Here is a 113875-nt window from a genome sequence, read left to right as displayed (position 1 = left end):
GCGGAATCGCCCCTTGGTCTCGAGGGCGACTTTGAACGGGGCAACCAGCCGCCCTTCGGTCAGGTCCTTGAGGATCATCGCGCGGCGGCCCAGTGCGACACCAACCCCCGCAACAGCCGCGTCAATCGCGTGATCCGCATTCGAGAAATGCGCGCCATGACTGGGGGTGAAATCGATTCCAACCGCCCGGAACCACGCGGGCCAGTCGCAGGGTGGGGATAGAAAATTGATGGATTCATCATGGATCAGCGGTGCATCCTTAAGGCTGGTGGGGGTTGCGAACCTCTCGGCCAGTTCTGGTGTCATAACCGGTGTCAGCCACTCTTTTCTGACAGGCACCGAATATAACCCGTCGTCCTGCCCATAGCCAAACCGAATGGCCACATCCACATCGTCACGCTCCAAATCCATATTGCGCAGCGTGGCCGAAAACTTCAGATCGATGTCAGGATGCGCCCGAGCAAAGTCATAAAGACGCGGCGCCAGCCATTTTGCCGTCAAAGCCGGGCCTGCGGTGACCGTAAGGCTGGTGTCGTTCCCTTGCCGCCCCACCGCCCGCCAGGCTGCGTGCAAGGTTGCAAACCCTTCAGCTGCGCCCGGTGCCAGCGCCCGACCGGCCTCGGTCAACTCCACTGCGCGATTCAGGCGACGGAACAAAGGGCGGCCCAAATGCTCCTCAAGCGATTTGATCTGAAATGACAAAGCTGCCGGTGTTACATGCAGTTCTTCGGCCGCTTTTGCAAAAGACATGTGCCGCGCAGCTGCATCAAAGGCGCGCAGGGCAGTCAGGGGAGGTAGGTGTTCGCTCATTTATACATAAGTTTTATTTAACTGAACGTTGTAAAAAGCTCGTTTGTCATGCGGGAACTCAGGTTTCATATTTACCATAAGTCAAATAATACTGATCTGAGAGGAATTCGCAATGATCGAGGTCACAACCAACTCCGCAACTGCCCGCGCCTTTCATCGCGCGCATCTTGAACGGTCCAGAGTGATCAATCGTGCGCTAAGCTGGTTGTTCGGTTCCCGCTGAACACAGCGCGCGTGTTCTTACGGGATAACAGAAGGGCCGGTCCAAAAGGACCGGCCCGTTTTCATTCCAATGCGCCGACATCAGACGAAGAACTGCGCACCATTGGCTGAAATGGTCGAGCCATTGATGAACTGTGAATCTTCTGACGCCAGAAAGGCCACGCAGCGTGCGATTTCTTCTGGTTCCCCCAAGCGACCAGCCGGAATCTGATTGATGATCGATTCACGGACTTTCTCGGGAACGGCCATAACCATTTCCGTGGCGATATAGCCCGGGCAGATTGCATTGGCGGTGATGCCTGCGCGCGCACCTTCTTGTGCCAGCGATTTGACGATGCCCAGGTCGCCCGCTTTGGTCGCTGCATAGTTCACTTGTGCGAACTGACCTTTTTGACCGTTGATCGAGCTGATCACGATCACACGTCCAAATTTACGCTCACGCATGCCGGGCCAAACCGGATGGACGGTGTTGAAAACACCGGTCAGGTTGGTGTCGATGACCTGATGCCACTGCTCAGGGGTCATTTTGTGGAAGGGCGCGTCACGGGTGATGCCTGCGTTGGCGACAACGATATCGATCGGGCCAACCTCGGCTTCGACTTTTTCGATACCGGTCTTCGATTCGTCATAGTCGGCAACGTTCCACTTGTAAGTGGCGATGCCGGTTTCTTCGGTGAATTTCGCTGCGGCTTCGTCGTTCCCCGCATAGGTGGCCGCAACGTTATACCCTTCGGCCTTGAGCGCTTTGGAAATTGCTGCGCCGATGCCGCGAGAGCCGCCGGTTACGAGTGCTGTACGTGCCATTAAAGAATCCTCCAATTTTTATTAGCTTGATAATAGTGTTATTTATTGAGTTGGAATTGCGCAATATTGTTTCGTCATGAGTTTCGGTTTTCCGGGTGGCAATATCGTCGCATCTAAGGGGTAGAAGTCCATTGTAACAAAAAAGGGCGCCCGGTGGACGCCCTTTTCCAACTTGTTATCAAAGCACTTAGTCGCGCTCCACACACAGGGCAACGCCCATGCCGCCACCGATGCAAAGGGTCGCCAGACCTTTTTTGGCGTCGCGACGCTTCATTTCGAACAAAAGCGTATTCAGGACACGGCAGCCCGACGCGCCGATCGGGTGGCCGATGGCAATGGCGCCGCCGTTGACGTTCACAATCGCCGGGTCCCAACCCATGTCCTTGTTCACGGCGCAGGCCTGCGCGGCGAAGGCCTCGTTGGCCTCGACCAGGTCCAGATCGTCAACCGACCAACCGGCTTTCTCCAGCGCTTTGCGCGATGCGTAGATCGGGCCGACGCCCATGATCGACGGGTCCAGACCGGCGGTCGCATAGGATGCGATACGGGCCAGCGGCTCAATCCCGCGCTTCTCAGCGTTTTCGGCCGACATCAGCAGGGTTGCGGCGGCGCCGTCATTCAGACCGGATGCGTTGGCCGCCGTGACCGAGCCGTCCTTGGCAAAGGCGGGGCGCAGTTTGGCCATAGCTTCCATGGTGGCGCCGTGGCGGACGTATTCGTCGCTGTCCATCACGATGTCGCCCTTGCGGGTCTTGATGGTGAAAGGGATGATCTCGTCGGCGAACTTGCCAGCTTTCTGCGCGGCCTCGGCTTTGTTTTGCGACGCGACGGCGAATGCGTCCTGCATGTCGCGGCTGATCTGCCATTTTTCAGCGACGTTTTCGGCGGTCTGACCCATGTGATAGCCATTGAAGGCATCCCACAGACCATCGCGGATCATGGTGTCGATGTACTTCATGTCGCCCATTTTATGACCAGCGCGCAGGGTCGCTGCATGGGGTGAAAGGGTCATGTTCTCTTGCCCACCGGCTGCGACAATATCGGCATCGCCCAGCTGAATGTGCTGTGCGCCCAGCGCCACGGCGCGCAGACCCGAGCCACAGACCTGGTTGATGCCCCAGGCCGCGCTTTCCTGCGGCAGGCCCGCGTTAATGTGCGCCTGACGTGCAGGGTTCTGGCCTTGAGCGGCGGTCAGAACCTGGCCCATGATGGTTTCGCTTACGTCGCCTTTGTCGATTCCGGCGCGTTCGACGACTGCTTCCAGGACAGCAGTGCCCAGATCATGTGCAGGGGTGTTCGCAAACGAACCGCCAAAACTGCCGACGCCTGTGCGTGCGGCGGATGCGATTACTACGTTGGTCATATAATCAGTCCTTTACCGTCATGGTCCTGTGGGAAATCTGACGGCGCAGGTGGTAGAGAGAGGACCCCTCCCGGTACAAGAGCGCCTCGTGATCCCCCGCTCCAGCACTCTCTGCCATAACGTAATGCTGCAATTGCAGCAACGGACAGCTTGTCTCAGCGTCAGGACGGGCGAATTGCCGCGAACGCGTATCGCGCTTAAGTCCCTGTTTTAGAGCTTGTTATCTGCTTCCATGGCGGTGAGACTGAAGGGGCGCCAAACAGGAAGCCCTGCAAGCAATCAACGCCGCTGGCCACGAGAAACTCTGCATCTTGCTGTGTTTCAACCGATTCGGCGGTCACGAGAATTTCGAATTCACGGGCAACGGCGATCAACGCGCGCACCAACGCTTGGTTGTCCGGGTTCTCGCTGATGCCGCGAACGAATTGCCCGTCGATCTTGGCGGCATCGAACAGGAATTCCCGAAAATGGCGAAAGCTGAAGTTGCTGGCGCCGAAATCATCGAGCGCAAAGGCAATGCCACGTTCCTGCAACCGATCCATGAAATCGACGACAAGTTCGGGCACTTGCATCGCAGAGCTTTCTGAGATCTCAAGGATCAGCCGTTCGCCGAGGCTGGAATCTCTTTTCAGAAACTTCTCCAACAGGCGGGACCAGCGGGCATAACCGATCGACCGCGCGGACATGTTAATCGACAGGCGAATGTCTGGATTGCGTACAAGCGTCCGCAATCCCATTTCCAGCGCGATACAATCCAGCTCTCGACCGATTGGCGTATTTTCGACCTGTGGCATGAACTCACGCGCGGGAATAACCCGCCCGGTTTCGTCCAAAACGCGAATGAACCCCTCATAAAAGGCGACGTCATGTGGGGGCTGCGCCTGCATCACAGACTGAAACGCCAATTTGCATTGCTTGTGTTTCACCGCATCCGTGGCCATCTGCAGGGCGGAGCGATCCCGGACCGAGATCGCGGTGTTCAACGGGCTTTCCGACCCTTCAGGAAGATCTGCAAGTTTCTTGTCCCGCATGAGTGCCGGTTCCCCGTGTGTAGCCGAATTAGGGTTCGGATACAGTTTCAGGGCAAACAAGTGAATCTGCGGTTAAGGGGTTTGGAAAAACGTGAAACTCGGCGTCAGCGCGCGGATTGCCAGGCACGGGTCAACGACGTGGCGGCCCCGATGAGGGCGCCCATGACGCCCAGCAGCATCATGACAAATCCCACGGCTACGAATGCCGTCAATGCGCTGGCCATCGCGGCGAGCATTGCCAGAACCAGACCCAGAAGCCCAATAGCGGTTGATACAGTTGTCACGCGGGTCATTTCGGTCTCCGGTCACTCATACTCAAAACATCTAGATGTATATGGAGTATAACCGCCGAATTTCAAGCTCACGAACTTCCCTTACGGCGATGTCAGGCTTGTTCCGCCTGTGTATTGGGCAGGTTCTCGTCAAATTGCTCGAAACCGGGCGTCCCCCGGTCTTCAGGGTGGCGGGTCAGATGCTTTTGTTTGATCTGCTCGGAATTGTCCCTGCTGCCATCGTGGCTATAACCGGGCGGGGCGAAACAATAAGCCAGTCGCTGACGCAAGCTCAGCCCCTGTTGGGTCGCGTCACGCCAGATGCCGACCCATTCGTGAAACGCCACGCGCAGGGGATTGAAGGTGCCGATATTGTGCACCAAGCCATAATCGACGCGGTCGTCTTTTTGCTCGGGTACGAAGGTGCCGAACATCTTGTCCCAGATGATCAGCACGCCAGCATAGTTGCAATCCAGATACCGGGCATTGCGGCCGTGATGGGCGCGGTGATGGCTGGGGGTGTTCATGATGGATTCGAACCAGCGGGGCATCTTGTCGATGGCTTCTGTATGGATCCAGAACTGGTAGATCAGATTCAGGCCACCTACGAACAATACCATCGCCGGGTGGAAACCCAGCAGGATCAGGGGCGCACGCACAACCATCATGAAGGTGAACGTATAGGTCCATGTCTGCCGCAGCGCCGTGGTCAGGTTGTAATGCTGCGAGCTGTGGTGGTTCACATGACTGGCCCAGACCCAGCGGATGCGGTGCCCGAACCGATGTACCCAGTAATAGCGCAGATCATCCAGTACAAAGCACAGAATGATGACCGGGATCGACGTGCCCAGGTTCAGCGGTGTGATTTGCCACAGCCACATAAAAAACGCGTAAGCAATGAAGCCCAGCACAAACCCCGAGGCAATATTACCGGCGCCCATGATTAGGGAGGTCACCGCATCACGGGTTTCATATCGTCCACCCCGGCCTTTAATGGTGATCCACAGGAATTCGGCCAAGATTGCGGCAATAAAAAACGGGACGGCCCATTGAACGGCGTCGGGAAAACTCACGTGATCTGTCATGAAGGCTCCATCAGGTGCTGCCAGTGACGGCGTTCGATTTCGTCGAGGTGAACAACAACGCCGGGCGAGCCAAAGTCGTGAAATTGGAATTCAAACCCGTTCGCATGCTCGATCCAGTCGAAGTCCAACAGATGCCGACCCACGGTATCCGCCCCGAAGGACCACAACAGACCGGCGCCGGTCTCTGTCCGGACCAAGGCGGCATGGCCATCATGCGAGACGGTGACATCGACCACCACATCGTCTGGAAAATGACGCTGCCAATCCCTCCGCGTGATCTCTTGCGTCAAAACGCGCAGACTTGATCGCCCGGTCAGATGCAACAGGAGCGTGATTCCGGCAATCCCTCCGACCACCAAAACCAAGAGTATTTCTAGCGGCATTCCGTCCTCCCCGACGACAGAGTGCAAAGCGGGCAGGATGCTGTCAAAGGTGGCGTGGCGTCAGCCTCGTTCCATCTGTTCCAGAATTTCGTGCTGCACCACGCGGAGCACAAATGGGACAAGGCCCTCAGGACCTGACGTACGGTCTTTGAGATGAATGCAGATATCCGGGCGACGCGAAGCGATGATGCCAACCATCTCTCCACGTACCGTGTCATCCAAGCCAGCACCCATGATCGCGCATGCGATTCGAGGTTCGGTGTCCAGTTGGTGCCGAACCTCGGCCTGATCATGTGCACCCAGCCATTGGATTGGCAGGTGATCCAGTTGCCGTGCCACATCGCCGATTACATTTGGTAGCTTCCCAATCAACAGAACCACTGGTTTCATCGCAGCCTCCCTTCTGTAAGGTCACAAACAGAAACCGGCCCATTCGGGCCGGTTCAAGTGTAACACAAATCAGAAGAAGCCGCGTTCCTAATTGGCAATCGTGTAGACGATGCCGTCGCCTTTGCCTTTGTTTCGAATGAACTCCACCTGAGAGCCGTCAATTTTGACTTTCAGACAATCTTCAGGAAATTTTTTCTGGCCTGCCACGACATTCCGACACCAGAAGCGTTTGTTCCAGACCCAGGCACCAGTGATCTTTACGTTGTTTCGCCCTACGCCTTCAATTTTTCCGTCCTGGGAAATAACCAGCCAGGTATCGCCACTGACAAGTTTTTTACCCGCTACAGCGTCGACAAATTGACTTTGTTTTTTCAGTTCTTTGGCATCAGCGACAGACGTCAGTCCAGTGACAAGCAATGCTGCGGCTGCCAGATTGAAAATGAGTTTCATAAAGTACCCTCCCACTCTTAATGCGCAGGAGGGTAACATGATTCTGTCAGTTTTTCTAAACGCGTTAACTTTCTGCGCCAACGAGCGTCGAAATAATCGCCTTGGCACTGTCCGAGTTCCACTCAGCATCCCCGATCAGGCGGGCGATTTCCTGACCCTCAGGGTTCAGGATGACCGTGATCGGCAACGCGATCACCCCAAATTCCCGAGCAGCAGCCGAGCTTGGGTCCTGGTGCCGGGGCAGATTGGTGATGTCATTCTCTTCAAAGAACTTTTCAATGCCAGCAGGGGTGTTTCGACCGGTTGCCAGGGTTAGAACCTGAAATTTGTCGCCTCCGAATTCCTCCTGCAACTCGGCGATCTGGGGCATTTCCTTGCGGCAGGGTGCGCACCAGGTGGCCCAGAAGTTGAGCAGGACATATTTGCCCGCGTAGTCTTCAAGCGTTCCTGTGCCGCCGTCATCTTCCAGCTGAAACTCGATCGCCTTGGCGGCTTTTGGTTCCTTGTGCAGGATCAGCCGTTTCAGGCTGCCGTCGCGCAGCGGGCCCAGAGTTTCGGCATCGGCAGCCAAAGCCGCGTTTGCACCCAGTGCAAGGGCCATATAAAGGGGGATCAGACGAAATAGGCGCATATCAACTCCGGGTTTTCTTACATGACCGATCAATCTTCGAACCAGATGTGGGGCGGCCGCTTTGCCGCCGGTCCAGACGCGATCATGGAGGCAATCAATGCCTCGATCGGGTTCGATCAGCGGATGGCAGCCCAGGACATCGCAGGCTCGCGCGCCCATGCCGCCATGTTGGCTGCCACAGGCGTTATAACTGATAGTGATGCACAAGCCATTCGGGAAGGGCTGCTCACAGTCTTGTCAGAAATCCAGAACGGGGAATTTCAGTTCTCGACCGCACTGGAAGACATCCACATGAATGTTGAGGCGCGGTTGAAGGAGATCATTGGTGAGCCTGCAGGTCGTTTGCACACAGGACGCAGCCGCAATGATCAGGTTGCGACCGATTTCAAACTCTGGGTGCGCGATCAGCTGGACGCGGCGGAGAGCGGCCTGTTGGCCTTGATCCGCGCGCTTTTGGCGCAGGCCGAGGCGGGCGCTGATTGGGTCATGCCCGGCTTCACCCATCTACAAACCGCGCAGCCGGTGACATGGGGCCACCACATGATGGCCTATGTCGAGATGTTTGGCCGCGACCTGAGCCGCGTCTGTGACGCCCGTGCCCGCATGAACGAATCGCCCTTGGGCGCGGCGGCGCTGGCCGGTACGTCTTTCCCCATCGACCGTCACATGACGGCACAGGCGTTGGGTTTTGACCGACCCGCCGCAAACTCGCTGGATGCCGTCAGTGACCGTGATTTCGCGCTGGAATTCCTGTCTACCGCCTCGATCTGCGCCATGCACCTGTCGCGCTTTGCCGAGGAACTGGTGATCTGGTCTTCGGCCCAATTCCGGTTCGTGACGCTGTCGGATCGGTTTTCGACCGGCTCGTCGATCATGCCGCAAAAGAAAAACCCCGATGCTGCCGAGCTGATCCGCGCCAAGGTGGGCCGGATCTATGGCGCCAACACGGCGCTGATGATGGTGATGAAGGGTCTGCCGCTGGCCTATTCCAAGGACATGCAGGAAGACAAGGAACAGGTCTTTGACGCTGCCGACAACTGGATGCTGGCGCTGGCGGCGATGGAAGGCATGGTCAAGGATATGACTGCCAACCGCGACAGCCTGGCCGCCGCTGCAGGGTCCGGTTTCTCGACCGCGACCGATTTGGCCGACTGGCTGGTGCGGGTGCTGGGCCTGCCGTTCCGCGATGCGCATCACGTAACCGGATCACTGGTTGCCATGGCCGAAGGCAAAGGGTGCGATCTGCCCGATCTGACGCTGGAAGATATGCAAACGGTTCACGCCGATATCACTGATGACGTCTATTCTGTCCTTACCGTCGAAAATTCGGTAAACTCGCGCCAATCCTATGGCGGCACGGCCCCCGATCAGGTCCGCGCCCAGATCAAGCGATGGAAGGCGTTGGTGTGATGCAGATACTACGTGTGGTCCTTCTGATTTCGGCTGGCTTTGTTCTGGCCGGGTGTGGCGCGGATGGCGAGCCGATCCAGCCAACGATGAGCGCCAACGTCGGCGTAGGCAGCAGCGGCACCTTTGTTGGTGGCGGTGTCGGCCTGCGACGCGGCGGTCTGGGTGTCTATCTGGGGCTTTAAGCCCTAAGGCATTTGTATTTCACCTGCAGTGTGCCCATCTGCATTGCACGACCGGCTTTACGCCAAAGTTCAACAAAAGACGAAAAAAATGAAAATTATCGGCCTGATCCTCTCCCTCGCCATTCTTGCGGCCTGCGATCCTTCGTACAAACCACGCCCTGAACCTGCCGCCGAATCCAGCGGTCCGGGGATATCTGTTTCAGGCTACGGCAGGGTCGGCGTTTCAACAACAAACTGAACGATTGCCCCAGCCCGCTCGGAATCCATTGATCCAAGGGGCGTTTTTGGTCTAAGCGCGCAGTCATGGATCACTTTCTCTACCGCGACGGCGCGCTTTACGCCGAGGATGTCCCGATCTCCGAAATCGCTGCTGCGGTCGGAACCCCGTTCTATGTTTACTCGACCGCCACGCTGCTGCGGCATTTCAAGCTGTTTGACGATGCGCTTGAGGGTACGGAGCACCTAGTCTGCTACGCGATGAAAGCGGCCAGCAATCAGGCGATCCTGAAGACGCTGGCGCAAGCCGGCGCGGGAATGGATGTGGTCTCGGCTGGTGAATATCTGCGTGCCAAAGCCGCAGGCGTGCCGGGCGACAAGATCGTATTTTCGGGCGTAGGCAAAACAGCGGATGAGATTCGCACGGCGCTGACCGGCGGTATTCGCCAATTCAACGTCGAGTCCGAGCCCGAGATGGAGGTGATCAACGCCGTTGCGCTAGAGCTAGGCGTTATTGCGCCGATCACAGTGCGGGTGAACCCGGACGTGGACGCCAAGACCCACGCCAAGATCGCAACCGGAAAATCCGAGAACAAGTTCGGTATCCCGATTGCCCGTGCATCTGAAGTGTATGCGCGTGCCGCCAGCTTACCGGGTTTGGAGGTGATCGGAATCGATGTCCACATCGGCTCGCAACTGACCGAGCTGGAGCCGTTTGAGATGGCTTATACCAAGGTTGCGGAATTGGCTGAACGTCTGCGAAGCGAGGGTCACAATATCCGGCGTCTGGATTTGGGCGGCGGGTTAGGTATCCCTTACACCCGCTCAAACGATGCACCCCCACTTCCGGTTGAATATGGTGCTTTAATCAAGAAAACGCTGGGTCATCTGGGCTGCGAGATTGAGATTGAGCCCGGTCGTCTGATCGCGGGCAACGCGGGCCTGATGGTGTCGAAGGTCATTTATGTCAAATCCGGCGAGGACCGCGACTTCCTGATCCTCGATGGTGCGATGAACGACCTGATCCGCCCAGCAATGTATGAGGCACATCATGACATTGTCGCGGTGAACGAGCCAATGCCCGGAGTCGAACAGCGACCCTATGACATCGTTGGGCCAGTCTGCGAATCCGGTGACACATTTGCCAAGGAACGCAATATGCCACCGTTGGAAGCTGGCGATCTGATCGCATTCCGCAGCGCGGGGGCTTATGGCGCTGTGATGTCCAGTGAATACAATACCCGCCCTCTGATCCCCGAAGTTCTGGTCAATGGGGATCAATTTGCAGTTATTCGTGAACGCCCAAGCTTTGACGAAATCATAAACCGCGATACCATACCCTCGTGGCTCTGATGCGATAATCGCACGGGCCCGATCAGGAGGCCCGCCTTGAGCGACAGATCAAACCTGCCTATTCCCCGGCTTTCCCTGTGGCTGACGCATGCCGGGATGCTGGCCGAGCAGGTTTTGCGCGCATTTTGGCCGGTTTTTTCAATTCTGATGGTTGTTGTCGCCGCTTTGATGCTGGGGTTGCAGGACCAATTTCGCGTCGAATTTGTTTGGGGCGTAGGTACGGTTGCCCTGATTGCTTTGATCGTTGCGACCGTTCTGGGCTTCAGGCGATTCCATATCCCATCCCGAACCGACGCCCTCGTGCGGCTGGATGAAACCCTGCCGGGCAGACCGATTCAGGCTCTGATCGACGATCAGGCCATTGGTGCGGCAGATGTGGATTCGGTAGCCCTGTGGCAGGCGCATAAAGCACGTATGGCCCAGCGCGCGGCGCAGGCCGAGGCAGTAAAGCCGGATCTGCGGCTGGCGTCTCGTGATCCATACGCCTTGCGCTATGCTGCGTTGCTGGCGCTGGTGGTTGCGGCATTGTTCGGGTCCTTCTGGCGAATCGGGTCGGTTGCTGAAATGACGCCAGGATCTGCTGTGGCGGGGCAAGGGCCGACCTGGGAAGGCTGGGTGGAACCGCCACGTTACACGGGCCTGCCGACACTTTATCTGGCGGATCAATCCGGACCGGACCTGTCCATTCCTCAAGGCAGCCGCATCACGTTGCGGTTTTATGGAGAGGTGGGTGCCCACAGCCTGACCGAGACGACCTCGGCCACTGGAACAGAGACTGCAACAAACCCGGAGCAGGATTTCGTGACCGACCGCTCTGGTCAGTTGCGCATCGACGGTCCAGCAGGCCGCGATTGGGCCGTGGTTGTCATTGCCGATATGCCGCCACAAATCGGGGTGGCGGATGCGGCCGAGGCCGAAGCAGGCGGTCAGATGAAACTGCCCTTTGCGGCCAGCGATGATTATGGCGTGGTATCCGGCTCGGCCCGGATCGAACTGGATCTGGCGTCCGTTGAACGCCGTTATGGCCTGACGGCTGATCCCGAACCCCGCGAAACGATCGAGGTCGAACTGCCCATGCCAATCACCGGCGATCGGGCCGATTTTACCGAAGACCTGATCGAGGATTTCTCAGAGCATCCTTGGGCGCATCTGCCAGTCAAAATCACGCTGATGGTGCAGGATGCTGCTGATCAGCAATCTGCAACCGAACCTTATCTGACCGCCCTGCCTGCGCGCAGGTTTTTTGACCCGTTGGCTGCTGCCGTGATCGAACAACGGCGCGATCTGCTCTGGTCACGTGGCAATGCCACACGTATCGCCCAGATGTTGCGGGCGGTGTCTCATCGTCCCGAAGACCTTTTCCGTTCCGATACGGCCTATCTGCGTCTGCGTGTCGTGCTGCGGCGATTGGAGGCTTTCGAGGCTTATGGCCTGAAGCGCGCGCAACAGGATGAGATTGCGCAAGCTCTTTGGGATCTGGCGGTTCTGATCGAAGACGGAACACTGGCTGACGCGCTGGAAAGGATGCGCCGTGCGCAGGAAAGACTGACCGAAGCCATGCAAAACGGTGCCAGCGACGAAGAGATCGCCGAACTGATGCAAGAGCTGCGTGAGGCGACGCAGGATTACATGCAGCAGCTTCAGCGCCTGGCGCAGGAAAACGGAGGTGACGAAAACCAGCAGGGTCAGAATGGCGAATCCCTGCAGATGACACAGGACGATCTGCAGCGGATGATGGATCGTATTCAGGAACTGATGGAACAGGGCCGCATGGCCGAGGCGCAGCAGGCGCTGGAAGAGTTCCAGCAGATGATGGAGAACATGCGCGTCACCCAAGGTCAGGGCCAGAACGGGCAATCCGAAGGTCAACAGGCCATGGAAGGTCTTGCCGAAACCCTGCGCGAACAACAGGGGCTCAGCGATCAGGCTTTCCGCGATTTGCAGGAACAATTCAATCCGGGCGCGCAAGCGGGTGAAAGTCAGGGCAACGAAGGTCGCTCGGGCGGGCAAGGCCGCGGCCAAAGCCACGAAGGGCAGGGCGGTCAGGGCCAAGGTTCGGACCAATCTGGTGAAGGCCAGCAGGGTCAGGGTTCGTTGGCGGATCGCCAACAAGCGCTGCGCGACGAGTTGAAACGTCAAGAACAGGGTCTGCCCGGCACTGGCACGCCTGAAGGCGACGACGCGCGCGATGCTTTGGGACGCGCAGGCCGCGCGATGGATGACGCCGAGGAAGCCTTGCGCAGCGACGATCTGGCCGAGGCTATAGACCGCCAGTCCGAAGCAATGGAAGCTTTGCGCGAAGGCATGAGGTCACTGGGTGAGGCGATGGCTCAGAATCAGCAGAACCAGCCCGGGCAAGGCACACAGGAAGGCGACATGCAGGCCGAGAACCGGGATCCGCTGGGCCGGAATCCTGGATCCGCCGGGTCAATCTCGACGGAGGAAAACCTGTTACAGGGCGAAGACGTCTATCGTCGCGCGCGTGAACTGCTGGATGAAATCCGCCGACGTACCGGTGATCCCGACCGGCCAACGATCGAACTGGAATACCTCAAACGATTGCTGGAGCGGTTCTAGGCAATCCTAAGCGTCAATTCTGCGATGCACCCGAACCAGCCTGCGTCTCAAGCCAGACCCGAGCCTGATCCACCAGCGAGACATACGAGTCAAGGACCGGATCGGCTTGCGGTACAGCCTCGCTGATCTGCTGGGCGTTGCCGTAGATCAGGTACAACACCACACCGATAATCAGCATCAAGGCAAAACCGCGTACAAAGCCACCCGATTTCCGGGCGGGTTTTTCGGTATCAGTCGTCGCGTCATCGCTGCGCATGCTGGAGTTAATGGCTTCTACATCCGGCAGCGCATCCTTCTGCCCGGCATCCTCGGCTGTTTCCGAGGCGGCGGGCATTGTTGGTTCAACCTTCGGTTCGGGCGCTGCGTCCAGTGCTAAATCGGGCTGGGTTTCCAGATCACCGCCTTCTTCAGCACGCAACTCAGCTTCGCGCGCGGCTTCTTCCTGCAAGATGCTTGCGACTGCCGGATCTACATTGCCTGTTTTACTTGGCGTGGCTTTTTCGGCATGCGGTTCGGGTTCGGGTTCGGGTTCGGGTTCGGGTTTGGGCTCTGGCGCAGGTTCCTCGGTCGGTTGTTCCTTTTCCTCCGCCTCCGGGGCTTCTTCTTCGGCAGACACCGGTGCAGCTTCTGTTACTTCATCCTCGACAGGTGCCGTTTCGCTTTCAACATCAGTCGGCTCGGCCGTTGCGTCTGCGGGATGTTTGGCCTGAAACCAGGTCTGATCGCAATTTGAACATTGAACATCACGGCCGTCCTCGGGGATGACCTCGTCCGGCACCTCATACTGGGCACTGCAATTCGGACATGTAAGACGCATGCTGCCTCTCCCGGCCTGTCGGTGGCCTTATAGTGGTTTTTTCAGGGATGATATTCCGTTAAGACCCAACAGCAAAGGGCGTTTTCGGTTACATGGGTCAAGTGTCACCAATTCGACCCGGTGCAGGCATTGAAACCGCAACCGCGCTCGGGCAAGAAGGGCGGAAGAAGAACTGGGGACACGCGTGATCGAGCTGGAAAATGTCAGCTACACCTATGGCGATGGTGAACTTCTGAGCAACGTCTCAGTTGAATTGCAGCCGGGTTCGTTCCATTTTCTGACCGGCCCGTCCGGATCAGGTAAGACCACATTGCTCAAGCTGTGCTATGGGGCACTGCTGCCGACTTCAGGGCGGTTGAGTGCATTCGATCAAGATATCTCGACGCTTGATCGTGACCAGATGGCGCTTTTGCGTCGGCGGGTTGGTGTCGTGCATCAGAATTGTCAGTTTCTGGATCACATGACACTGGCAGAAAACGTGGCCCTGCCATTGATGGTGTCAGGGCGGTCTGAATCTTCGGAACATGGCGACCTGACCGAATTGCTAAGCTGGGTGGGGCTTGGCACGCGACTGGATGCGCGCCCGCCGGAATTGTCGGGTGGTGAGCGGCAGCGCGCGGCGCTGGCCCGCGCCGTTATCCTGTCTCCGGATGTGGTGTTGGCCGATGAACCGACCGGAAACGTCGATTGGGAGATGTCTCAACGTTTGCTGCGATTGCTGATCGAGCTCAATCGGATGGGTAAAACCGTGCTGTTTGCCACCCATGACCTCAGCCTGATCCGCGCTGCAAAAAGCCAGATTCAGGCCCGTGTCCTGCGTATTTCTCAGCGCAAGTTACAACTGGCAGGGGCGGATCTATGAGCAAGGGTGACATCCGAAATCTGCTGTCCCGGGATACACGCGCGGACCGCGTTGTGCCGCCAACTGGCTATACCGCACATCTGACCCTGTTTGTCTCCGGCGCGATGGCGTTTTTAGCTGTGTTCGCTTTGGCCCTGTCGCTGGCATCGGGTCGGATCGCGGACCGCTGGGCGACGGAATTGGCCGGGGCCGCAACTTTGCGCATCAACGCGCCGACTGCACAACTAGCGGCCCAAACCGAGGCGGCCCTGACTGTGTTGCGCCAGACACCCGGAGTGGCTTCGGCCCGCGCGCTGACTGGCGATGAGCAGGCTGCACTGCTATCCCCCTGGTTCGGACCGGATCTGCCGCTGGATACCTTGCCCATTCCCCAACTTATCGAAATTGTCGAAGGGGAACCCGGCCTGGATGCCGCTGGTCTGCGCCTGCGGCTGGGAGCCGAAGTGCCCGGGGCGGTTCTGGATGACCATTCCAGATGGCGCGAACCTCTGGTCGACGCGGCGATGTCTTTGCGTCGGCTTGGCTGGGTTTCTATTCTGCTGATCGGCGGCGCGACGGCAGCCATGATCACGTTGGCCGCAAATGCATCGCTGGCTGCGAATGCGCAAATCATCGAAGTGCTCCGGCAGGTAGGGGCGCGTGACCGATTTATTGCCGGGGCCTTTGTGCGGCGTTTCACCTACCGGGCGTTGCTGGGGGCCGCTGTTGGGACGCTGTTGGGAATGACTGGCGTTCTGCTGTTGCCCGAGGCCTCGGATGCCGGTGGGTTCTTGACCGGGGTCGGGTTTCAAGGCGGTGGCTGGGTCTTGCCAGCGCTCATACCGTTGTTGGGTGCGGTGGTTGCTTTTTTTGCCACCTGGACCGCCGCCCGCCGCAAGTTGAAGGAGCTTTCCTGATGTTCATGGCCATTCAATGGGTCCGCTCGCTGATCTTCATGATCGCAATTTACGTCTGGATGCTGATCCTTGGTATCGTGTTTCTGCCTTATGCCCTGTTTGCCAAACGCGGCGCGCTGCAGGCCTGCAAGACCTATGCCCGCAGCACGATGTGGCTGGCGCGGTGGATGGTCGGCATCCGCTGCGAGGTACGCGGATCTGTGCCCGTTGGCGAAGTTGTGGTTGGCGCCAAGCATCAGTCCTTTCTCGACATCATTATGATCTTCAACGCGGTGCCCCACGGCAAATTCATCATGAAGCGAGAGCTGCTGTGGACACCGGTCATTGGCCTGTATGCCCGCCGTCTGGGTTGTATTCCGGTCAACCGCGGCAAGAAGGGTGCGGCAGTGGCCAAGATGGTCAAAGACGTGGCCAACGAGTTTACCGAGCCGGGTCAGCTGGTGATCTACCCACAGGGTACCCGGGTCGCGCCTGGCGTTCGTAAACCTTACAAGGTCGGCACCGCCATTTTGTACGAGGGTCTCGGGTTTCCCTGCGTTCCGGTCGCGACCAATGCGGGCGTTTTTTGGCCCCGCACTGGTATTCTGCGCAAACCCGGGCTTGCGACTGTCGATTTCCTCGATCCGATCGCACCGGGTGTTGCGCGAAATGAATTCATTGAGCGACTGGAAGATGTGATCGAAGCGCGCTCAAACGAATTGATGCGGGAAGTGGGGTTTGATCCGGATGGAGTTCATTGAAGACATAGCCGCGCTGGAGGGACTGTATGGCAATCCCGGTGCCCCTGCCTTGCGCAAGGTAGCGCGTCGCCTGACGCCGCTGTATCGCAAATGGATCATGGCGTCGCGTCTGTGTGTCCTCAGTACCGTCGGCCCGGAAGGCGTGGATGGCAGTCCGCGTGGGGATGATGGGCCGGTCGTGTTGGAACTTGATCCCGGCACGCTGGCTCTTCCGGATTGGCGGGGTAACAATCGTTTGGATTCGCTGCGCAATATCGTCCGGGACTCTCGTGTATCGCTGATGTTCATAGCTCCAGGATCGAACAATGTGGTCCGTTTGAATGGGTCCGCCCGCCTGACAGCAGACGAAGACCTGCGCGCTCGTTTCGAAAAAAATGGCAAATATCCCGCCACCGTCATCGTTATCGAAATCGCTGAGATCTATTCACAATGTGCCCGTGCTCTGATGCGGGCTGGAATGTGGAGCGGTGTTGATGAAGCAGTCAATTTGCCCACGGTAGGCGAGATTCTTGCCGAAATGACCGCCGGCGAGGAAGGCGGCGCACGTTATGATGAAGACTGGGGCGCACGGGCCGAGAAAACGATGTGGTAAAAAGGGGGGCGCTGCCCCCACCGCGGCAAGCCGCGCCTCCCCCGAGATATTTATGGGCCAGATGAACAGGGGATCCTTCGCTTCATCTGGCTGAAAATACCTCGGAGCGCGAGGCAGAGCCTCGCATGAACTGGATTTATTTCGCCCGGAGCTATGAGTGAATTGGCCCGTCGCCACAGGCGAGTGCTGCTTCGCGAACCGCTTCGGAATAGGTCGGGTGGGCGTGGCAAGTCAGCGCCAGATCTTCGGCCGAGGCGCCGAATTCCATCGCCACGCAAACTTCGTGGATCAGATCGCCTGCGGCGGGGCCGATAATATGTGCCCCCAGGATGCGGTCGGTTTCCTTGTCGGCCAGTATCTTCACAAACCCGTCGGCGGCAAAGTTCGCCTTGGCGCGGCCATTGCCCATGAACATGAACTTGCCGACCTTGTAGGCCCGGCCCTGTTCCTTGAGCGTTTCTTCGGTCTCGCCCACAGTGGCAACCTCGGGCCAGGTGTAGATCACGCCCGGAATGACGCCATAGTTCACATGGCCATGTTTGCCTGCCACCTGTTCGGCCGCAGCCATGCCTTCATCTTCGGCCTTGTGCGCCAGCATCGGGCCTTCGGTGACGTCGCCAATGGCATAGATACCCTGCACGTTGGTCTGCCAGTCGGCACCCACCTTGATCTGCCCGCGCGGGGTCATCTCGACGCCCAAGGCATCCAGCCCCAAACCATCCGAGAAGGGCTTGCGGCCCGTCGCAACCAGTACAGTGTCAGCATCGATCACGTGCTCGCTGTCGTCCTTGAGCAGCTTGTAAGAGACCTTGGCCTTGGTCTTGGTGGCTTCGGTCTTTTGCACCGCTGCACCCATGATGAATTTCAGGCCCTGTTTCTTGAGGATGCGCTGGAATGTCTTCTGTACCTCGGGGTCCATGCCCGGAGTGATTTCTTTGAGGAATTCGATCACGGTCACCTCGGCCCCCAAACGGCTATAGACCGAACCCAGTTCCAGCCCGATGACACCAGCACCGATCACGACCATCTTTTTTGGGATCTTGTTCAGCGCCAACGCACCTGTCGAGGTGACGACGATCTTTTCATCGACCTCCACGCCGGGCAGCGACGATGGCTCGGACCCCGATGCGATGATGATGTTCTTGGCGGTATGGACCTCATCTCCCACTTTGACCTGACCGGCGGCAGGGATCGAACCCCAACCTTTCAGCCAGTCGATCTTGTTCTTCTTGAACAGAAATTCGATGCCCTTGGTGTTGCCGTCGATGACCTCTTCCTTGTAGGCCTGCATCTGTTTCCAATCGACCGACGGGCTTTTGCCCTTCAGGCCCATCTTGGCAAAGTTATGCTCGGCCTCGTGCAACTGATGGCTGGCATGCAGCAGCGCCTTGGACGGGATGCACCCCACGTTCAGGCATGTGCCGCCCAGCGTCTCGCCCCCTTCGACCACGGCAGTTTTCAATCCCAGCTGGGCGCAGCGGATGGCGCAGACATAGCCGCCGGGGCCTGCTCCGATTACGATGACGTCATAGTTTGCCATTTGTCAGGTCCTTGTATTTGGCGGGGCTGGCTGCGCGTTCTAGTACGCAATTCATTCCCCATTTGAATAATCCATGCGGTCGGTTGAATCAAAACACGGCCGCCAACAGCATTGCAGTGGTCGCGATCAGTCCGATTAACCAGATCACGGTACGCCAAGGCGTCCAGCCAAAGGCATAGGCCGGGACATACAGTGCCCGCGCGATCAGGTAGATCCACGCGCATGTCGCAGAAAAGCCGTTGGACTGTCCGGAGACGGTGATGACCAAAGAGGCGATGGCAAACAGAACCAGCCCCTCGGTATGGTTGCTCAGCGCGCGATGCAGACGCCCGGACGCACCGGGCTTGTCAAAAGGTGTGTCACGTGGGCCAATTGCATGGCCCAAATCGATCTTGCCGTGCCCCGCAGCCAGATACACTGCGAATTGAACGACCCAAAGCAGGGCTGCCAATGTCAGGACGGTCAGTTCCGCAGTCATCCGATCAGTTTCCTTGATTAGAACTTGCGCCTGCCAGAACAACAGGGCGCAAGTTATGGGCTTAGACTGGCGTCAGCAGTTTTACCTGAATATGTGCGATGCCACCGCGTTCGTGATGCATGGCCAGTTCCTCTGAGTCGAAGAAATTCCGAGCCTTCGCCAGATCCGTGACTTCGAACATCGCGACCGCGTGATCACGTTGATCCGGGTCTTTCCAGATGTGGAGATCGCGGATACCCGCGGCCTCTCGCATCGGCTTGTCCTCGCGGAACACTTTCAGCCAGACGTCGAAGTCGGCGACATCGGCTTGCCAGAGTACATGGGTTGCCATGATTACAGATCCATCAGCAGGCGGCGCGGATCTTCCAACGCCTCTTTTACACGTACAAGGAACGTCACTGCGCCCTTGCCGTCTACGATCCGGTGGTCATACGACAGCGCCAAATACATCATCGGGCGGATTTTGACCTCGCCATTGATGGCCATCGGACGGTCCTGGATTTTGTGCATGCCCAGAATGCCCGATTGCGGTGGGTTCAGGATCGGTGATGACATCAACGAGCCATAGACGCCGCCATTCGAGATGGTGAAGGTGCCGCCCTGCATTTCGGCCATGCTCAGCTTGCCATCACGGGCGCGCTTGCCCTTTTCGGCGATGGCCTTTTCAATGTCAGCGAAGGACATGGCATCGGCATCGCGGATGACCGGCACGACCAGACCCTGCGGCGTACCGGCAGCGACGCCCATATGCACGAAGTTCTTGTAGACGATGTCAGTGCCGTCGATCTCGGCGTTGACCTCGGGCACTTCTTTTAGGGCGTGACAGCAAGCCTTGGTGAAGAAGGACATAAAGCCCAGTTTTACGCCATGCTTCTTTAGGAACAGCTCTTTGTATTCGTTCCGCAGGGCCATCACCTCTGTCATGTCCACCTCGTTAAAGGTGGTCAGGATTGCCGCAGCGTTCTGTGCATCTTTCAGGCGCTTGGCAATGGTCTGACGAAGACGGGTCATACGCACACGCTCTTCGCGTGCCTCATCCTGGGCGGCGACAGGTGCGCGCGGGGCCTGGGCAGCGGGGGAGGGCACAGCCGCCGCAGGCGCTGGAGCCGAAGCCGTTGCAACCGCACGGGCCACGTCTTCTTTCATGATCCGACCATCGCGACCTGTGCCGCTGACCTGACCGGCGGACAGACCAGCCTCGGCCATCGCCTTTTCAGCGGACGGAGCATTTGCCACGTCTTTGCCTGTGGTTGTTGCCGTGCCCGGGGCCGCTGCAACAGCTGCCGGTGCCATAGTTGCGCCTGCTGCCGCGCCCGAGATGACTGCGAGTTTTGCGCTTGCATCCACGGTCGCGCCTTCTGGGGCCACGATTTCTGCAAGTACACCTGCTGCTGGGGCCGGAACCTCAACCGAGACCTTGTCGGTCTCCAACTCACACAGCATCTCGTCCTGCGCGACGCTCTCGCCTACCTGCTTGAACCAGGTTGACACGGTGGCCTCGGTGACCGATTCACCCAGCGTCGGCACCATGACATCAACGCTGCCACCCGAGGCAGCCGGGGCCGCAGCAGGGGCCGGAGCGGCAGCGGGTGCCGGAGCAGGGGCTGTGCCTTCACCGGCGGTGATGGTAGCCAGCAGGGCGTTCACGCCGACGGTCTCGCCTTCGGCGGCAACGATCTCGCCCATTACACCTGCGGAGGGCGAGGGCACTTCAACTGTGACCTTGTCGGTCTCCAGCTCACACAACATTTCATCCACGGCTACGGCATCGCCAGGTTTCTTGAACCAGGTCGCAACCGTGGCTTCGGTGACCGACTCGCCAAGCGTGGGAACACGAACTTCAATCGTCATCGCTTACTTTCCTTCGATGCTCAGCGCTTCGTTCACGAGCGCTTCTTGTTGGGCTTTGTGTTGGCTGGCCAGACCCGTCGCGGGCGAGGCCGAGGTTGCGCGACCGACATAGCGCGGTCGTTTGTTGTCGGCGCCGATGCGAGTCAGCACCCATTCGATATTGGGTTCGATGAAGGACCAGGCACCCTGATTCTTGGGCTCTTCCTGACACCAGATGATCTCGGCCCCTTTGAAACGCTCAAGCTCATTGATCAGCGAGTGCGCGGGGAAGGGGTAATACTGTTCGATCCGCAACAGGTAGACATCGTCGATGCCCCGCGCGTCTCGTTCTTCCAGCAGATCGTAATAAACCTTACCCGAACACATCACCACGCGCTTGATCTTGTCATCTTTCACCAGCGTTGTGTCCGAGTTGCCTTTCTGCGCGTCATCCCACAGCACCCTATGGAAGCTGGACCCGGTGGTGAAATCCTCGGCCGTGCTGATCGCCATCTTGTGGCGCAGCAACGACTTGGGCGTCACCAGAATCAGCGGTTTGCGGAAGGTCCGGTGCAACTGACGGCGCAGGATGTGGAAATAGTTCGCAGGTGTCGTACAGTTCGCTACGATCCAGTTGTCTTGGCCGCACATCTGCAGGAACCGCTCCAATCGCGCGGACGAGTGTTCAGGCCCTTGCCCTTCGAACCCGTGCGGCAGCAGGCAGACCAGACCGGACATCCGCAACCACTTGCTTTCGCCCGAGCTGATGAACTGGTCGAACATGATCTGTGCGCCGTTGGCGAAATCGCCGAACTGCGCTTCCCACAGAGTTAGCGCGTTGGGTTCAGCCAGGGAATAGCCATACTCAAATCCCAACACCGCATATTCGCTGAGCATCGAGTCAATCACATCATAATGCGACTGTCCTGCGCGGATGTTGTTCAGCGGATAATACCGCTCTTCGTTTTCCTGATGGACGAAGCCAGAATGGCGTTGACTGAATGTCCCACGCGTCGCGTCCTGACCCGACAGGCGAACCGGATAACCCTCGGTTAGCAACGAGCCAAACGCCAATGCCTCGCCGGTCGCCCAGTCGAACCCTGTGCCCGAGTCGAACATCTTCTTTTTGTGATCCAGTAGCCGACCCACTGTCTTGTGCAGCGAGATGTCCGCTGGCGCATGCGTCAGGGCCTTTCCTACGTCGGTCAGTGTCTCTGGCGAAATGGCCGTTTCACCACGTACATATTCGTCCTTGTTTTTGTCCAGATGTGACCAGCGACCATCCAGCCAGTCGGCCTTGTTGGGCTTGTAGTCTTTTCCGGCCTCGAACTCATCGTTCAGATGTGCCTGGAAGGCGGCTTTCATATCCTCGATCTCACCTTCGGGGATCAGACCGTCCTTGACCAGCCGCTCGGTATAAAGGCTGAGCGTGGTTTTGTGCGTCTTGATCTTCTTGTACATGATCGGGTTGGTGAACATGGGCTCATCGCCCTCGTTATGACCAAACCGGCGATAGCAGAAGATATCGATGACGACGTCTTTATGGAACTTCTGGCGGAACTCGGTCGCCACCTTGGCCGCATGAACCACGGCCTCGGGGTCATCGCCATTGACGTGGAAAATCGGCGCCTCGACCATCAGGGCGATGTCGGTCGGATAAGGGCTGGACCGGCTGAAATGCGGCGCGGTGGTGAACCCGATCTGATTGTTCACCACAATATGCATCGTACCGCCGGTTCGGTGCCCGCGCAGGCCCGACAGGCCGAAGCCCTCGGCCACGACACCCTGACCAGCAAAGGCCGCGTCTCCGTGCAGCAGAATACCCATGACTCGTGAACGATCGGTGTCATTCATCTGATCTTGCTTGGCACGCACTTTGCCCAGAACCACCGGGTTCACTGCCTCAAGGTGGCTGGGGTTTGCGGTCAATGACAGGTGAACGCTGTTGCCGTTAAACTCACGGTCACTGGACGCGCCGAGGTGGTATTTGACGTCGCCCGAGCCATCCACATCTTCGGGTTTATAGCTGCCACCCTGGAATTCGTTGAAAATGGCACGGTAAGGCTTGGCCATCACGTTGGCCAGAATGTTCAGACGGCCCCGGTGGGGCATACCGATGACAATGTCGCTGACCCCCAGCGCCCCGCCACGCTTAATGATCTGCTCCATCGCCGGGATCAGTGCCTCACCGCCGTCCAGACCGAACCGTTTGGTGCCCATGTATTTCACATGCAGGAATTTTTCGAAGCCTTCGGCCTCGACCATCTTGTTCAGGATCGCCTTGCGGCCTTCCTTGGTGAACTGGATCTCCTTGCCATACCCCTCGATCCGTTCTTTCAGCCACGCGGCCTCTTCGGGATTTGAGATGTGCATGTATTGCAGCGCAAAGGTGCCGCAATAGGTCCGCTTCACGATCTCGACGATCTGGCGCATGCTTGCCATCTGCAGGCCCAGCACATTGTCGATGAAGATTGGCCGATCCATGTCGGCGTCAGTAAAGCCGTATGTCTTCGGGTCCAGCTCGGGGTGGTTGCTGGCCGCGCGCATGCCCAGCGGGTCCAGATCGGCGGCCAGATGACCCCGGATGCGGTAGGCTCGGATGAGCATCAGCGCTCGTAGGCTGTCCAGTACAGCGCGTTTGATCTGACCATCGCTGACTTCAACGCCCTTGTCGGCGGCTTTGTCCTTGATCTTCTGTCCGGCCGCTTTGGCATCGATCTCGGCCCACTCCCCAGTCAACGCGCCGGTCAGATCGTCCGTTGGTACCGGCGGCCAGTCGGTGCGGGCCCAGGATGGCCCTTCGGCCTCCTTCTGCACATCTGGCGTGGCATCTCCCATCGCCTTGAAGAACTCAGCCCAGGCGGCGTCCACTGCGCCGGGGTTCCTGGTGTACTGGGCATAGAGCTGCTCTAAATATTCGGCATTGTGCCCCTGCATAAAGCTGGAGGCATGAAAGGCAGAGTTGGGCGAGTGTTCGGTCATTGGGCTACCTCATATGGGTTGGGACCGTATTGGTTGGGGCCTGGTTGGCTGGGGCGGGTCAGCCACCAGAACACCAGAAGGGGCGACACAAACAGAACAAGAAGTGTCGGAAGAACAATAAGCAGGGTGGCGCGCGTGAACAGAATGTCCAGATTGCCACCATGCTGGAAATGTGAGGCGAGGCCGATGCCAAAGACCAGAACCGCACCAGCGCCAAGGATCAACAGGATCGGCAGCAAGGCATAAAAACCGCTGCGCCCGGTATCATGCATCCGACGCCACGCGACGGCCAAATGCGGGAAGAACACGATCAGGCTGACGATGCTTTGCACCGGCTGGTTTGACGTTGCGGTGACTTGTTTGACTTCATCGGTCTGAGTTGTTGCGACCTGTGTGAAGAACTGCCAATCGATGACCCCGGCGATGATGCTCCAGATCACGATGAACAGAAAAAAGAACCAGTATTCCGGCCGCGAGGCGCGACCCGAAAAGGTGAAGAACTTGGCGAAACAAGTGCGGATGGCGTCGGAGAAGGTCAAATTATTTCGCCCCCTCAGCAGCATCTTGAGGAAAGGGAGCTACAAAAATGTTTGTCGGCATAAGTAAGCCCGGCAAGGCCGCAACCATCTCTTCGCGTTTTGTCTGGTCCGTTTCCGCCGCTGAGTAAGCCTCGATAAATGCATCAACCTCTAGCGAAGCCGTTGCCGCCATGACTTTCGGGTTACGGCTAAGATTAAGCGTGACCAGTCGAGTCTTTGCGCCAAATCCTTTGTCGATCCCGTTGGTACGGGCGGATTGAAGCAACCACGCAGGTCCCGTGAAGGCGCACGAAGATTGTCCTTCTTCAATTCCAATCAATGCGAGACGTACGTTTGAATGTTCAAATGCCAGTTGATTGGGGCCAAGCGCTGAATTTCCCAAAAGCGAAGCCGTCATGAAGGACGCATCTCTGATTGTGTACGGAAGGTCCGCCTCGTCGATTGAAAACGCAATCCGGTTCGACAATACGATCCGCCCGGGTCCTTCATCAAATTCGGTCCAGCCTGCCTCTGCCAGTGCAGCGCGCGCCGCAACCAATGTTTCAATCGGTTCAGAGCACAACTCCAGCGCGACAAAAACCGCTTTTTCACCTTGTTCAGGCGCTTGTGCCGTTGCGAGGGACGCCGTGGACAGGAAACAAATAGCCCAAAGTGAAACCCCGGAACGAGCAATGCGTTCCGGGAAAGCTCGTAGCCTGCAAAAAACAGCAGATATTGCTTTTGCAGGCAGCATCTTACCCAATCGCTTCCAGCACAGCCTCACCCAGCTGCGCCGGGCTTTCGGCCACGACGATACCGGCTGCACGCATGGCTTCGATCTTGTCCTCGGCACCGCCTTTGCCACCGGCGACAATCGCACCCGCGTGGCCCATGCGGCGGCCCGGAGGGGCTGTGCGGCCAGCGATGAAACCAGCGGTCGGCTTAGAACGACCCTTCTTGGCCTCATCCGCCAGGAACTGCGCGGCTTCTTCTTCGGCTGAACCACCGATCTCACCGATCATGATGATCGAGTGGGTCTCGTCATCGGCCAGGAACCACTCCAGCACGTCGATATGTTCGGTGCCTTTGATCGGGTCGCCGCCGATGCCCACGCAGGTGGACTGGCCCAGACCCACGTCCGTAGTCTGCTTAACCGCCTCATAGGTCAGGGTACCGGAACGCGACACAACGCCGACCGAGCCGCGCTTGTGGATGTGGCCGGGCATGATGCCGATCTTGCAGGCGTCGGGCGTGATAACACCGGGACAGTTCGGGCCGATCAGTCGCGAGCCTGAGCCTTCCAGCGCGCGCTTTACCTTCATCATGTCCAGAACCGGGATGCCTTCGGTGATGCAGACGATCACTTCCATCTCGGCATCAATCGCTTCGAGGATCGAGTCGGCCGCAAAAGGCGGCGGCACATAGATCACCGAGGCGTTGGCTTCGGTCACATGCTTGGCCTCGTGGACCGAGTTGAACACGGGCAGGTCAAGATGGGTCATCCCACCCTTGCCGGGGGTCACACCGCCGACCATTTTGGTGCCATAGGCGATGGCCTGTTCGCTGTGGAACGTGCCCTGCGAGCCGGTAAAGCCCTGACAGATCACTTTGGTATTCTCGTCGATGAGGACTGCCATTTTTAGGCCTCCGTATTGATTTGTGTTGGCGCGCCGGGCGTTGTCTTGGCCAGCGCCGCGAGTCTTTTAGTTTTCTGAGTCATCGGCGCGCCGTTTCAGCACGTCAATTATCTGATCTTGAGACCAAATCCCCAAAGACCGCTGATTCCGCCCGGCGGGCGTCTCAAGAAACTCAGGGTCTTGATTGATCTCACCTGTCTCACTTACCGTCTCCAATGGGTCAGGGAAGTTGAACGGCGCGGCGCAGGGGTTGAACCGTTTGAAATCCGCATTGTTGTGAAGACGGGGGTTACGGGGAATGTAATGCCGCGTCATAAGCAAATAGGGTATTTCGCTTGCAACGAAGTTCTCAAAGAAGGCCCACCGCAACCACCATTTCAGGTGGAACAGACAATCCCGACACATCATCAGGTCAGCCTTGGGCAAAGGATCGGACGTTATGTCCAAATGGACGAACTCTCGGCCCGATGCGCCATGCTGTGCCTTCACCTCTTCCAGAACCTGAAGCGAGATATCGCCGCCGATGTAGCGGATGCCGGTCATGTCTACATCTTGCATCCACGTCCAATCGCCACAGGGTGCATCCAGGAATGTCTCGACCTTGTAGTGATCGAAAAGGCGTGGAAGCGCCTCGCGCAATGGTTCGGTGGCTGCAAGCGTCGAGCCGGGACCCGAGCGCGGACCATTTGCGCGCCCAGACCAGCTCTTGCTTTCAAATGCGTTCCTTAAGCCATCGCGCATTGCAGGCCCCTGATTGGTTCCGAGATTGAGGGGATACGGGCGATCAACCCTTAACCGCTTTCACGATCTTCTCGGCACCGTCTTTCAGGTTGTCTGCCGCGATCACGTCCAGGCCAGAGGTGTTGATGATCTCTTTGCCTTTCTCGACATTTGTGCCTTCCAGACGCACGACCAGCGGAACTTGCAGGCCGACCTCTTTCACTGCGGCGACAACGCCCTCGGCGATCACATCACAGCGCATGATGCCGCCGAAGATGTTGACCAGGATGCCTTTGACCTGCGGGTCCGAGGTGATGATCTTGAACGCTTCGGTCACTTTCTCTTTGGTGGCACCGCCGCCCACGTCGAGGAAGTTGGCAGGCTCGGCCCCATACAGCTTGATGATGTCCATCGTCGCCATCGCCAGACCGGCACCGTTCACCATGCAGCCGATCTCACCGTCCAGCGCGATGTAGTTCAGGTCATATTTGCTGGCTTCCAGTTCCTTGGGGTCTTCCTCGGTCGTGTCGCGCAGCTCGGCGATATCTGGGTGGCGGTAGACCGCGTTGCCGTCGAAGCCGACCTTGGCGTCCAGCACCTTGAGGTCGCCCTTGTCCGAGACGATCAGCGGGTTGATCTCCAGCATCTCCATATCCTTCTCGACGAAGGCGGCATACAGCTGGCTCATCAGTTTGACGCATTGCTTGACTTGCGCGCCCTGCAGTCCCAGCGAGAACGCGATGCGGCGACCGTGATAGGGCTGATAGCCAGTTGCCGGGTCTACCGAGAAGGACAGGATTTTCTCAGGCGTCGCTGCGGCAACCTCTTCGATGTCCATACCGCCTTCGGTCGAGCAGACGAACGAGATGCGGCTGGTTTGACGATCCACCAGCAGCGCCAGATACAGTTCACGTTCGATGCCGGAGCCGGCCTCGATATAGATACGGTTGACTTGTTTGCCTGCGGGGCCGGTCTGATGCGTGACCAGCGTGCGGCCCAGCATCTTTTTGGCTTCTTCGGCGGCCTCTTCAACCGACTTGGTCAGACGGACACCGCCTTTTTCACCGGCGTCGGCCTGTTTGAACGAGCCCTTGCCGCGGCCACCCGCGTGAATCTGTGCTTTTACGACCCACAAAGGGCCATCAAGTTCACCGGCTGCGGTTTTGGCTTCCTCGGCGCGCAATACGGCGCGACCGTCGGAAACCGGCGCGCCATAGCTGCGAAGTAAAGCTTTGGCCTGATATTCGTGAATGTTCATCGAAACTGTCCCGTCTGACTACGATTAAACCGTTATAGAGGTGCCTAAGGGGCAAGTTTAAAGGTTTTTTTGACAGGAAGGAGGTTTTTCACGAAGATTTTTATTATTTGTGATCACAGGTTTTTGGGGTGTGATCACATATCGGCGCTCAGTTAGGCTTTGATTCGACTTCTGCTTTGAAACAAGTGAAATTACATTCAAATTCGACGTTTGCGCCAACATGAGTGGTGAAAGCGACTGGAAACCGGCCCGGTCACCTGATCGCTGCATCACATGACCGGACAGTGCCGAGTGAATTCAGATCGAGTGCCCGAAATCAGTGCCTGCAGCATCTGCTTGGACGGCGTCCAATTCGGCTATAGTCAGAATTGGTTTGTTATTGTCACGATGACGCGCCACAAATTTCTTCAGCCGGGCATGATCAGGGATGACTTTGGCCGTTGCGGGCTGCGAAACATCTGCGTCGATGTCCGGGAAAATGGCCCGGATTTCATCCAGAGCTTCTTGCCCAAGCGTTTTGAGGGCTTCATCCCCCAGCAACAGGGTTTCACTGGGGAGCCCGTTTGCAAGCACGACCTCATGACGCTGGCAAAGAAAGTGAACATAAGTCACGCTGTCAGCGTTGATGTCGACACAGACACCTGGGATGTTCAGCAGTTTTACTGCGGGCATCAGAATCTCGTGGCATCCGAACATACGCCCGGCAATGCGTGAGCGCGCCATGACGCGATGTTGTCGTGAAACCCGCAGATCGGTTTTGGGAAAACCAGCGCCCAGCGCCCCTGCGTGAATGATGATCGGGCGAAGGTTGGGGGTCGCATCCAACTGCGCCTTGTTCAACGTGCGGGCATTGATCCAGCGTATGATCTGGGGGCCGTTGTCAAACGTCAGCACTGCGTCGCCGGGTTGCAATGTCTCGACAGCCACCGGCCCATTGGGCGTGTCGATCAGAGTGCCGGCCACGAAACACACAGTGTTGGCCGAGACGTCGACATCGTCGATATAGACCTCTCCGCCGTTTCCGCCAGTTCTGCCCGCGACAACAAAATCCCAGCCGTCCTGGCTGGTATCCGTCCATTCCGTGCCCGGAATTGATCCGCTGGCGGTTTCCGTCCCGAAGCTGACCGTTACGTTTCCCGACGCGTCGACATTGACCGAAAATGTCGCTGCTGCGGGTGAACTCAGATCGTTGACTGACGTTACCCCGATGACCGAGTCGTTCCAGCGAATTTCGATGACATTTCCGGAGTATCCGGCCGTACCCCAGTTGAACGGGGCGAGGCGAACGGACAATCCGGTTGATACACCTTGTTCTTCAGTCGAGCTCAACGAGGATGGATCGCCCAGGTTGAAGGTCAATCCATCGGACTCGCCGTCCCCCCATGGGCCGGGCTGGGTTGTGAAGTCCAACGTCATTTCTGCGGCGAACGAGTTCACCCGTTCCGACCCGGTCAGATTGGCGTTGAGGTCCAGCCGGTTTTCTTCGTTTTGGCCTGAGTAAAAGACAAACTCGTTGTCGCCGTCCCCGGAATTGGGTGAGTTGAATACGCCCAGGCCTGTGCCCGCTGTGCCGTATTCCGTGGCGCCGTTCAGGTTATCCCCATCTCCATCGTCATCAAACGAATTGTTGTAGGTAAAGGTCCCCATGCTCGACACTCCATACTTCACGCAGAAAACACAAACAGTAACGCTTTAGAGAGGCTCTGAAGCTGTTGGTCGTCGTCTACCAAAATTGTGGCAAGATTCTAACGGAAATTGGAAATAACGATTGAAGGTCATGTATTTCCCGGAAATTTGTGCGGATTTGTTAAACCCGAGAACAGACTTTCTTGAGAAATTTACCTCTGAGGACTTGCACAAGTGACCGATGGAGGGCGCACTCGATTTCGGGTGACTTGCATCGTCTTCAGCGCGCTGATCGACTTATCAGCCCATAGGTTGCCTCCTTAGATAAAAAATGCCCCGTCATCACTCTGACGGGGCACAGAACTTCCGGACTTGACGTTCTGATCAGGCCAGCGAGCCGTCAATGCCTTTGCACGCCTCGATCAGGCCTTTCACGGCATTGACCGAGTTGTCGAAACCGACCTGCTCATCTTCGTTCAACTTGATGTCCACAATCCGCTCGACACCACCCGCGCCGATCACGGTCGGAACACCGACATAGAGGCCGTCAACGCCCAGTTCGCCATTGCAATAGGCAGCACAGGGCAGAACGCGTTTCTGGTCTTTCAGAAAGGCTTCGGCCATCTCGATTGCAGAAGTGGCAGGCGCGTAGAAGGCCGAGCCGGTCTTCAGCAGGCCAACGATTTCCGCACCGCCGTCACGGGTGCGCTGAACGATCGCATCCAGTTTGTCCTGCGTGGTCCAGCCCATTTCAACCAGATCGGGCAGCGGGATGCCGGCAACGGTCGAATAGCGTACTGATGGTACCATGGTGTCGCCATGGCCGCCCAGAACGAATGCAGTGACGTCACGCATGGACACGTTGAACTCTTCCGACAGGAAGTGCGCGAATCGAGCCGAGTCCAACACGCCCGCCATACCGCAGACCTTGTTATGCGGCAGGCCCGAAAATTCGCGCAGGGCCCAGACCATCGCGTCCAGCGGGTTGGTGATGCAGATGACAAACGCGTCGGGCGCGTGCGCAGCAATACCTTCGCCAACCGACTTCATGACTTTCAGGTTGATGCCCAGCAGGTCGTCGCGGCTCATCCCCGGTTTACGGGCGACACCGGCGGTTACGATGCACACATCGGCGCCTGCGATATCGGCATAGTCGCTGGAGCCGGACATAGCGGCGTCAAACCCTTCGGACGGGCCGGATTCGGCGATGTCGAGCGCTTTGCCCTGCGGCAACCCGTCTGCGATGTCAAACAGGACAACGTCGCCCAGTTCCTTGATTGCAGCGAGATGAGCGAGCGTGCCGCCGATGTTTCCAGCGCCGATCAGCGCGATCTTGGGTCTGGCCATTTGGAATGTCTCCGGTCGGTATTGAAATCGCGGTTGTGCTAGTCGCTAAATGGATTTCGCGCAAGGGTCCCGCGGCGCGGCATGCAACCGCATACCGATTGCAAAGGGGTGGTTGATTGCGCTAAACGGCCAGTGAGACAAGCCTATTCCGGGACGCCGCATGTTCGAACTGAACCTGATGTTTTTTGCTGTGGCGATCCCGGCCGTGATCTTTGCCGGTATTTCCAAGGGTGGATTTGGCTCGGGTGTGGCCTTTGCATCCTCGTCGATTCTGGCGCTGATTTTGGAACCGGGACAGGCGCTGGCCCTCATGCTACCGATCCTGATGATCATCGACGTCGCGACGCTCGGCCCCTATTGGAAGCGCTGGAGTTGGCCGGATTCCCGTCTGTTGATGCTGGGTGCCATTCCTGGCGTTGCGTTGGGCGCTTGGCTTTACCGCGCCACCGACGACGATGTTCTGCGCCTTTTGATTGGCGGGATATCAGTTGGTTTTGTGCTGTGGCATGTCGCCCAGTCCCGAGGGTGGATACATGGCTTTTCCAAGCGGTTGCCGCCCCAGGCCGGGCTGTTTGCGGGTCTGGTTGCAGGGTTCACAAGTTTTGTAAGCCACGCAGGCGGCCCGCCTGCCGCCGTCTATCTACTGTCACAGCGCCTGTCCAAGACCGAGTTTCAGGCCTCGACCGTTCTGGTGTTCTGGGTGATCAATATCGCCAAGTTCGTGCCTTACGCCTATCTCGGCCTGTTCACGCTGCAAACGGCTATGGCAAATCTGCTGCTGGCCCCGTTTGCGGTCTTTGGTGCGTGGTTGGGTGTTCGGGCGCATTTCATGCTGTCCGAACGTGTGTTCTTTGGCATCGCCTATGTTTTGCTGACCATCACGGGTAGCAAGCTTATCTGGGACGCATTAACCTGACCTCAGGCATCTTCGCCAGCGGGTGGTTGCGTCTCGATGAGTGTTTCATAAGACTGACCCGTCGCCACAAGGCATGTCATTCCATCGGGCAATGTCACCGTGATCGTCCAACTGCCCGTCTGGTCCGATGCGAGCACCTCCATCACGGCTCCGCGTCGCGCAAGGCCAATCCCTTTGCGGGTTTCTCCGAATGTTCCGGCGAGCCTCTCAAGCACATCCGCGCGTGGCGCACAGTTGCGCGTTTGTGCCTGCACGTTCTGGGCAGCCAATGCCATGATCCCCAGCCCCATGGTCATCTTGATAAGTGTCTTTGTCATCGTCGACCCCATTGATTGCTTATGCCTGATACCTTGCTGCCCCGACCCAGAAATCCGGTTAAGGCAACGCACGTTGCGTCGTTCGGATGGATTATGCTGCATTGCGGCGATTTTTGCCTTGAACTTTCCTGAAAAAAATGCCCCATTCCGCGCAATATTATTTCTCAGGGAGAGGCCGATGGACCCGCGTCAACGCCCCTATCGCTCGGTACTTTATATCCCCGGCTCGAAAGAGAGGGCTTTGGACAAGGCGCGTGGATTGCCGGTTGATGCGATCATTTTTGATCTTGAAGATGCTGTGGCCGCTGATGAAAAAGCCAACGCGCGCGAAACCCTCAAGATGGCGTTGGCCACTGGCGGATATGGCGCCCGGGTCAAGATCGTGCGAATCAATGGGTTGGATACCGAATGGGGCCGCGCCGACGCCGAAGCCGTACGCGAGATGGACGCTGACGTGGTCCTGTTGCCCAAGGTGAATTCTGCCGCAGACCTGGATGCGCTGGCTGCGATCACCGGCGATATCCCTATCTGGGCGATGATGGAAACTCCACGCGGTATGCTCAGGGCCGCTGAAATCGCCGCGCATCCGCTGATGTCGGGTTTTGTGATGGGAACCAATGATCTGGCCAAGGAACTGCAAACCCGCTTCCGTCCAGATCGTTTGCCTCTGACGACGTCTCTGGGTCTGTGCCTGCTAGCCGCCAAGGCCGAGGGGCTGATCGCCATCGACGGTGTCTATAACGCTTTCAAGGATGATGAAGGTCTGGCCGCCGAATGCGCGCAAGGCCGTGACATGGGCTTTGACGGCAAAACGCTGATCCACCCGGCTCAGATCGATATCACCAACGCGGCCTATGCGCCGTCGGAAACAGAAATCGATCTTGCCCGCCGCCAGATCACCGCCTTTGAAGAGGTCGAGGTCCAAGGGCAGGGTGTCGCTGTTGTCGACGGCAAAATTGTCGAGAATCTGCACGTTGCAACTGCACGCGAAACTCTGGCAAAAGCGGAGGCAATATTAGCTTTGCAAGCGGGGTAAGCCAGCAATGGGCTTTGTTCTTCTGATTCTGGGTGTGGCGCTTTGGTGGGCCGCACATCTTTTCAAACGCGTCATGCCGGAACAACGCGCGGCGATGGGCAACGCCGGAAAGGGCGCAGTGGCACTGGCGCTGGTCGCGTCGATTCTGCTGATGATCTTTGGTTATCGCATGACCGATTTCATCCATGTTTGGGCGCCCCCATCCTTCATGATCCACATCAACAACCTGCTGGTGCTGATCGCGATCTGGATGATGAGCCCTGCAGGAACCAAGGGCCGGCTGCTCAACAAGGTTCGGCACCCAATGCTGGCGGGATTCAAGACTTGGGCATTTGCACACCTGCTGGTGAACGGAGATCTGGCCTCGATCATCTTGTTTGGCGGTCTGCTGGCGTGGGCTGTTGTCGAGGTGATTGTGATCAACCGCTCTGAACCCGACTGGACCCCTGGCGAGCCGGGAACCTACGGCAAGGATGCGATGTTCTTTGTCGCCTCAATCTTTTTGCTCGGCATTATCGGTTATGTCCACGGGCTGGTCGGTCCGTCGCCATTCCCCTCATAAGGAGCTGACATCATGGCCAAACTCTATCGCCTTCTGACCGAGGAGGATACATCCGCCTTTTGCCACAAGGTCTCGGACGCGCTGGCCAGAGGGTGGGATCTGTATGGCGCACCGTCTTATGCATTTGATGCGGCGAACAACGTGATGCGGTGTGCGCAGGCCGTGACCAAAGAGGTCAAGGACGACTATTCCGCTGACATGAAACTGGGACAGCACTGATGGCAAAAACCAATCCGGGCCGCTTTTTCGAAGACTACTCTGTCGGGCAGGTTCTGCACCATGCAGTGCCACGCACCGTGACGGTCGGCGAGCGGGCGTTGTATCATGCGCTCTACCCGGCGCGTCATGCGCTGTATTCCTCGGACGAGTTCGCCCGGAATTGCGGATTGCCGCAAAGCCCGATTGACGATCTGGCCGCTTTTCATGTGGTTTTTGGCAAGACCGTCCCGGATGTGTCCCTGAACGCCGTGGCCAATCTGGGTTATGCCGAAGGTCGTTGGCTGCTGCCGGTTTATCCGGGCGATACGCTGCGCTCGGAATCCGAGGTGATCGGGCTCAAGCAGAACTCGAACGGTAGGACCGGTGTTGTCTGGGTGCGCACCCGCGGGCTGAACCAGCATGATGAGGTGGTGATCGAATATGTTCGCTGGGTGATGGTGCGGAAATCGGATCCGGACGCACCCGCGCCGGAAACGGTGGTGCCCGAACTGAAGAAGGCACTTGATCCACAGGATCTGACGGTGCCGCAGGGGCTCGAATTCTCAAACTATGACTTTGCCCAATCTGGTGAGACGCATCGGTGGGGTGATTACGAAGTTGGGGAAACCATTGATCACGTTGATGGTGTGACCGTGGAGGAGGCCGAGCACATGCTGGCTACGCGTCTTTGGCAAAACACCGCCAAAGTGCATTTCGACCTGACATTCCGCCCCGAAGGCAGGTTGATCTATGGTGGCCACGTGATCTCGATGGCGCGCACCTTGTCGTTCAACGGCCTCGCGAACGCGCAGATGATCGTGGGTTTGAACGGCGGCGCCCATGCAAACCCGTGCTTTTCAGGCGATACGATCAAGGCCTGGTCCGAGGTTCTCGACAAAGCGGAAACTGATGTTCCGGGCGTTGGTGCAATCCGTTTGCGTCTTGTGGCGACAAAAGGCGGCATACCTTTTGCGTTGCGTAACGAAGACGGAAAGTACCACCCCGACGTGTTGTTGGATCTGGATTACTGGGCTCTGATGCCCATGTGAGCGGATGTCGCAATTCTCTGAGTTTGCGATTACATAGATTTGACCGCAGGTTGCGCGATCCGTGCTAATCTGCGGTCATGATCTCGCTTCGGACCATTGCCACCTGTCTGTGCCTCGCACCGCCTGCCTGGGCCTGCGATCTTGCCTTGGCGCTGGCCGTCGATGTCTCTGGGTCGGTCGATTCCAAGGAATTCCGAATCCAGATGGATGGTCTTGCCGCCGGGTTGCGTGACCCTGTGGTATCAGAGGCGTTGGTGCGGGGGCAGGCTCAATTGATGCTCGTGCAGTGGACTGGGACCTCGCGTCAACGGATCACAGTACCCTGGGCCCGGATCGACAGTTTCGAAGCGTTGGATAGGTTTGCCGGCAAAGTGGCCGCAGACCCCCGGGTTTGGCGCAATTTTTCCACCGCGATTGGTGAGGCGCTGGAAACCACTGTCACCAGTTTCGAGGAGGTCTCTGACTGTAAACGCCAGTTGATCGACATTTCGGGTGACGGCATATCGAATGAAGGCATTGAACCGACGCGGGTACACAGGCTCTTGCGAACTCGTGGCATTACGGTGAATGCGATTGCCATTGAAGAAAGCGAGCCGGATCTGACGGCCTATTTTTTTGAGAACGTGATCGTTGGCGAGGGCGCCTTTGTTGTATCGGCCGCCGGGTTTGACGACTACCCTGAGCGTATCCGAAAAAAACTTCTGCGCGAGGTGACGCAGCAAACTGCAGGGATTAGCCGATGATTTAGGGATTCGTGATCACATTGCTTTTGTGTTGAAAACGCTAACATTGAGCCCGTCGAGCGATTTTTGTGATCACGAGAATATTTTGTGTGATCACATTTGTGCAATATCCATTCTTTTGTATCAAAAATGGGCTTTTTTGCATCTGCAGCACGTGACAGAGTCGCAAAAAATAGTAAAACCTTCGGTAGCCAACCGAAAAGGAGCCAACATGGCCGATGTAAATCGGGGCAATCGCCCACTTTCGCCACACCTGTCGATCTACCGTCCGCAAATGACCGCGGTGTCCTCGATCATGGTGCGGATTACCGGCATCGCAGCGCTACTACTGTCTGTGCTGGTCGTGTGGTGGCTTCTTGCGGCGGCAACATCGGAGACCGCGTTCAACTTCATCGACGGTCTGATGCGCAGCTTTCTGGGTGATCTGGTGATGTTCGGAGGGGCTTGGGCCCTGTTCTATCACATGTTGGGGCGTCTGCGTCACGTAATCTGGGATCTGGGATACTGCCTGAACGTTCAGACGTCCGAGAAGCTGGGCATTGGCATGTTTGTCTTGGCGACGGTTTTGGCGGTTGCCACAGCTTTGGTGGTATAAGGAAGTTGGCTATGCATTATCTCACTGACCGCAAGCGGGCCCAAGGCACCGGGGCTGGACGCCAGGGAACCCATCATCACTGGCAAATGATGGCAAGCTCGACTGGTCTTGTCATTCTGGTGCCGTTGTTTGTCATTACATTCGCCAACGGCTTGGGTGGAACCTATGAAGAGGTGCTTGCGTACTATGGCAGGCCCTTCCCGGCCATCATTACCGCGCTGACCTTGGTTTTCGTAACCATTCACCTGATGCGCGAAACGCAGGTCGCCGTCGAGGATTACGTGCACGGCACCGCCGAGAAACTGACACTCATGGCCGTGGCAGCCTTTGCCTATACGGTGATCGCGGTGGGTCTTTTCGCCCTCGTCAAGCTCGCTCTGTAGTGTGCGGTAAGGATCTAAAACGATGACAACAGCATATGAATATGAAACCCACGAATATGATGTCGTGGTGGTCGGAGCAGGCGGCGCAGGGCTGCGCGCAACGCTGGGTATGGCAGAGCAAGGCCTGCGCACCGCTTGTGTGACCAAGGTCTTCCCGACCCGCTCGCATACAGTTGCAGCACAAGGTGGTATCGCAGCCTCGCTGTCGAACATGGGCCCGGACCATTGGCAGTGGCACATGTACGACACCGTCAAAGGCTCGGACTGGTTGGGCGACACCGATGCAATGGAATACCTCGCACGCGAGGCACCCAAGGCGGTTTATGAACTAGAGCACTACGGTGTCCCCTTCAGTCGAACTGAAGAAGGCAAGATTTATCAGCGCCCGTTTGGGGGTCACACAACCGAGTTTGGCGAGGGCCCTGCTGTGCAGCGCACCTGTGCAGCCGCTGACCGGACAGGCCACGCCATCCTGCACACGCTTTATGGTCAGAGCCTCAAGAACAATGCCGAGTTCTATATCGAATACTTCGCCATCGACCTGATCATGTCCGAGGACGGTCAGTGTCAGGGCGTCGTTTGCTGGAAGCTGGACGATGGTACGATGCATGTGTTCAACGCCAAGATGGTGGTGTTGGCCACGGGCGGTTATGGACGGGCTTACTTCAGCGCGACCTCTGCGCACACATGCACCGGCGACGGTGGCGGAATGGTGGCGCGGGCCGGGCTTGCGCTGCAGGATATGGAGTTCGTGCAGTTCCACCCAACCGGCATCTATGGGTCCGGTTGCCTGATTACTGAAGGCGCACGGGGCGAGGGTGGTTACCTGACCAACGCCGAAGGTGAGCGTTTCATGGAGCGCTACGCACCCCAGTACAAAGATTTGGCGCCGCGCGATTACGTTTCGCGATCGATGACCATGGAAATTCGCGAAGGGCGTGGTCATGGTGATGACGGTGACCACATCCACCTAAACCTGAGCCACTTGCCGGCCGAGGCGCTGGCAGAGCGTTTGCCGGGGATTTCGGAAAGTGCCAAGATTTTTGCGGGTGTTGACGTTACCAAAGAAGCGATTCCCGTTCTGCCGACCGTGCACTACAACATGGGCGGTATCCCGACGAACTATTGGGGCGAAGTTCTGAACCCAACAACAGACAATCCAACTGCCGTTGTTCCCGGTCTGATGGCCGTTGGCGAGGCAGGGTGTGCGTCGGTCCATGGTGCGAACCGTCTGGGTTCGAATTCGCTGATCGACCTCGTAGTCTTCGGTCGCGCGGCGGCAATCCGGGCCGGTAAGGTCGTGGATGCCGAAACATCGAACCCGGTGTTGAATCAGGCGTCAGTAGACAAGGCGTTTGACCGCTTTGACATGGCGCGCAACGCCAGCGGTTCGATCCCGACCGCCGATCTGCGGCTCGAGATGCAAAAGACCATGCAGGCGGATGCCGCCGTGTTCCGGACTGCCAAGACCATGGCTGAAGGCGTCGAAAAGATGACGGCAATCGCGGCCAAGATGGATGATCTCAAAGTCACTGACCGGTCTCTGGTCTGGAACAGTGACCTGATGGAAACGCTGGAGCTGACCAACCTGATGCCCAGTGCCCTTGCTACTATCGTTGGCGCCGAGGCACGCAAGGAATCCCGCGGCGCACACGCGCATGAGGATTTCTCGACCCGCGATGATGAAAACTGGCGGGTTCACACCGTATCCCGAGTCGAGGGGACCTCGGTTGAACTCAGCTACCGCCCGGTCGTCGTTGATCCGCTGAGCACCGAGGAAGAAGGCGGTATCAGCCTCAAGAAAATCGCGCCCAAAGCGCGGACATTCTAGGGGGCGCGGTAAGTAGGCAATGGTGTGCAAACGCCAAATACCCACGGACATCGCGGTGGCCTCTGGCCGGCGGACCCTGTGTTGCGTCTGGTGTCTGCCATGACGGTCGAGATGCTGCAGCCCGCTCCAAGTGATCCCAAGATCATTCTGATCGGATTGAATCGGTGCGCGACGACGTCGTTTCACAAGCTGTTTCAGAACAGCGGAATATCGTCGGTGCATTGGGTGGATGACGGGGACAACAACCTGGCGCATCGCATGGTGACGAATATCGCCATGGGGCGCAAACCGTTGGATGGGTTTGGTGCGGTTCGGGCATTTTCCGATATCGCTTTTACCAATTCGCGTTTCCTGCTGGACGGCTCGCGGTTCTTTCGGGAACTGCACGCCGCATATCCGGATGCCTATTTCATGCTGAACACGCGAAACCGGGATGACTGGATTGCGTCGCGCGCGCGTCATTCCGACGGAAAGTACTTGGAACGGTGCTGCAAGGCCAACGGCCAGACAGCTGACGACGTGAAACGGGGATGGTCGCACCTGTACGACGTGCACCATGCCGAGGTTGAAACTTATTTCGACGGCAATCCCCGGTTCCTGCGCTTTGATATCGACGAGGATTCTCCGCAGATCGTTGCGGATTGGCTCTCGTCAGATTTTGACGTGAACATTGTCCATTGGGGACATTACAACAAAGGGGCGTCCGAGCGCGCCCAGACAGGCTGAATGGCGGCCTTGTGCTGAATGGAGAATTGACATGGTTCAACTGACCCTGCCCAAGAATTCCCGGATCACCACCGGCAAGACCTGGCCCAAGCCAGAAGGCGCCAGCAATGTGCGTAAATTCCAGATTTATCGCTGGAATCCGGATGATGGTCAGAACCCGCGTGTGGACACATATTTCCTCGATATGGACACCTGCGGCCCAATGGTTCTGGACGCGCTGATCAAGATCAAGAATGAGATCGATCCGACCCTGACATTCCGTCGGTCCTGTCGCGAAGGCATCTGTGGCTCTTGCGCGATGAACATCGACGGGATCAATACGCTGGCCTGTATCTATGGCATGGACGAGATCAAGGGAGATGTGAAGATCTATCCGCTGCCGCACATGCCGGTGGTCAAGGATTTGATTCCGGATTTGACCCATTTCTACGCCCAGCACGCCAGCATCATGCCTTGGCTCGAAACCAAGACCAACCGCCCGGCGAAAGAGTGGAAGCAATCCATTGAAGACCGCAAAAAGCTGGATGGCCTTTATGAATGTGTGATGTGCGCCAGCTGCTCGACCTCGTGCCCCAGCTATTGGTGGAACGGTGATCGGTATCTGGGCCCCGCAGCGCTTCTGCATGCCTATCGTTGGATCATCGACAGCCGCGATGAGGCAACAGGTGAGCGTCTGGACGAGCTGGAAGACCCCTTCAAGCTGTATCGCTGCCACACGATCATGAACTGCGCCAAGACCTGTCCCAAAGGTCTGAACCCGGCCAAGGCGATTGCCGAGATCAAAAAAATGATGGTGGACCGCGCAGTTTGATCGATATCTGATTTTGGGCTTGCCGCCTTGCGGCAAGTGCATGCCCAAGTTGCACAAATAGGCGGTGCATCACCTGTGGCACTGGCCTATCCTGTGTTCAGGGAGGAGTGATGAGATTGAATCAGGATCACTCCGATGAATACGAACACATCCAACCAAAAAACAGGCGCTGAAGAGGCGTTGGAGCTGCTTGAACAGGCTTGGGCTTATTATACACCAGAGCCCTTGGAACCAGTAACAGAGCGCGAACCGGAGCTGTTTGAATACGCTAACGCCGCCTGATCAAACTCGGGTGGGCTTGCCAAGTGGCATCAGATTGGGCAATGCAAGGATATGCCCATTCTATTGCTTCTCCTTGCCGCCGGTGTGTTTGCCTATTTTCTGTGGCGCGCGCGATCTTCATCGCTGACCCGGGATTGTCGGTGGCGGCAGCATCGAAAGGAAGGTTTCTGGGTCTGTGCCTTTTGTGGTGCGCAGCAAGAAGGGGCCGAAAGCCCGACCCGGTGTTTGCGCAAGCCAGAAGGTCAATAGAAAACGGGCAGGGTGTGCCCCCGCCCGTTTTATTCTAAGCGGCTCCGGGAAAGGCTGCCTGCAAAGCAATCTCTACCATATCGCCGAAACTGCTTTCGCGGTCGGAGGAGGGTAACGCTTCACCCGTCAGCAAGTGATCTGAAACAGTCAGGACGGCAAGTGCACGGCACTTGTGGCGCGCGGCGAGAATGTAAAGCTCAGCAGCCTCCATCTCGACTCCCAAAATGCCGTGTCGCACCATTTGCTCGTTCAGGTCAGGGCGTTCGTCATAGAAGACATCCGACGAATAGATACCGCCGACATGGGTTGGCGTCCCTTTTGCGGCGGCCGCGGCAGCGGCGGCTTGCAACAGACCCCAATCGGCACAAGGGGCGAAATTCAGTTCTTTCAGGATGCCGCGCGACGGTGTGCTGAGTGTTGTTGACGTCATTGCCAGAATGACATCGCGCACCTTTACGCTGTTCTGCATCCCACCACATGATCCAATACGGATCAGGGTTTTTGCACCGTAATCCCGGATCAGTTCATTGACGTAAATTGAAAGGGACGGCATGCCCATGCCGCTGCCCTGGATTGAAACAGGGTTCCCTTTCCAATTCCCGGTAAACCCAAGCATACCGCGAACGTTATTGACCTGTTTGACATCGCCCAAAAATGTCTCGGCCGCCCATTTTGCCCGATAAGGATCACCGGGCAAAAGTACTGTTTCTGCAATTTCGCCTTTTTCGGCACCAATATGAATTGTCATGTTACGACAAATCCTCGATTAGATTTCCAGATCGGAAATATCCGCGCCCGCTTTCAAGGCGTCATGAATCCATTGTGGTTTGCGACCGCGACCAGTCCAGGTTTGTTCCGGCGCGGCGGGATTGCGGTATTTTGCTTTTGCTTTGGTGCCTTTTGCAGTGCGCGGTGCGTCGCCAGACAATTCGGACAAGGAAAATCCGAATTCCGCCGCCGCTTTTTCAGCGGCTTTCAATGCTTCCTGACGCTCGCGTTTTTCGGCATTCGCCAAGGCCTTTTCGACCCCGTCACGCAATTCCAAAAGGTCTTTGCGTGACATTTTTTCCAGATTGATCCCCATCATTCTTCTCCGTATCAACAGTCATTTCGGTGAGCACAATTGCGCACCGTAATTCCAAACATCGGAACATACTATCCCCAATATTCAGGGAATAGAAACGAGGAATTCATCGGATAAAGTGTATGTTACTCGGCGGCGAGGTTTTTTGGGTCAACTAAAGTTACGATGTCACCCATGATCGCATTAAGCTCGAAGTTTTTTGGGGTATAAATTTTGGATACTCCCATGGATTTCAACTTGATTGCGTCTTCATCCGGGATAATCCCTCCCACGATAACGGGAATATGGGTTAATCCTGCTTTGCGCATACGGACCATGACGTCTTCGACCAGAGGCAGATGGCTGCCTGACAGGATCGACAAGCCAATGACATGGGCGTCGTCCTCGATTGCGGCCGAGACGATTTCCTCGGGCGTCAGCCGGATGCCTTCATAGCTGATATCCATGCCGCAATCCCGCGCGCGGAAGGCGATCTGCTCGGCACCGTTCGAATGACCGTCCAGTCCCGGCTTGCCAACCAGGAATTTTAGGCGGCGGCCCAGCTTGTCGCTGACCGCATCGACCGCAGCACGCAGATCTTCCAATCCTTCGGTCTTGTTTGAAACAGAGCCGGACACGCCGGTCGGGCCGCGATAGGTGCCATAGACTTTGCGCATTTCCTCGGCCCACTCACCCGTGGTCACGCCCGCCTTGGCCGCAGCGATGGACGGCTCCATGACATTGGCGCCAGTTTGCGCTGCTGTACGCAGGGCGGCCAATGCCGCAGTAACCGCAGCGTCATCTCGCGCAGTACGCCACTCGTTCAGGCGGTTGATCTGTTCCTGTTCAACGGCGGGATCAACGACCATGATACCGCCATCCTCTGTCTGCAGCGGCGAAGGTTCGCCCTCGGTCCATTTGTTCACACCGACGACGACGGTCTCGTTACGCTCGATCCGGTTCAGGCGCTCCGCATTTGAATCCACCAGACGGGATTTCATATATTCGATCGAGGCAACAGCGCCGCCCATTGAATCGAGGTTCGCCAGTTCGGCGCGTGCGCCCTCTTTTAGTTCCTCAACCTTGGCGTCTACAGACGGGTTGCCGTCAAACAGGTCACCAAATTCAAGCAGGTCGGTTTCGTAGGCCAGGATCTGTTGCATCCGCATCGACCATTGTTGGTCCCAGGGGCGGGGCAGGCCCAGCGCTTCGTTCCAGGCGGGCAGTTGAACTGCGCGGGCACGGGCCTTTTTCGACAGCGTCACGGCCAGCATTTCAATCAGGATGCGGTAGACGTTGTTTTCAGGCTGCTGTTCGGTCAGACCCAGCGAGTTCACCTGAACGCCATAACGGAAGCGGCGGAACTTGGGATCCTCGACTCCATAGCGTTGTTGCAGAATTTCGCCCCAAAGGTCGACAAAGGCGCGCATTTTGCACATTTCGGTGACAAACCGTATGCCGGCATTCACAAAAAACGAGATCCGACCGCACAGTGCAGGGAAGTCTTCGGCCGGAACACGCGGGCGCAGTTCGTCGAGAACTGCGATGGCAGTGGCCAGGGCATAAGCCAGTTCTTGTTCGGGCGTCGCGCCGGCCTCTTGCAGGTGATAGGAACACACGTTCATCGGGTTCCACTTCGGCACGTTGGTATAGCAGTACTCGGCTACGTCCGCGATCATCTTGAGCGAGGGTTTCGGCGGGCAGACATAAGTGCCACGGCTCAGGTATTCCTTGATCAGATCGTTTTGCACAGTGCCCTGCAGCTTGGACACATCGGCCCCCTGTTCTTCGGCCACGGCAATATAAAGCGCCAGCAACCAAGGGGCCGTGGCGTTGATCGTCATCGAGGTGTTCATCTGCTCTAGCGGAATCTGATCGAACAGAACCCGCATATCCCCCAGATGTCCGACGGGTACCCCGACTTTGCCCACTTCGCCACGCGCCAACGTATGATCGCTGTCATACCCAGTTTGTGTCGGCAAATCGAAAGCCACAGATAGCCCGGTTTGACCTTTGGCCAGATTGCCCCGGTACAGCGCGTTCGAGGCTTTGGCGGTTGAGTGACCGGCATAAGTCCGGATGAGCCAAGGGCGATCTTTCTGCGTCTGCGTCATGAGGTAGCCTCGTGTATCTGCGGGTAACAAAGTTTCGTCTTTGGGTTCTAAAGCGCAATTTTCGGGATAAGTCAATTCGCTGCGTTGCGGCATCCCGTGATTGTTCAGATTGTGGGCCGATGCGAATGATGGCACTGTACGCGCATGACGCAAACCGTGGAACTTCCGATTTGGCTATTTGTGCTGATCGTGGTCTTTGCCATGGTCACTCTGGCATCGCATTTTTTGTTCCCGTCCGTCCGCTGGTTCTTTCGCCGTCGTTTGGAACGGGCCGTCGCCCGCCTGAACAAGCGCCTGCAACGGCCTATCCAGCCCTTCAAGCTGGCGCGTCGGCACGACATGATCCAGCGTCTGATCTATGATCCACAGGTTGGGCATGCAGTGCAGCAACACGCGCGTGAGTCGGGGATGCCCGAGGCTGTCGCCTTTGAACAGGCGCGCCGCTATGCGCGCGAGATTGTCCCGTCATTCTCTGCTGTAGCCTATTTCAGCTTCGCGATCCGCCTGGCGCGGCTGCTGAGCAACACATTCTACGATGTGCGCCTGAGCTATGAAGATGAAGAGGCCGTCAAAGGTATCGACCCAGAGGCTACTGTTGTCTTTGTCATGAACCACCGCAGCAATATGGACTACGTGCTCGTCACCTACCTTGCGGCGCGACAGTCTGCGCTGTCCTACGCCGTGGGGGAATGGGCGCGGGTCTGGCCGCTCAGCCGCCTGATCCGAGCGATGGGAGCCTATTTCATCCGGCGAAAGTCAGGCAGCGAATTATATCGTCAGGTCCTGTCCAGCTACGTGCGTCACGCGACAGAGGCGGGTGTGACGCAGGCAATGTTCCCCGAGGGCGGTTTGAGTCTGACCGGCGCTTTGGGTCGTCCAAAACTGGGGCTGCTCAAATACATCATGGACGGAACCTCGCCGGATGGACGGGATGTGGTCTTTGTGCCGGTAGCGCTGAACTATGATCGGGTGCTTGAGGATACGATCCTGACCCGGGCCGCGCTGGGCACGGAACGGCGGTTCCGAGCTAGAATCGGGGTCATCACGCGATGGGTGTTGAAACAGATCTGGCGACGTCTGATCGGCCGATACAAGCGGTTCGGACTGGCCTCGGTGCGATATGGCAAGCCGATTTCGCTGCAGGATTTCCGCAGTCGCCGCGAGAATGATGACATAACGGATCTGGCGCGAGAGTTGATACAGCGAATAGGTCGGTCAGTTCCCTTGGTGCCCGCTCCGGCGGCGTGTTGGCTGTTGCGGGAAAATGTCTCCATGCCAGAGGATGAGGTTCGAGCGCGGATCGAAGCTATGATGGGGCAGGATGATGCAAATGCAGAGGCCATATCAAGCGCGATTGACCAATTGGTCGAGCGTCGAATCCTGAGCAGGCAAGGGAACACACTTTCCCTTTCTGGGCAGCGCGTCGATCTGCTGAATTATTATGCCGCATCTGTACCACTCATCATGCAACCTGATGATACTGCACCTGCAAAGGGAATTTCTGCACCTGCTGGGTCATAAAATTACAAACTAGCGTCAAAAAAGGTTGCATTATTTCTTAACGGTTAATATCTGATCTTGGGAGCACGCGATTCTGCATCGCGGCAAAGGCATAAAAAAAGGAGGCCAGCATGGCTCTGGACACCGAAAACGGTATCACGTCGTACGAGGCACCCGAAAAAGACCTCTATGAAATGGGTGAGATCCCTCCGATGGGATATGTCCCCAAACAAATGTACGCTTGGGCAATCCGCAAAGAGCGTCACGGCGAGCCGAATACGGCCATGCAGTTGGAAGTCGTCGATGTCCCGCAGCTGGACAGTCACGAAGTGCTGGTTCTCGTTATGGCCGCTGGTGTGAACTACAATGGTGTCTGGGCGTCGCTGGGAAAGCCGATCAGCCCGTTTGATGGTCATGGGCAGCCGTTCCACATTGCCGGTTCGGATGCGTCGGGTATCGTCTGGGCTGTCGGCGATAAGGTCAAGCGCTGGAAAGTGGGCGACGAGGTTGTGATCCACTGCAACCAGGATGACGGTGACGACGAGGCATGTAACGGCGGCGACCCGATGTTTTCGGACTCGCAGCGTATCTGGGGCTATGAGACCCCCGATGGATCATTCGCGCAGTTTACCAACGTTCAGTCACAACAGCTGATGCCGCGTCCCAAGCACCTGACCTGGGAAGAAAGCGCTTGCTACACGCTGACGCTGGCAACCGCGTACCGGATGCTGTTCGGTCATGAGCCGCATGACTTGAAGCCGGGTCAGAACGTTCTGGTCTGGGGCGCATCAGGGGGGCTGGGGTCTTATGCGATCCAGCTGATCAATACGGCTGGCGCCAACGCGATCGGTGTGATCTCGGACGAAAGCAAACGTGACTTTGTTATGGGGCTGGGCGCAAAAGGTGTTCTGAACCGTAAGGATTTCAATTGCTGGGGGCAGCTGCCCACAGTCAACACGCCGGAATACGCTGACTGGTTCAAAGAAGCGCGTAAATTCGGTAAAGCGATCTGGGACATCACCGGCAAGGGTGTGAATGTCGACATGGTGTTCGAGCATCCTGGCGAAAGCACCTTCCCGGTTTCGACCTTTGTGGTCAAAAAGGGCGGTATGGTCGTGATTTGTGCCGGCACCACCGGCTACAATCTGACCTTTGATGTTCGCTATATGTGGATGCACCAGAAGCGCTTGCAGGGGTCGCACTTTGCGCATCTCAAGCAGGCGGCCGCCGCAAACCAGCTGATGGTCGAGCGCCGCCTTGATCCCTGCATGTCCGAGGTCTTTACTTGGAACGATCTGCCCGAGGCGCATATGAAGATGCTGCGGAATGAGCATAAGCCGGGTAACATGTCCGTTCTGGTTCAGGCCCCTCGCACTGGCCTGCGGACGCTGGAAGAGGTTCTGGACGCACGCGATTAACCCGCACGGGTTGTAGACATAAAACACCCGCGAATCGCTCTGGCGGTTCGTGGGTGTTGTGCGTTTTGAATGCACCTTTCAGACTTTCAATGGGTTGTAAAATACCCCCTCGCTGTTTCTGGGGAGTAGAAACCGGTGAATATGCCGAAAAACACCATACATGTTATGGTTGTGTTAACCCTTCGTTAACTGTTTCAGAGAGACCCTGATGGCGCAAAATGAGTGGATATTGGACGTATTGTCGGACCTCAACGCTTTCGCCGTTGCGAATGGGTTGAGCACGTTGGCCGAGCAGCTTGATGACACCAGGTTGATCGCGGCGGCCGAGATCGCGTCCATGAAGGATGAGGCACGGGCGCCCGCGGATGGGAACAGAACTCGATTGGGGTCAGATCCAGCAGGATTTGGAAAACACCAACACGCTTGACGAGCTCAGCGGCGTTGCATTTCGCTTGCGAGCCATGCTTGGGATTGAGCATCTGACGTATCACTGGGTCGATGGGGCCGGCGACCAATATGGATGTACGACCTACTCGGATACTTGGGAAGAAAGGTACCGGGACAAAAACTATCACAGGATCGACCCCGTAATTCTGGGATGCTTCCAACGGTTTCATCCGGTCGATTGGAAATCTCTTGATTGGTCTGGCAAAGTTGCCAAAGCCTTCCTTCAGGATGCGCAAAGTCACGGGATAAGCAATCAGGGTTATTCCATCCCGATCCGTGGTCCAAACGGGCAATTTGCCCTGTTTACCGTCAATCACAGCTGCGACGACGAAACATGGCAGCAGTTTATTTCGACTTACGGGCGCGAGTTGATCCTGATCGCACATTACATCAACCGAAAAGCGCTGGAGTTCGAGAAAGAAAGGCAACCGGAGTCACCGCGCGGACTATCGCCCAGAGAAATTGATGCAATTACCCTTTTGGCGCTGGGCTATAGCCGTGCTCAGGTGGCACATTCCCTGTCAATTTCGGAACATACGTTGCGGGTTTATATTGAAAGCGCGCGTTCCAAATTGGGCGCCCAGAATACGACCCATGCGATCGCAACGGCGCTTAGCCGAGGATTAATAGTCGTTTAAAGACCGCGCGGTTCTCACACCGTAAATTAACCACGTGTCTGTACCCCCTTCGTTCCTGCACAGGACGACAAGGGGAACAAGTCATGTTGCGTTATCTATATGCTGATGAGCTGCATAAATTTCCGGCTTTGGCCGACGGGATGTTTCGGGATCGCGCAGATCAGTTCAAAACCAGATTGGGTTGGGACGTTCACGTTAATGAAAAAGGGGAAGAGCGGGATCAATACGACGATCTGAACCCGCTTTATGTCATCTGGGAGGAACCCGATGGCAGCCATGGTGGGTCGATGCGGATCTTGCCGACGACCGGGCCAGTGATGATCAATGATATCTTTGGTCATTTGACTGGCGGTGACCCGATCCGCAGCCCCCTGATCTGGGAGGTTACGCGGTTCTGTCTGTCCCGCACCGCCAGTCCGCACACTGCGGGTGCCATAATGCTGAGCGCTGGCGAAATGATGGAAGGATTTGGCCTGACCCACATCGCCGGAGTCTTTGATGCACGCATGATTCGGATCTATCGTCTGATTGGATCTTCACCGGTTGTGCTTGGGACCGAGGGGACCGGGCGTGACCAGATTTCGGTCGGGCTGTGGCCCTATTCCGCCGAGGATTGCAATCGCGTGGCCGAAAGGGCGGGCATTCCACGAGAGCTTTCGCGTCTGTGGTTCACAACCGCGTTTGGTCCGACCAAACAGCACCGGTTTGCACTGTCGGCCTGAAGGCGGGAAAACACGAATCCGCATCTGGTGGTGGCTGGCGCGGCCCTGTAGGGTCGCGCCATGTCGTTGCCGAATGTTACCTTCTCAGATGATCAGGCCGCCGCTTTTGACAGCATTGCCGAAATGCTGCGCTCAGCAGGTGTGGACCTGGAAGATGACGCCCTGCTCAAGCTACCCGGGGGCGGAGAATCCGGCGTTATGGCCGTTCTTGGCAAGGCTGGATCGGGTAAGACCCTGTTATTGGCCGAGCTTTACAAGGCATTGGCCGAAACGGGTGTTCAGATCGTATCTGGCGACTATGAAAGCCGTAAGTCGAAGGATAAACGCAGCCTTGCGATATTGGCGCCGACCAACAAGGCAGCCAGTGTCCTGCGACTGCGCGGTGTTCCGGCGACAACCATTCATCGGATCCTCTATACGCCTGTCTACGATCCGGAATATGAGCGCATTGCCGAGTGGTTGGCAGGCAACGACGAGCGACCTGAGGTCGAAGGCCTGACAGACGAGGCGTTGGACCGGGCAGCAGCCTTTTACGCCAACAACAAATCCATCCCGGGTGCGCTGGCGGCTGCAGGTTTGCGCGGATCAGATTTTATTACCGGTTGGAAACGTCGGGACGAGCCGCTGGATATCGGGTTCGTTGACGAGGCGTCGATGTTGGATGACCGGCAATTCGAAGACCTGAAAGAGATATTCCCAACCCTTTTGCTGTTCGGCGATCCGGCGCAGTTGGCTCCGGTCAATCAATCCGGCAGCATGGTGTTCGAAGGGCTGCCCGAGCCGCGAAAGCTGACGCTTCACCGCGTTCACAGGCAAGATGCCGATAACCCAATTCTGGATCTGGCCCATGCGCTGTCCGATCCGGCGGTGGGGTTTGAGGATTTTGAACGGATGATTGAACAAACCGCCCGTCAGGACGACAGGGTGGTTTGGGGGCAGCGGGTCGAGGTCGATCTGATGGCTCGCAGCCCGGTTTTGGTCTGGCGCAACGCAACGCGTATCCGTTTGATACAGGCGTTCCGACAGGTCCATGGCGCCCCCGATACCGAGTTGGTGGAGGGCGAGCCGCTGATCTGCGACGGAATTGAGTTGCCTTTGAAACACCGCAAGAAACGGTTGGATCTTGAGGCGAGGGGGCTGATCAAGGGCGCTCAGGTCATTTATCTGGGGCCGGGGCGTAAGCCGGGGTTTTCCAGATTGCATGTGATGGGCGCCGAAGACCCTCAGGTCAGTGCTGCGTCAATTGTCCAGATCGAAAAACCGGATGAGGAAGAGCCCTTCATTCCTTTTGCCGCGCGGATGGGGGCCACGTTCCTGCATGGTGCTGCGGTGACCATCCATAAGGCGCAGGGATCGCAGTGGGACACTGTTCAGGTCTTTGCACCCGATTTATACGCCGCCGCCCGAATGGGGCGCACCGAGGCGGGACAGCCTTTGTGGAAGCGTCTGGCATATGTTGCCATTACTCGCGCGCAGGAGCGGTTGATCTGGGTGGTGCGCAATCGCTTGTCGAAACCGACTTATCCGCTGCGTGTAGATGACCTGCGAACGGTTCCGGCGGCCTCGTTGACATTGGAGGTGGAAGAGATATGAAATCCATCATCGTGACGGGCGCAAGTTCTGGAATCGGACGCGCCACGGCCGAGTTGTTTTTGGATGAAGGCTGGACCGTGGGACTGCTTGCACGCAGTGAAGGCACGCTGACCGCTATGGCCGCGGCGCACCGGAACGCGATCTCTTTGGTTGCAGATGTAACGGACCCAGTTGCAGTTGCCGATGCGTTCAAATCTTTTACTGATCAAGCGGGTGCGCTGAATGTCCTGTTCAACAACGCAGGTATCTTTGCACCGGGCGGCACGATCGATGAAATCGCGCTGGATGACTGGTATCAAAGCGTCAACGTGAACCTGAACGGCATGTTCCTGAGTGCCCGCGAGGCGTTTCGGATCATGCGCAATCAGACGCCGCAAGGCGGTCGGATCATCAACAATGGATCAATTTCCGCCCATGTTCCGCGTCCGAATTCCGTGCATTACTCGGCAACAAAACATGCCATCACTGGCCTGACTCGCAGCCTGTCACTGGATGGGCGCGCTTTTGGAATTGCTTGCGGACAGATCGACATTGGAAATGCGCGAACGCAGATGATCCAAGATCTAGTCGATGCCGCGATTGCCGGGGGCAACACCCCCGATCCCACCATGGCCGTCGAAGACGCCGCACGGTCCGTCCTGCACATGGCCACATTGCCATCCGAAGCCAATGTCCAGTTCATGACCGTGATGGCCACCACCATGCCCTATATCGGCAGAGGGTGAAGGTTACTTCTCGCGCAACAGGCGGAAGGCCGCGGATGCTCCCCAGCCGGCCGCAATCGCGATGACCAGTGACATCAAACCGTACCAAACGGGTTGTTGCCGGGACATGTTGAACAGGAAACGTTCCAGACCGACCTTGCGAACATCTATTAGGGTTTCGTATTGCGAAATGACTTCGCCGCCACGGGTCAGGAAGATACGCGCAACGTAGTCGCCTTCAGTCAGATCCGAAGGCATGGCGATCGAGGTGCGGAACAAGGTCTGCTCATCCACGGCGACGGTATCTTCGCGGATCGAATACAGGTCTTCATCCTCTCGGATGCGAACAACTGCGTCCGCGAAGTCCTGTGCGCCGCGAATATTCATCGCCGCCCCGACCGAGCGGATGGCGCGTTCGATCGAAATCCGATAGCGCAGGTCTTCGGTATCCGTCAGGATAGCGCCCAGCGGTCCGCTGGTGGCAACGGCATAGAAACTGGGGGCAAGGTCGACCAGAACACTGTCGGTGTTGACCCAAATGCCCAGCTTCCTTTCTTTGCGTCTCACCGTTACAGGCTCGGATGGTCCGGCCAAGGCCACGATGACCTCCAGCGGTGGTCCCGATGGAATGGGGGCTTCGCGCTTGACGGCGCCGAAGATAAGGATTTCCGAACCGTCGAAATTGGCGGTAATGGCAACGCGGTCCTGACTCAGGCCAAGGACAACCTGCTCGTCTGCTGCCGCGGCAGGCATGCACAACAAGCACAAAATCGCGATTAGCGGACGCAACATCATCAGTGCCCCCCGCTTCTGCCAAGCGAATACAGCTCGGTCGGTTCCAGTAGAAGATCAAGCGCCAGCTTGCCGCAGACCACCAGAACCAGTGCGGCCAGCAAGACCCGCAGTTGTTCTGCCGGCATACGGGCGCCGATCACTGTCCCGATCTGCGCGCCGATGACGCCGCCAACCAGCAGCAGAACGGCCAGTACCACGTCAACGGTGTAGTTGGTGGTGGCATGCAGCATCGTTGTAAAGGCGGTCACGAAGATGATCTGAAACAGGGACGTGCCAACAACGACTTTGGTTGGCATACCCAGCAGATAGATCATGGCGGGTACCATGATGAACCCGCCGCCGACCCCCATGATGGCCGACAGGACACCGACGCACAGGCCCACCAGAACCGGTGGAATCACCGAGATATATAGGCCTGATGTGCGAAAGCGCATTTTGAAGGGCAGCGCGTGGATCCAGCCGCGTTGCCGCCGTTTGGCGGGCGCCCCCCCGCCTTTCTTGGCTTTGCGCAGGGCTCTCAGGCTTTCGACAAACATCAGACTCCCAATGACGCCAAGAAAGACCACGTAACACAGCGTGACCAACAGATCGACCTGGCCAAGACTTTTGAGGTAGTTGAACACAACAACACCCAGAGCAGCCCCGACTAATCCACCGACTAGTAGGACGGTGCCCATTCTCAGGTCCACCGTCTTTCGACGGAAATGTGCCAGAACACCTGAGAATGACGATGCCACGATCTGGTTGGCTTCGGTCGCCACGGCAACAGCAGGAGGTATGCCGATGAAAAACAGCAACGGGGTCATCAGGAACCCGCCACCCACACCGAACATGCCGGACAGGACGCCGACCATCCCGCCAAGTCCTAGTAGCAAAAAGGCGTTCACAGAGACTTCGGCTATGGGAAGATATATTTGCATGGCTTCTTCTAGCTGCGCATTGTTGTGCTGCGCAACGTGCTAAGGCTGCGTTCAGCGAGACATTGTGAAAACTGAATGTGTTTTGTGGGCTGGCAATAATCTCCGCATGCTGTTGCGGCCCGCAAGGGGGGATTCGTAGACTCATTTGTCAGAGAACACACACACATACCCTCTTAGAGCGGTTGCGGCATGCAAAATCAACTCTGCATGCCGCCCTGCAGCGAACAGGACTGAACATTGGCCCCGAACTGGACCTATCAGCGCTCTTTCACGTATGGTTCGCCACCCGCACGCGGCGGAATGGCTTTGCCGACGAACCCGGCCAAAATCACCACGGTCAGGATGTAAGGCAGGGCATCCATCACCTGCACCGGAATCACCACGCCACCCAGATCGATGTTCTGGAACCGCAATGCTACGGCTTGCAGAAGACCGAACAACAGGCAGGCCCCCATCGCATGCCACGGGCGCCATTTCGCGAAGATCAACGCGGCCAGTGCGATGAACCCACGACCAGCGGTCATTTCCTTGACGAACCCGGCCTGCAAGGCCGTGGCCAGATAAGCGCCGGCGATACCGCACAGCACGCCACAGATCGCGACGGCTGCGTACCGCAGGCCGACCACCGATACTCCCGCCGTGTCCACTGCCGCAGGGTTTTCACCTACTGCACGCAGGCGCAGACCGAACCGAGTGCGGTACAAAACCCACCATGTCAGGGGAACCATCAGGAACGCGATATAAACCAGTATCGAATGACCCGAGAGCAGTTCGGAGTAGATTGGCCCGATGATTGGCACTGTGCTGATGGCTTCAGCAAAGGGGAACTCGATCGGAGTGAAACGCCCACCGCCAAACAGAGACGGTGTACGCCCGCCTTGCTGAAACCAACTTTGGGCCACAAGGACCGTCATCCCGGCAGCAAGAAAGTTGATGGCAACGCCCGAGATCAGTTGATTGCCCCGGAACGTGATCGAGGCGAGCCCGTGTAAACCGGACAGTGCAAGTGATGAGGCGATACCTGCCAGCAAACCCAGCCACACAGATCCCGTTACAGCTGCAACCGCTGCCGAGAAAAACGCGGCCATCAGCATCTTGCCTTCAAGGCCAATGTCGAAAATGCCCGCACGCTCGGAGTAAAGTCCGGCCAAACAGGCCAGCAACAAAGGGGTTGCCAGACGGATCGTGGAATCGAAAACCTGGATGAGTGTAACGAAAAACTCCATCACTCCACCCCTTTCCGCAGACCCAGGAACAGTTTTTCAAGAGGCATGCGGACCATGTTATCCAACGCCCCTGTAAACAGAATCACCAAAGCCTGAATGACAACAATCAGTTCGCGTGGGATCGATGTCCAAAGCGCCAGCTCTGCCCCGCCCTGATACAGAAACCCGAACAGAATGGCGGCAAGAAACACGCCAAACGGATGCGACCGACCCATCAGTGCAACGGCGATTCCTATGAAACCTGCGCCTTCGGTCGAATTGAGCACCAGCCGTTCCGCTTCGCCCATGACATTGTTGGTGGCCATCAGGCCTGCAAGAGCGCCCGAAATCAGCATTGCAACAATGGTGATCCGAACAGGGGAAATTCCCGCATAAACCGCGCCGGTTTCCGAGTGGCCGTAGGCGCGGATTTCATAACCCAAACGGGTCCGCCAGATCAGTGCCCAGACCACGAAACAGGCAAAGATCGCGACGAGCAACGAGATATTTGCTGGGGCCGCCTTGGAGAAGTTGATCCCAATTGGCGCCAAAAGCTCGTGCAGTGTCGGCAAATGCACCGCTTCAGGAAACCGCGCGGTTGCCGGGTCCATCGATCCTTTGGGCCGCATCACGTTGACCAGCATGTAGTTCAGAAAGGCTGCTGCGATAAAGTTGAACATGATCGTGGTGATCACGATATGGCTGCCGCGCTTGGCCTGCAGATAGGCCGGGATTGCAGCCCAGGCCGCACCGAACAGCATCGAAGCGGCACAGGCCGCCAAAAGTGCGATGCTCCAATGTGGCCAGGGAACATAGAGGCACACCATCGCGACGCCAAGACCGCCAAGCATTGCCTGACCCTCGCCACCGATGTTGAACATTCGTGCATGAAACGCGACGGCTACTGCCAGGCCTGTGAACATGAAGTTGGTCGCATAGTAGAGCGTGTAGCCCCAGCCATAAGTTGATCCCAGCGCACCGGTGATCATCAGGTTGACAGCCTCAACCGGGCTCTCGCCGATGGCGAGGATGACCAGTGCCGACAGAAGTGCGGCCAAAAGCAGACTGATCAATGGGATCAGCACCACATCGGCCCATTTAGGCATTTTTTCCATGTTACGCGGCCTCTCCCGCAACACCGGCCATCAACAGGCCAAGTTCTTTTTCATCTGTTTCCTGCGGCAGGCGCTCGCCCATGATATGTCCATCAAACATCACGGCGATCCGGTCAGAGAGCGAGAAGATCTCTTCCAGTTCGACCGACACCAGCAGGATCGCTTTGCCCTGATCGCGCAGGGCGACGATCTGTTTGTGAATGAACTCGATTGCGCCGATATCCACACCGCGTGTCGGTTGGCCGACCAGCAAAAGGTCTGGGTTGCGCTCGATCTCACGCGCTACGACGATTTTCTGTTGGTTGCCACCCGAGAAGTTCTTGGCTGCCAGCCATCCGTCCGGTGGTCGTACATCGAACTTCTCGATCTTGCGCTCGGTGTCGGCCCGCAGGGCGGCATTGTCCATGAAGATGCCACGTTTGTAGGCCGGATCACGGTGATAGCCGAAGGCCACGTTTTCCCAAGCATGAAAATCCATGATCAGACCTTCGCGTTGGCGGTCTTCGGGCACATGTGCAATATGCTGCGCGCGACGGGCCTGACCATCTGATCCCGACCCGCTGAGCGCCAGAGGCGCGCCGTTCAGTTTGATAGATCCCAGACCAGGACGCATACCACCCAGAACCTCAAGCAATTCCGACTGACCATTCCCGGCCACGCCTGCAATGCCAACTATTTCACCAGCGCGGACGGTCAGGTCGATGCCTTTGACACGCTCGACGCCCGCTTCATCGATGACGCGCAGGCCTTCGATCTCGAGAATAGGTTTGCCCGGTTGTGCAGGCACCTTGTCGACTTGCAGCAGAACTTTTCGGCCCACCATCAACTCGGCCAGTTCCTGCGGGCTGGTCTCGGCTGTTTTGACGGTCGCGGTCATTTGCCCCCGCCGCATGACGGAGACGGTATCCGTAGCCTCCATGATCTCACGCAGCTTGTGGGTGATCAGGATGATTGTCTTGCCTTCCGCCCGCAACCGGTCGAGGATGCGGAAAAGTTGATCCGCTTCCGCCGGGGTCAGAACCCCGGTTGGTTCGTCCAGAATCAGAATTTCGGCCCGGCGGTACAATGCCTTGAGGATTTCCACGCGTTGCTGCGCCCCAACGCCGATTTCGTCGATACGTTTGTCGGGGTCGACGAACAGCTCGTATTCTTCCTCAAGCTCTTTCAGCTCTTTGCGGGCTTTGGCCAGAGATGGCCCCAGCAGCCCGCCATCCTCGGCGCCCAGGACGATGTTCTCAAGAACAGTAAAGTTCTCAACCAATTTGAAATGCTGGAAAACCATGCCGATCCCTGCGGCAATGGCGGCCTGGCTGTCCGGGATGCTGGTCTGCTGACCATTGATCCAGATCTCGCCTTTGTCGGCTTTGTAAAATCCGTAAAGGATACTCATCAGCGTAGACTTGCCTGCACCGTTTTCACCGATGATCCCGTGGATCGTCCCGGGGGCGACGCTGATGGAAATGTCTTTGTTGGCCTGAACCGGCCCAAAGGCTTTGGATATCCCTTTGAGCTCAATGGCGGGGACGGTCATGTCTTGTCCTCAATTGCCGAAAGGACCGCCTTTGCCAGATCGTAAGAGCGCGAAAGACGGTAGAGTGGATGCGGGACGGAGGTTTCTCCGTCCCGCGCGATATCAGAACTGCAGTGCAGGGCAGCTGTCGTTCTCATAGTAGCTGACAACCGAGATGTTGCCGTCGATGATATCCTGGCGCGCTTTGTCAACGGCCGAGCTCATCTCTTCGGTCACCAGTTCAGCGTTGTTGTCATCCATTGCGACGCCGACACCTTCTTGTGCCAGACCCATTGTGAACACGCCGGTTTCCACTTCGTCACCGGCTTTCATTGCGTCATAAACGGCAACGTCCACGCGCTTGAGCATCGAAGTCAGAACTTTGCCCGGATGCAGGTGGTTTTGGTTGCTGTCCACACCGATCGACAGGATGCCTTCGTCAGCAGCAGTTTGCAGAACGCCAACACCAGTGCCGCCCGCAGCCGCATAGACCACGTCAGCGCCCTGGCTGATCTGGGCCTTGGTCAGTTCCGAACCTTTCACCGGGTCGTTCCATGCAGCCGGTGTGGTGCCGGTCATGTTGGCAACCACGTTGATGTCAGGGTTCACTGCCTTCGCACCTTGTGCATAACCACAGCCAAAGTGACGGATCAGCGGAACATCCATGCCGCCGATAAACCCAACAGTGCCGGATTTTGACGCCATCGCCGCCATCATGCCGACAAGGTACGACCCCTCATGCTCGGCAAAGCCGACCTGACGCAGGTTTGGCGCATCAAGCCAAGTCACGTCGATGACGACGAATTTGGTGTCCGGGTAATCCGGGGCAACGGTGCTCAGCGGATCGGCCATACCAAAACCCATGGTGATAATCGGGTTCGCACCTGCTTCGGCAAAACGGCGCAAGGCCTGTTCACGCTGCGCTTCGGATTGAAGCTCGATCTCGCGATAGGACTTTCCTGTCTGGTCTGCCCAACGTTTCGCACCGTTGAAAGCTGCTTCGTTGAATGATTTGTCGAACTTGCCACCCAGGTCAAAGATCAGGGCTGGTTCGGCCAGTGCGGCACCAGCTGTCAGTGCAACCGCAGCAGCCGCGCCCATCAAGGATTTCATCAGGGTCATTTGTTACTCCCGTTGGTTTCGTCGGTTCCGGGCCAAGATAGCCCCGTTTACCCACTCAGAGCGAGCATAACCGTTGTGATGGCGGGAATTAAGGCCGTTTGCAACCGCACGGGTCAACTGATTTTTGACCAAACGGTCCAGAAAATACAAACTTCCCCTAGGGCAGGGTGCACTCCATCAGGATTGCGTCGCAGCTTTTGCCGTTTTTGCGCGCATAGTAGCCTTTGCGCTGACCGCACGGGCGGTATTGGCATCGTTCGTACAGCGCAATGGCGGCCAAGTTGTCCGAGGCGACATCCAGAAAAGCCCGGGTTGCGCCCAAGCCTACGGCTTTGCTGTGCCAATTTTCCATACATTTCACGGCCAGACCCTGCCTTTGAACGGTAGGGTGAGTCGCAAGGGTCAATAACTCCACCTCGCCCGCGATGACCTGGAACAGGGCAAATGACTGAGGGGTGCCGACGTAGTGCACAAAACGGCTATCCAACAGATCTGCAAACTCGGCCGCAGTCCATGGCCGGGACTGCTTGAATGCAGCTGCATGGGTTGATGCCATTTCCTGCGGAGTCATTCGTCCAACAAAGCCGGTGGCACATCGCTTGAAGGGGCGGCATCCGCTGGGCGAACATATAGCGGGGCCGGGGCGTTCTGCCCCGTTGTCCAGCGGCACGCGGTGATCCGGGCGATAGCTTTTGCCTGTAATTCTGGGTCACTACAAAAGAACAGCGGTGCCAGTGCGGCTGCCTCATCCCGCGTTATCAAACGTGGGCCTGCCCCGTCGGTTCCTACATAAACCTGTTCGCGTGGTGCCGGGATGGCCGGAATCTGCCCCGTGGGGGCGATGCTTGCCAGCGCGTCAAAACCCGTGACCCCCACTGCTGGAACGGCGAGGCCCAAAGCAAGGCCGCGTGCAGCGGACACCGAGATACGAATACCGGTGAAATTACCGGGACCGACGCCGACGCCAATCGCATCCAGATCTTTCCAGGCGCAATCAGCCCCGGCCAATACCTCTTCCAGCAAAGGCATGAGCCGTTCGGCCTGACCACGGGACATCGCCTCGGCCCGTGAGGCCACGATTTCATCGTCCCGCAACAAAGCGGCCGCGCAATGCGCGGCCGATGTGTCGAATGCGAGAATCGTTGGGTCAGACGGCAACTGGGCGAACCTCTGTCACTTCTGGAATATAGTGGCGCAGCAGGTTCTCGATGCCCATCTTGAGCGTCAGGGTTGAGGATGGGCAGCCGGCGCATGCGCCCTGCATGTGCAGATAAACAACGCCGCGATCAAACCCGTGGAAGGTAATGTCGCCACCGTCCTGCGCGACTGCAGGCCGGACGCGGCTATCCAGCAGATCTTTGATCTGGTCGACGATATCAGAGTCTTCTCCGGAATGCTCGGCATGGCCCGATGCAGTCGTGGCATCCGCGCCTATCACCGGTTGACCGGACTGATAATGCTCCATCACCGCGCCGAGAATCGCAGGTTTGATGTGATCCCATTGTACGTCTTCGGCTTTGGTCACGGTCACGAAGTCATTGCCAAAGAACACGCCCGTGACACCAGTGACGGCAAAGATGCGTTTGGCCAGCGGTGATTTCTCACCTGCTTCGGCAGACGGGAAGTCTGCCGTTCCAGCCTCAAGCACCGTTTGGCCGGGCAGGAACTTCAATGTGGCCGGGTTCGGGGTGGATTCGGTCTGGATGAACATGGGGCAGCTCCGTTTGAGATGCTTCTGATATGCGGGCAGGCGCGATGGAAGTCAAGATTTGGAACGATTCTAAATTGAAGTGGCGTGAAGTATTGCATCGTCAAGCCGATCATCGCCCCAGAACAACTCTGTACCAACTATGAAACTCGGTGCGCCAAACAGGCCGTTTTCTTTGGCGCGCGCGGTTTGTTCGAACAACGCGTTTTTGATGTCCGGGTCTTGTGCCCGGTCCAACACATCCGAAGGCAATCCCGCAGCGTCAAGGCATCCTCTCAGGACTCCTGACTCCGAAATGTTGCGCCCTTCACCAAACTCGGCAGTGTAGACGGCGCGAACAAATGCAGCCCTTTGTTGTTGGTCCTCAAGGGACAAAGTCACGCGTGCGGCCTGCAAAGAGTTTTGCGGAAACGGCTCAGGTTGTACCAAGGGCAAGCCGCGTTTGGCACAAAGCCGTTCCATATCGCGCCACATGTAGCGCCCTTTGGCGGGATAAAGATTGAAAGGTGATGTCTTCCAGCCCTGTTCCGCAAATATCGGCCCAAGCAGAAAGGGTTGCCACTCGATCACCACACCTTGGGTCGCAGCAACCTTTACGATCCGCATTGCGCTGAGATAGGAATAGGTCGAGGCGAATTCGAACCAGAACTGAACCGTAGTCGCCATGCGTGCGCCTCAGGTGATTTCTTCCAGCTTTTCCTTGCTTAGATCGCCGGGCACGATAGTAATCGGAATCGGCAGGCTGCCTGAATTCCGTGTCAGTTGCGTGACCAGCGGGCCGGGGCCTTTCTTGTCTGTACCAGCACCAAGAACAAGAACGCCGATCTCAGTGTCCGACTGAACATGTTCGATGATTTGCGGCACCGGATCGCCCTCGCGGATGGCGAGTTCGGGTTCGACGCCCTGTTTGTCACGCATCCACTTGGCAAAAACTTCGAAATGCGCGTGGATGCGTTCACGCGCTTCTTCGCGCATGACTTCGGCGACGCCGATCCAATGGTTGAATTCGTCAGGCGGGATTACAGACAGAACTGTGACGCCGCCACCTGTATGCGCGGCGCGCATCGCCGCAAACCGCATTGCGTTCAGGCATTCGCGGCTGTCATCTAGAACAACTAGGAACTTGCGCATGGGTGTCCTCTTTGGTTTCGGGGATCATGCCCGACAGTTTGCGTGCTGGCAACTCGGGGGAATCCCGAGTGTCTGGCTAGCGTTCACTTGCAGCCCACTCCCAATAAAGCGCACGCGCGCGGCGGGCAATGGGGCCGATCTGATACTGTGTGTCATCCAGTGCTGTTACCGGAGTGACCTTGCTCATGTTGCCAGACATGAACACTTCGTCCGCGTCGTGGAAATCCTCAAAGCTCAGGATTGTTTCATGCACAGTCACGCCATCTGCGCGCAGGTTTTTGATGTGGCGCGCGCGGGTGATCCCGGCCAGAAATGTACCGTTGGGGATTGGCGTGAATACTTCGCCATCCTTGACCATAAAGATGTTGGCCGTCGCGGTTTCTGCCACATGCCCCATCGCGTCCGCGACCAGGGCGTTCGAGAACCCTTTAGCCCGTGCCTCTTGCAGCATGCGCGCGTTGTTGGGGTACAGGCATCCAGCCTTGGCATTCACGACTGCGGTTTCCAATACAGGGCGTCGGAATCGAGTGGTCGTCAAGGTGACCGAGGCGGTTTCGGGAGCCATCGGGATTTCTTCGAGACAAATCGCGAAGCCGGTGCTGTTTTCCTGAGGCACAATCGCCGTCTGGTCACCGTCGATTCCCCAGTACATCGGGCGGATATAGACCGCTGATTCTGGGCTATAGGCCTGCAGCCCGTCGCGGATCAGGTCAACCATCTGCTCTGGCGTCATCGTTGGCGTCAGCATCAGCGCCTCGGCCGACCGGTTCACGCGGACGCAATGCGCATGAAGATCAGGGGCCATGCCTTCGAAATACCGCGCACCGTCAAAGACCGAAGATCCCAGCCACGACCCGTGGTCTGCAGCCCGCATGATGGGCGCATCCCCATCGTGCCACTGGCCTTCGAAATAGGTCCGGATATTCTTGCCGGTTGCCATGACGTCCTCCTCTGCTTCCGGCAGACCCTAGGAGGGCGCCGGGCAGAGGTCCAGCGGATTGTCGCGGGTCTCAGACCTGTTTCGCGCCGACCATCCCTACGATTTCGTAGGTCTGTTGCAGGATCGGTGTGGCAATCGCCCGCGCCTTCTCTGCACCACGGGCTAGAATCCGGTCGATCTCGGCCTCTTCTCCCATCAGTCGCGCCATTTCGGTTGAGATCGGAGACAACTTGGAAACGGCCAGATCGGCCAGCATCGGCTTGAATTCACCAAATTGCTTACCGCCGACCTCGGCCAGAACCTGTTCGGCGGATTGGTCGCTGAGAGCCGCATAGATGTTCACCAGATTGCGGGCTTCGGGCCGATCTTCCAGACCATCCGTTTCCGATGGCAGCGCCTCTGGGTCCGTCTTGGCCTTGCGGATCTTTTTCGAGATCGTATCGGCATCGTCGGTCATGTTGATCCGGCTCATGTCAGACGGGTCTGACTTTGACATTTTCTTGGATCCATCCCGCAAGCTCATCACACGGGCTGCAACCCCTTGGATAACCGGTTCGGTCAAGGGAAAGAAATCAACCCCAAAGTCGTGATTAAACTTGGTTGCGATGTCGCGGGTCAGTTCCAGATGCTGTTTTTGATCGTCACCCACTGGCACGTGGGTTGCGTGATAAATCAAGATGTCAGCAGCCATTAGCGCCGGATAGGCGAACAATCCCAGTGAAGCATTCTGTGCGTTTTTACCGGCCTTGTCCTTGAACTGAGTCATCCGCTGCATCCAACCCATGCGCGCGACGCAATTGAAGATCCATGCCAGTTGCGCATGTTCAGGCACCTGACTTTGATTGAACAGGATGGACTTGTCAGGATCCAGACCGGACGCGATGTAGCCTGCGCAGAGCTCCCGCGTTGCTTTGCGCAGCTCACTTGGATCTTGCCAGACTGTGATCGCGTGAAGATCAACCATGCAATAGATGGTTTCGTAGTCTGCACCCTGCATGCCAACCCAGTTCCGAAGTGCACCGAGATAGTTGCCAAGGTGTAGATTGCCCGAAGGCTGCGCACCGGAAAACACGCGCGGCGTGAATTGGGTCTCGGTCATCGAAGGGAACTCCCGTCTGGAAAAATCAGCCCTCGTCGCTTACCCATGAGGCACAGGGACGTCAACAGCCGGGAAAGGCCAACCCAATGAGCAGTGAGCATTACACACCACCCGTGAACCCTCTGCCGCCGGTCGTGGTGGCGCTGGTCCTGTTCATTATGGGGATCGAGCTGGCGTTCATGCTGGGTTCGCGCGGGCTGGTAGGCGGGCCGTCGGCCATCGGGTGGCGACTGGATGCCATCCAGCAATATGCGTTTTCGGCCGAAATCTTTGACTGGATGGTGCAGAACGGCCGCTGGCCGTTCGAACATGTCATCCGTTTTGTAACCTATCCATTTGTGTCGGCCAATTTCACACAGGCGATCTTTGTCTGCGTGTTCGTGTTGGCGATGGGTAAGATGGTGGCCGAGGTGTTTGGCGGCTTTTCGATGCTGTTGATCTTTGTTCTGTCTGGTATCGGTGGCGCATTGATTTATGCGGTGCCATTGGACCCAAGCTATCCGCTGATCGGGGGCTTCCCCTCAGTCTATGGGCTGATCGGAGCCTTCACATGGTTGCTCTGGCGTAAGTTATCTCTGGTCGGCGAGAATCAGGCTAGGGCGTTCCAATTGATTGCCGTGTTGATGGGCATCCAATTCCTGTTCGGCCTGATATTTGGAGCCAACTGGGACTGGGTGGCAGATCTGGGCGGGTTTGCCACCGGGTTTGGCCTGTCCTTTTTTCTGGCGCCGGGCGGCTGGGCCCGGATCGTCGGGCGAATCCGGCGCGATTGATCGGTTATGACCGACGCAGAGCGCCTTTCAGTTCGGCTATTTTGATGGCCCCGAATATGTGGCCGAGAAAGAAGTATGTGGCCGCAGCAACCTTGATCAGCACAAGCAGGGCCAGATATCGCCAGCCTGGCAGCTCGAGCGTCCAGCCGAATAGATGGATTGCCGCGAACAGAACGACGCCCATGCCCAGCGACGCCGCCACGACCCGCCATGCGCGATGCTTGAACCGGTCGTCAAATCGCGCCTCATCCCCCATGCGCCGAGCCCCAAGGACCAACAGTACCACCATCGCCCACCCTGCAGTCGAGGCGGCAATCGCAGGGGCGATCCAGCCGACCAATGGGTACAGGCCAAACGCCAGACCTGCATTGATGATCATGGCAACCACAGCATAGCGGAACGGAGACTTGGTGTCTTCACGTGCAAAAAACAGAGGCTGAAGCAGCTTTTGCAGCATGAAGGCAGGTAAACCTATGCCATAGACTGCAACGGCCAAAGCGGTCGCAGCAGTGTCTTCGGCGCTGAATTGCCCCCGCTCGAACAAGACCGACACCAACGGGTTGGGAATGATCATGAATGCCACGGTCGAGGGTAGCGTCAGCAGCAGCGTGAACTCTCCGGCACGGGAAAACGCGTTTCGAGCGCCATCTTTGTCGCCTGCACGCAATCGACGTGACAGATCGGGTAACAGCACAATGCCAACGGCGATGCCAACAACGCCCAAGGGCAATTGATACAATCGATCCGCGGCAAACAACCAACTGACCGCTTTTTCGGTTTTTGATGCCACCAATTGTCCTACAACCAGATTGACCTGGGTCACACCCATGGCCAGCGCCGCCGGAACCGCGACACGCACCATACGACGCATCTCGGGCGTCAAACGTGGCCAACCCGGTCGGATGCTGATGCCGGCCCGTTCGGTGGCGACCCAGACCAGCGCCAGCTGCGCGACACCAGCGATCGGGATAACGGTGATGAGCCATCGAATGACGTCGCCACCGGACATTGCGCCCGCGATCAACGCTGTACAGGCGAATATGTTCAGCAAAACCGGTGCCGCCGCCGCTGCTGCAAACCGACCGGTCGCGTTCAGAACACCCGAAAACAGGGCTGCCAGTGACATGAACATGATGTAAGGAAAGACGACATAGCCGTAGTCCACCGCCATATCGAAGCGTTCATCGCCGTAAAACCCCTCGGCCGTGAGCCAGACGAGGCCCGGCATGAACACCATCCCCAACCCGACCAGCGCCAGCACCGCCGCAGCCAGAAGGTTGAAGGCATTCTGCGCGAATCCTTGGGCGTCCTCATCAGCCTCTAACCGCTTGGAAAACATCGGCACAAAAGCGGCGTTGAACGCGCCTTCGGCAAAGAAACGGCGGAACATGTTGGGTAGACGGAAGGCGGCGACAAACGCATCCATCACCGGTCCCGGCCCGATATAGGCTGTCAGAAGGATTTCCCGCGCAAAGCCCAGGATGCGGCTTGCCAACGTCCAGAACCCGACAGTGAACAGGCCGGAAAACAGTCGAATCTGTTTCATGAGGCGGCACGCTTTGCACCTTCGGTGATGGCCGTGCGCAATTTGGTTTCCAGACTGCGCTGCTTGCTTTCGGAATAGTACTTCAGGCCAAACATGTCCTTAACGTAGAACGTGTCCACCACCTGTTCGCCATAGGTCGCGATCACCGCATTGGCGATATAGACGTTGGCTGCAGCCAAGGTTCGGGTCAGATCATACAGAAGACCGGGCCGGTCGCGTGTATCCACCTCGATGATCGTGTAAATCTCGGACCCGTCATTATCAAAGGTGATGTGGGTCGGTACATTGAAGGCGCGTTCGCGTTTCTTGATCTTGTCGCGAGATTTCAGCGCGTCCCGCGCCACCACCTCACCCTTGAGCGTCTTGTGAATCATTTGCGTCAGACGAGGCAGGCGAGAGGCTTCGAACGGGTGGCCTTCGGCGTCCTGAATCCAGAACGCATCGGTCACATAGCCATCCTGGGTGGTATAACTGCGCGCATCCACCACATTCGCCCCAACTAGAGCCAGAGCGCCAGCGATACGCGCAAAGATACCCGGGTGGTCGCCCATGGCGAAACAGGCGCGGGTGGCATCACGGTCTTCGTCCGGATGCAGGCGGACCTCCATTGCGCCGGGATCGCCGCTGTGTTCGAGCGCCCGCAACATTTCCGCAAACTCTATATGAGTCGATAGGTTCAGACCTTGCCAGTAGGGGGCATAATGCCGCCCGGTTTCTGCCTTGAGATCGGTCTTGGACCAGTTCTCCAAAGCGGTCCGGAGCGCCTTTTTGGCTTCTGCCCCGCGATTGGCGCGGTTCAGGTCTTCCATGCCGGTTTCCAGCGCGCGCTTGGTTTCAGCGTGCAGCGCGCGCAGCAAAGTCGCTTTCCAATTGTTCCATGTGTTTGGACCCACGCCGCGAATATCGCAAACAGTCAGCACCGTCAGCAGGTCCAGCCGTTTGACAGTCTGTACCGCCTTGGCAAAATCGCGAACAGTGCGCGGGTCCGAGATGTCGCGTTTTTGGGCCATATCCGACATCAGCAGGTGGTAACGCACAAGCCATTCTACGGTTTCGGAATCCGATTTATTCAACCCCAAGCGTGGCGCTACCTTGCGGGCGATTTGAGCGCCCAGGATCGAGTGGTCCTCGGGCCGACCTTTGGCGATGTCATGCAACAGAAGGGCCACATAAAGCACCTTGCGGTTCACCCCGCCTTCCAGAATCGAGGAGGCCAGAGGCAATGCTTCGATCAATTCGCCGCGTTCGATCTGGGCGAGGTTCACGATGCACTGAATAGTGTGCTCGTCCACCGTATAGCTGTGATACATGTTGAATTGCATCATTGCGACGATGTGCTCGAACTCGGGCAAGAAGGCCGACAATACGCCCAGTTCGTTCATCCGCCGCAGGGCACGTTCTGGATTTCCGTGTTTCAGCATCAGGTCGAGGAAAATACGCCGCGCCTCTTTGTTGTTGCGCATGTCGTCATCAATGAGGCTCAGGTTGGCGGTCACCAACAGCATCGCGTCCGGATGGATCAGCATACCCGTCCGCAGGCCTTCTTCGAAAAGGCGGAGAAGGTTCACCTTGTCGGACAGAAATCTGTCAGGATCCACCACGTCCAGACGACCACGAACGACCCTGTAACCGGGTTTGACCCTTGGGCGGCGGCGGAAAATCCGCTCCAGCAGGGGTGCGCCCTTCATATGCGACGCTTCCAGCTTGGTCAGGAAAATCCGCGTCAACTCACCCACGCGCGTTGCTTCGCGGAAATAGCGCTGCATGAACACTTCGACCGCGCGGCGACCGGCGCGGTCCTTGTATCCCATCCGCGCAGCGACCTCGACCTGCATGTCGAATGTCAGCTGTTCTGTGGCGCGGCCCGTAACCAGATGCAGGTGCGAGCGTACGGCCCAGAGAAACTCTTCGGCTTCGACAAAGGTCTTGAATTCTTCAGGCGTGAACAGGCCCAGCGGGACCAGTTCGGCCACATCTTGAACACCATAGATGTATTTCGCGATCCAATAGAGCGACTGCAGATCGCGCAAGCCACCCTTGCCCTCTTTCACATTGGGCTCGACCATATAGCGCTCACCCTGTTTGTGGTGCCGCGCGTCGCGTTCCTGCAATTTGGCTTCGATAAACTCGCGTTCGGTGCCTTCGAACAGATCTGATTTCAGGCGTTGGTCCAACTCTTCGGCCAGCAATTTGTCTCCGGCCAGATAGCGGTGTTCCAGCATCGCAGTGCGGATGGTGAAGTCCTCGGCGCCAAGCCGCAGGCAATCTTTGATGGTGCGAGACGCGTGGCCGACTTTCAGCCGCAGATCCCACAGGATATAGAGCATGGATTCGATCACGCTCTCCGCCCAGGCGGTGATCTTGTACGGCGTCAGAAACAGCAGGTCGACATCCGAAGACGGTGCCATCTCGCCCCGACCGTATCCGCCGACGGCCAGCACTGCGATCCTTTCCCCTTGCGTCGGCGTCGCCAACGGGTGCAGCCATTCGCTGGCGACCCGCATCGCTGTGCCGACCAGTTGATCTGTCAGATAGGTATAAGTTCTGGTCAATGGGCGCGCGTCAAAGGGACGTGCATCAAAGGCGTCCGCAATTGTCTTGCGTCCCGTTTTCTGGGCGTTTCGCAAAATGCGCACGGTTTCTGCACGCATGGCTGCGTTGTCTGCGCTGTTCTCGAAAGCGCCCGACAGTTGCGCGTTAACACTGGCGCTGTCGAAAATATCCTCGGCTGGGCAGATCAGGGGGCCGCTTGGCGGAGCGATCTGATTGGGCCGATCAGAAACCGGCGCCAGAGAAGCTTTGTGGGGCAGGGTCAATCACAACCACCTGTTTGTTCTGGATCGTGGCAACGGCCAGACCGCGTTCGTTGGTACCGTTCGGGCGCAGACGGAAAATACCGCCAACGCCTTGGAAACCGGCGTTTTGTGTCAGGGCCGCCCCGGTCAGAGCGTTGGATTTGCCTTGGCCTACCAAGGCGCCGATGGCAGCGATCCCATCATAGGCCAAACCGCTGATCGGGTGCGGCGCTTCGCCATAGGTCGCGTTATAGCGCTGCCGGTAGGATTGCGACTTGGACGGATCTGGCAGAGCGAACCAACCACCCTGAACGCCGGGCAATTCCAGTGTTTGCGATGGGATATCCCATCGCGTTAAACCGATGAACTGCGTGGTTGCGGGCGAGACGCCTGCTTCAGGCAGCAACTGGGTATAAAGCGGTAGTGCGCCAGCGGTTGTTGCGGTCAAGAAGATCGAATCCGCACCGGTTGAATCCACCGTTGCCTTGATGGTGGGGACCGAGTTGATGACGCCTTGTTGCGAGCGATCATACCCGACAGTTCCGGCATTTTTGACCCGGCTGTTGCCGAGCGCGTTGGCAATTGCCGCCTGACCCAATTGTCCGGCAGCGTCGTTGCTGTGCACGATAACCGTGCCGCTCTTGCCCTTGCTGCCGGCATAGTTGACCAACCGATTGGCGGTGTTTTCAAATGTCGGACCCAGCACGAAGACATTCCCGCCCGCGATGCTGGTGTTGTTCGAAAAGGACAGGACGTTGACGTTATTGTTCAAAACCGCAAGGCCTGCGGCATTGGCGGCCTGAGCGTAGACCGGCCCGATGATGATTTTGGCCCCGTCTGCCACCGCCTGTTGCGCCACAGCAGAGGCTGTGCCAGCATTGCCTGCCGTATCGTAGACACGCAGATCAATCTGGACGTTTTGCAGATCGGACATTGCCAGCCGTGCTGCATTTTCAAGGCTTTGGGCCAGCGCAGCATCACCTGATCGCGGAACCAGCAAGGCTACGGGCACGGGTTTGGAGGTGTTGATCGAAGGTCCGCCGCCAATGCCCCCCGGTTCGCAGGCGGCCAGAAAAGCCACGGTGGCCAGGGCTATGGCGGATTTCGCCAGCTTGCTTACGGGCTTGCAAACGGTAAACATCTAAATGAAAACTCCCTGATCCGGCGGCTTGAGACGCTGCTGTTCTATTGAGCCGCGATAATAAACGTCACGCTGTGAGGGTCCAGCTTTGAATTTCCAAAAGATCAGATTGGCTGCGGGCCTGTACTTTGTTGCCACTCCGATTGGCACTGCGCGCGACATTACGCTCAGGGCTCTGGATGTTCTGGCTTCGGCCGACATGATCGCGGCCGAGGACACACGCAGCCTGCGCCGTTTGATGGAAATTCACGGCGTACCTTTGGATGGGCGACGGATTCAGGCCTATCACGATCACAGCGGTGCTGGCGCGCGCGGCAAGATCCTTGAGGCGCTAGAGCAGGGCCTGTCGGTCGCCTATGCTTCCGAAGCGGGGATGCCGTTAATCGCGGACCCCGGCTATGACCTTGGGCGACAAGCGGCAGAAGCCGGGCATGCCGTGACCTGTGCGCCCGGACCGTCGGCGGTTTTGGTGGCGCTGACATTGGCAGGCCTGCCCACAGATGCGTTCTTTTTCGCGGGTTTCTTGCCCAACGCATCCGGGGCCCGTCGCACGCGTATCGAGGCGTTGCGCGATATCCCCGGAACGCTTGTGTTCTACGAATCCCCCAAACGTGTCGCGAGCAGCTTGTCGGATATGGCCGATGTTCTAAGCGCTGAGCGGCAGGCTGCACTGTGTCGGGAACTGACCAAGAAATTCGAAGAAGTCAGACGCGGTACGCTGAGAGAGTTGGCCGATGAGTATCAAGGGAAACCGATCAAAGGAGAGGTCGTTTTGCTGGTGGATCGCAGCCATTCGCAAAGCGTTAACGAATCGGACGTAGAAGAGGCATTGATACGAGCTTTGGAAACCCATTCTGTGCGGGACGCGGCGGATTTAGTGTCAGAGATGTACAATCTGCCTCGGCGGCCAATTTACCAGAAAGCTCTGAAGCTGGGAAAGGGATGACATGGTCAAACGGTCAGTGCGCGGTTCGGTGTCCTTTTACGCGGGGCAAGCGGCTGAGTTTCAGGTCGCGTCAGATTATGAGCGACGCGGCTATTCAATCGCGCACCGCCGATGGCGCGGGGCTGGTGGCGAAATCGACCTGATTGCGCGCAATGCAGAGGGGCTGGTTTTCATCGAAGTCAAGAAGAGCACCAGTTTTGAGGTGGCCGCAGCCCGGATTAACCGCCGCCAGACAGAACGTATATGTGCCTCTGCTGCGCAGTTTCTTGAGAATGAGCCGGGCGGGCAACTGACAAACGTTCGCTTCGATGCAGCCCTTGTGGACGGGTCCGGAGCTGTTCAAATTATCGAAAATGCTTTTGGACATACCTGACGCCCATTGAACCCCTCGACTTGCTGGGCCATGTATCTGGCACAAAGTTGAGGGACACGTCATGAAAATCGCCTTTCAAATGGACCCGATCGGGGCTGTAGATATCAACGCCGACAGCTCTTTCCGTCTGGCGGAAGAGGCGCAGGCGCGCGGACATCAACTATTCTTCTACGGGCCCGATCAACTGGCTTATCAGGAAGGTCGGATAACGGCGCGCGGGCATGACATGACGGTGCAGCGCGTTCCGGGTACCCCGGCTGTACTTGGGGCTGAGCGCGAAGTGGATCTGGCAGAATTCGACGTCATCTGGCTACGTCAGGACCCGCCTTTCGACATGCATTACATCACGTCGACGCATTTGCTGGATCGGCTCAAGGGTCAGGCGCTGGTGGTCAACGACCCGTTCTGGGTGCGGAACTACCCCGAAAAGCTGCTGGTTCTGGATTTCCCGGACCTGACCCCGCCGACATCAATTGCGCGAGACTTGCAAACCATTAAGGCGTTCAAGGAAAAGCATGGCGATATTATCCTCAAACCGCTTTATGGCAATGGCGGGGCGGGTGTGTTTCGGCTGGACGCAAACGACCGGAACCTGACCTCGTTGCATGAACTGTTCACCGGATTCTCGCGTGAACCGCTCATTGTACAAAAATTCCTGCCCGATGTGCGGAACGGAGACAAACGCATCATTCTTGTGGATGGCGAGGCTGTCGGCGCGATCAACCGCGTTCCTGCCGAGGGTGAAACGCGGTCGAACATGCACGTTGGGGGGCGCCCCGAAAAGATTGGCCTTACGGATCGAGATATGGAGATTTGCACTGCGATAGGCCCTCTTCTGAAAGAAAAGGGGCAGGTTTTTGTGGGGATCGATGTCATCGGCGATTACCTGACCGAGATCAACGTGACCTCGCCCACTGGTATTCAGGAACTCGAGCGGTTCAATGGCGACAACATCGCAGAAAAGATTTGGCAGGCCATCGAGGCCAAGCTTTAGGCCATGACCTTGGCGCTGATGCGAAAGCTCAGCGCCTCGGCAACATGTGGCCGGCGTATATCTGGCGCGCCTTCCAGATCGGCGATGGTGCGCGCGACCCGCAGAATGCGGTGAAAGGCGCGGGCCGACAGGCCAAACCGGTCCGCCGCTTTCAACAGTAGTTCTTTTCCTTCGGCATCAGGAACCGCGACTTCTTCCAACAACGCGCCTTCAATATCAGCGTTTTGGCGGATTGATGGTGTTTCACTATATCGCGCGGCCTGAATTGCGCTGGCCTGTTCAACCCGAGCCGCGACGGTCGCGGAACTGTCGCCAGAGGGAGGCAGGTCCAGATCGGTAAATGCGACCGGTGGAACCTCGATCCGCAGGTCGAACCTGTCCATCAAAGGACCCGAGATGCGGCCCAGATAATCGTCGCCGCATCCGGGCGCGCGCGAACAGGCCCGCGACGGGTCGGTCAGATACCCGCATTTGCAGGGATTGGCCGCCGCAACCAACATGAATCGGCAGGGGTACTTCACATGCGCATTGGCACGGGCCACTATCACTTCGCCCGTTTCGACAGGTTGGCGTAAGGTTTCCAGAACGGTTCGGGGGAATTCTGGAAATTCGTCCATGAAGAGTACACCGTTATGGGCCAGAGAAATCTCACCAGGTTTGGCCCCTTTGCCGCCTCCGACGATGGCTGCCATCGACGCGGTATGGTGCGGTTCCCGAAATGGGCGCGACCGGTTGATGCCACCTTCATCTAGTAATCCGCACAAAGATTGGATCATCGATGTTTCCAAAGCTTCTATCGGGGTCAGCGGCGGTAAAATGCCGGGCAATCGCGCGGCCAGCATCGATTTTCCAGAACCGGGTGTGCCAATCATAATCAGATGGTGTCGACCTGCTGCGGCGATCTCCAACGCGCGTTTGGCCCGTTCTTGCCCTTTCACGTCGCGCAGATCGCGGGGGCTGGGCGTCAGGTTCACTTCGCCCGGTTGGGCTGCGGGCAGCGGGGACTGACCCGAGAAATGCCGAACAACGTCGCCCAATGACTCCGCTCCGATCACTTGTGTGGCGTCTACCCACGCAGCTTCTGCGCCCGAGGCGCGCGGGCAGAGCAGGATGCGGTTCTCGGCGGCGGCGGTCATCGCGGCGGGTAACGCGCCCACAACAGGTACAAGGGATCCGTCCAGCGAAAGCTCACCTAAAGCGACCGTGCCTTCAGCGGCATCGGCGGGGATAATGTCCAGTGCGGCAAGTAGGGCAACTGCGATGGGCAGATCGAAATGGCTGCCCTCCTTGGGCAAATCGGCTGGGGACAGGTTTATGGTGATCCGCTTGGATGGCAGCGCGATTGCCATGGCGCTAAGAGCGCTGCGGACGCGGTCGCGCGCCTCTGACACCGCTTTGTTGGGCAACCCCACGATGGAAAAGGCAGGTAGCCCGGGCGAGACGGCGCATTGCACCTCGACCGGGCGGGCATCCACCCCCTGAAAGGCAACGGTATGAGCGCGGGCAACCATGGCAGTCCTGTTCTTGGTTAACAGGACGTTGCTGCCATGGTTGCAGTTTAAGAATCGTTAACGCCGCTGACCATGGCTGTGAATTTGGGCCAGGCTTCGGGGTCTGCTGCCGTTTTGTCGCGGCAGAACGGGTTGCAAAAGCCCCAGCGCTGTCCGTCCAAGTCCAGATAATCGCTCACTGGTTTGCCGGAGTATGGACACGCCGCATTGCGTGATGGACCACCTTCGACAGGTTCGGCGTGGGACACTGCTCCGATTGGCCAAGGGGTTGCCGTCAAGTTTTGCGGATAGGGAAACGGGTCATAGTGAACGGTCATTCCCATCGCGCGCCATTGCCGGACAGAGGTATCGGACAGCAGTTCCAGACAATAGGCATAATTGGCTTCGGATACAGGCAGGCCATAACTGATGATCCGGGCGGCCACCGGGGTGTAAAATACATCCGCCAGTGAGTAGGCACCAAACAACGGGCCATCCGTTGCACCAGAGATGCGGCGTGCGTGCGCCCAAAGCGATTCGACACGTGCGATGTCGGACAACGTATCCGCCGATGGGGCGAACCCCTGCCACGCATGGAGCAACTGCATGGCGCATTGGCCGCGCAAGGCGCTGAACCCGGCAACCATCTCGGCACACAGCCACCGTGCCGTTGCCCTTGCGGCCGGGTCTTGTGGCCACAATCCAGCCTCGGGGTGACGTTCGGCCAGGGTCTCGGCCAAGGCGAGGCTTTCACCTACGACCGTGCCTTCGGGCAGGCGCAGGGCGGGAACCAGCCGCGCAGGGGCGAGCGGTTGCATGTCACTGGCCATAGTGCCGGAATACAGCCCGATCATATGGCTTCGATAGGGCAGGCCGAACTTTTCCAGCATCAGCCAACCACGCAGGGACCAACTGGAAAACAAGCGGTCGCCGATGAACAAATCATAAGTCATGACCAGACGATGGCGCAGGTTAGGACATCCGTAAATCAGTGAATTGTGCGCCGCCTGATCACGGGAGGTGATTGATCTTGCCCACCGACCACCTGATGCCGTCATGCGTTACTTCGGTGACGGACAGATTGTCGATCCGGTGCGAGAGTGCCTGTTGCGCATCTAGATCAAGGGCTCTTTGAACCTGGGTCAGGATCACGCCGAAATGTGCCACGACAACCAAATCAGCGCTGGGGTGATTGGACATCAGGGCGTCGATTGTGGAATCCACTCGCGCTCGTACCTCATTCCAGCTCTCACCCTGTGGGGGACGAACGTCGCCGGGATTGTCCCAATACGCAAAGGCAAGATCGGGGTCTTCGGCCTCGATTTCTGCGAAACCGCGCAGTTCCCAGCGGCCAAAGTTGATCTCGCGCAGATCAGGGTGGTGCGGCAGCCGGAGGCGAGGGCCCTGTATCGCCGAGGCCGTGTCAATCGCACGTGAAAGATCCGAGGATACAATGATCGCGTCATGCGGCAGATGGTCTTGCAATCGTGCGATGGCGGCATGATCGCTCAGATCAGCCGGTAAGTCAGACCAGCCAACCATGGTCTTGGCATGGGTTGGACCATGGCGGACCAAGTGTAGCCGCGTCATGGCAACTGCCCCTTCAGAACCAGTGGCAATCCGGCAGTCACCTGAACGACCAGATCCGCCTGTGCGGCCAGCGCAATGTTCAACCGCCCCTGCGCCTCGCGGAAACGGCGGGCCAGGGGGTTTTCGGGGACGATTCCATGACCGACCTCGTTGGATACAATAACGATCTGCGCTGGGCAGGTTCGCAGCGCATCCAGCAAAACAGATTGCGCCTGTTCCAGATCGTTTTCTGCCAGCAGCTGGTTGCTGAGCCACATGGTGGCACAGTCAATCAGACAGATCTGGTTCGGGTTCAGATTAGCCAGAACGGGGGCAAGGTCAAAGGGCGCCTCGATGGTGTCCCAACCTTCACCGCGTTGCGATACATGGCGTTGAACCTTCTGGCCCATCTCATCATCAAACACTTGTGATGTCGCAAGGTAAACGCGGTTTTTCCCTGATGAAACAATCAGTTGTTCGGCGTATGCCGACTTGCCGGACGCCGCCCCACCCAACACAAAGGTTAAATCGGGATACACTGTTCTTACCTTTCAGGTGATCCAACTGGTTTTGCTCTGCGTATCGACCCTAGGTCGGCAAGGCAAGCCCGGCCCGCGCCTGCGAAAAAGGGGAGAGTTTCATGGCACTGGACAACGCGACTGACTTTTCGATGTCCCGGCAAGCGATGAAGGCCGAGTTGCTGGATGCCGAGACTGAATTGCGACTGGCTTACGCCTGGCGGGATGACAGGGACGAAAAGGCTCTGCACCGTCTGATCACTGCCTATATGCGCTTAGCTATCTCGATGGCGGCAAAGTTCAAGCGATACGGCGCGCCGATGAATGATCTGATCCAGGAGGCGGGGCTTGGGCTGATGAAAGCGGCAGACAAGTTCGACCCCGATCGCGGCGTGCGGTTTTCGACCTACGCAGTCTGGTGGATCAAGGCCAGCATTCAGGATTACGTGATGCGCAACTGGTCGATGGTGCGAACGGGGTCCACGTCATCCCAGAAATCGCTTTTCTTCAATATGCGCCGGGTGCAGGCCCGATTGGAACGTGAGGCTGCTACTGACGGTCTGGAACTGGACCGTCATCAGTTGCATCAGAAGATCGCAACCGAGATCGGGGTGCCGTTGCGCGACGTCGAAATGATGGAAGGCCGATTGTCTGGTTCGGATTTTTCGCTCAATGCGGTGCAGTCGGCGGATGAGGACGGTCGCGAATGGATTGATGCGCTTGAGGATGACCGCGAACAGGCGGCCGAAGCGGTAGAACACCGTCACGACACCGAACAGCTGCGCGAGTGGCTGTTGACCGCGATGCAGTCGTTGAATGATCGCGAGCGTTTCATTGTGCGCGAACGCAAACTGCGCGAACCCGCGCGAACGCTTGAAAGTCTGGGTGGTGAGTTGGGCTTGTCGAAGGAACGCGTGCGTCAGCTTGAGGCCGCAGCTTTCGGGAAAATGCGCAAGAACCTTGAAGCTCAGTCGCGCGAGGTGCAACAGTTCATCGCATGAAACACCTTGCGATTCTGGTTTGTGCACTGTCAGTTACGGTCGCCGCGGCGCGTCCGGGCTTAACCCAAGACTTGATCCCCGATGATGTGATTGCATCGATGCAATCCGCCGACGTTGTGATTCTTGGCGAAGTTCATGACAACCCCCGACACCATCAAGTGCAGACCGAAGGGATTGAAGCTGTCAAACCGTCTGCCGTTGTCTGGGAAATGGTGACAGAAGAAGGGGCGCAACGCCTGGCGCAAACGGCAGCATCTGATCCTGAAGAACTTGGCCGAATTCTGCAATGGGCCGAAACAGGCTGGCCACCGCTGAGTATGTATTACCCCGTGTTTGAGGCCTCGGACGCACCGGTCTATGGCGCCATGGTTCCGCGCACCGCAGCACGTGCGGCGATGAAGCGTGGCGCGGCCACGGCGCTGGGTGCAGATGCGGCACGCTTTGGGCTGACGGTGCCATTGTCGCAGGATGATCAGACTGCGCGTGAGGCGGACCAATTTGCCGCTCATTGCAATGCAATCCCTGCCGAGGCTTTACCACAATTGGTTGCCATTCAGCGCCTGCGCGATGCGGTACTGGCGCGGGCGGTGTTACGAGCGATGGAGGAAACAGGTGGACCGGTTGCCGTGATCACCGGCAATGGTCACGCTCGCAAGGATCGCGGCATTCCGACGTTTTTGTCTCGTCTGCAGCCGGGGTTGAAGGTTTATGTGCTGGGTCAGTCTGAGGACGGCATCGTGGATGGCGCGTTCGATGCTGTGATCGACAGCCCCAGTGTTGACCGCGAAGACCCCTGCAAAGCCTTTGAGACGCAGAATTAACCGCTGGAACTACCCGGTGGCCTTGCCTAATGTCAGGACCGACCGGGACGGGAAGGGCTGAGCATGCTGGCATCCAAACGCATTCTGCTGATCATTGGCGGAGGGATCGCGGCCTACAAGTCGCTGGATCTGATCCGGCGGCTGAAGGAACGCGGCGCCTCCGTGACACCGGTTCTGACCCGCGCGGCAGAGGAATTCGTGACACCGCTATCGGTTTCTGCATTGGCGGGAGAGAAGGCTTATCGCGATCTGTTTGATCTGACGGATGAGGCCGAGATGGGTCATATCCAACTGTCCCGCTCTGCAGATCTGATCGTCTTGGCCCCCGCAACGGCAGACCTGATGGGCAAGATGGTGGGTGGGCTGGCCAATGATTTGGCTTCGACATTGTTGATGGCAACCGACACGCCCGTACTGTGCGCCCCGGCGATGAACGTGCGCATGTGGGATCATCCTGCGACTCAGCGCAATCTCAAGCAGTTACAAGCAGACGGCATACGATTTGTCGGTCCGAATGAAGGCGACATGGCCTGCGGAGAATTCGGCCCCGGCCGTATGTCGGAACCATTGGAAATAGTCGCCGCGATTGGGACGCAACTGGCAGATGGACCACTCAGGGGCAAGCGCATTCTGGTCACATCCGGCCCGACGCATGAACCAATTGATCCCGTGCGCTATATCGCCAATCGGTCGTCGGGCGCGCAGGGTGCAGCCGTTGCGCGCGCATTGTCCGCGTTGGGCGCCGAGGTGGTCTTTGTCACCGGCCCCGCTGATGTACCTCCACCCGCAGGAGTGCAGGTTGTTCGCGTTGAAACAGCGCAGCAGATGTCGGATGCGGTGGATGCGGCCCTGCCTGTTGATGCGGGTGTGTTTGCTGCGGCCGTGGCTGACTGGCGGGTGGCCACGGCGTCGGATCGCAAGCTGAAGAAAAGCCATGATGGGTTGCCTTCGTTGGAGTTTTCGGAAAACCCAGACATTCTGAAACGGGTGTCACGCTTGGAAGCAGGTCGTCCCGCGTTAGTTGTCGGATTTGCTGCCGAGACGAACGATGTCGTCGAAAACGCGACTGCCAAGCGGGCGCGTAAAGGGTGCGACTGGATCGTGGCCAATGATGTTAGCCCAAAGACCGGCATCATGGGCGGATCCGAAAATGCGGTGGTTCTGATCTCGGATGATGGGGTCGATGAATGGCCACGCATGGACAAGGATATGGTGGCGGACCGATTGGCGCAGAAAATCGCCGACGCTCTGGCCGATTGACGCAGAACAGTTCAAGATAAGAGGTGCAGTGATGGTATCAATTCGTGTGATCCGCGACGAGGGGGCAGACGCGTCAGTGGCATTGCCTTCTTATGAGACGCCGGGATCAGCCGGGGCGGATGTCCGGGCTAACCTGCCGGATGGCACGCCGATCCTGCTGGAGCCAGGTCAGCGCGCCCTAGTGCCGACTGGCCTCAGAATTGAAATTCCTCAGGGATATGAAGTTCAGGTGCGCCCCCGTTCGGGCCTTGCGTTGAAACACGGGATTACATTGCCCAACACGCCGGGGACAATCGACAGTGATTATCGCGGGCCGCTTGGTGTGATCGTGATGAATGCGGGGCAGGAGTCGTTCGAAGTCACTCACGGCGAACGTATCGCGCAACTGGTGGTCGCGCCTGTCGTGCAGGCGGTGTTTGAAGCGGTTGACGCGCTCGGTGAAACCGAACGCGGGGTCGGTGGCTTTGGCTCGACCGGGCGAGGCTGATGCTGCTGGTTCTGATCCTGGCCGCCGGGTTGTGGGGGATTGGCTATCTGGCAGGCGTGTCCCGCACGGCCCGCATGGTTTCGGTCGGCATGCTGTTGATCGGGGTCATCACTGCGCATCTTATCCTGCCCGACGGAAACCCATTGCGCCAGGCAACGGGTGGTTCTGCGGCGATGTGGCTGATCCTTGCGGGTTTCGCAGCTTTGGTTTTGCTGTATGGCACAGTCCTGAAAGCGCTGCGAAAGCGCGCCATGCCAACCCCAGAGCAGGAGTCCGCGATGCCGTCCGACCGTTTCAGTGAAACTGAACTGGAACGCTATGCCCGTCATATCGTTCTGCGCGAATTGGGTGGCCCGGGACAAAAGAAACTCAAACAAGCCCGTGTACTGGTGATTGGTGCAGGGGGCTTGGGTGCGCCCGCACTGCAGTATCTGGCTGCTGCGGGCGTCGGCACGATCGGTGTGATCGACGATGACGTGGTCGAAAATGCCAACCTGCAGCGACAGGTCATTCATCGCGATGCCGATATCGGTATGCCTAAGATCTTTTCCGCCCAACAGGCGATGGAGGCGCAAAACCCGAATATTAAGGTTTTGCCCTACCAACGCCGTCTCAATGATGAGATTGCGTTGGATCTGTTTGCAGACTTTGATCTGATCCTCGATGGCACCGATAATTTCGACAGCCGTTATTTGGCCAACCGGACTGCAGTCGCTCTGGGTAAACCGCTGATTTCAGGCGCGCTGTCGCAATGGGAAGGACAGCTGAGCGTCTTCGATCCGGCCAATGGCAGCCCGTGTTATCAGTGTATCTTCCCAGAAGCGCCAGCCGACGGGCTGGCCCCTTCTTGTTCCGAGGCCGGGGTGGTCGGGCCATTGCCAGGGGTCGTCGGGTCGATGATGGCGGTTGAGGCGATCAAGATCATAACGGGCGCTGGAATGGCGTTGCGGGGCGAGATGCTGATCTATGATGCGTTGTACGGAGAAAGCCGTAAAATCACTTTGTCCAAGCGTCCCGATTGCCCGATCTGTGCAGAGGCAGGGTCATAGGTCCAATCGCCGCGCGCCTAGGCGCGTGGCCCGGCCCAACCCCGCCAAGGCGCATCTCTGATGCGCGCTGCGGGGGCGGGAGTGCTTCTGTTACCCCAGTGCGCGGTCCAGATCGCCAATCAGGTCTTCGGCATCCTCCAACCCGACCGACAGGCGGAAAATCCCGTCACCGGCATAAGCGCGGTAATCCTCCAACTGTGGGCCTTGCAAGCGGAAGGATGTCTCCATCAGCCCGTCTGTCCCCATCCAGAAGATCAGACTGCGATGATGGCCCAGCGACACCGCATAGTGGATAACCTCCAACCTGTCGATCATCTGTTGGGCCACGCGTTCACCATCTGCCGCATTGCCGACCTGAAACGAGATCATCCCCGACATGTTCGACATTTGCCGCTTGGCGAGGTCTGCCTGCGGGTGCGATGACAAGCCGGGGTAGATAACCTGTGTCACCCGAGGGTCTGCCTCAAGCCATTCCGCTACAGCCATCGCACCGGCCTGATGCGCTTGCATCCGCAGCGGCAAGGTGGTCGCACCGCGTGCGATCAGCCAGGCGTTGAACGGTGACAGTATGCCACCGTGGTGAATTCCGGCCTCGGCCCGCATTTTTGAGATCAACTTGGCGGACCCGGCCACCGCCCCTCCTACCGCATCACCATGACCGCCGATGTATTTCGTGATTGAGTGCATCGTCAGATCGACGCCCAAAGCCACCGCGTCCATTCCAAGAGGCGAGGCGAAAGTGGCGTCGCAGCTCAATAAGGCACCGGCCCGCCGCGCCAGATTGGATATAGCGGCCAGATCAGTCAGGCGGCCGATGGGATTGACCGGCGTTTCGGTGTGAATGAGGCAGGTGTTGGGACGGATCGCGTCTGCCACAGCCGCAGGATCGGACATGTTGACCGCCGAAACTTCTACACCCATCCGAGGCAAGGTTTCACGCGCCAGTTCCGCAACACCTGCATATGACACGTCAGATACGACCAGATGATCCCCAGCGGACAGGAACGTAAAAAAGATTGCCGAGGCAGCGGCCATACCAGATGCGGTAGCCAGGCAGGCCTCGGTCCCTTGCAGGGCGGCAATCTTAGCCTCTAGGCCGGCAACGGTCGGATTGGCCCAGCGGGAATAGGCATAAGGGCTGTCCGGTGTCAGGTCGTGAGCAGAGAAGCCGGACAGGTCCTGAGTGATATAAGTTGAACTCATGTGAATCGGGGGTGCCGAGGCATTGGTCGAGGCATCCGGTGGATCACCTGCATGGATCGCAGTTGTCATGATCCCGGCAGTTCGGTTCGATTTTGTCATATCTTTCCTCCCTCTCGGGTCGAACCTGCGCGGGTCATCAGGCAGGTGCAAGCGGATTTACGACAGAATTTGACGCACCCAGGGCGCTACCTCTGGACCATTGCCCTCGGCCTACCTAGCTTGACGAACAAAGGAGATCTGCATGACCAACCCGATCCTGTCCAACTGGACCACCCCCTTTGAAATCGCCCCGTTTACCGAAATTTCGGATGAGGATTTCACCCCCGCGCTGGATCAGGCGATGGACGCGCATAACGCGCAGATCAACGCGATTGCTGACAATCCAGAACCGCCCACATTCGCCAACACGGTCGAAGCGCTCGAAGCTGCGGGTGAGGACATGGACAAGGTTCTGTCTGTCTTTTTCACCGTTGCAGGGGCTGATAGCAATGCAAAGCGCGAGGAATTGCAACGCGATTTTTCACCAAAATTGTCGACGCACTTCTCGGGGATTTCTTCGAACAAGGCGCTGTTCCAACGGGTGGCCGATCTTTGGGAACGACGCGATGATCTTGGTCTAAGCGACGAACAGGCCCGTGTTCTGATGTTGACGCATCGTGGTTTTGTCCGCGCAGGGGCGGCGCTGCAGGGGGATGAAGATGCCCGGATGCAAGAGATCAAGTCGCGCCTCGCCTCACTGGGCACGTCCTTTACCCAGAACCTTCTGGCGGATGAGCGCGATTGGTATATGGATCTGACCGAAGCTGATTTGCAGGGCCTGCCGGATTTCGTCACCGACGCGGCCCGGGCAGCCGGTCAGGAAAAGGGCACAGACGGTCCGGTTGTCACGCTTTCACGCTCGTTGATTGTGCCTTTCCTGCAATTTTCACCACGCCGTGATCTGCGCGAAAAAGCGTATCGGGCATGGACCGCGCGCGGCGCGAATGGTGCAGAAACCGACAATCGCGGGATTGCGGCGGAAACCCTGATGCTCCGCGAAGAGAGGGCGAAACTGCTGGGTTATGACAGCTTTGCCGCATTTAAGCTGGAAACCGAAATGGCCCGGACCCCGGATCGGGTCCGTGACTTGCTGATGCAGGTCTGGGAGCCCGCCAAGACGCGCGCAGATGCGGACGCTGAAATCCTGACGCAGATGATGCAGGAAGACGGCGTGAACGGTCCGCTTGAAGCGTGGGACTGGCGCTATTATGCAGAGAAGCGGCGCAAGGCCGAGCATGACCTGGATGAGGCAACCCTTAAGCCCTATCTGCAACTCGATCGGATGATTGAAGCATCTTTTTCTTGCGCCACCCGTTTGTTCGGATTGGAGTTCGCCCCGCTGGATGTCCCGCTTTACCACCCGGATTGCCGCGCTTGGGAAGTGACGCGGAACGGGCGTCATGTTGCGGTGTTTATCGGGGACTATTTTGCCCGTGGGTCGAAACGGTCGGGCGCATGGTGCAGCGCGATGCGCGCGCAGGCGAAGTTCCCGAAAGAGGAGGCGCCGATCGTGATTAATGTCTGCAACTTTGCCAAGGGTGACCCGGCGCTGCTGTCTTATGACGACGCGCGCACTTTGTTCCACGAATTCGGCCACGCCCTGCACCAGATGCTGTCCAACGTGACCTACGAAAGCATTTCAGGCACCAGCGTTGCACGTGATTTTGTCGAACTGCCCAGCCAGCTTTATGAACACTGGCTGGAAGTCCCTGAGGTTCTGGCCGAATTCGCCACCCACGCGGAAACCGGCGAACCGATGCCGCAGGAAATGTTGGAAAAAGTTCTGAACGCTGCCAATTTCGATCAGGGTTTTCAAACCGTGGAATATGTCGCTTCAGCTCTGGTCGATCTAGCCTTTCATGATGGCGATGCGCCTGCGGATCCGATGGCGAAACAGGCCGAGGTTCTGGACGGCCTCGGGATGCCCGCAGCGATCGGAATGCGCCACGCGACCCCGCATTTCGCGCATGTGTTTGCAGGCGACGGTTACAGTTCAGGTTACTATAGCTACATGTGGTCCGAGGTGATGGATGCTGACGCCTTCGCCGCCTTTGAAGAGGCCGACGGCGCCTTTGATCCCGAACGCGCCAAGGCGCTGGAGGACAATATCCTGTCCACCGGCGGTTCGCGTGAGGCGGAAGAGCTTTATCTGGCCTTCCGTGGCCGGTTGCCCGGGGTCGAAGCGCTGCTTAAAGGCCGTGGCCTGATCGCGGCTTGACCAAGACGGACCATCAGTACCCCAACTGGCGGTCCACCAGATGCACAAACGGTTCACCCGCTTCGCCGCGTCGGATGTTTTCACAGATGACCTGCGCGGCAGTGACCGGGCGGGTTTCCGAGGCGATATGCGGCGTGACGGTCACGTTGGGATGCGCCCAATAAGGATGTTCCGGGGGCAACGGCTCCACGCGGAACACATCCAGCGTAGCGTGACCGACCTGACCTGAGTTCAATGCCTGCAGGAGTGCGTCGTCGTCAATCAACGGTCCACGGCCGGGGTTGATGATCCTCGCACCTTTTGGAAGCAAAGCCAGTGTTTCGGTGTTCATCGTGTTTTCCGTGGCCGGAGTGTCGGGCAGCAGCAATACGGCGATTTCTGCCTGCGAGAGTGCTGTCTTCAATCCGTCGATCCCGTGCAGACAAGTAACTCCGGCGATCTGTTTCGGGGTTCGGCTCCAGCCAATGACGCGGAAATTCAGCGCGGCCAGGGCCTCGGCTGTGGCTTGTCCCAATATGCCCAGACCCAGCACACAGACGCAGCGCTCAGTCGCCAGAGGCGGCGCTTCGGGTGTCCAGACACCGTCCTGAACGGTGATGTGTTCGTCCATTCCCAGATGATAGCGCAGCGTATGCGCCACGACCCACTCGGTCATGCCCTGAGACAGCCCGTGATCCACCATCCGTGCCAACGGAACGGTGAGGGTTTCATTGTCTGCGATACTCTCTACCCCGGCCCAAAGGCTAAGCACCGCCTTTAGCCGTGTATACGGCGAGAAATCCAGCAATCCTCCATTCGGGGCGTAAACGACGTAATCCACCTGGTCGGGTTCGAATTCGGTGGCCAGAACAAAATCCAGCCCTGCGTCGCGCAGCCCTTGCGACAAAAGCGGCTCATACACCGGCCACAGGGCAGGGCGCGCGGAAAACAAGATGTTCACGGGCATGAAGAGCCTTTCAGGTTAGCGAGGGCGATGAATATGGGCGCTTTGCACAATGCCGAAGGCCGCCATCAAAACCAACATGGCGGAACCGCCATAGCTGACCATCGGCAGAGGCACCCCAACGACCGGGGCCAACCCCATAACCATCGACATGTTGACGGCAAAGAACAGAAAGAAATTCAGCGCAATGCCCAGTGTCACCAGAGAAGAAAATCGGTCCTTGGTCGACAGTGCGGTGACGATGCAGAAGATCAGGATCAGGGTGTAGAGCACCAACAGGGTTATGCCGCCCACAAAGCCAAACTCCTCTGCCAGCGTGGTAAAGATGAAATCGGTATGTTTCTCGGGCAGGAAGTTCAGCCGCGATTGCGTGCCCTGCATGAAGCCGCGCCCGTTCCATCCGCCTGATCCCAACGCAATCTTCGACTGCGTAATATGATAGCCCGCGCCAAGCGGGTCGGTAGAGGGATCCAGAAACGTGTCGATGCGGCGGAACTGATAATCCTTGAGCAGTTGCCACTCGGTGCCGCGACTGTTGAATACGGTGGCGATCAAACCGACCACTGCCGCTATGACGGCTGCAAAATAGGCCCAGTGGACACCGGCCAGAAACATAAGCCCCCCACCGGCCGCAAGCAGCAGAATCGATGTGCCAAGATCGGGCTGGCGCAGAACCATGAAGGTTGGGATCAGGATCAGAATGACCGGAAGGATGACCCAGAGTGGTCGCGATGTTTTGTAAGACGGCAACCAATCGTAGTATGCGGCCAGTAACATCACCAACGTGACCTTCATCACCTCGGACGGTTGTAGTCGCATGAACCCAAGGTCGATCCAACGCTGCGCGCCCATGCCGACTGTGCCAAACAGTTCTACAAAGACCAGCAATGCAATGGAGCCCAGATAGGCCAACACAGACATGTTTCGCCAGAACCAGATTGGGACCAGGGCCACGATGAACATGACCGTCAGGCCCAGTCCAAAACGCTCCATCTGCGGTTCCGCCCACGGCAGCCACGATCCGCCTGCGACCGAATATAGCATCAGGAAACCGGCGCTGGCCGTGCTGATCAACAACAACGTCAGAGGCCAGTTCATGTACAGGAACTTGCGGAATCCCGACGGCGTGGATTTGACGGCATATTCAAGATAACTCATGCGCGGTCCTTCTCATCCGGACGCGCTTTGGGGCGGCGGTCGCCTTCCAGCCGTTTTTGCTGTTCCTTGATGCGCTCGCGATCGGCCACTGGGTAGGCTTCGAGCGGGGGAGTCCCGTTGTAGAGCGCCTGCAGCATGATATCGCGCGCAACCGGGGCCGCCGCCTTGGAGCCGCCGCCGCCATGTTCGATGATCACCGCGACCGCGTATTTTGGGTTGTCGTAAGGGGCGAAGCTGACGAACAGTGCGTGGTCGCGCCGTTCCCACGGCAGGTCTTCGTTGCGGATGACGCCGGCTGCGCGTTCGGCCTTGGTGATGTTGCGCACCTGGCTTGTGCCGGTCTTGCCCGCCATGCGGAACTCATCGGCAATGATGCGGCTGCGATACGCCGTCCCCCTGCGGTCGTTTGAGACCGAGAACATGGCCTTGCGAACCTGTTCGAGATTAAACGGACTAATGTCCAGCGGTTCACCCGCGCCCGAGGGTTGCTCGACCCCATCGACAGATCGCACCAGACGTGGTGATATCGCGCGCCCGGTGGCGATCCGCGCTGCCATGACAGCCAGTTGCAGAGGTGAGGCCAGCATGAACCCCTGACCGATCGAGGCGTTTGCCGTGTCGCCAACCAGCCATTCCTCGCCATGCACCCTCTGTTTCCATTCTTGGTTCGGGGCCAACCCTGCAGCGACGGCAGACATTGGAATGTCATGTTTGGCGCCCAGCCCGAGGGTGCGCGCCATATCGGAGATCTTGTCGATACCGACGCGCAAAGCCACATCGTAGTAGTAGACGTCGCAGCTGCGTTTCAGTGAAAGTCCCAGATCAACTGTACCATGCCCGCCACGTTTCCAGCAGTGAAAGCGGCGACTGCCGACTTTCAGGTGTCCGGGGCAATAGACGGTGTTGCCCGGCCCAATTACGCCAGCCTCAAGCGCTGCCAGTGCAGTGACCATCTTGAATGTCGATCCGGGCGGGTATGTGCCCTGGACGGTTTTGTTTGAGAGTGGGCGATACTTGTCTTGTGTCAGGTTCTGATAATCCGCGACCGAGATGCCACGAACAAACAGGTTCGGATCAAAACTGGGGGCTGAACTGATCGCGCGCAAATCTCCGGTTTCACAGTCGATGACAACAGCGGCTGCGCTCTCGCCCGCCAACCGGGCCTGGGCGTATTGTTGCAGATCGGCGTCAATGGACAATTGCAGATCGGCACCGGGCTTCCCTTCCTGCCGGTCCAGCTCGCGCATGACGCGGCCGGTTGCATTGACCTCGACCCGCTTGGCACCAGCCTTGCCGCGCAACGAGGTTTCCTGTTTGGCTTCCAACCCGACTTTGCCGATCTGGAACCGGGGGATGCGCAGTACGGGTTCCGGGTCTTCGATCAGGCCAAGATCATAGTCGCTGACCGGGCCGACATAACCGACGATATGGGCGAAATCCTCATAACGCGGATATTGGCGCGTCAGGCCAACTTCGGGTGTGACACCGGGCAAAGCAGGGGCGTTGACGGCAACCTTTGAGATATCTTCCCAAGTCACCTGATCGACCAGCGTGACGGGCAGGAACGGGGCCGAGCGACGCATTTCGCTGCGGGCGCGTTCGATCTCATCCTCGTTCAGAGGGATCAGTTCGGACAGTTTGGCGACCACCTTGTCGATGTCCCCGGCATCCTCTGGGACAATGACGATGCGGTAGGATGGAGAGTTCTGACCGATGACCTGCCCGTTCCGGTCATAGATGCGGCCACGAGTAGGCGGAATCAGACGGATATTGATGCGGTTTTCTTCGGCCAGTAGCCGATATTGATCGGCCTGATCAACCTGCATGAACCGCATCCGTGCAGCGAGCCCGCCGATAAAGGCTGCTTGAAGCCCGCCCAGCACCAGCGCACGACGTGGCAGGCGTTTGTAAGCAAGGCCTTGGGATTTGGGTTTGCGCTGGCTCATGCCCGTGCCCCCATTGTGCTGGCATCCGCCGCTGACATCCGCCGAATGCCAAAGACACTCTGGCTCAGCAGAACGAGTGGTGGATAGGCCGCGACAGTCAGAACCAGTTGAATGGCCACAGGTCCCAGCGCGGCCTGCTGAACCGACAGAAGGGACAGAACGACACGGTTCAGCAGAAACACGGCGGCGATAGCAACTGCAACGGACATCCATTCTCCTGCAAATCCTACGTCCCGCATACCTGGCGCAGCCGAGCGCAAATAGGCGGCGCCGAGAACCACCAGCGCAGCCAGCAATCCCGGTGGGCGCTGCAGAAGAAGATCGGCCATCAGCATGACTGCCGCGATCAGCAGGGTTGGAACATAGTCGGGGCGCCGCAAGATCCATGTAAAAATGAGGGCGATCAGAACATCGGGGAATGGCCAGCGATCCGGCTGTGTGTTCAGTGGCAACAGATGCAGAAAAAGCACCAGAACGGCGAGAAAGACAAATAGCCCGCGCATGACCCAGATATGCGAGGTTGGTTTATCCATCCCCGGCCTCCTCTGGGGTCAACGCAGCCTCGGGCCGTGCCGGTCCGACAATGTCGCCAGAATCACGAATGAGAGGGGCCGAATTGAATCGCAGAACGCGCAGGAATTCCAGTCGCTCGAAATCGGCAGACAGGCGGACGCGCAACCGCCCGCCCGGATCGACCGAGATCTGGCCGATCAAAAGGCCCGCTGGAAACACACCGCCATCACCGGACGTGATCACGCGGTCTCCGGGTCGGACAAGTTCCCGGTTCTCCAGAAACTCCACTGCCGGGGCAGGGGTGTTGTCCCCTGCGATCAACGCGGTTTGACCCGAAGGCTGAATGGTGGCGGGAATGGCGCTCGAAGCATCTGTCATCAGGATGACCCGTGCAGTATCCGGCCCGACACCTGAAATTCGGCCAACCAGCCCAATTCCATCCATCGCGGCCCACCCATCAACGATCCCATCACGCATGCCCACGTTCAGCAGCACGGACTGCCGGAATGGCGAGCCGCTATCAGCCATAACAACCCCGGTTACATAGGTCAGGCGCGGATCGAGGCGTACGTTATTCAGATCCAAAAGCCGGGCGTTTTCCTGTTCCAGCTGCAGGGCGGCTTCTTTCCAGGCCCGCATCAGACGCAACTCGCTGCGCAGTTCCTGGTTTTGTTCGCTCAGCCGCTGATAGCTTTGGAAATCACGCACCAGATTGACCGCTGCTGTAACAGGAACCATGGCCCATTCCATCGACGGAACTACGGCATCGACCACTTGCGCGCGGAAACGTTCCACACGTGGGCTATCGATGCGCCACACTATGAAAATTCCAAGCAGGCACAGGACAACGATCCCCAAAAACAAGCGGCGCAAGGGGGTGGTGTAGTCATCACGCTGTGATCGGTCTTTTGCCACAGGACTCCTTCCCGTGCTGCTCGCGCCGATATTACCCTGTATTCAGAGGGTGCGCGCCTTAGCTTTCGTAGTCAATCGCGTGGCGCAGCTGTTTTTCGTATTCTAGGGCTTTCCCGGTGCCCAAAGCCACACAATTCAGGCTTTCATCGGCAATTGAGACGGCCAGACCGGTCTGCTCACGCAATGCCAGATCCAGATCACCCAACAGCGCACCACCGCCAGTCAGCATCACACCGCGATCCACGATATCCGCCGCCAGATCCGGCGGTGTGGTTTCCAGCGCGGTCATCACCGCTTCGCAGATCTGCTGGACCGGCTCGGACAGAGCCTCGGCCACCTGAGCCTGACTGATCTCAATTTCTTTCGGAACGCCGTTCAAAAGGTCACGGCCCCGGATATGCATCGACTGACCGCGCCCGTCATCGGGCATGCGGGCCGTGCCGATAGTCGTTTTGATCCGCTCGGCTGTGGATTCGCCGACCAACAGGTTCTGCTGGCGACGCAGGTAAGAGATGATGGCCTCGTCCATCCGGTCTCCACCCACGCGAACCGAGCGGGCGTAAACGATGTCGCCTAGCGACAGAACAGCAACCTCGGTGGTGCCGCCGCCGATGTCGACGACCATGTTCCCGGTCGGATCGGTGATTGGCATGCCTGCGCCAATAGCCGCAGCAATGGGTTCGGCGATCAGGCCCGCGCGACGGGCACCCGCAGACAGAACCGATTGGCGAATAGCGCGTTTTTCGACAGGCGTTGCGCCATGCGGGACGCAGACGATGATCTTGGGTTTCGAGAAGGTCGACCGCTTATGTACTTTGCGGATGAAGTGCTTGATCATTTCCTCGGCGGTGTCGAAGTCGGCAATGACGCCCTCACGCATCGGGCGGATAGCTTCGATTGAACCAGGCGTTCGGCCCAGCATCAGCTTTGCATCCTCGCCAACGGCCAGCACTTTTTTTACACCGTCCTTGACATGATAGGCTACCACGGATGGTTCAGACAGGATCACTCCACGTCCTTTGACATAAACCAGCGTGTTTGCCGTACCAAGGTCAATTGCCATGTCCGCTGTGAACAGGCCGCCCAGATTGCCAAAGATCCCCATGTTTCCCCTGATCCTGTATGTCAGTTTTTTCTACTGCCCGCGACTCGACGGTTCCGGGACGGATGACTTATAGGGTGCCAACTCGCCCGGTAAAAGGGCTGATTCCATGACAATCAGCACCTTTTCGCCTCATTGGTAAGGACTTTAGAAGGCAAAATGCTCTCATATCAACATATTTACCACGCAGGTAATCTGGCCGACGTCCAAAAGCACGCATTACTGGCGTGGACGCTGTCTTATTTGACACAAAAAGATAAACCGCTGAGCTATATCGAAACGCATGCCGGGCGCGGGCTGTATCGGTTGGATTCGGACGAGGCGCGGAAGACCGGCGAAGCCACCGCCGGTATAGAAAGAGCCCGGCGCGAAGATTGGTTTGATCCGTCCCATCCGCTTGCGCGCGCGCTATCGGAAACTCATGCCCAGTTTGGGGACGCATGTTATCCAGGCTCGCCTGTGATCGCAGCCGGTTTGTTGCGGCTACAGGACAGCCTGCATTTCGCTGAACTACACCCGCAGGAACATACGGCTTTGTCGCAGGCTGTGTCAGGCGGCAATGCCCGAGTGTATCGACAAGATGGGTACGAATTGGCTCAATCCCTGCTTCCGCCAACGCCACGGCGGGGGATGCTGTTGATTGATCCAAGCTATGAGGTGAAGTCAGAGTATGATCGTCTGCCCGGTATTATTGGCAAGCTGCACCGCAAATGGAACGTTGGCGTGATCGCTTTGTGGTATCCGATCCTGGCCGATGGTCGCCACAAGCCAATGCTGACAGCACTGGTCAACCTTGCCTTACCGAAAACATTGCACCACGAAGTGACGTTTCCTGCAGCGCGCAAGGGGCATGGCATGATTGGGTCGGGCATGTTCATGGTCAACGCTCCGTTCGGGATAGAAAACGAAGCAGTGAGGTTGTCGGCGCTGTTCGAAAGTCTCTGACGTTTTATTCAGACGCCAACGGGATACTCCCGCCCCGATTGTCCGCATCAGAGATGCCGCCAATCGAATTGGGCCCGGCACCGCGCCAAAGCGCGGTGCCGGGCCCAAAGCCGTAAGGGTGTTCGGCGAAGCCGGGCTGCTGCGGGTGCGGGAGCGTAAGTCCCTCGCCCTGTGATCAGGTCAGATCTTTGTAACTGATCTCGCGGGCGTCCGCGCCGGGGCCGGTTTTCTCGCGCCGCATGATCAGACGGTTCAAGGCATGGATATAGGCCTTGGCCGACGCCACAACGGTATCGGTGTTGGCGGATTGACCAGTGGCGATCATGCCGTCTTCTTCCAGACGAACCGATACAGTCGCCTGAGCGTCCGTGCCTTCGGTGACAGCGTGTACCTGATACAGCTGCAGGTGCGCCTTGGTTGGGTGGATCGCACGAATGGCCCTGAAGGACGCATCCACCGGACCGTCGCCCTGTTCTGTTGCGATGACATCCTTGCCGTCCATCTCAAGCTCGACGGTTGATTCTGCCTGACCGCCTGTGCCGCAGGTGACTTTCATCGACACTAGTTGCAGGTAATCGTCGGCCTCATCCAGGGTCATCAACGCGATGAGGTCGTCGTCGAAAACCTCTTTCTTGCGATCCGCCAGATCCTTGAACCGAACGAAGATATCCTTGAGTTGGTTATCGCCGACCTCGAATCCCAGCGTCTCGAGCTTGTCGCGCAATGCGGCACGACCGGAATGTTTGCCCAAAGGCAGAGAGGTCCCGGATAATCCGATATCCTCGGGGCGCATGATCTCAAAGTTCTCGCGGTTCTTCAGCATGCCATCCTGATGGATGCCGCTTTCATGGGCAAAGGCGTTCTTGCCGACAATCGCTTTGTTGAACTGCACGTTGAAACCCGAAACGGTCGCCACGCGGCGCGAGATGTGCATGATCTTGGTGGTGTCGATGCCTGTGTTCCATGGCATGATGTCGTTGCGGGTGCGCAGCGCCATCACCACTTCTTCCAGCGCGGTGTTGCCAGCGCGTTCCCCCAAACCGTTGATCGTACACTCGATCTGACGCGCACCGCCCGCAACGGCGGCCAGAGAGTTCGCCGTCGCCATACCAAGGTCGTTGTGGCAGTGCGTGGCAAAGACCACCTCATCGGCGCCTGGAACCGTTTCGATCAAGCGTTTGATCAGGTCGGCGGATTCGACAGGCGCAGTGTAGCCCACGGTATCGGGGATGTTGATCGTGGTGGCACCGGCCTTGATCGCAATCTCGATGACACGGCACAGATAGTCCCACTCGGTCCGGGTGGCATCCATTGGCGACCATTGCACGTTTTCGCACAGGTTGCGCGCGTGGCTGACCGTCTCGTGGATTTTGTCGGCCATCTCGTCCTGCGTCAGGTTCGGAATAGAGCGATGCAGTGGCGAGGTGCCGATAAATGTGTGAATGCGGCTTTTCCCGGCGTGTTTCACCGCCTCCCAGCAACGGTCGATATCGGTGAAATTGGCGCGGGCAAGGCCACAGATGCGGCTGTTTTTCGACCGTTCGGCAATCTCGGAGACCGCTTTGAAATCACCTTCCGAGGCGATGGGAAATCCGGCTTCGATGATATCGACGCCCATTTCGTCCAGCAGCTCGGCGATTTCCAGCTTTTCGTTGTGGGTCATGGTTGCGCCGGGGCTTTGTTCGCCGTCGCGCAATGTGGTGTCAAAGATCAAGACGCGGTCTTGGTCGGTCACGTTGGTCATGGGAATCTCTTTCTTGTCTGTCCTAAAGCCATTGGCGCGCGGGCGTCCTCCTCTGAGCGGGCGCGCCGGATGGCACGCTCAGAGGCGGATTAGGATCAGTAGGCCACGCAGCGACGCACCGCGAAGGGCGGTGTCGACAAAAGGGATATCTGCGCGGTTGATCATGAGGCGGAATTTATACAGAGCCCGCCAGGAATGAAAAGACCAATTTGCGACACAGCACAGTCTGGGCAGCTTCTTTTGCATGGATCATTGATTGGCAGACTGGCGCCGCTAGGTGTGCAGGTATGAAAACTGCACTCATCATTGGCGCGTCGGGTGGAATCGGTCGGGCCATTTGCAAACACCTTGAGGCGCAGAGTGTCGTGGTGACGCGTCTGTCACGCTCGAATGACGGGTTTGATCTTACAAACCCGGAGTCGGTGACGCAGACGCTAAACGAGCTTTCAGGCCCTTACGATCTTATTCTGGTTGCTTCGGGCGCGTTGGAGATCAACGGTGCTGCGCCGGAAAAGTCGCTGCGGGCCGTGTCAGCCGAGGCGATGATGGATCAGTTTGCTTTGAACGCTGTTGGCCCGGCGCTGGTGCTGAGCCACGCGCAGCGATTGCTGCCCAGAAACGGACGTTCGGTTTTCGCAGTTCTGTCGGCCCGGGTTGGGTCCATCGGAGACAATCGAATGGGCGGCTGGGTCAGCTACCGGGCGGCCAAAGCGGCGGTGAATCAGATTGTTCACACCGCAGCCATCGAACTGGCACGAACCCACAGAGAAGCGATCTGTGTCGCTTTGCACCCCGGAACCGTCAAAACCGCGTTCACGCAAAAATACCTTGGCCGGCATCCGGCGATCGAACCGGAAGACGCAGCCCAAAACTTGCTGACCGTCGCCGAGGCGCTGACGCCCGCAGATACAGGCGGATTCTTCGACTGGGCCGGAAAGCCAATTCCCTGGTAGTGATCTAACCGTCTGACGGCGCAGTTGCGTCCTCGCTGTTGTCCGATGCGGGTTCGGATTGATCTTCAGTGTCAGGCGCATCGGATTCGTTGGACGCGCTGGCTGGCAGGACACCGTTTTCCCAAACGCCTGTTTCCTCCTGACCATTCGCGTAGCGCATTGTCCCGTTGCCCTGTCGCTTGTTGTCGACAAAGCTGCCTTCGTACACATCGCCGTTCGAATAGGTGGCTATCCCGTTTCCGGTGATCTTGCCTTCGATCCAATCGCCCAAGTATTTGAATCCGCTTGGTGCCACGATTTCACCTTTACCGTGACGTTGCCCGCCCATGAAATCTCCGGTGTAGACCGTCCCGTCAGTGTATGTCGTTTTGCCTTTGCCCTGCCGGGCGCCATCTACCCAATCGCCATCATAGGTTGAGCCGTCCGCACGGGTCAAAACACCTTTGCCGTGGCTTAGTGCGTTCTTGAATTGACCTTTGTAGGTTACGCCATTGGGATAAGTGGCTGTGCCCGTTCCTTCGAAGATGCCTGCAATCCAATCCCCTTCGTATACCGTGCCGTTCGGGTATGTGCTTATCCCTTTCCCGTCGGGAAGGTCGGCTCTGAAGTCACCGATATATGTCGAACCATCCGGATAGACGACTTCTCCCAGACCTTCGATCTGACCACTGGTCCATTCACCTGAGTACCGAAATCCATCCGTCCCTGTGAAGACGCCTTGCCCGTGGCGGCGATCGTCTTCGTAGTCTCCCTCGAACACATCGCCATTGGAATAAGTTGCCTTGCCTTTACCCTGACGACGACCTTCGACCAGATCGCCTTCGTAGACATCGCCGTTGGCTTGGGTCAGGCGGCCCTTGCCTGTGATACGGCCCTGAGTCCATTCCCCAGAGTAGATCATGCCATCGGGCATTGTCAGGGTGCCTTGTCCATCGCGTTGCCCGGCCTGAACGTCACCCTCATATACACCACCACCGGCATATGTGATTTTGGCTTTACCCTGTTTGTCACCATCGACCCAGTTGCCGTCATAGCTGTCGCCATCCGGGCCTGTTAGGACGCCTTGACCGTTGTGGCGCGCGTTCTTGAAACCGCCTTCGTATCGCATCCCATTGGCGTATTGGGCGATGCCCGCGCCGTTGATCGCGCCATCAACCCAGTCGCCTTCATAGGTGCCACCATCGGCGAAGGTAATCTTGCCGCGCCCCTCGGGCTGGCCCTTCTCAAACAGGCCTTCGTAGACGGACCCGTCGGCATAACGCGTGATGCCCTGGCCCTGAATTTCGCCTTCGATCCACTGACCGGTGTATTCAAACCCGTTCGGTAGGCGATAAGTGCCGGTCCCATGACGCAGGCCGTTTTGGAACGTGCCTTCATACACGCCGCCGACCTCATCATCTTTGACAATTACCGTCCCGTCTTGTGCGGCGGCAACAGACGCCGTCAGGGTCAGGACCCCAACGGCAAAAAGGTTACGGATCACATTCATGGTTGTTCCTGCCTGCCCGGTCATCATTGGTTGCTTCCTCTGGCGCAAAACTAAGATACCGCCGGGGGCAGAGCAACGGCTTTTGCCGCATTGGTCTTCCACTCGCGGTGCGATCTGCTAAATGGCAATAGAACTTACGAGGGCAAGAGGGCAGCATGGGCGACCGTTTCCGCATTACTCTGGCGCAACTGAACCCCATTGTCGGGGATATTGATGGCAATGCGGCCAAGGCGTATGCCGCTTGGGAACGGGCGCGCGCGGCGGGGGCTGATCTGGTGGCACTGCCGGAAATGTTCATTACTGGATACAACACGCAGGATCTGGTCATGAAGCCGGTGTTTCACCGCGCGGCCATGGCGGCGGTTGAAGCGCTGGCCAAGCAATGCGCGGAAGGCCCGGCCCTGGCCCTTGGTGGGCCATGGGCCGAAGGCGAAAGCCTGTACAACGCCTATCTTGTTCTCAAAGGTGGGCGGATTGCCAGCAAGGTGTTGAAACATCATCTGCCGAACGAAACTGTTTTTGACGAAGTGCGTCTGTACGATTCGGGGCCATTGGGCGGGCCGTACTCGGTTGGAAATTCCCGAATTGGCAGTCCGATTTGCGAAGACAGCTGGCACCCGGACGTTGCCGAAACACTCGAAGAGACCGGGGCCGAGTTTCTGTTGATCCCGAATGGATCGCCCTATTTTCGCGACAAGTACGACGTGCGTTTGAATCATATGGTTGCGCGTGTGGTCGAGACCGGATTGCCACTGATCTACCTCAATATGGTTGGCGGTCAGGACGATCAGGTCTTTGATGGCGCCACATTTGGCCTGAATCCGGGTGGTGAGCTTGCGTTTCGCATGCCCGTCTTCGACGAAGACGTAACCCACGTGGACCTGGAGCGTGGAGACGAAGGTTGGCGCATCGTACCGGGCGAGGTTGTGCCCCAGCCGGACGCGTGGGAGCAGGACTACCGCGCAATGGTGCAATCGCTGCGCGATTACATGGGCAAGACCGGGTTTAAAAAGGTGTTGATGGGTCTGTCGGGCGGTGTCGATTCAGCGCTGGTGGCTGCGATCGCGGTGGACGCCATCGGGGCCGAAAATGTGCGCTGTGTGATGTTGCCGTCGGAATATACCAGCCAGGCTTCGTTGGACGATGCTGAGGCTGTCGCAAAGGCGCTGGGCGTCCACTATGACTTTGTGCCGATTTCGGACAGCCGCGCTGCGGTGACCGATACTCTGGCGCCCTTGTTCGAGGGGCGCGACGAAGATCTGACCGAAGAAAACGTCCAGTCCCGCCTGCGCGGTTTGTTGCTGATGGCAATCTCGAACAAGTTCGGCGAGATGTTGCTGACGACGGGCAACAAATCCGAGGTCGCGGTGGGTTATGCCACGATCTATGGCGACATGAACGGCGGCTACAACCCGATCAAGGATCTGTACAAGACCCGTGTGTTTGAGACCTGCCGCTGGCGCAATGCCCACCATCGCGACTGGATGATGGGCCCCGAAGGCGAGGTTATCCGACCATCCGTCATCGACAAACCTCCCAGTGCCGAGCTGCGCGAAGACCAGAAAGACAGCGACAGCCTACCGGATTATCCGATTCTGGACGGGATTCTGGAAATCCTTGTCGATCGGGATGGATCAATCGCGGACTGTGTTGCTGCGGGCTTTGACGCAAACGACGCCCGACGGATCGAACACCTTATCTACATCAGCGAGTACAAGCGGTTCCAATCGGCCCCCGGAACACGCCTGACCAGTAAGGCGTTCTGGTTGGATCGGCGTTATCCAATCGTGAATCGCTGGCGAGACCGCGATTGATCGCCAAAACAATTTAGTCAAATTTGAAAACAGTGTTCGGTAAAATGACGCACTGTTTCCTCTTGTGCATGGAAAAGCGTATGCACACGCCCCAAGCAGTGACCTGCGGCTTGTTTTCGTGACATCTTTCTGCCACATTTATGCTTGGAAATTGCCCAAAGTGGGGCGAACGTGACGCATTTCTGCTGAGGTGCAGGGTTTCGACAAGTGCATGTTTGTCTGAATGCGGCGCATCCGGAATTTGATATCTGAGTTAATGGTTCGGTGTTAAAATGTATGAGGAATACGATAAATCCCTTCACTCTCCTTTAAAATGGAAGACGATGGAGTCCCCGGCGCGGGAATTTGATGAGAGCAGGCTGGATGCGGCCATCGCGGATATCCTCGGCGAGGATAAGCCGGTGGAACAGAAAGCCGAAACGCCCAGTCGGCCTGAATTCCCTGACTTGTCACCACAAGAGGAAGTGACTGCCCGGATTGGGCCGAAGGACGCCGGATTGTCGGCTGTCCTGCGTCAGAAATGGGCCGAATTGTCTGGCGCTGCTTAACTTAACTGTTCACCTGATACTTTGGCTGGCTTATCGGTTGGGCTGGTCGTCTGACACCTTCGCCACAGGTTCCGGCAATCGTTGGACCTGAGCCCACAAACAAGTTGCCTGCGCTTGTTTCCTGAGCATCAATAGCGGTTCGCGCGATTGAATAAGAGCCTTTGATGCCCGGTCCAAAACCGACCCCTGTTGAATCAGACCTTTCGTTACCCAAAAAAGTTGATGTTGTCGTCATCGGTGGCGGCATCATTGGCGTCTCGACCGCGTTGGAACTGGTCGAGCGGGGCAATTCAGTCTTGTTGTGCGAAAAGGGGCAGATTGCCGGGGAACAAAGCTCGCGTAACTGGGGCTGGGTACGGCTGGGCATGCGCGACCCGAGGGAAATCCCCCTGATGCAAGAGGCTTTGCGCATCTGGCAGGGTCTGGATGATCGGATTGGCCGCAAGACGGGATATGCGCGCTCGGGCATTCTGTTTGGCGCCTCTGGCAAGCGCGCTGCTGGCAATCTGGAACGATGGATGCGCCATGTTGACGGGCTGCAGACCGGGGCGCGGATGGTATCGGGCAGTGACCTGGCCGACCTGCTGCCGGGTAATCGAACCGGGCTCGACGCCGCCCTGCATATGCCGCAGGACGGTCGCGCCGAACCGCAATGGGCGGCCCCCGCTATCGCGGAGGCGGCGCGTGACAAGGGTGCGGTCGTCATGACCAGTTGCGCTGTCCGAAGTTTGGATGTGCAGGCAGGTCGTGTTGTTGGGGTGTTTACTGAACGGGGACGCGTCGCGTGTGATCAGATTGTGCTGGCCGGGGGCGCATGGTCACGCCTGTTCGCCGGTAACGCCGGGATTACGCTGCCGCAGCTGAAAGTGTTGAACACCGTCATGCGTATTTCGCCTGTGGATCTTGGTCCTGAGGCTGCGCTTTGGTCTGATGATTTTGCTATCCGAAAGCGGGCGGATGGCGGCTATACCATCGCGTCGGGTCATGAAAACACAGTAGATATTGTGCCTGACAGCTTTCGACTGGCATTGCGGTTCGCGCCCGCTTTCGCGCAGGAATGGAAATCGCTGAGGTTCCGCCTGTCCAGGCGTTGGATGACCGAAGCGCGGCAGGACCGAACGTGGCTACCCACAGATGTCACCCCGTTCGAGCATTGTCGAATTCCGGACCCTGAACCCTCGCAAAGGGTGTTGCGGCAAGCCTGGGCCAAGGCATGCAGAGGTTTCCCAGTGTTAGAGCAAGCGGAAATCGTACAAAGTTGGGCGGGGCTGATTGATGTAACACCGGACGCTATTCCGGTCATTTCGGGCGTTGATGATCTGCCGGGGATGTTCATCGCGACCGGGTTTTCTGGCCATGGCTTTGGCATCGGCCCCGGTGCGGGCAGGCTGATGGCCGATCTGGTTACGCAGGCAGCGCCATGCGTCGATCCGGCCGCCTTTCGCCTGTCCCGTTTCACGGATGGCTCAAAGGTACGGCCGGACCCTGGGTACTGAGTACCTTAACCCATCATCTGATAGCTGACCGGGACAAAACGGAACCCGTCACCGCGGGCTTCGACATATCCAGCGGCGGGGAAGGGCATGTGATAACCAATCATCGGAACCTTGTCGGCGGCCAGCATTCCCAGCACATTGCGGCGAGATGCTGTGGCCGCAGCCTTGTCCATGTCGAACCGCACCTCCCATTCGGGATGGGCAAAGGACCAGACATAGTGATTGGCCAGATCCGCCGTCAGGATCAGGCGCTGGCCGTTGCTTTCCAGATGATAGGCCATGTGGCCCGGCGTATGCCCAAAAGCTGCCATCGCTGTCAGGCCTGATGCCACCTCGCCTCCATCTTCAACGAAGGTCATCTTTTCCGCCAGTGGTGTTACCTTGGCCGCAACCAGATCGCCGACCCGATTGCCCGCATCTTGCGCGGCCCAGAAATCATACTCGGTAGCCGCTGTCACGTAACGTGCGTTCGGAAATGTGGGGGCGTCGTTGGTTGTCATGCCGCCGATATGGTCGGGGTGCATGTGGGTGATGACAACAACGTCGATCTGATCCGGTGTCACACCGGCATCCGCCAGCGCCGCCTGAATGCCACCCTGCCCAAGACCAGTGTCGAACAGAACCAGCTCCGCCCCGGTATTGACCAGCGTTGGGGTGAAAAAGAACTGCGCAATGTCCGGAGAGATGAAGTTGTCAGCCGACACCTTGGCAAAATCGTCATCCGACGCGCCACCACCGAATATCTCTTGGGCACCGTCGCGCGGCAAACTGCCATCCAGCAATGTTGTGACGGTAAAATCGCCCAGCTTGAAGGATTTGGCGATGGTCGAATTGGCTTTGGTTTCAGTGCCAGCCGCCAGAACCGGGGCTGCCGCTGATGCGAATGGCAAAGCTGCGGCGGCTCCGAGGGCGGCTCTGCGCGTCAATTTGATGGTCATTATCGTTCTCCCTGTCAGAATATCAGGACTTCAATTAGGCCGGTAAGTGCCTCTTGCCAGCTTATACCCGCAAGACATGGGCTGCGTGGATGAACAATACGTGTTAATTTTTGTTCATGCCGCGATCAGAAAACAAAACCGTTCCCACACGGCAAAGCGTCGAAAGCTTTCTCGCGACCGTACAGTCGCCGCGCAAGGCGGAAGAAGCGCGGGCATTAGATGCAGTATTTCGCAAAGTTACCGGTTTTGCACCTGTTATGTGGGGGTCATCAATGATCGGGTACGGACGGTATCACTACCGCTATAAATCTGGACGCGAGGGGGAGTTTCTGGCAACCGGATTTTCCCCGCGCAAGGCCGCGCATTCCATCTATATCATGCCGGGTTATGCTGATTTTGGGGATATCTTGTCCCGTTTGGGAAAGCACAAGCTGGGAAAGTCCTGCCTGTACGTGAACAAGCTGCCGGACATTGACCTCGATGTTCTTTCAGACCTGATCCTGGCCGGGCTGGAGGATTTGGGACGTCTGTGGCCCGTCGAGCCGACCTGAGATCCATCATCTGGAAATGTGTTCCCAAGCAGTTGCTGGACAAAAACGCGCTCATGTGACAAGAGCCGCGCCAACAGGAGACTTCCATGACCACCACCCGTTTCGCCCCGTCGCCCACCGGTTACATCCATGTCGGCAACTTGCGTACCGCCCTGATGAACTATCTGATCGCCCGCAAGGCTGGCGGCACGTTCATCCTGCGTATCGATGATACCGACCCCGAGCGGTCGAAGGAAGAATATGTCGATGCCATCAAGCAGGATCTGGAGTGGCTGGGCCTGCATTGGGATCGGGTTGAACGCCAATCCGAACGTCTGGACCGTTATGCCGAAGCCGCCGACAAGCTGCGTGAGTTGGGGCGCTTCTATGAGGCGTTCGAGACGCCGACTGAGCTGGACCTGAAACGCAAGAAGCAACTGAATATGGGAAAGCCGCCGGTTTATGATCGCGCCGCGCTGTCCCTGTCGGATGCGGAAAAAGAGGCCTTGCGGGCCAAGCGTGGCAGTGGCGTGTGGCGGTTCAAGCTGGATCATGAACGGATCGAGTGGACCGATGGTATTCTTGGCGATATCTCGATTGATGCAGCCTCGGTTTCCGATCCGGTGCTGATCCGTGGCGACGGGCAAGTTCTCTATACGATTGCGTCTGTGGTAGATGACACCGAAATGGGTGTAACGAATGTGGTGCGTGGCTCGGACCACGTGACCAACACCGCGACACAGATTCAGATCATCAATGCGTTGGGTGGTCAGTGCCCGCGTTTTGCGCATCATTCCCTGCTGACCGGCCCTCAGGGCGAGGCGCTGTCGAAACGTCTGGGCACGTTGGCCCTGCGCGATCTGCGCGAACAAGGCGTGCAGCCGATGGCCCTGCTGAGCCTGATGGCGCGTTTGGGATCATCTGATCCGGTAGAGCTACTGTCCGACATGGCCGAGTTGATCGAGGGTTTTGATGTAAACCGATTTGGCGCAGCGCCCACCAAGTTCGACGTACAAGACCTGTTTCCCCTGACTGCTAAGCATCTGCAATCGCTGCCACTGGCCGATGTTGCGGATGCCGTTGCCAACGCAGGCGTTCCGGCTGATCTGGCCGAGCCGTTTTGGGCCATGGCGCGTGAGAACATAACTACTCTGGCCGATCTCAAAGGCTGGTGGGAGCTATGCCGCGACGGTGCAGAGCCATTGGTGGCGGATGAAGATCGGGACTTTATCACCGAGGCGCTGGCGTTGTTGCCCGAAGGTCCGTTTGACGGCGAAACCTGGGGCATCTGGACCAAAGCGGTCAAAGAGGCGACGGGCCGCAAAGGCAAGGGCCTGTTCATGCCGCTGCGCAAGGCGCTGACTGGCATGGAGCGCGGACCCGAGATGGCGACGCTGCTGCCACTGCTACAGGTGATCCGCGCACAGGGCTGAACGGATGCGCCTGATGGCGCGTGCTTTCTTTAGAAGAATATTCAATTGAAACGCGGGGCAGGCGCAAGCTTGGCCCGTTTTTCTTTAGACCGTCTGCACAATGCTGGCGGAAACGCGTTGCAGGTGAACATCCACAAGCTCCGTCTCGGCGGTTTTAAGTCGTTGATGGCGTGGATAGCGTGGTTCGGCGCGGTCGTTCAGGATGGGCGCGTCCCAGCCGTCGGTTGTGGCAAAGAAGCGGTCTACGCCTTCGGGGCCAAAGGCCCGCAGATACCCCTGCACGACCACGTCGATATAGCTGAGCAGCAACGGGTGGCGGTTGCTCGGGTCGTTGTGCCGACCCTGAGATACAGCATAGACCGCGATATCGACATCATGCGTCAAGGGATGTGTGATCGAATGCGTTGCCGGAATACGATCATAGGCCCATTCGCGTTCGTCCAATGCGGCCCAATCGTTTTTCGGAACATGCGCGATCATGCCTTCGATCTCGGATTCGGGGTCCGGGATCGCGGTTAGGAACGCCACGGGGCGCAAATCCGTATGCCGCCAAGCCCGCCGCCAGCCTTTCAAACACGCCGGTCGCGGGTCGGGAAAGTCATGTGTCGCCAGATTCACCAAGCTGCCATAGCCAAAGAAATAGGGGTCTGCCATGTGGTGCGGGGTCCTTTTCGGCGATTGATGTATGTCAAACCGTTTTTTTGCCAGACATGCAATAAGGCTGCATCTTAAATTTTGGGAGGCCCTCATGCGGATAACCAAACGAACGAACATAGCTGTGCGCCTGCTGATGTATTGTGCTGCGCATCTGGATCGGCTGGTAACGAAGTCCGAGATCGCCGAAGTGTGCAACATCTCGGAAAACCATCTGGCGCAAGTGATCAATCAATTGAGCCAGTTGAACTACCTCAGTACGCAACGCGGTCGCAACGGGGGCATGTCTTTGGCCCGCCCCGCCGATCAGATCCGCATCGGCGCGGTCTTTCGCCATGTCGAAGGGTCTTTGCCGATTGCCGAGTGTTTTGCGGATGCGGACAATACGTGCCCGCTGACAGATGCGTGCCGATTGAAACTGGCCCTGCAGGACGCGGCCGAGGTGTTTTATGCCTCGCTGGACGAGATCACTCTGGACGCATTGATTTGTGACAATGATCCGTTGCTGCAAATTCTGCAACCGGTCGCCTGCGTGCGGTGATATCAGTCGCTGGCCCGTAAGATGCGGGCTGGCCGGACGGACAATGGACGCAAGGCAAAAGCCAGGCCGGCGCCAAGCGTGACCGCAACCCCGGCAATGACGATCCCCAACGCCGACGACCAGATGATCGTGAAACTGGTGTCAAAAATGTATGTCGCCACGGCCCAGCCACCCAGAATCCCGGTGAGAAGGGCGACACAGCCAGCCGCTGCGCCCAGCAAAGCAGCGCGCAGGGCAAAGCTGATTAATATCCGGCGCCTGCTGGCGCCAAGCGTCTTGAGAATGGCGGCCTCGTATCGCCGCGCCGGTTCACCGGCGGCTGCGGCCCCGATCAGAACCAGAAACCCGGTCAGCAATGAGACGCCGGCCCCGTAAGACGTCGCCGCTGCCAACCCGGCCAGTAGGCCCGAGACCCGATCGATTGCATCCCGTACACGGATGGCGGTGATGTTTGGGTATTGGCCAGCGAGGTCTCGCAGAATGGCTGCTTCGGCCTGCTCTTCAGCATAAACGGTCGCGATAAAGCTGTGCGGTGCGCCCGTCAAAGCCGATGGGTTCATCGACATGATGAACCCCATACCTGCGGTTGAAAAATCCACTTCGCGGAAGGATGTCAGTGTGGCAGTGATGTCGCGGCCCAAAATGTTGACCGTCAGGGTGTCACCAAGTTTCAAGCCCATCTCTTCGGCCTCTTCGGCGGCAAAACTAACTTGGGGTGTCCCTGCATAATCTTCGGGCCACCATTCACCTGCCGTGATGCGCGCGTTTTCCGGGGGCGAGATAGAGTAGGTCACTCCACGATCACCTTCCAACACCCAATGACCTCCGGCGACTTCACGCGCCGAACGCCCGTTGATCTGCGTTATGATGCCCCGCAGCATCGGTGCGCTCTCAACGCGGCTGACGTCCGGGTCGGTTTCCAGCCGTTTGGTAAAGCCGGGCATCTGGTCTTTCTGGATGTCGACAAAAAAGTAGGATGGCGCCACATCGGGCAAGTTCCCTGAGATTGCATTGCGCAAGGTGCCGTCGATCTGTCCGACCGCCGCAAGAACAGACAGGCCTAGCCCGAGCGAAAGCACAACCGACCCGGCGCCTTCACGGGGGTCGGAAATGGCCGACAGGGCCCAACGCAAAGAAGGCTTGCCGCGCGCCAGCGGCACCCCGGAGCGGGCAAGCCAGCGGACCACTACGGCTGACAAGGACAGCAACAACAACGCCCCGGCCAGCCCGCCACTGGTCCACAAGGTCAGCCAGGTCGAACCACTGAACCACGAGGCGGATGCGATCAGAACAGCCAGACCGACGCCCGTGGCCAAAACGTAGACAAGGCGCGGGATGCCGCGAGCCGAGGTCAGAGCGTCGCGAAACAAGGTGGCAGCGCGTACGTTTTCGGTTCTGGCCAGTGGCCAAAGCGTAAACAGGAAGGCCGTCAACACCCCATAAAGCGCGGATTCGGCCAGGGGTTGTGGATAGAGCGCGAACACCGCAGGAACAGGCAGGCGGCTTTCGATCAGCGGTGCCAACAGCAGCGGCGTCAACCCGCCCAAGACCACCCCAATCGCGATGCCAAGGCCAGACAAAAGGCCGATCTGGATCATGTAGGTCTGGAATATCGTCTTCCGGTCTGCGCCCAACGTGCGCAATGTGGCGATCGTCTCTGTCTTTTGTGACAGATAGGCGCGGACGGCGGCAGAGACACCAATACCGCCAACCGCCAGCCCGGCCAGACCCACGAGTACAAGAAATGCGCTGAGCCGGGTTACAAATTCAGCAATCCCCGGTGCCCCATTGCGGGCGTCGGTCCAACGCATACCGGTGCCATCAAAGACCTGGAATGCTTCTGCGGACACCTCCTCCAGACCGGCACCCGCTGGCAGATCCAGTCGGTACTTGGTCGAAAACAGGGTTCCGGGCGCCAACAGACCTGAGGATTGCAGGTCTTCCGTTCGAACCAATGTGCGAGGCCCAAGACCAAAGCCATCGGCTGCGCCATCCGGCTCGGTCATCAATGCAGCCATAAGCACGAATTCCTGAGCGCCGAGGGCAAAATGATCGCCAATTGATAGATCCAACCGATCGATCAGGACCGGGTCCATGACTGCGCCAGGCAGTTCGCTGGTGCCATCTAGGGCAGCGGGCAGTGGCATATCAGGCGCTAAGGTAATGGTTCCAAGCAGCGGATAGGCCTCGTCAACCGACTTCACTTGTGTCAGTGCGCGGTCCGGTCCGGATGCACGTGGCACAACCGCCATGGATCGGAAATCGACGACTTCCGAGGATTTATGCGCGGTTCCGTCCATCCACGCCCGTTCTTCGTCGCTGGCAAATCGATAGGTGAACTCCAGTTGCGCATCGCCTCCCAGCAGGGCGGCCCCTTCTTGCGCCAATCCGGTCTGGATCGCGTGCCGTACTGATCCCACTGCCGCGATGGCTGCGACGCCCAGAGCCAGACACGCAAGAAAAACGCGGAACCCATTCAAACCTCCACGCAACTCCCGACGCGCCAGCCGTCCGGCCAACCGCAGGCTCATTCCGCGGCCTCTTGCCGGACATCCTCGGCGATACGTCCATCTCGCAAGCGGACAACGCGGTCGCAGCGCTGGGCCAGCGAATGGCTGTGTGTTACCAGAATCAATGTCGCCCCATGCTTGTCCCGCAGCCCAAACAAGAGATCGACAATCGCTGCTCCGTTCGTTTCGTCGAGGTTGCCGGTGGGCTCGTCCGCCAACAGGATTTGGGGGCGCGGCGCGGAAGCGCGCGCCAGGGCAACGCGCTGTTGCTCGCCGCCTGAAAGTTGCGCCGGATAGTGATCGCGCCTGTGCGACAAGCCCACGGCCTGCAACTCGGCCTCGGCGCGTTCGAATGCATCCTTGTGCCCGGCCAGTTCCAGCGGAGTGGCCACGTTTTCCAGCGCCGTCATCGTAGGGATCAGATGGAAGTTCTGAAAAACGACGCCCATTGCGTCGCGCCGAAATCGCGCCAGCGTGTCTTCGTCCATTCCGGTCAGGTCCTGACCCAAGGCAATCGCACGGCCCTCTGTCACCTGCTCTAACCCACCCATCAGCATCAGTAGTGAGGACTTTCCGGATCCTGAGGGCCCGACCAGCCCCAATGTCTCGCCCCGGGCCACAGACAGGGTGATGTCATGCAAGATATCCACTCGACCGGCATTGCCATCCAGCGACAAAGCGGCATTTTGGAGTTCGAGAACAAGGTTTGTCATGGGTCTTTCCGAAGGGGAGCGATCATTTGGGATATGGAGTGCTTACTGGTTTGCGCAAGGCTTTGATGTCGGGGCTGTTTGTGTGTTGCGGTTTTGCTGCCACAGCCGAGCCGGTGGTGATTGCCGCCTTGGGCGACTCGCTGACCCAAGGTTACGGGCTGGTTCAGAAAGACGGGTTCGTCCCGCAATTGCAACGATGGCTGCACGCGCAGGGGGCGGATGTCACGTTGATCAACGCGGGCGTATCGGGCGATACTACAGCAGGCGGCGCAGCGCGGGTCGAGTGGACGCTGACCCCGGATGTGGACGGCATGATCGTGGCACTGGGTGGCAATGATCTGTTGCGCGGAATCGATCCCGCTGTGTCGCGGGCCAATCTTGAGAAGATCCTGAGTGTTGCCGAAGCCAGCGATGTGTCCGTGCTTTTGGTTGGAATGCAGGCCCCCGGAAATTATGGGGTTGCGTACAAACAGTCTTTCGACGGCATGTATCCCGCCTTGGCGCAGAAGTATAACGTGCTCTATGCCAGCAGCTTTTTTGACGGTTTGGAGGCTGAGGGCGATCCGAATACTGTAGCGCAGTATATGCAGCCGGACGGGATCCACCCTAATGCAGCAGGTGTCGCCCGGATTGTTGAAGCTCTTGGTCCGTCAGTTCTGGACCTTGTTGATCGGACAACAAAGCAGGAGTGAGCTATGCCGGGGCGGTTTTTTCTGACACGACCAATAGCCGAGGTAGCTAAAACTCTGGGCGTGTCGGGCGACGTTGCCGTGCAGTCTCCGCGCAACAACATACAGCCAGGTCAGGAAATGATTGTTCTGAGCGGGAATGACCTGATCCCAATGCGCTGGGGTATGATCCCGGTGGGGCGGGTCAATGCGCGTGGACGCCCCGTGATGGAAACCATCATCAACGCCCGGTCCGAGACCGTCTTTGACAAAACGGCATTTGAGGGTGTGAGGCGGGCAGTCGTTCCGGTGGACGGATGGTATGAGTGGACAGGGGAGAAGCGCCGAAAAACTGCGTGGCGCATTGCGGCGGCCGACCGAGCGCCCTTGTTCTTTGCTGCGATTACGGACAGCTGGCAAGCACCGGGGGGATTGCGCGTCGATCAGTTCGCGGTCGTGACATGCGAGCCGAATGCCGACCTCAGGCCGATCCATCATCGAATGGGGGTGTTGCTGGATCATGCCGGGGTAGAGACATGGCTCACCGGGTCCGAAGCGCAGGCTAAAGCTCTGGCGCAACCTTGGCCGACTGGGCTGTTGCACATCGAAGAGGCGACAGATGTGGATTGGTCAGCGCCCTGAAGGCGCGGTCAAACAACCGTGACGACGGTGCCGATTGGCACTCTGTTATACAGGTCGACCACGTGTTCGTTCAGCATTCGTATACATCCGTTTGACGCCGCGCGGCCGATGGTCTGTGGTTGCGTGGTGCCATGAATGCGGAAATAGGTATCAACCCCATTCTGGAACAAATACAACGCTCGTGCGCCAAGAGGATTGTCGTTGCCACCGGGCTGGACATAGTCGTTGTCCTTGAACTTGCCATAGGCAACCGGGTCGCGTTGGATCATCTCTTCGGTTGGACGCCAAGTGGGCCATTCCTTTTTCACGTCAATTGTGGCGGTGCCAGTGAACTCCAACCCGGCTTTACCAACACCGCAGCCATAGCGGATCGCTTTGCGCGGCTCGGTCACATAATAGAGGTAGAATGAACGGGGAACGACCAGCAGTTGACCGGGCATGAATTGTTTTTTGATCCGAACAAACTGTGGGGTCGGATCATATTCAATTGGCTTTTTCTTGGCAAATCCTGTGCTTGGAACGAGGCTTGCGGCGGCAGTTGCAGAGAGAAATGTGCGGCGTGTGAACATGGTGGGGCTCAGCTATCTTTCAATGAAAACATTCATATAGTTTCGAAAGGTTAGCCGATCTGGTCAATCGGTGCGGTGAAGTAAAGGGAATGTGATGTATTGGAGCGCCACACCTGATGTTCGCAAGATACAAAAAGGGCGGGGATTTTCCCCACCCTTTCAATCGGTTAGGCCAGCTGAATGTCGTCGGCGCTTTCGCGGCCGTCACGACCAGCGCGCAGCTCGTACGTGACTTTCTGGTTGTCGGCCAGACCGGTCAGGCCCGAACGCTCGACAGCCGAGATGTGTACGAACACGTCTTTGCCGCCATCTTCTGGTGCGATAAAGCCGAAGCCTTTGGTGGTGTTAAACCATTTTACGGTGCCTGCAGGCATATCCGATATCTCCTGATTTGTGCTGCCCACGGGGTTGCGGCAGCCTGGCGTCGTTGTCTGTATCGATAGACTGAACGCCGAAATCCGGAGACAGTAGGTCGAATAGAAAAACGTAAGCCCTTTGGATATGGCACCCGGAAATGCGTGTGACAAGATATTTTGTACGTTTCGTACAAGGGTTTGAGGGCCATTTGTACGTTTTGTACGGTTTTCCGCCGATGGTTTTGATGCGGTTTTTACTATCATTTGGGCATTTTATGATAGGGTGAAATTATTGAATTCAGCGCCGTTGACCAGGTTGCAGGATCTGTTGACCCACCCTGTGGCAAAGAGACTGAAGGAACAATCGCCTGAGTCACCCCCCTCAAGGGAAGAGAGATGGAAAACGTCGAATTTTCTGATGCTCAGTCCATTGAATTGTAGTGGCTATTCAAACTGGTAAACATAATGGCGTTACCGCTGGCATTGAAGTGTACATCTCCTTGGAGATAGTAGTCGCGATACACATCCTCGGTACTTGCAGTTGTGATCATGCTGGAGAAATCCGGAAATAAGTCTATGAACATTTCACACTTGCCGGTGCAAAACTCCTGCCAGATATTGCTTTGCCTGTTATTGGCTGAGTTACTTTCCATTTCTTTCAATTGTGCGGGCCAGGGATACACACCAACGCTTAGTTTAATTCCTCGTTCTTTGAGCAGCTCATATAAATCGGTCATATACTGCAAGGATTTTAGAATGCCACCATCAACACCCATCTCGCCGAAATGAGAGCTTTGGTCATTGTATGTCCATTCTAAGCGGTGAATATTGTATACATCTTTTTGAACACTTCCCCCGCGAATGAATGTTCTCAGGGAAGAATAGCCACTGTAGGATAATGCCAGATTTGTTTTGAGAAACTGCTTCAACAAGTGAGATGGGGACTGATTTTCCGGAGTGACCGAACTAAATGCAAGGGATCCGTCATCTCTTTCGCTGTAATGGATGGCCTCATCCTGGATGTCCGAAATATCCACAAAAACAATTAAATGATCGAACGTGATACCTTGATTCAAATGCCATTCGATCTTCTTCAGTTATACGCTGGGCGAATATGAGGCCACCCCCAAATTTGCAACGGTTAGGTTTGGGTGCTCTTTTGCGAACATGCCAACAAAGGAATCTTCATACGGCATGCCAATCCCCTCAGTGAAGCTGTCGCCGATGAAGGCAAGGTCAAAGTGTTGCATATTATTCTGCGGGGACGCGCAGTCATCTTTGAAGCCGAGATCGTTTGTGCAGACCTTATAAACCTCATCTCCCCAATGGCCGTAGCCAGAAAACCCACTCAGGAGAGAGTGGTCAAAATAGTCATGTTGAATTCTATACTTTTTCTCGGCAAGTGCGGGATCAGACGTCGAAAATTTTTTTGTGTAAGCAAGGTCCGCAAGAAAGAACAGCGTAATTGAAAGAAACAAGTTCCAAACTACTAACCTAATCAAATTCACACCTTGCTGATAAATCCACCTATACCATTCAAAAAAACATTGAATTATTATCTTAGCGTCACCGTTCTGTCTACCAGCATAGACGCATGGCACACTGTCGGCCAAGAATTGCGCTACTGCTGCGGGTAGGTCCGGGTGGCGAGGATGGATGTAAACACCCCTCCTGCGCTAGTTCAAAAAGATAGAGGTCAGATTGTGCGTCGGAAGGCATTGCAGGCAGAAGCAGGGTCGAGGTGGTGGGCCCTGCGCGAGCAGCGCCGGTGAACGGGTCCTAAAATAAGAAGCTTTGAACAAAATGAGTGATTCTGCGCCCGCTTTCCGTTGCACTATTGTCTTCTGCGAAGTCGTGCCGCCGCTTGTTGATGGACCGGGATGCAGGCAATGAATTCGTGCTCAAAGTCGGATTGGGACAAGAACTCTTTGAACGCCTTGTGTTCGTGGTCTTCCCAGCCTGGATAGTTGAAATACTCATCGAACACGACAATGACTTCGTCGGCAAAATACGGACCCAAGATGTCGAAGATTGTCTTTGTCGAACTGTAGAGATCACAGTCCACATGAACGAAACCAACCGGCGCTGTCAGTGTTTTGACAAAGGATGGCAGCGTTTCGTCAAACCAACCTTTCACAAGGGTCACGTTTGAGCGTACCTCTGGCAGCTCGGCAACCGCGAACACGCCTTGTTCAAATCCGCTTCTCCAAGTTTCCGGGAGGCCCTCAAAACTGTCAAAGCCCGCAACTTTCGCGTCCTTTGCTCGGTCTGCAATGATGTTGACAGACCGTCCTGAAAATACGCCAAACTCAAGAAAGGCATCTCTGTGGGTTGTCTGATCGACGCAATATTTCAGAAAATCCTCAAGCACGAAAAACTGCTTGGCGTCTTGCATGTGGCGATCAAAGAACCGCGACGACGAAAGGCCAGCCCTTAGTCTCGAAACCTCTCTCAGATCCAGACTGTCCATGTGAACGTTGAGTGTCTTGCCGTTCACGTGCCGCACCACATCCAGGATCTCTGCATTCATGTGCCCGGCACGTTCAAGTTCGGCCTGTGTGCTCAGAATGAGGTCTTCGACATGCTGAAGCCGTTTGAAGGGCCGTAAGCGTGACAGCATTTTTGACCACTTTTTGAGTCTGGACATGTCTTTTCTGCTTCCTGCCATCTTACGCGTTCCTAACCAACTGGTGACGGATGTTAGGACGTTCTTCAACACGCCTAGCCATGGCGGTATAAGTCGCCATTGAGGGACCATCAACCAAAAGCTGAATCGCTTGTAAAGCCCGCGCCGAGCTTGCTTGCGAGCATTCCGGTTAGGTTCGAGTTGATGGGGCACCCGACCGACTGGCCGTATTCGTCGATCCATCGCGATATTCGTGCGGACCGAGTTGAGCCGTAGGATGGGGTTTTACCCCATCATTTGGGACGGTGGTGTTGATGAATGCGGGCGGGCGGGTGGTGGGTGCAAGCACCCATCCTACGCTTGCTATATCTTGAGCGCTTTTACAATGTAGTCTTCAAACGCGGCCCAAAGTGCCATCAGGTCTTCGTTGGACGGCATGAAGGTTTTACTGTGAATGGCACGGTTCAACGCTTCAAGCTCTCTTGGTGACTTCGAGTCACCGAGGTGTCTCTCTAGGTCGCGAAAAGCCTTTGCTTCCATCTCACCAGCATCTACGAGGTGTTGCGCAACACTCCTAACTCTGGCTGCCAGTTTGTTATTCGTATTTACTTTGGCTTTGGAGATGGCCCAGTCGGTAGCAAGTTCGATCAATGATCGAAAAACAATCGCTATCGCGATTGGATTCCTTGAGAACCTTAAATTGAATTGCAATTCTTGCCAGACCAACTCAATTTTGTGTTGACCCGGTTGCCAAAGAATTTCGAATTCAGCTTTTGGGATTAAAAAATCGCGTTTTCGGGGTTTTGTAGCCGTTTTTCCTTGGGTTCCATTGGTCTTCGGGCTAGTTGTTCCATTGTCTTTTTTAGGCTCATTTTCACCCTTCAAGAGCCCATCTTCGCCAAGTGAGCTCATATATTGGTTGACGCCTTCGGAGTTGAGAACGTTCTTTAGGGTCAGTCTCTTTTCGACAATGTCATCAGCTATTCTGGATAAGGCCTCCAAGACATCTTGCTTAGGCCTCGTGAGTCCAAGAACACCGTTTTCGTTTAGGTATATCCCCAAACGCTCCTGTCTCTTCTTCGCGTTTACTAGCCTAAAAAGTGTTGATCGACCTATTTGCCGCGCTCTCGGGAATCCACTAGCGTGAAGAAAATCCTCCACGGCTTCAGCAATTGGATATTGGTTGGTAGCACCAATGCGATTTGCGTGATGTGCTTTTGCACGTGTGTCCCACCTGAGCTGTCCTCGCCCACCGTCAGTCCCATTGTGTCTGCGGCTAACTATGTCTTCAATTACGCGTTGATCGGTTTCAATTTGACAGGGAAGACGCTCTGGTTTGGGCCAAGCATTGCTGGCCGCGATGCTTGAGATCTTGCTGGCATAAGATGAAGGTACAGAACAGATGCCCGAGAGCGCCTTGACGCAAGCTACTCGGCGATTGCCGTCAAAAACAACAAAACTACCATCGATTTCCTTGACCAAAGGCGGATCGAAGACCTCCCCCTGGAACGCAATGTCTTCCGCGAGGCGGATCATTTTGGGACCAAGGGTTTCAAACAGCCAATCGATGGCTGCTTGTTCGTCGCCTTGAGGTCCATGCCTGTCGTTATTTGGATTAACGATTAACTGATTGATTTGAATATTCTTGAACTTCAACCTGTCACTGCCCTTTTACCTAACAATCTAGGGTTGTCAGGAGGTTACAGCAACAGGTTCCAGTTTCTAAAGTCAAACCTACCGCGCAAATTTCTTATGCTTCAATCGCTTGGGCTCGAGCGCGTCCGGTCCCAGACGGCGTTTTTTGTCCTCTTCGTAGTCCTCGAAGTTGCCCTCGAACCACTCCACATGAGCATCGCCCTCAAAGGCCAGAATATGCGTGCAAATCCGGTCGAGGAAGAAGCGGTCGTGTGAGATGACGACGGCGCAGCCGGCGAAATCGACCAGGGCGTCTTCCAGCGCGCGCAGGGTTTCGACGTCGAGGTCGTTGGTGGGTTCATCCAGCAGCAGGACGTTGCCGCCCTCTTTCAGCAGGCGGGCCATGTGGACGCGGTTGCGCTCACCCCCCGACAGCAGCGAGACCTTTTTCTGCTGGTCACCGCCCTTGAAGTTGAAGGACGAGCAATAGGCGCGGGAATTGACCTGTGCGTCGCCCAGCTGGATGATCTCGGCACCGCCGGTGATCGCCTCCCACACGGTGTCGTTGTCCTTGAGGTCGTCGCGGGACTGGTCGACATAGGACAGTTCCACGGTGTCGCCCAGCGAGATGGTGCCTGCGTCGGGCTGTTCCTGACCGGTGAGCATTTTGAACAGGGTCGATTTACCGGCGCCGTTGGGGCCGATGACACCGACGATGCCGCCGGGGGGCAGGGTGAAATCGAGGCTTTCGATCAACTGCTTGTCGCCCATGTGTTTGGCCAGGCCTTCGACTTCGATCACTTTGCCGCCAAGGCGCTGGCCGTTGGGGATGACGATCTGGGCACGGGTGAGTTTCTCGCGCTCGGACTGATCCGCCAGCTCGTTATAGGCGTTGATCCGGGCTTTGGATTTGGCCTGACGGGCCTTGGCCCCCTGACGCATCCAGTCCAGTTCGCGCTGCAGGGTTTTCTGCTTGGATTTGTCCTCGCGGGCTTCCTGCTCCAGCCGTTTGGCCTTTTGTTCCAGCCAGGCGGAATAGTTGCCTTCGTAGGGGAGGCCACGACCACGGTCGAGTTCGAGAATCCAGCCGGTGATGCTGTCCAGAAAATAACGGTCGTGGGTGACGATCAGGATGGTGCCTTTGTAATCGATCAGGTGCTGTTGCAGCCAGGCGATGGTTTCGGCGTCGAGGTGGTTGGTCGGTTCGTCCAGCAGCAGCATGTCGGGGGCTTCGAGCAGCAGTTTGCACAGCGCGACGCGGCGTTTTTCACCACCCGAGAGGTTGGCGATGTTGGCGTCGTCGGCGGGGCAGCGCAGGGCCTCCATCGAGACGTCGATCTGGCTGTCGAGGTCCCAGAGGTTCTGGCTGTCGATCTCGTCCTGCAGCTTGGCCATCTCATCGGCGGTTTCGTCGCTGTAGTTCATCGCCAGTTCGTTATAGCGATCAAGGATCGCCTTTTTCCCGGCTACGCCCAGCATGACGTTTTCGCGGACGCTGAGGGTTTCGTCCAGTTTCGGCTCCTGCGGCAGATAGCCGACCTTGGCGCCTTCGGCCGCCCATGCCTCACCCGTGAAGTCCTTGTCGAGGCCGGCCATGATCTTCATCAGGGTCGATTTACCGGCACCGTTGACGCCGACGACACCGATTTTCACGCCGGGCAGAAAGCTCAGGTGGATGTTTTCAAAGCACTTCTTGCCACCGGGATAGGTCTTGGAGACACCCTGCATGTGGTAGACATATTGATAGGCGGCCATGTCGCGTCCTCTGGGTCGGGGAAATTGGGTTGCGCGGTGTGATAGCGGATGC

At 57.6% G+C, this 113875-nt stretch carries 114 protein-coding genes (1 of these 114 cut by a window edge); 47 read left to right on the top strand and 67 right to left on the bottom strand.

Features of this window, described 5'->3' with window-relative positions; all coding sequences use genetic code 11:
- The 10 genes from HW561_RS12355 to HW561_RS12310 form a co-directional block, all read right to left on the bottom strand.
- A protein-coding gene (locus tag HW561_RS12355) for a transcriptional regulator GcvA (RefSeq protein WP_176865190.1) crosses the window boundary here: on the bottom strand, positions 1-810 show its 5' portion. The gene continues 138 nt to the left of window position 1, outside the view; only the first 810 of its 948 coding nucleotides appear in the window; the start codon lies at positions 808-810; its stop codon lies off the left edge, out of view.
- A gap of 303 nt (positions 811-1113) precedes the next feature.
- A complete protein-coding gene (gene phbB, locus HW561_RS12350) occupies positions 1114-1836 on the bottom strand; it encodes an acetoacetyl-CoA reductase (RefSeq protein ID WP_176865188.1) in 723 nt (240 codons plus the stop codon).
- Between the two features lie 187 nt (positions 1837-2023).
- The gene (locus HW561_RS12345) at positions 2024-3199 is read right to left on the bottom strand and encodes an acetyl-CoA C-acetyltransferase (RefSeq protein ID WP_176865186.1); all 1176 of its coding nucleotides are present in this window, start codon (positions 3197-3199) and stop codon (positions 2024-2026) included.
- 197 nt (positions 3200-3396) lie between these two features.
- Entirely contained in the window at positions 3397-4230 is an 834-nt protein-coding gene (locus tag HW561_RS12340; RefSeq protein ID WP_176865184.1) for an EAL domain-containing protein, read from the bottom strand.
- Positions 4231-4334: 104 nt separating this feature from the next.
- Positions 4335-4523: a hypothetical protein gene (locus HW561_RS12335; RefSeq protein ID WP_176865181.1), complete on the bottom strand. Its 189-nt coding sequence runs from the start codon at positions 4521-4523 to the stop codon at positions 4335-4337.
- Between the two features lie 92 nt (positions 4524-4615).
- The gene (locus HW561_RS12330; RefSeq protein ID WP_176865179.1) at positions 4616-5587 is read right to left on the bottom strand and encodes a sterol desaturase family protein; all 972 of its coding nucleotides are present in this window, start codon (positions 5585-5587) and stop codon (positions 4616-4618) included.
- Positions 5584-5970 (bottom strand): hypothetical protein, encoded by a 387-nt coding sequence (locus HW561_RS12325; RefSeq protein WP_176865177.1) that lies wholly within the window; start codon positions 5968-5970, stop codon positions 5584-5586. The genes HW561_RS12330 and HW561_RS12325 overlap by 4 nt, the downstream gene beginning before the upstream one ends.
- A gap of 60 nt (positions 5971-6030) precedes the next feature.
- A complete protein-coding gene (locus HW561_RS12320; protein WP_176865175.1) occupies positions 6031-6360 on the bottom strand; it encodes a hypothetical protein in 330 nt (109 codons plus the stop codon).
- Between the two features lie 87 nt (positions 6361-6447).
- Positions 6448-6810, bottom strand: coding sequence for a hypothetical protein (locus tag HW561_RS12315; protein WP_176865174.1), 363 nt, complete (start codon positions 6808-6810; stop codon positions 6448-6450).
- A 64-nt stretch (positions 6811-6874) separates the two neighbouring features.
- Positions 6875-7441: a TlpA disulfide reductase family protein gene (locus HW561_RS12310; RefSeq protein WP_176865172.1), complete on the bottom strand. Its 567-nt coding sequence runs from the start codon at positions 7439-7441 to the stop codon at positions 6875-6877.
- 21 nt (positions 7442-7462) lie between these two features.
- On the opposite strand from HW561_RS12310, the gene argH reads away from it, so the two are divergent.
- The 5 genes from argH (at position 7463) to HW561_RS12285 (ending at position 13179) form a co-directional block, all read left to right on the top strand.
- Positions 7463-8851, top strand: coding sequence for an argininosuccinate lyase (gene argH / locus HW561_RS12305; protein ID WP_176865170.1), 1389 nt, complete (start codon positions 7463-7465; stop codon positions 8849-8851).
- The gene (locus HW561_RS12300) at positions 8851-9033 is read left to right on the top strand and encodes an argininosuccinate lyase (RefSeq protein ID WP_176865168.1); all 183 of its coding nucleotides are present in this window, start codon (positions 8851-8853) and stop codon (positions 9031-9033) included. Before argH ends, HW561_RS12300 begins: the two co-directional genes overlap by 1 nt.
- Before the next feature lie 88 nt (positions 9034-9121).
- Positions 9122-9271, top strand: a complete 150-nt coding sequence (locus HW561_RS12295) for a hypothetical protein (protein WP_176865166.1) — start codon at positions 9122-9124, stop codon at positions 9269-9271.
- Between the two features lie 65 nt (positions 9272-9336).
- Positions 9337-10602, top strand: a complete 1266-nt coding sequence (gene lysA, locus HW561_RS12290; protein WP_176865164.1) for a diaminopimelate decarboxylase — start codon at positions 9337-9339, stop codon at positions 10600-10602.
- A 36-nt stretch (positions 10603-10638) separates the two neighbouring features.
- Positions 10639-13179, top strand: a complete 2541-nt coding sequence (locus HW561_RS12285; RefSeq protein ID WP_328803273.1) for a TIGR02302 family protein — start codon at positions 10639-10641, stop codon at positions 13177-13179.
- 13 nt (positions 13180-13192) lie between these two features.
- Here the strand turns inward: HW561_RS12285 and HW561_RS12280 are convergent, their stop codons facing one another.
- A complete protein-coding gene (locus HW561_RS12280; protein ID WP_176865162.1) occupies positions 13193-13996 on the bottom strand; it encodes a zinc-ribbon domain-containing protein in 804 nt (267 codons plus the stop codon).
- Positions 13997-14180: 184 nt separating this feature from the next.
- On the opposite strand from HW561_RS12280, the gene HW561_RS12275 reads away from it, so the two are divergent.
- Genes HW561_RS12275 through HW561_RS12260 form a run of 4 tightly spaced genes read left to right on the top strand, consistent with a single transcriptional unit; the run spans position 14181 to position 17086 of the window.
- Positions 14181-14858 carry a cell division ATP-binding protein FtsE gene (locus HW561_RS12275; protein WP_176865160.1) on the top strand — a complete coding sequence of 226 codons (678 nt, stop codon included), beginning with the start codon at positions 14181-14183 and terminating at the stop codon, positions 14856-14858.
- Positions 14855-15754, top strand: a complete 900-nt coding sequence (locus HW561_RS12270) for a cell division protein FtsX (RefSeq protein ID WP_176865158.1) — start codon at positions 14855-14857, stop codon at positions 15752-15754. Before HW561_RS12275 ends, HW561_RS12270 begins: the two co-directional genes overlap by 4 nt.
- Positions 15754-16494, top strand: coding sequence for a lysophospholipid acyltransferase family protein (locus HW561_RS12265; protein ID WP_176865156.1), 741 nt, complete (start codon positions 15754-15756; stop codon positions 16492-16494). The genes HW561_RS12270 and HW561_RS12265 overlap by 1 nt, the downstream gene beginning before the upstream one ends.
- The gene (locus HW561_RS12260; protein WP_176865154.1) at positions 16481-17086 is read left to right on the top strand and encodes a pyridoxamine 5'-phosphate oxidase family protein; all 606 of its coding nucleotides are present in this window, start codon (positions 16481-16483) and stop codon (positions 17084-17086) included. Before HW561_RS12265 ends, HW561_RS12260 begins: the two co-directional genes overlap by 14 nt.
- 151 nt (positions 17087-17237) lie before the next feature.
- Here HW561_RS12260 and lpdA read toward each other — a convergent pair whose 3' ends face one another.
- The 12 genes from lpdA to mdh all read right to left on the bottom strand — a co-directional run bounded on the left by lpdA (position 17238) and on the right by mdh (position 31022).
- Positions 17238-18626 (bottom strand): dihydrolipoyl dehydrogenase, encoded by a 1389-nt coding sequence (gene lpdA / locus HW561_RS12255; protein ID WP_176865152.1) that lies wholly within the window; start codon positions 18624-18626, stop codon positions 17238-17240.
- An 88-nt stretch (positions 18627-18714) separates the two neighbouring features.
- A complete protein-coding gene (locus tag HW561_RS12250) occupies positions 18715-19104 on the bottom strand; it encodes an MAPEG family protein (RefSeq protein WP_176865150.1) in 390 nt (129 codons plus the stop codon).
- 61 nt (positions 19105-19165) lie between these two features.
- A complete protein-coding gene (locus HW561_RS12245) occupies positions 19166-19435 on the bottom strand; it encodes a hypothetical protein (protein ID WP_176865148.1) in 270 nt (89 codons plus the stop codon).
- 2 nt (positions 19436-19437) lie between these two features.
- Positions 19438-20955 carry a 2-oxoglutarate dehydrogenase complex dihydrolipoyllysine-residue succinyltransferase gene (gene odhB, locus HW561_RS12240; protein ID WP_176865146.1) on the bottom strand — a complete coding sequence of 506 codons (1518 nt, stop codon included), beginning with the start codon at positions 20953-20955 and terminating at the stop codon, positions 19438-19440.
- 3 nt (positions 20956-20958) lie between these two features.
- Positions 20959-23916 carry a 2-oxoglutarate dehydrogenase E1 component gene (locus HW561_RS12235; RefSeq protein WP_176865144.1) on the bottom strand — a complete coding sequence of 986 codons (2958 nt, stop codon included), beginning with the start codon at positions 23914-23916 and terminating at the stop codon, positions 20959-20961.
- Complete coding sequence (locus tag HW561_RS12230) at positions 23913-24455, bottom strand: DUF805 domain-containing protein (RefSeq protein ID WP_176865142.1); 543 nt, start codon at positions 24453-24455, stop codon at positions 23913-23915. The genes HW561_RS12235 and HW561_RS12230 overlap by 4 nt, the downstream gene beginning before the upstream one ends.
- 1 nt (position 24456) lies before the next feature.
- Entirely contained in the window at positions 24457-25188 is a 732-nt protein-coding gene (locus tag HW561_RS12225) for a hypothetical protein (RefSeq protein ID WP_176865140.1), read from the bottom strand.
- A gap of 1 nt (position 25189) precedes the next feature.
- Positions 25190-26071, bottom strand: coding sequence for a succinate--CoA ligase subunit alpha (gene sucD / locus HW561_RS12220; protein ID WP_176865139.1), 882 nt, complete (start codon positions 26069-26071; stop codon positions 25190-25192).
- A gap of 66 nt (positions 26072-26137) precedes the next feature.
- Entirely contained in the window at positions 26138-26812 is a 675-nt protein-coding gene (locus tag HW561_RS12215; RefSeq protein ID WP_176865136.1) for a class I SAM-dependent methyltransferase, read from the bottom strand.
- Between the two features lie 43 nt (positions 26813-26855).
- On the bottom strand, positions 26856-28049 hold the full coding sequence (gene sucC / locus HW561_RS12210) for an ADP-forming succinate--CoA ligase subunit beta (RefSeq protein ID WP_176865134.1): 1194 nt from the start codon (positions 28047-28049) through the stop codon (positions 26856-26858).
- A 297-nt stretch (positions 28050-28346) separates the two neighbouring features.
- Positions 28347-29696 carry a Hint domain-containing protein gene (locus tag HW561_RS12205; RefSeq protein ID WP_176865132.1) on the bottom strand — a complete coding sequence of 450 codons (1350 nt, stop codon included), beginning with the start codon at positions 29694-29696 and terminating at the stop codon, positions 28347-28349.
- 363 nt (positions 29697-30059) lie between these two features.
- Positions 30060-31022 carry a malate dehydrogenase gene (mdh, locus tag HW561_RS12200; RefSeq protein WP_176865130.1) on the bottom strand — a complete coding sequence of 321 codons (963 nt, stop codon included), beginning with the start codon at positions 31020-31022 and terminating at the stop codon, positions 30060-30062.
- A 160-nt stretch (positions 31023-31182) separates the two neighbouring features.
- Here mdh and HW561_RS12195 point away from each other — a divergent pair, with 160 nt between their 5' ends.
- The gene (locus tag HW561_RS12195; RefSeq protein ID WP_176865128.1) at positions 31183-31938 is read left to right on the top strand and encodes a sulfite exporter TauE/SafE family protein; all 756 of its coding nucleotides are present in this window, start codon (positions 31183-31185) and stop codon (positions 31936-31938) included.
- A gap of 2 nt (positions 31939-31940) precedes the next feature.
- Here HW561_RS12195 and HW561_RS12190 read toward each other — a convergent pair whose 3' ends face one another.
- Positions 31941-32255, bottom strand: a complete 315-nt coding sequence (locus HW561_RS12190; protein WP_176865126.1) for a hypothetical protein — start codon at positions 32253-32255, stop codon at positions 31941-31943.
- A gap of 178 nt (positions 32256-32433) precedes the next feature.
- On the opposite strand from HW561_RS12190, the gene HW561_RS12185 reads away from it, so the two are divergent.
- The 11 genes from HW561_RS12185 to HW561_RS12135 all read left to right on the top strand — a co-directional run bounded on the left by HW561_RS12185 (position 32434) and on the right by HW561_RS12135 (position 40471).
- The gene (locus tag HW561_RS12185; RefSeq protein WP_176865124.1) at positions 32434-33291 is read left to right on the top strand and encodes an HpcH/HpaI aldolase/citrate lyase family protein; all 858 of its coding nucleotides are present in this window, start codon (positions 32434-32436) and stop codon (positions 33289-33291) included.
- A gap of 7 nt (positions 33292-33298) precedes the next feature.
- Positions 33299-33853 (top strand): NnrU family protein, encoded by a 555-nt coding sequence (locus HW561_RS12180; RefSeq protein WP_176865122.1) that lies wholly within the window; start codon positions 33299-33301, stop codon positions 33851-33853.
- Between the two features lie 12 nt (positions 33854-33865).
- Complete coding sequence (locus tag HW561_RS12175; protein ID WP_176865120.1) at positions 33866-34072, top strand: DUF1737 domain-containing protein; 207 nt, start codon at positions 33866-33868, stop codon at positions 34070-34072.
- Positions 34072-35100, top strand: a complete 1029-nt coding sequence (locus tag HW561_RS12170) for a MaoC family dehydratase (RefSeq protein ID WP_176865119.1) — start codon at positions 34072-34074, stop codon at positions 35098-35100. The genes HW561_RS12175 and HW561_RS12170 overlap by 1 nt, the downstream gene beginning before the upstream one ends.
- Positions 35101-35177: 77 nt before the next feature.
- Positions 35178-35843 (top strand): DUF1194 domain-containing protein, encoded by a 666-nt coding sequence (locus HW561_RS12165; protein WP_176865117.1) that lies wholly within the window; start codon positions 35178-35180, stop codon positions 35841-35843.
- Between the two features lie 211 nt (positions 35844-36054).
- Positions 36055-36438: a succinate dehydrogenase, cytochrome b556 subunit gene (gene sdhC, locus HW561_RS12160; RefSeq protein WP_176865115.1), complete on the top strand. Its 384-nt coding sequence runs from the start codon at positions 36055-36057 to the stop codon at positions 36436-36438.
- An 11-nt stretch (positions 36439-36449) separates the two neighbouring features.
- Positions 36450-36821: a succinate dehydrogenase, hydrophobic membrane anchor protein gene (gene sdhD, locus HW561_RS12155; RefSeq protein WP_176865113.1), complete on the top strand. Its 372-nt coding sequence runs from the start codon at positions 36450-36452 to the stop codon at positions 36819-36821.
- Between the two features lie 22 nt (positions 36822-36843).
- Complete coding sequence (gene sdhA, locus HW561_RS12150) at positions 36844-38652, top strand: succinate dehydrogenase flavoprotein subunit (RefSeq protein WP_176865111.1); 1809 nt, start codon at positions 36844-36846, stop codon at positions 38650-38652.
- Positions 38653-38742: 90 nt separating this feature from the next.
- Positions 38743-39378 (top strand): sulfotransferase, encoded by a 636-nt coding sequence (locus HW561_RS12145; RefSeq protein WP_328803275.1) that lies wholly within the window; start codon positions 38743-38745, stop codon positions 39376-39378.
- Between the two features lie 31 nt (positions 39379-39409).
- Positions 39410-40189, top strand: coding sequence for a succinate dehydrogenase iron-sulfur subunit (locus HW561_RS12140; RefSeq protein WP_176865107.1), 780 nt, complete (start codon positions 39410-39412; stop codon positions 40187-40189).
- Positions 40190-40324: 135 nt separating this feature from the next.
- Positions 40325-40471, top strand: coding sequence for a hypothetical protein (locus tag HW561_RS12135; RefSeq protein WP_176865104.1), 147 nt, complete (start codon positions 40325-40327; stop codon positions 40469-40471).
- 283 nt (positions 40472-40754) lie between these two features.
- Here HW561_RS12135 and deoD read toward each other — a convergent pair whose 3' ends face one another.
- The 3 genes from deoD to HW561_RS12120 form a co-directional block, all read right to left on the bottom strand.
- Positions 40755-41468, bottom strand: a complete 714-nt coding sequence (deoD, locus tag HW561_RS12130; protein WP_176865102.1) for a purine-nucleoside phosphorylase — start codon at positions 41466-41468, stop codon at positions 40755-40757.
- Between the two features lie 18 nt (positions 41469-41486).
- Positions 41487-41804: an H-NS histone family protein gene (locus tag HW561_RS12125; protein ID WP_176865100.1), complete on the bottom strand. Its 318-nt coding sequence runs from the start codon at positions 41802-41804 to the stop codon at positions 41487-41489.
- Positions 41805-41929: 125 nt separating this feature from the next.
- Entirely contained in the window at positions 41930-43990 is a 2061-nt protein-coding gene (locus HW561_RS12120; RefSeq protein WP_268952747.1) for a protein meaA, read from the bottom strand.
- A 51-nt stretch (positions 43991-44041) separates the two neighbouring features.
- On the opposite strand from HW561_RS12120, the gene HW561_RS12115 reads away from it, so the two are divergent.
- The 6 genes from HW561_RS12115 (at position 44042) to HW561_RS12090 (ending at position 50940) form a co-directional block, all read left to right on the top strand.
- Complete coding sequence (locus HW561_RS12115) at positions 44042-45418, top strand: 1-acyl-sn-glycerol-3-phosphate acyltransferase (RefSeq protein ID WP_176865096.1); 1377 nt, start codon at positions 44042-44044, stop codon at positions 45416-45418.
- Positions 45419-45528: 110 nt separating this feature from the next.
- Positions 45529-46815 carry a crotonyl-CoA carboxylase/reductase gene (gene ccrA / locus HW561_RS12110; protein ID WP_176865094.1) on the top strand — a complete coding sequence of 429 codons (1287 nt, stop codon included), beginning with the start codon at positions 45529-45531 and terminating at the stop codon, positions 46813-46815.
- Between the two features lie 365 nt (positions 46816-47180).
- Positions 47181-47900, top strand: a complete 720-nt coding sequence (locus HW561_RS12105) for a helix-turn-helix transcriptional regulator (protein WP_176865092.1) — start codon at positions 47181-47183, stop codon at positions 47898-47900.
- A gap of 83 nt (positions 47901-47983) precedes the next feature.
- The gene (locus tag HW561_RS12100) at positions 47984-48622 is read left to right on the top strand and encodes an acyl-homoserine-lactone synthase (protein WP_176865090.1); all 639 of its coding nucleotides are present in this window, start codon (positions 47984-47986) and stop codon (positions 48620-48622) included.
- A gap of 60 nt (positions 48623-48682) precedes the next feature.
- Positions 48683-50215, top strand: a complete 1533-nt coding sequence (locus HW561_RS12095) for an ATP-dependent DNA helicase (protein ID WP_176865088.1) — start codon at positions 48683-48685, stop codon at positions 50213-50215.
- Positions 50212-50940 (top strand): SDR family oxidoreductase, encoded by a 729-nt coding sequence (locus HW561_RS12090; protein WP_176865086.1) that lies wholly within the window; start codon positions 50212-50214, stop codon positions 50938-50940. Before HW561_RS12095 ends, HW561_RS12090 begins: the two co-directional genes overlap by 4 nt.
- Before the next feature lie 3 nt (positions 50941-50943).
- On the opposite strand, the gene HW561_RS12085 is transcribed toward HW561_RS12090, so the two are convergent.
- The 13 genes from HW561_RS12085 to trpS all read right to left on the bottom strand — a co-directional run bounded on the left by HW561_RS12085 (position 50944) and on the right by trpS (position 62464).
- The gene (locus tag HW561_RS12085; RefSeq protein ID WP_176865208.1) at positions 50944-51711 is read right to left on the bottom strand and encodes a TIGR02186 family protein; all 768 of its coding nucleotides are present in this window, start codon (positions 51709-51711) and stop codon (positions 50944-50946) included.
- A gap of 2 nt (positions 51712-51713) precedes the next feature.
- Positions 51714-52634, bottom strand: a complete 921-nt coding sequence (locus HW561_RS12080) for a sulfite exporter TauE/SafE family protein (RefSeq protein WP_176865084.1) — start codon at positions 52632-52634, stop codon at positions 51714-51716.
- Positions 52635-52891: 257 nt separating this feature from the next.
- Positions 52892-53860, bottom strand: a complete 969-nt coding sequence (locus HW561_RS12075; RefSeq protein WP_176865082.1) for an ABC transporter permease — start codon at positions 53858-53860, stop codon at positions 52892-52894.
- Positions 53860-54954, bottom strand: a complete 1095-nt coding sequence (locus tag HW561_RS12070; RefSeq protein WP_176865080.1) for an ABC transporter permease — start codon at positions 54952-54954, stop codon at positions 53860-53862. Before HW561_RS12070 ends, HW561_RS12075 begins: the two co-directional genes overlap by 1 nt.
- Before the next feature lies 1 nt (position 54955).
- A complete protein-coding gene (locus HW561_RS12065) occupies positions 54956-56485 on the bottom strand; it encodes an ABC transporter ATP-binding protein (RefSeq protein ID WP_176865078.1) in 1530 nt (509 codons plus the stop codon).
- A gap of 102 nt (positions 56486-56587) precedes the next feature.
- A complete protein-coding gene (locus tag HW561_RS12060) occupies positions 56588-57586 on the bottom strand; it encodes a BMP family lipoprotein (RefSeq protein ID WP_176865077.1) in 999 nt (332 codons plus the stop codon).
- A gap of 157 nt (positions 57587-57743) precedes the next feature.
- Entirely contained in the window at positions 57744-58157 is a 414-nt protein-coding gene (locus tag HW561_RS12055; RefSeq protein ID WP_176865075.1) for a GNAT family N-acetyltransferase, read from the bottom strand.
- Entirely contained in the window at positions 58154-58744 is a 591-nt protein-coding gene (gene tsaB / locus HW561_RS12050) for a tRNA (adenosine(37)-N6)-threonylcarbamoyltransferase complex dimerization subunit type 1 TsaB (protein ID WP_176865073.1), read from the bottom strand. The genes HW561_RS12055 and tsaB overlap by 4 nt, the downstream gene beginning before the upstream one ends.
- Positions 58734-59297 (bottom strand): NifU family protein, encoded by a 564-nt coding sequence (locus HW561_RS12045; protein WP_176865071.1) that lies wholly within the window; start codon positions 59295-59297, stop codon positions 58734-58736. The genes tsaB and HW561_RS12045 overlap by 11 nt, the downstream gene beginning before the upstream one ends.
- A gap of 69 nt (positions 59298-59366) precedes the next feature.
- Complete coding sequence (locus HW561_RS12040) at positions 59367-59960, bottom strand: 2-hydroxychromene-2-carboxylate isomerase (protein WP_176865069.1); 594 nt, start codon at positions 59958-59960, stop codon at positions 59367-59369.
- Positions 59961-59969: 9 nt separating this feature from the next.
- Positions 59970-60425, bottom strand: coding sequence for a universal stress protein (locus tag HW561_RS12035; protein WP_176865067.1), 456 nt, complete (start codon positions 60423-60425; stop codon positions 59970-59972).
- Positions 60426-60501: 76 nt separating this feature from the next.
- Positions 60502-61365, bottom strand: coding sequence for a branched-chain amino acid aminotransferase (locus HW561_RS12030; RefSeq protein ID WP_176865066.1), 864 nt, complete (start codon positions 61363-61365; stop codon positions 60502-60504).
- Between the two features lie 70 nt (positions 61366-61435).
- The gene (gene trpS, locus HW561_RS12025; protein WP_176865064.1) at positions 61436-62464 is read right to left on the bottom strand and encodes a tryptophan--tRNA ligase; all 1029 of its coding nucleotides are present in this window, start codon (positions 62462-62464) and stop codon (positions 61436-61438) included.
- 86 nt (positions 62465-62550) lie between these two features.
- On the opposite strand from trpS, the gene HW561_RS12020 reads away from it, so the two are divergent.
- Positions 62551-63237 (top strand): rhomboid family intramembrane serine protease, encoded by a 687-nt coding sequence (locus tag HW561_RS12020; protein ID WP_176865062.1) that lies wholly within the window; start codon positions 62551-62553, stop codon positions 63235-63237.
- Between the two features lie 4 nt (positions 63238-63241).
- Here the strand turns inward: HW561_RS12020 and murJ are convergent, their stop codons facing one another.
- From murJ to HW561_RS12005, 3 genes are read right to left on the bottom strand one after another with little or no spacing between them, the layout of a single operon-like run.
- Positions 63242-64783, bottom strand: coding sequence for a murein biosynthesis integral membrane protein MurJ (gene murJ / locus HW561_RS12015; RefSeq protein ID WP_176865060.1), 1542 nt, complete (start codon positions 64781-64783; stop codon positions 63242-63244).
- Positions 64780-67599, bottom strand: coding sequence for a [protein-PII] uridylyltransferase (locus HW561_RS12010; protein WP_176865058.1), 2820 nt, complete (start codon positions 67597-67599; stop codon positions 64780-64782). The genes murJ and HW561_RS12010 overlap by 4 nt, the downstream gene beginning before the upstream one ends.
- Positions 67559-68719 (bottom strand): penicillin-binding protein activator, encoded by a 1161-nt coding sequence (locus HW561_RS12005; RefSeq protein WP_176865056.1) that lies wholly within the window; start codon positions 68717-68719, stop codon positions 67559-67561. The genes HW561_RS12010 and HW561_RS12005 overlap by 41 nt, the downstream gene beginning before the upstream one ends.
- 88 nt (positions 68720-68807) lie before the next feature.
- Between HW561_RS12005 and rsmI the strand changes: the two genes are divergently transcribed.
- The 3 genes from rsmI to gshB all read left to right on the top strand — a co-directional run bounded on the left by rsmI (position 68808) and on the right by gshB (position 71032).
- The gene (gene rsmI / locus HW561_RS12000) at positions 68808-69665 is read left to right on the top strand and encodes a 16S rRNA (cytidine(1402)-2'-O)-methyltransferase (protein WP_176865054.1); all 858 of its coding nucleotides are present in this window, start codon (positions 68808-68810) and stop codon (positions 69663-69665) included.
- A gap of 1 nt (position 69666) precedes the next feature.
- Complete coding sequence (locus tag HW561_RS11995; protein WP_176865052.1) at positions 69667-70038, top strand: YraN family protein; 372 nt, start codon at positions 69667-69669, stop codon at positions 70036-70038.
- Between the two features lie 61 nt (positions 70039-70099).
- Entirely contained in the window at positions 70100-71032 is a 933-nt protein-coding gene (gene gshB, locus HW561_RS11990; RefSeq protein ID WP_176865050.1) for a glutathione synthase, read from the top strand.
- Here gshB and HW561_RS11985 read toward each other — a convergent pair.
- From HW561_RS11985 to cobU, 4 genes are read right to left on the bottom strand one after another with little or no spacing between them, the layout of a single operon-like run.
- Positions 71029-72543 (bottom strand): YifB family Mg chelatase-like AAA ATPase, encoded by a 1515-nt coding sequence (locus tag HW561_RS11985; protein ID WP_176865049.1) that lies wholly within the window; start codon positions 72541-72543, stop codon positions 71029-71031. The two genes, gshB and HW561_RS11985, sit on opposite strands and share 4 nt — an antisense overlap.
- Positions 72544-72590: 47 nt before the next feature.
- Positions 72591-73475 (bottom strand): glutathione S-transferase, encoded by an 885-nt coding sequence (locus HW561_RS11980; protein WP_176865206.1) that lies wholly within the window; start codon positions 73473-73475, stop codon positions 72591-72593.
- 58 nt (positions 73476-73533) lie between these two features.
- Positions 73534-74112 (bottom strand): histidine phosphatase family protein, encoded by a 579-nt coding sequence (locus HW561_RS11975; RefSeq protein ID WP_176865047.1) that lies wholly within the window; start codon positions 74110-74112, stop codon positions 73534-73536.
- Positions 74109-74630 (bottom strand): bifunctional adenosylcobinamide kinase/adenosylcobinamide-phosphate guanylyltransferase, encoded by a 522-nt coding sequence (gene cobU / locus HW561_RS11970; protein ID WP_176865045.1) that lies wholly within the window; start codon positions 74628-74630, stop codon positions 74109-74111. Before cobU ends, HW561_RS11975 begins: the two co-directional genes overlap by 4 nt.
- Positions 74631-74731: 101 nt before the next feature.
- Here cobU and HW561_RS11965 point away from each other — a divergent pair, with 101 nt between their 5' ends.
- The 5 genes from HW561_RS11965 (at position 74732) to HW561_RS11945 (ending at position 79227) form a co-directional block, all read left to right on the top strand.
- Positions 74732-75610 carry an RNA polymerase factor sigma-32 gene (locus tag HW561_RS11965; RefSeq protein WP_176865043.1) on the top strand — a complete coding sequence of 293 codons (879 nt, stop codon included), beginning with the start codon at positions 74732-74734 and terminating at the stop codon, positions 75608-75610.
- Complete coding sequence (locus HW561_RS11960) at positions 75607-76431, top strand: ChaN family lipoprotein (RefSeq protein WP_176865041.1); 825 nt, start codon at positions 75607-75609, stop codon at positions 76429-76431. Before HW561_RS11965 ends, HW561_RS11960 begins: the two co-directional genes overlap by 4 nt.
- Positions 76432-76494: 63 nt before the next feature.
- Positions 76495-77691, top strand: a complete 1197-nt coding sequence (gene coaBC / locus HW561_RS11955) for a bifunctional phosphopantothenoylcysteine decarboxylase/phosphopantothenate--cysteine ligase CoaBC (protein WP_176865040.1) — start codon at positions 76495-76497, stop codon at positions 77689-77691.
- A 31-nt stretch (positions 77692-77722) separates the two neighbouring features.
- On the top strand, positions 77723-78178 hold the full coding sequence (gene dut / locus HW561_RS11950) for a dUTP diphosphatase (RefSeq protein WP_176865037.1): 456 nt from the start codon (positions 77723-77725) through the stop codon (positions 78176-78178).
- Positions 78178-79227 carry a HesA/MoeB/ThiF family protein gene (locus HW561_RS11945; RefSeq protein WP_176865035.1) on the top strand — a complete coding sequence of 350 codons (1050 nt, stop codon included), beginning with the start codon at positions 78178-78180 and terminating at the stop codon, positions 79225-79227. Before dut ends, HW561_RS11945 begins: the two co-directional genes overlap by 1 nt.
- A gap of 90 nt (positions 79228-79317) precedes the next feature.
- On the opposite strand, the gene HW561_RS11940 is transcribed toward HW561_RS11945, so the two are convergent.
- Positions 79318-80529, bottom strand: a complete 1212-nt coding sequence (locus HW561_RS11940) for a trans-sulfuration enzyme family protein (protein ID WP_176865033.1) — start codon at positions 80527-80529, stop codon at positions 79318-79320.
- A gap of 142 nt (positions 80530-80671) precedes the next feature.
- Here HW561_RS11940 and HW561_RS11935 point away from each other — a divergent pair, with 142 nt between their 5' ends.
- Positions 80672-82687 carry a M3 family metallopeptidase gene (locus tag HW561_RS11935; RefSeq protein ID WP_176865031.1) on the top strand — a complete coding sequence of 672 codons (2016 nt, stop codon included), beginning with the start codon at positions 80672-80674 and terminating at the stop codon, positions 82685-82687.
- Between the two features lie 13 nt (positions 82688-82700).
- On the opposite strand, the gene HW561_RS11930 is transcribed toward HW561_RS11935, so the two are convergent.
- From HW561_RS11930 to HW561_RS11905, 6 genes are read right to left on the bottom strand one after another with little or no spacing between them, the layout of a single operon-like run.
- The gene (locus HW561_RS11930; protein ID WP_176865029.1) at positions 82701-83633 is read right to left on the bottom strand and encodes a 2-hydroxyacid dehydrogenase; all 933 of its coding nucleotides are present in this window, start codon (positions 83631-83633) and stop codon (positions 82701-82703) included.
- Between the two features lie 15 nt (positions 83634-83648).
- The gene (rodA, locus tag HW561_RS11925) at positions 83649-84788 is read right to left on the bottom strand and encodes a rod shape-determining protein RodA (RefSeq protein ID WP_176865027.1); all 1140 of its coding nucleotides are present in this window, start codon (positions 84786-84788) and stop codon (positions 83649-83651) included.
- Entirely contained in the window at positions 84785-86734 is a 1950-nt protein-coding gene (mrdA, locus tag HW561_RS11920) for a penicillin-binding protein 2 (RefSeq protein WP_176865013.1), read from the bottom strand. The genes rodA and mrdA overlap by 4 nt, the downstream gene beginning before the upstream one ends.
- Complete coding sequence (locus HW561_RS11915; protein WP_176865011.1) at positions 86731-87267, bottom strand: rod shape-determining protein MreD; 537 nt, start codon at positions 87265-87267, stop codon at positions 86731-86733. Before HW561_RS11915 ends, mrdA begins: the two co-directional genes overlap by 4 nt.
- Entirely contained in the window at positions 87260-88162 is a 903-nt protein-coding gene (gene mreC, locus HW561_RS11910) for a rod shape-determining protein MreC (RefSeq protein ID WP_176865009.1), read from the bottom strand. The genes HW561_RS11915 and mreC overlap by 8 nt, the downstream gene beginning before the upstream one ends.
- Before the next feature lie 58 nt (positions 88163-88220).
- Positions 88221-89267, bottom strand: a complete 1047-nt coding sequence (locus tag HW561_RS11905) for a rod shape-determining protein (RefSeq protein WP_039523195.1) — start codon at positions 89265-89267, stop codon at positions 88221-88223.
- A 156-nt stretch (positions 89268-89423) separates the two neighbouring features.
- Here HW561_RS11905 and HW561_RS11900 point away from each other — a divergent pair, with 156 nt between their 5' ends.
- Positions 89424-90209: a 23S rRNA (adenine(2030)-N(6))-methyltransferase RlmJ gene (locus HW561_RS11900; RefSeq protein WP_176865007.1), complete on the top strand. Its 786-nt coding sequence runs from the start codon at positions 89424-89426 to the stop codon at positions 90207-90209.
- A 175-nt stretch (positions 90210-90384) separates the two neighbouring features.
- On the opposite strand, the gene HW561_RS11895 is transcribed toward HW561_RS11900, so the two are convergent.
- Positions 90385-91953 (bottom strand): 2-isopropylmalate synthase, encoded by a 1569-nt coding sequence (locus HW561_RS11895; protein WP_176865005.1) that lies wholly within the window; start codon positions 91951-91953, stop codon positions 90385-90387.
- A 287-nt stretch (positions 91954-92240) separates the two neighbouring features.
- On the opposite strand from HW561_RS11895, the gene HW561_RS11890 reads away from it, so the two are divergent.
- A complete protein-coding gene (locus HW561_RS11890) occupies positions 92241-92906 on the top strand; it encodes an SDR family NAD(P)-dependent oxidoreductase (RefSeq protein WP_176865002.1) in 666 nt (221 codons plus the stop codon).
- A 4-nt stretch (positions 92907-92910) separates the two neighbouring features.
- Here HW561_RS11890 and HW561_RS11885 read toward each other — a convergent pair whose 3' ends face one another.
- Positions 92911-94395, bottom strand: coding sequence for an MORN repeat-containing protein (locus HW561_RS11885; protein WP_176865204.1), 1485 nt, complete (start codon positions 94393-94395; stop codon positions 92911-92913).
- A 155-nt stretch (positions 94396-94550) separates the two neighbouring features.
- Here HW561_RS11885 and HW561_RS11880 point away from each other — a divergent pair, with 155 nt between their 5' ends.
- From HW561_RS11880 to HW561_RS11870, 3 genes are all read left to right on the top strand, one after another.
- Entirely contained in the window at positions 94551-96209 is a 1659-nt protein-coding gene (locus tag HW561_RS11880; protein ID WP_176865000.1) for an NAD+ synthase, read from the top strand.
- Positions 96210-96532: 323 nt separating this feature from the next.
- Positions 96533-96757: a hypothetical protein gene (locus tag HW561_RS11875; RefSeq protein WP_235962880.1), complete on the top strand. Its 225-nt coding sequence runs from the start codon at positions 96533-96535 to the stop codon at positions 96755-96757.
- Positions 96758-96921: 164 nt separating this feature from the next.
- Positions 96922-98253, top strand: coding sequence for an NAD(P)/FAD-dependent oxidoreductase (locus HW561_RS11870; RefSeq protein WP_176864996.1), 1332 nt, complete (start codon positions 96922-96924; stop codon positions 98251-98253).
- Between the two features lie 5 nt (positions 98254-98258).
- Here HW561_RS11870 and HW561_RS11865 read toward each other — a convergent pair whose 3' ends face one another.
- Positions 98259-99191: an MBL fold metallo-hydrolase gene (locus HW561_RS11865; RefSeq protein ID WP_176864994.1), complete on the bottom strand. Its 933-nt coding sequence runs from the start codon at positions 99189-99191 to the stop codon at positions 98259-98261.
- 116 nt (positions 99192-99307) lie between these two features.
- Here HW561_RS11865 and HW561_RS11860 point away from each other — a divergent pair, with 116 nt between their 5' ends.
- Both HW561_RS11860 and gltX read left to right on the top strand, forming a co-directional pair.
- Positions 99308-99742: a DUF1801 domain-containing protein gene (locus tag HW561_RS11860; protein WP_176864992.1), complete on the top strand. Its 435-nt coding sequence runs from the start codon at positions 99308-99310 to the stop codon at positions 99740-99742.
- Between the two features lie 86 nt (positions 99743-99828).
- On the top strand, positions 99829-101154 hold the full coding sequence (gene gltX, locus HW561_RS11855) for a glutamate--tRNA ligase (RefSeq protein WP_176864990.1): 1326 nt from the start codon (positions 99829-99831) through the stop codon (positions 101152-101154).
- A gap of 84 nt (positions 101155-101238) precedes the next feature.
- Here gltX and HW561_RS11850 read toward each other — a convergent pair whose 3' ends face one another.
- Positions 101239-101808 carry a gamma-glutamylcyclotransferase family protein gene (locus HW561_RS11850; RefSeq protein ID WP_176864988.1) on the bottom strand — a complete coding sequence of 190 codons (570 nt, stop codon included), beginning with the start codon at positions 101806-101808 and terminating at the stop codon, positions 101239-101241.
- A gap of 94 nt (positions 101809-101902) precedes the next feature.
- Between HW561_RS11850 and HW561_RS11845 the strand changes: the two genes are divergently transcribed.
- A complete protein-coding gene (locus HW561_RS11845) occupies positions 101903-102349 on the top strand; it encodes an RrF2 family transcriptional regulator (protein ID WP_176864986.1) in 447 nt (148 codons plus the stop codon).
- A 2-nt stretch (positions 102350-102351) separates the two neighbouring features.
- Here the strand turns inward: HW561_RS11845 and HW561_RS11840 are convergent, their stop codons facing one another.
- Both HW561_RS11840 and HW561_RS11835 read right to left on the bottom strand, forming a co-directional pair.
- A complete protein-coding gene (locus tag HW561_RS11840; protein WP_176864984.1) occupies positions 102352-104880 on the bottom strand; it encodes an ABC transporter permease in 2529 nt (842 codons plus the stop codon).
- Positions 104877-105572 (bottom strand): ABC transporter ATP-binding protein, encoded by a 696-nt coding sequence (locus HW561_RS11835; RefSeq protein ID WP_176864982.1) that lies wholly within the window; start codon positions 105570-105572, stop codon positions 104877-104879. The genes HW561_RS11840 and HW561_RS11835 overlap by 4 nt, the downstream gene beginning before the upstream one ends.
- A 65-nt stretch (positions 105573-105637) precedes the next feature.
- Here HW561_RS11835 and HW561_RS11830 point away from each other — a divergent pair, with 65 nt between their 5' ends.
- Both HW561_RS11830 and HW561_RS11825 read left to right on the top strand, forming a co-directional pair.
- Positions 105638-106264, top strand: coding sequence for an arylesterase (locus HW561_RS11830; protein WP_176865202.1), 627 nt, complete (start codon positions 105638-105640; stop codon positions 106262-106264).
- Between the two features lie 3 nt (positions 106265-106267).
- A complete protein-coding gene (locus HW561_RS11825; RefSeq protein ID WP_176864980.1) occupies positions 106268-106882 on the top strand; it encodes an SOS response-associated peptidase in 615 nt (204 codons plus the stop codon).
- Positions 106883-106890: 8 nt separating this feature from the next.
- Here HW561_RS11825 and HW561_RS11820 read toward each other — a convergent pair whose 3' ends face one another.
- From HW561_RS11820 to ettA, 7 genes are all read right to left on the bottom strand, one after another.
- Positions 106891-107451, bottom strand: coding sequence for a L,D-transpeptidase (locus HW561_RS11820; protein WP_176864978.1), 561 nt, complete (start codon positions 107449-107451; stop codon positions 106891-106893).
- Positions 107452-107618: 167 nt separating this feature from the next.
- Complete coding sequence (locus HW561_RS11815; protein WP_176864977.1) at positions 107619-107825, bottom strand: cold-shock protein; 207 nt, start codon at positions 107823-107825, stop codon at positions 107619-107621.
- A gap of 404 nt (positions 107826-108229) precedes the next feature.
- Positions 108230-108883, bottom strand: coding sequence for a hypothetical protein (locus HW561_RS11810; RefSeq protein ID WP_176864975.1), 654 nt, complete (start codon positions 108881-108883; stop codon positions 108230-108232).
- A 21-nt stretch (positions 108884-108904) separates the two neighbouring features.
- Positions 108905-109420, bottom strand: coding sequence for a hypothetical protein (locus HW561_RS11805; protein ID WP_176864973.1), 516 nt, complete (start codon positions 109418-109420; stop codon positions 108905-108907).
- A gap of 221 nt (positions 109421-109641) precedes the next feature.
- The gene (locus HW561_RS11800) at positions 109642-110454 is read right to left on the bottom strand and encodes a class I SAM-dependent methyltransferase (protein ID WP_176864971.1); all 813 of its coding nucleotides are present in this window, start codon (positions 110452-110454) and stop codon (positions 109642-109644) included.
- A gap of 342 nt (positions 110455-110796) precedes the next feature.
- Positions 110797-112089: a hypothetical protein gene (locus HW561_RS11795; protein ID WP_176864969.1), complete on the bottom strand. Its 1293-nt coding sequence runs from the start codon at positions 112087-112089 to the stop codon at positions 110797-110799.
- Between the two features lie 78 nt (positions 112090-112167).
- Positions 112168-113823 carry an energy-dependent translational throttle protein EttA gene (gene ettA, locus HW561_RS11790; RefSeq protein WP_176864967.1) on the bottom strand — a complete coding sequence of 552 codons (1656 nt, stop codon included), beginning with the start codon at positions 113821-113823 and terminating at the stop codon, positions 112168-112170.
- Positions 113824-113875 lie beyond the last annotated feature (52 nt).

The sequence above is a fragment of the Ruegeria haliotis genome, assembly GCF_013377785.1.
Taxonomy (GTDB): Bacteria; Pseudomonadota; Alphaproteobacteria; order Rhodobacterales; family Rhodobacteraceae; genus Ruegeria; species Ruegeria haliotis.
Note: the sequence above shows the minus strand (reverse complement) of the source record. Positions and strands in the feature narration are given on the sequence as shown.

Excerpts from the sequence above, each read along its gene's own strand:
- HW561_RS11975 (WP_176865047.1), bottom strand. The coding sequence starts at position 74,112 with ATGACGCGGCTACACTTGGTCCGCCATGGTCCAACCCATGCCAAGACC.
- HW561_RS12165 (WP_176865117.1), top strand. The coding sequence starts at position 35,178 with ATGATCTCGCTTCGGACCATTGCCACCTGTCTGTGCCTCGCACCGCCT.
- HW561_RS12020 (WP_176865062.1), top strand. The coding sequence starts at position 62,551 with ATGAGCAGTGAGCATTACACACCACCCGTGAACCCTCTGCCGCCGGTC.
- HW561_RS12090 (WP_176865086.1), top strand. The coding sequence starts at position 50,212 with ATGAAATCCATCATCGTGACGGGCGCAAGTTCTGGAATCGGACGCGCC.
- HW561_RS11960 (WP_176865041.1), top strand. The coding sequence starts at position 75,607 with ATGAAACACCTTGCGATTCTGGTTTGTGCACTGTCAGTTACGGTCGCC.
- HW561_RS12190 (WP_176865126.1), bottom strand. The coding sequence starts at position 32,255 with ATGACAAAGACACTTATCAAGATGACCATGGGGCTGGGGATCATGGCA.
- HW561_RS12335 (WP_176865181.1), bottom strand. The coding sequence starts at position 4,523 with ATGACCCGCGTGACAACTGTATCAACCGCTATTGGGCTTCTGGGTCTG.
- HW561_RS11800 (WP_176864971.1), bottom strand. The coding sequence starts at position 110,454 with ATGTCCAGACTCAAAAAGTGGTCAAAAATGCTGTCACGCTTACGGCCC.
- HW561_RS11870 (WP_176864996.1), top strand. The coding sequence starts at position 96,922 with ATGCCCGGTCCAAAACCGACCCCTGTTGAATCAGACCTTTCGTTACCC.
- HW561_RS12075 (WP_176865082.1), bottom strand. The coding sequence starts at position 53,860 with ATGGAGTTTTTCGTTACACTCATCCAGGTTTTCGATTCCACGATCCGT.
- HW561_RS12185 (WP_176865124.1), top strand. The coding sequence starts at position 32,434 with ATGGACCCGCGTCAACGCCCCTATCGCTCGGTACTTTATATCCCCGGC.
- HW561_RS12170 (WP_176865119.1), top strand. The coding sequence starts at position 34,072 with ATGGCAAAAACCAATCCGGGCCGCTTTTTCGAAGACTACTCTGTCGGG.
- gltX (WP_176864990.1), top strand. The coding sequence starts at position 99,829 with ATGACCACCACCCGTTTCGCCCCGTCGCCCACCGGTTACATCCATGTC.
- sucD (WP_176865139.1), bottom strand. The coding sequence starts at position 26,071 with ATGGCAGTCCTCATCGACGAGAATACCAAAGTGATCTGTCAGGGCTTT.
- lysA (WP_176865164.1), top strand. The coding sequence starts at position 9,337 with ATGGATCACTTTCTCTACCGCGACGGCGCGCTTTACGCCGAGGATGTC.
- HW561_RS12295 (WP_176865166.1), top strand. The coding sequence starts at position 9,122 with ATGAAAATTATCGGCCTGATCCTCTCCCTCGCCATTCTTGCGGCCTGC.
- rodA (WP_176865027.1), bottom strand. The coding sequence starts at position 84,788 with ATGAGTTATCTTGAATATGCCGTCAAATCCACGCCGTCGGGATTCCGC.
- HW561_RS12315 (WP_176865174.1), bottom strand. The coding sequence starts at position 6,810 with ATGAAACTCATTTTCAATCTGGCAGCCGCAGCATTGCTTGTCACTGGA.
- coaBC (WP_176865040.1), top strand. The coding sequence starts at position 76,495 with ATGCTGGCATCCAAACGCATTCTGCTGATCATTGGCGGAGGGATCGCG.
- HW561_RS11885 (WP_176865204.1), bottom strand. The coding sequence starts at position 94,395 with ATGAATGTGATCCGTAACCTTTTTGCCGTTGGGGTCCTGACCCTGACG.
- HW561_RS11935 (WP_176865031.1), top strand. The coding sequence starts at position 80,672 with ATGACCAACCCGATCCTGTCCAACTGGACCACCCCCTTTGAAATCGCC.
- HW561_RS12225 (WP_176865140.1), bottom strand. The coding sequence starts at position 25,188 with ATGCTGCCTGCAAAAGCAATATCTGCTGTTTTTTGCAGGCTACGAGCT.
- HW561_RS11890 (WP_176865002.1), top strand. The coding sequence starts at position 92,241 with ATGAAAACTGCACTCATCATTGGCGCGTCGGGTGGAATCGGTCGGGCC.
- HW561_RS12105 (WP_176865092.1), top strand. The coding sequence starts at position 47,181 with ATGGGAACAGAACTCGATTGGGGTCAGATCCAGCAGGATTTGGAAAAC.
- HW561_RS12260 (WP_176865154.1), top strand. The coding sequence starts at position 16,481 with ATGGAGTTCATTGAAGACATAGCCGCGCTGGAGGGACTGTATGGCAAT.
- HW561_RS12310 (WP_176865172.1), bottom strand. The coding sequence starts at position 7,441 with ATGCGCCTATTTCGTCTGATCCCCCTTTATATGGCCCTTGCACTGGGT.
- HW561_RS12030 (WP_176865066.1), bottom strand. The coding sequence starts at position 61,365 with ATGGCAACCGGCAAGAATATCCGGACCTATTTCGAAGGCCAGTGGCAC.
- HW561_RS12175 (WP_176865120.1), top strand. The coding sequence starts at position 33,866 with ATGGCCAAACTCTATCGCCTTCTGACCGAGGAGGATACATCCGCCTTT.
- HW561_RS11815 (WP_176864977.1), bottom strand. The coding sequence starts at position 107,825 with ATGCCTGCAGGCACCGTAAAATGGTTTAACACCACCAAAGGCTTCGGC.
- HW561_RS12120 (WP_268952747.1), bottom strand. The coding sequence starts at position 43,990 with ATGCCGCAACGCAGCGAATTGACTTATCCCGAAAATTGCGCTTTAGAA.
- ccrA (WP_176865094.1), top strand. The coding sequence starts at position 45,529 with ATGGCTCTGGACACCGAAAACGGTATCACGTCGTACGAGGCACCCGAA.
- deoD (WP_176865102.1), bottom strand. The coding sequence starts at position 41,468 with ATGACAATTCATATTGGTGCCGAAAAAGGCGAAATTGCAGAAACAGTA.
- HW561_RS11875 (WP_235962880.1), top strand. The coding sequence starts at position 96,533 with ATGGAGTCCCCGGCGCGGGAATTTGATGAGAGCAGGCTGGATGCGGCC.
- lpdA (WP_176865152.1), bottom strand. The coding sequence starts at position 18,626 with ATGGCAAACTATGACGTCATCGTAATCGGAGCAGGCCCCGGCGGCTAT.
- HW561_RS12005 (WP_176865056.1), bottom strand. The coding sequence starts at position 68,719 with ATGTTTACCGTTTGCAAGCCCGTAAGCAAGCTGGCGAAATCCGCCATA.
- HW561_RS11940 (WP_176865033.1), bottom strand. The coding sequence starts at position 80,529 with ATGACAAAATCGAACCGAACTGCCGGGATCATGACAACTGCGATCCAT.
- HW561_RS12270 (WP_176865158.1), top strand. The coding sequence starts at position 14,855 with ATGAGCAAGGGTGACATCCGAAATCTGCTGTCCCGGGATACACGCGCG.
- HW561_RS12080 (WP_176865084.1), bottom strand. The coding sequence starts at position 52,634 with ATGCAAATATATCTTCCCATAGCCGAAGTCTCTGTGAACGCCTTTTTG.
- trpS (WP_176865064.1), bottom strand. The coding sequence starts at position 62,464 with ATGACCGAGACCCAATTCACGCCGCGCGTGTTTTCCGGTGCGCAGCCT.
- HW561_RS11860 (WP_176864992.1), top strand. The coding sequence starts at position 99,308 with ATGCCGCGATCAGAAAACAAAACCGTTCCCACACGGCAAAGCGTCGAA.
- HW561_RS11895 (WP_176865005.1), bottom strand. The coding sequence starts at position 91,953 with ATGACCAACGTGACCGACCAAGACCGCGTCTTGATCTTTGACACCACA.
- HW561_RS11965 (WP_176865043.1), top strand. The coding sequence starts at position 74,732 with ATGGCACTGGACAACGCGACTGACTTTTCGATGTCCCGGCAAGCGATG.
- HW561_RS12245 (WP_176865148.1), bottom strand. The coding sequence starts at position 19,435 with ATGGCAACCCATGTACTCTGGCAAGCCGATGTCGCCGACTTCGACGTC.
- HW561_RS11830 (WP_176865202.1), top strand. The coding sequence starts at position 105,638 with ATGTCGGGGCTGTTTGTGTGTTGCGGTTTTGCTGCCACAGCCGAGCCG.
- HW561_RS12055 (WP_176865075.1), bottom strand. The coding sequence starts at position 58,157 with ATGACTCCGCAGGAAATGGCATCAACCCATGCAGCTGCATTCAAGCAG.
- HW561_RS12300 (WP_176865168.1), top strand. The coding sequence starts at position 8,851 with ATGCAGATACTACGTGTGGTCCTTCTGATTTCGGCTGGCTTTGTTCTG.
- HW561_RS12195 (WP_176865128.1), top strand. The coding sequence starts at position 31,183 with ATGTTCGAACTGAACCTGATGTTTTTTGCTGTGGCGATCCCGGCCGTG.
- HW561_RS12325 (WP_176865177.1), bottom strand. The coding sequence starts at position 5,970 with ATGCCGCTAGAAATACTCTTGGTTTTGGTGGTCGGAGGGATTGCCGGA.
- HW561_RS11850 (WP_176864988.1), bottom strand. The coding sequence starts at position 101,808 with ATGGCAGACCCCTATTTCTTTGGCTATGGCAGCTTGGTGAATCTGGCG.
- HW561_RS12085 (WP_176865208.1), bottom strand. The coding sequence starts at position 51,711 with ATGTTGCGTCCGCTAATCGCGATTTTGTGCTTGTTGTGCATGCCTGCC.
- HW561_RS12250 (WP_176865150.1), bottom strand. The coding sequence starts at position 19,104 with ATGACTGCGGAACTGACCGTCCTGACATTGGCAGCCCTGCTTTGGGTC.
- HW561_RS12045 (WP_176865071.1), bottom strand. The coding sequence starts at position 59,297 with ATGTTCATCCAGACCGAATCCACCCCGAACCCGGCCACATTGAAGTTC.
- HW561_RS11900 (WP_176865007.1), top strand. The coding sequence starts at position 89,424 with ATGCTCTCATATCAACATATTTACCACGCAGGTAATCTGGCCGACGTC.
- HW561_RS12345 (WP_176865186.1), bottom strand. The coding sequence starts at position 3,199 with ATGACCAACGTAGTAATCGCATCCGCCGCACGCACAGGCGTCGGCAGT.
- HW561_RS11845 (WP_176864986.1), top strand. The coding sequence starts at position 101,903 with ATGCGGATAACCAAACGAACGAACATAGCTGTGCGCCTGCTGATGTAT.
- murJ (WP_176865060.1), bottom strand. The coding sequence starts at position 64,783 with ATGAAACAGATTCGACTGTTTTCCGGCCTGTTCACTGTCGGGTTCTGG.
- HW561_RS12065 (WP_176865078.1), bottom strand. The coding sequence starts at position 56,485 with ATGACCGTCCCCGCCATTGAGCTCAAAGGGATATCCAAAGCCTTTGGG.
- HW561_RS12115 (WP_176865096.1), top strand. The coding sequence starts at position 44,042 with ATGACGCAAACCGTGGAACTTCCGATTTGGCTATTTGTGCTGATCGTG.
- HW561_RS12135 (WP_176865104.1), top strand. The coding sequence starts at position 40,325 with ATGAATACGAACACATCCAACCAAAAAACAGGCGCTGAAGAGGCGTTG.
- HW561_RS12035 (WP_176865067.1), bottom strand. The coding sequence starts at position 60,425 with ATGCGCAAGTTCCTAGTTGTTCTAGATGACAGCCGCGAATGCCTGAAC.
- HW561_RS12070 (WP_176865080.1), bottom strand. The coding sequence starts at position 54,954 with ATGGAAAAAATGCCTAAATGGGCCGATGTGGTGCTGATCCCATTGATC.
- HW561_RS12095 (WP_176865088.1), top strand. The coding sequence starts at position 48,683 with ATGTCGTTGCCGAATGTTACCTTCTCAGATGATCAGGCCGCCGCTTTT.
- HW561_RS11840 (WP_176864984.1), bottom strand. The coding sequence starts at position 104,880 with ATGAGCCTGCGGTTGGCCGGACGGCTGGCGCGTCGGGAGTTGCGTGGA.
- HW561_RS12320 (WP_176865175.1), bottom strand. The coding sequence starts at position 6,360 with ATGAAACCAGTGGTTCTGTTGATTGGGAAGCTACCAAATGTAATCGGC.
- mrdA (WP_176865013.1), bottom strand. The coding sequence starts at position 86,734 with ATGAGCCAGCGCAAACCCAAATCCCAAGGCCTTGCTTACAAACGCCTG.
- HW561_RS12040 (WP_176865069.1), bottom strand. The coding sequence starts at position 59,960 with ATGGCGACTACGGTTCAGTTCTGGTTCGAATTCGCCTCGACCTATTCC.
- HW561_RS11820 (WP_176864978.1), bottom strand. The coding sequence starts at position 107,451 with ATGTTCACACGCCGCACATTTCTCTCTGCAACTGCCGCCGCAAGCCTC.
- HW561_RS11915 (WP_176865011.1), bottom strand. The coding sequence starts at position 87,267 with ATGGATAAACCAACCTCGCATATCTGGGTCATGCGCGGGCTATTTGTC.
- HW561_RS12340 (WP_176865184.1), bottom strand. The coding sequence starts at position 4,230 with ATGCGGGACAAGAAACTTGCAGATCTTCCTGAAGGGTCGGAAAGCCCG.
- HW561_RS11825 (WP_176864980.1), top strand. The coding sequence starts at position 106,268 with ATGCCGGGGCGGTTTTTTCTGACACGACCAATAGCCGAGGTAGCTAAA.
- HW561_RS12180 (WP_176865122.1), top strand. The coding sequence starts at position 33,299 with ATGGGCTTTGTTCTTCTGATTCTGGGTGTGGCGCTTTGGTGGGCCGCA.
- sdhC (WP_176865115.1), top strand. The coding sequence starts at position 36,055 with ATGGCCGATGTAAATCGGGGCAATCGCCCACTTTCGCCACACCTGTCG.
- HW561_RS12215 (WP_176865136.1), bottom strand. The coding sequence starts at position 26,812 with ATGCGCGATGGCTTAAGGAACGCATTTGAAAGCAAGAGCTGGTCTGGG.
- HW561_RS11980 (WP_176865206.1), bottom strand. The coding sequence starts at position 73,475 with ATGACTTATGATTTGTTCATCGGCGACCGCTTGTTTTCCAGTTGGTCC.
- HW561_RS11905 (WP_039523195.1), bottom strand. The coding sequence starts at position 89,267 with ATGGGGATCTTTGGCAATCTGGGCGGCCTGTTCACAGCGGACATGGCA.
- HW561_RS12140 (WP_176865107.1), top strand. The coding sequence starts at position 39,410 with ATGGTTCAACTGACCCTGCCCAAGAATTCCCGGATCACCACCGGCAAG.
- HW561_RS12205 (WP_176865132.1), bottom strand. The coding sequence starts at position 29,696 with ATGGGGACCTTTACCTACAACAATTCGTTTGATGACGATGGAGATGGG.
- HW561_RS11835 (WP_176864982.1), bottom strand. The coding sequence starts at position 105,572 with ATGACAAACCTTGTTCTCGAACTCCAAAATGCCGCTTTGTCGCTGGAT.
- HW561_RS12330 (WP_176865179.1), bottom strand. The coding sequence starts at position 5,587 with ATGACAGATCACGTGAGTTTTCCCGACGCCGTTCAATGGGCCGTCCCG.
- phbB (WP_176865188.1), bottom strand. The coding sequence starts at position 1,836 with ATGGCACGTACAGCACTCGTAACCGGCGGCTCTCGCGGCATCGGCGCA.
- sdhD (WP_176865113.1), top strand. The coding sequence starts at position 36,450 with ATGCATTATCTCACTGACCGCAAGCGGGCCCAAGGCACCGGGGCTGGA.
- mdh (WP_176865130.1), bottom strand. The coding sequence starts at position 31,022 with ATGGCCAGACCCAAGATCGCGCTGATCGGCGCTGGAAACATCGGCGGC.
- HW561_RS12125 (WP_176865100.1), bottom strand. The coding sequence starts at position 41,804 with ATGGGGATCAATCTGGAAAAAATGTCACGCAAAGACCTTTTGGAATTG.
- HW561_RS12280 (WP_176865162.1), bottom strand. The coding sequence starts at position 13,996 with ATGCGTCTTACATGTCCGAATTGCAGTGCCCAGTATGAGGTGCCGGAC.
- HW561_RS11995 (WP_176865052.1), top strand. The coding sequence starts at position 69,667 with ATGGTCAAACGGTCAGTGCGCGGTTCGGTGTCCTTTTACGCGGGGCAA.
- HW561_RS12060 (WP_176865077.1), bottom strand. The coding sequence starts at position 57,586 with ATGACCCTGATGAAATCCTTGATGGGCGCGGCTGCTGCGGTTGCACTG.
- HW561_RS11865 (WP_176864994.1), bottom strand. The coding sequence starts at position 99,191 with ATGACCATCAAATTGACGCGCAGAGCCGCCCTCGGAGCCGCCGCAGCT.
- dut (WP_176865037.1), top strand. The coding sequence starts at position 77,723 with ATGGTATCAATTCGTGTGATCCGCGACGAGGGGGCAGACGCGTCAGTG.
- HW561_RS11930 (WP_176865029.1), bottom strand. The coding sequence starts at position 83,633 with ATGCCCGTGAACATCTTGTTTTCCGCGCGCCCTGCCCTGTGGCCGGTG.
- HW561_RS12235 (WP_176865144.1), bottom strand. The coding sequence starts at position 23,916 with ATGACCGAACACTCGCCCAACTCTGCCTTTCATGCCTCCAGCTTTATG.
- sdhA (WP_176865111.1), top strand. The coding sequence starts at position 36,844 with ATGACAACAGCATATGAATATGAAACCCACGAATATGATGTCGTGGTG.
- gshB (WP_176865050.1), top strand. The coding sequence starts at position 70,100 with ATGAAAATCGCCTTTCAAATGGACCCGATCGGGGCTGTAGATATCAAC.
- sucC (WP_176865134.1), bottom strand. The coding sequence starts at position 28,049 with ATGAACATTCACGAATATCAGGCCAAAGCTTTACTTCGCAGCTATGGC.
- HW561_RS12265 (WP_176865156.1), top strand. The coding sequence starts at position 15,754 with ATGTTCATGGCCATTCAATGGGTCCGCTCGCTGATCTTCATGATCGCA.
- HW561_RS11880 (WP_176865000.1), top strand. The coding sequence starts at position 94,551 with ATGGGCGACCGTTTCCGCATTACTCTGGCGCAACTGAACCCCATTGTC.
- HW561_RS12100 (WP_176865090.1), top strand. The coding sequence starts at position 47,984 with ATGTTGCGTTATCTATATGCTGATGAGCTGCATAAATTTCCGGCTTTG.
- ettA (WP_176864967.1), bottom strand. The coding sequence starts at position 113,823 with ATGGCCGCCTATCAATATGTCTACCACATGCAGGGTGTCTCCAAGACC.
- argH (WP_176865170.1), top strand. The coding sequence starts at position 7,463 with ATGACCGATCAATCTTCGAACCAGATGTGGGGCGGCCGCTTTGCCGCC.
- HW561_RS11945 (WP_176865035.1), top strand. The coding sequence starts at position 78,178 with ATGCTGCTGGTTCTGATCCTGGCCGCCGGGTTGTGGGGGATTGGCTAT.
- HW561_RS11985 (WP_176865049.1), bottom strand. The coding sequence starts at position 72,543 with ATGGTTGCCCGCGCTCATACCGTTGCCTTTCAGGGGGTGGATGCCCGC.
- odhB (WP_176865146.1), bottom strand. The coding sequence starts at position 20,955 with ATGACGATTGAAGTTCGTGTTCCCACGCTTGGCGAGTCGGTCACCGAA.